The following is a 113,929-nucleotide window of genomic DNA, read 5'->3' as shown; positions in this document are numbered from 1 at the left end:
CCCGCATCCTACGGCGGTGATCGCCGCGGGCCGCTGTGGGAGGATCGGCACCGTATGCGCCCCGCACACCAGGGCGCGCCTACACCCGCGTGGTCGCGGATGCCCACGAAGTACAACGTCGCACCTACGAGGAGCGTGCCCATGTCGTCGAATCCGGTCGCCGAGACCGTCGCCTCGCTGATGCCCAGGGCGAAGGCGGAGCTCACCGAGCTGGTGGCCTTCAAGTCGGTGGCGGACTTCGACCAGTTCCCGCGCAGTGAGAGCGAGGGCGCCGCACGCTGGATCGCGGACGCGCTGCGCGCCGAGGGCTTCGAGGACGTGGCGCTGCTCGACACCCCGGACGGGACGCAGTCGGTGTACGGCTACCTGCCCGGGCCGGCGGGCGCGAAGACCGTGCTGCTCTACGCCCACTACGACGTGCAGCCGCCGCTGGACGAGGCCGGCTGGATCACCCCGCCCTTCGAGCTGACCGAGCGCGACGGCCGCTGGTACGGCCGTGGTGCCGCGGACTGCAAGGGCGGCCTGATCATGCACCTGCTCGCGCTGCGCGCCCTCAAGGCCAACGGCGGGGTGCCCGTGCATGTGAAGGTGATCGCCGAGGGCTCCGAGGAGATGGGCACGGGTGGCCTGGAGCGGTACGCCGAGGAGCACCCGGAGCTGCTTCAGTCCGACACGATCGTGATCGGCGACGCGGGCAACTTCCGCGTCGGACTGCCCACGGTGACCTCGACCCTGCGCGGTATGACCCTGCTGCGCGTCCGGGTCGACACCCTCCAGGGGAATCTGCACTCCGGCCAGTTCGGCGGCGCCGCGCCGGACGCGCTGGCCGCGCTGATCCGCGTACTGGACTCGCTGCGCGCGGAGGACGGGTCGACGACGGTCGACGGGCTGACCAGCGACGAGCGGTGGGACGGACTGCAGTACGACGAGGGGCAGTTCCGCAAGGACGCCAAGGTGCTGGACGGGGTCGGGCTGATCGGCTCCGGTACGGTCGCCGACCGGATCTGGGCGCGTCCGGCCGTGACCGTGCTCGGCATCGACTGCCCGCCGGTCGTCGGCGCCACCCCGTCCGTGCAGGCGAGCGCCCGCGCGCTGATCAGCCTGCGGGTGCCGCCGGGCGTGGACGCGGCCGAGGCGACCAAGCTGCTCCAGGCGCACATCGAAGCGCACACGCCGTGGGGCGCGCGGGTGAGCACCGAGCAGATCGGCCAGGGCCAGGCGTTCCGCGCGGACACGTCCAGCCCGGCGTACCAGGCGATGGCCGACGCCATGGCGACGGCGTACCCGGGTCAGGAGATGCAGTACGCCGGCCAGGGCGGCTCCATCCCGCTGTGCAACACCCTCGCCGCCCTCTACCCCCGCGCGGAGATCCTGCTCATCGGCCTGAGCGAGCCGGAGGCCCAGATCCACGCCGTGAACGAGAGCGTGTCCCCGGAGGAACTGGAGCGGCTCTCCGTGGCGGAGGCCCTCTTCCTGCGCAATTACGCGGCGAGCTGAGCACCGCGTCACCGGACGGGACGGCGGGGCCTGCTCCGACGCCCGCTCCGCGCGGCGAACCGAACGCCGCCTCACCGGACCGGGACGACAGGCCTCCCCCGACGCCCGCTCCGCGCGGCGGACGGTGGCCGGCCGTCCGGCTCCCGGTCAGCCTGGGCCGCTGTGGCTCCCCGCCCCCTCAGGTCGGCATGCCGGTCGTCCCCGTCGACGTCTCCTCCATCGCCGCGAGCGCCGGATCGAGGACGACGTCGGCGCGTGGCGCGGTCGTCGGTTCCTCGGGGAAGTGGCAGGCGGTCAGGTGTCCCTCGGCGTTGCCCGGAATGCGGACCAGCGGCGGCTCCTCGGTCGCGCACTTGTCCCGGGCCTTCCAGCAGCGGGTGCGGAAACGGCAGCCGGAGGGCGGGTTGATGGGCGAGGGTACGTCTCCGGCCAGCCGGATGCGCTCGCGCGCCCCGGTGAGGTCCGGATCGGCCTCGGGTACGGCCGACAGCAGGGCGTGCGTATAGGGGTGCCGGGGCAGTGCGTAGAGCGCCTCCCGGTCGGCGATCTCCACGATCCTGCCGAGGTACATGACCGCGACCCGCTCGGAAAAGTGGCGGACGACGGCGAGGTCGTGGGCGATGAAGACGAAGGCGATGCCGAACTCCCGTTGCAGGTCCTGCAGCAGGTTGACGACCTGGGCCTGGATGGACACGTCCAGCGCCGACACGGGTTCGTCGGCGACGATGAGCTTGGGCCGCAGGGCGAGGGCGCGGGCGATGCCGATGCGTTGGCGTTGGCCGCCGGAGAATTCGTTCGGGTAGCGGTTGTAGTGCTCGGGGTTGAGTCCGACCGTCTCCAGCAGTTCCTGGGCGCGCCGCTTGAGGCCCTGTGGCGGGTTGACGCCGTTGAGCTTCATCGGCGTCTCGATGATGGTGCCGACGGTGTGGCGCGGGTTCAGCGACGAGTACGGGTCCTGGAAGATCATCTGGAGGTTCCGGCGCGCCTGCCGCATCCCTGACACGGACGTGTGGGTGATGTCCTCGCCGTCGAACGTGATCGTCCCGGCCGTGGGTTCCAGCAGCCGGGTGATCAGGCGGCCCGTCGTGGACTTGCCGCAGCCGGACTCCCCGACCAGGCCCAGCGATTCTCCCGCCCCGACGGAGAAGTCGATGCCGTCCACGGCGCGTACGGCCCCGATCCGGCGCTGGAAGAGGATGCCCTGCCGGATGGGGAAGTGCTTGTGCAGGCCCGTGACTTCCAGGAGGTTGTCGTGCGCGGGGGCCTGGCGCGCGAGGATGGGATGGGTGGTGGTGCTCACGGCACGCTCCTGTTCGTCCGCTGCCGTCACTGTGCGGCCCGCGTGTTCTCGCCGCCGCGGATGTCCGCGACCAGGTGGCACGCCGCGATGTGCTCGGCGGTGCCGGGAACCGGGACCAGTTCGGGCCGTTCCAGCGAGCAACGGCCGTCCGGGACCTGGCCCTTGTGGGGGCAGCGCGGATGGAAGGCGCAGCCGCCGGGGAGGTTGATCAAGCTGGGCGGAGAGCCGGGGATCGGGTTCAGCCGTCGGTCGACGTCGCCGGCGATATGCGGCATCGACTGCAGCAGGCCCCAGGTGTAGGGGTGTTGGGGCCGCTTCAGTACGTCCCGTACGGTGCCGTACTCGATCCGTCGGCCGCCGTACATCACGAGGATGTCGTCGGCGACGCCGGCGACCACGCCGAGGTCGTGCGTGATGATCACGACGGCGGACCCGAACTCCTGCTGGAGGTCGCCGATCAGGTCCAGGATCTGCGCCTGGACGGTGACGTCCAGGGCGGTCGTGGGCTCGTCGGCGATCAGCAGCGCGGGGTCGCAGACCAGGGACATGGCGATCATGGCGCGTTGCCGCATGCCCCCGGAGAACTGGTGGGGGTAGTCCTTCGCCCGGCGCCGGGGCTGCGGGATGCCGACGCGCTGGAGCATCTCCACGGCGCGGTCGTTCGCCTCCTTCCTGGAGACCTGGTGGTGCACGCGATAGGCCTCGGCGATCTGGGCGCCGACGGTGAAGAATGGGTGCAGCGCGGACAGCGGGTCCTGGAAGATCATGGACACGGTGCTGCCCCGTAGTTGGCGCATCTCCTTCTCCGGCAGGGCGACGAGTTCCCTGCCGTCCAGCCAGACCTCGCCGGAGACCAGGGCGCGCGTGCCCTTGTGCAGCCCGAGCAGGGCCAGGGAGGTCACCGACTTGCCGGACCCGGACTCGCCGACGATGCCGAGGGTCCGGCCCTTGTCCAGGGTGAAGGACACTCCGTCGACGGATCTGACGACGCCGTCCTCGGTCGGGAAGTGCACGCGCAGATCCCGTACGTCGAGAAACGCGGGGGTGGCGGTCGAGACGGCCAAGGGCCGTGGTTGGGCATGCGGGGACTCCGGCGAACCCTCCATGGGCTGGGACTCGGGTGATTCCTTGGTCGGCTGGGACACTGGCGTTTCCTTGGTGTTCTGGGTCAGGCGAGGCGTACGCGCGGGTCGACGAGGCCGTACACCAGGTCCACGACCACGTTGGCGAGGACGACGAACGTGGCGGCGAACAAAGTGGTGCCGAGGATGACCGGCAGGTCGGAGTTCTGCACCGAGTTCACCGCCAGCTTGCCGATGCCGTTGATGCCGAACACCGACTCGGTGATGACCGCGGAGCCGCCGATGAGCGAACCGACGTCCATGCCGAAGATGGTGACGACCGGGGTGATCGCGGCCCGCAACCCGTGCTTGAGGACGACCCTGCCGGCCGGCAGCCCCTTGGCCCGTGCGGTGCGCATGTAGTCCTCGCCGAAGACTTCGAGCATGGAGGAGCGGGTGAGCCGGGTGTACAGGGCGAGGTAGACGATGACCAGGGTGGCCCAGGGCAGGAGGAGCCCCTGGAACCAGGCGACCGGATCCTGGGTGATCGGGGTGTACCCGGCGGCGGGCAGGAGCTGCCACTTGTCGACGAACAGGTACAGCAACAGCAGTCCGACGAAGTAGATCTGCAGCGAGACGCCGAACAGGGCCGCCCCGACGGCCAGCTTGTCGGTGGCCCTGCCCCTGCGGACCGCGGCCAGCGTGCCCAGCCCGAGGCCGGCGACGAGGAAGACCGCCGCGGCCCCGAGGCCGAGCGAGAGGTCCGCCGGGAAGTTCTGCAGCAGCGTGGTGAGGACGGGTGTGTCGGTCTGGAACGAGACCCCGAGGCACGGTGCGCCGCAGTGGATCCGCACGCTCTGGTCGCCGTAGTCGCGGCCGGCGAAGAGCCCCTTGAAGAACTCCCAGAACTGGACCACGGTGCTCCGGTCGAGGCCCAGTGAGTGCCTGATCTCCGCGAGACGGGCGGGTGAGCAAGTCTTTCCGCAGGCCAGCAGGGCGGGGTCGGAGGGCAGCGCGAAGAAGACGAAGAAGGTGATGACGCTGATCACCAGGAGGATCAGGGCCGCTGCCAGCAGGCGCCGGACGAGATAGCGAAACATGTCGGGTCAGTGCTTGACGTAGACGTGCACCAGGCTGGGTTCGGCGAGGATGGGGTCCGGGATGATCCCCCCGACCTTGGAACCGGCCAGCTCGCTGAAGTCCATGTACATCAACGGCACCACGGCGGCGTCCTTCATGATCTGCTCGTCCATGTCGCCGTAGATGGCGTTGCGCCGGGTGAGGTCGGTCGTCTTCGCGGCCTTGTCGATCATCGCGTTGACCTTCGGGTCGTTCAGGTACGACAGGTCCTGGTTGGCCTGCGGGTTCTTGGCGATCAGCCGGCCGTCGAAGAGGGTGGGCAGCACGGTCGAGGCGTTCGGCCAGTCGGCGATCCAGTCGCCCCAGGTCAGGTCGTACTGGTTCTTGAGGTTGTCGACGGTGCTGAAGTAGTTCGCCGTCTGGATCGGGACGATGTTGACGTCGATCCCGATCCTGGCGAGGGACGTCTTCACCGCGTCGGCGAAGTGCTCCTGCGTGGGCGTCTCCTCCACGGCCAGCGACAGGGTCGGCTTCGGGTTGCCCGCCTGCCGCATCAGCGCCTTGGCCTTGGTGAGGTCACCGGCCGGGTCGGTGCTGTACAGGTTGAACTTCTTGTAGCCGCCGATGCCGGGGCTCAGCATCGTGCTCGCGTACTCGCCGTAGGCCGCACCGCCGAAGGCGCCGCGGACGGTGGCCTTGTCGATCGCGTACTCGATGGCCTGGCGGACCTTGAGGTTCTTGACCGTGTTCTGGTTGATCGCCAGGTAGTTGATGCCCGGTGCCGGAATCTTGTAGTAACGCGACTTGAGCGTCGGGTCGTTGGCGATCGAGTTCAGGTCGGAGCCGGCGATCGGGTACTGCATGGTCGCGGTCTGGGCGGCTGGGCCGTCCGACTTGATCTGCTGGTCGATGGCGCTCTGGTCCTGGCCGAACTTCACGTCGAACTCGTCCACGTTCTGCTCGCGGACCGGATCGGTCGACTGCTTCCAGTACTTGTTCCGGACGAGGACGAGTTCCTTGTTGTGGGTGTACGACTGGATCATGTACGGCCCGTCGGACCAGACGTGGGTGTCGTACGTCGAGCCGGTGTCGTGGGCCTTGGGCACCGCCGACCAGTTGGTCATGGCCGTCGCCTCGTTGAAGTCGGCCACGGGCCGGCTGAGGTGGAAGACGATCGTGCTCTGGTCCGGCGTCTGGATCGAGGCGAGCTGCTTGCCGCCGTACGGGCCCTTGTAGCTGCCGCCGCCGACCAGCCACTGCGCCGCGTACGGCGGGCCGCCGTTGATGTCGCCCGAGAAGCCACGCTCGATGCCGTACTTGACGTCCTGCGCGGTGACGTCGCTGCCGTCCTGCCACTTGATGCCCGGCCGCAGGTGGAAGGTCCAGGTCGTGTCGTCCTTGCTGGGCGTTCCGGTGCTGGTGGCGAGGTCTCCCACGAGCTTGGGTCGGGCGCCGGTCTCGTCCCAGGTGGTGAGGGTGCGGACGAGCAGTTCATCGGTGCTGTCGGGCTGTGTGTAGTACGTCCGCTGGGGGTCGAGGTGGTCGTAGTCCGCGCTGTCGAGGATCGTCAGCGTGCCGCCCTTGACCGGGCTGCCACCGGCGTCGGCGGCGGAGCCGCCGCCGCAGGCCGTGGCCCCGAGGGCGACGGCCAGGGCGGACACCGAGAGAGCGACTGTGCGCCGGGTGCGCGTCATGGGGGAAAACTCCGTTCTTGTCATGGGCTCGGCCTGGGTCCCACGTCGGTGGACCGCCGGGGCCGGCCGCCTGGGTGGCAGCCCGTCAGCCGCGCTGGGCGCGGGGGTCGAGGGCGTCCCGTATGCCGTCCCCGAGGAGATTGAGGGCGAGGACGAGGATCAGGAGCAGGACGCCGGGGATGAACAGGTACATCGGGTCCTGCAGGAAGAACTGGGAGGCGTCCGACAGCAGCGCTCCCCAGTCCGGGCTGGGCGGGATGACACCGACGCCCAGGTAGGACAGCGCCGCCTCCGTGGTGATGTTCTGCGGGACGGCGAGCGCGAAGGAGATGAGGATCGGCGCCCACAGGTTCGGCAGCAGCTGACGGAAGAGGATGTGCCGCCGGCCGGCGCTCATGATCCGCGCGGCGTCGACGAACTCCCGTTCGCGCAGGGACAGCACCTGGCCCCGCACCAGGCGGGCGGTGTAGGCCCAGGAGAACAACGCGATGTTGCCGATCAGTACGACCAGCCGGAGCTTCTCGTTGGTACCGCCGTGGCTGTTGGTCTGCAGCGCGTTCTGGATCACCGGGGTGAGAGCGATGATGAACAGCAGCTGCGGGAACGCCAGCATCACATCCATGATCCGCGACAGCAGGTTGTCGACCCAGCCGCCGAAGTAGCCGGCCGCGAGCCCGGCCACCACACCGGCGACGGTGGACAGCAGGGCGGAGGCGAAGCCGACGAGCAGCGAGGTGCGCAGTCCGTAGACGATCCGGCCGAACAGGTCGTATCCCGTTCCGGGTTCGACGCCGAGCAGGTGGGTGAGGCTGATGCCGCCGAGGGATCCGTACGGCTGGTTGCCGGTGTCGGGGTTGATGGCCGCGTTGTCGGGGCTGATCGGACCCCAGCCGGTCACCTTGGTGAGCAGCGGGGCCAGCAGCGCGATCACGACGAAGAGGAGCAGGACCACCAGCGCGGTCATGGTGACCTTGTCCCGCCGGATGCGCTGAAGGGCTGCACGCGTCGGCGGCTGCCTGGAACTCGTCATGCGGATCTGCCCCTGGGTGAAAGGAAATCGGGTGGCGCCCGTGACCGGCGCGGCGAAACTGTGCGCACTTTCGCAACGGTTTTCGAGCCCGGTCAATCAGAAATGAGGCAGAAAGGGGGACTATTTGCTCTTATGGCAGAGAGTTGACGAGACCGGGAAGGGTCATTGATGCATGGCTCAACGGACTCCTACCGTTGTCGGGGAGTTTCCTTACATCTGGTACGGCAGCCGGACGCACCGGCGGCGGCACGGCGCCGCCTCAGCCGACCGGCACCCCCGCCTCCAGATACAGCGCCGCCCCGCGTTCCCGGGCCCGTAGCGCCCAGCGGAGCCGCTCGTAGCGGACCGGCGGCAGGAGACCGGCCGCCTCCTGTTCGGTGACGAAACGCCAGCCGCGCAGTTCGGGACCGGGCAGCAGCAGCTGCCGTGCCTCCGCGGAGTCGAGGCTGCCACCGTCGAAGAGGAGGCGCAGACCGCCGTACCCGGGCGGCGCGGGCGACTCCCAGTCGACGACGAGCAGGCGCGGTACGTCGCCCAGGTGGATCCCGGTCTCCTCGGCGACCTCGCGGATGCCGGCGCGGGCGGGCGCCTCGCCCGGTTCGACGACCCCGCCGGGGAACTCCCAGCCCGCCTTGTAGGTCGGATCGACGAGCAGCACGCGGTCCTGTTCGTCGAAGAGGAGGACACCGGCGGCGAGTGTCTCGGCGGTGGGTTCGGGGGTCTGCACGATGTCGCAGACCGGCACGGCACCGGAACTGACGGCCTCGGCGATCCGGGCGGCGGTCTCGTACGGGGTGAGCGCACCGTTGTCGACGAGGTGGGCGTCGGCGGTGAGCCAGGAGGCGAGGGCGGCCCTGTACGGCTCGATCTGGTCGTAAGACCACTGCCGCACCCGTATCTCGCCGTCGGGCAGGTCCTGCGGTATCTCACGGTCTGCTATCCGCTCGCGCAGGATCGTTTCGGCCGGGGCGAGCAGGACATGCCGGACGGTGATCCGGCGGGCGGCGAGGCCGCCGAAGATCTCGTCGCGGTACTCCTGGCGCAGCAGGGTCATGGGCACGACGAGCGTGCCGCCGAGTTCGGCGAGCATCGCGGCCGCCGTGTCGATGACGAGGCGTCGCCAGATCGGCAGATCCTGGAAGTCGCCGACCTCGGCGAGGCGTTTGGCCGGCAGCAGGTGCGTGAGTGTGCCGCCGATGACCTCGGGGTCGAAGAGCGTGCTGTTCGGGATCAGGTCGATCAGTTCCCGTGCGGTGGTGGTCTTCCCCGCACCGAACGCGCCGTTGATCCAGACGATCACGGTTCCCCCTCTTCTGTTGGCCCCCTGTGCCTTGCCCGCTTCACCCTGCCACGGAAACCAGCCCCAGTTGAGGGTGCACAAGCGGAAGCGCCGGCACCCCTTTGCGGGGCCCGGCGCTTCGCCGTATCGCTGTCCGCTGCCTCAGTGGGCCTTGTGACTCTGCTTGCCGCTGTTGTTGACGCTGTGGTGGCCACCCGTGCCGCCGTGGTCCAGCCGCAGGTTTTCGTTGGCGAGGGTTTTGTCGAGCTTGCTGAGGGTGTCCGCGACGTCGATGTTGCCCAGCCCCTCACCCACGGCGTGGGAAGGGGTGACCGCCGCGACGACGAAACCGGTGGCGAGGGAGGCGATGGCGAGCATGCTGCGCTTCTTCATGCCCGATCAACTGGCGGACCCGTTCCGGGGTCACGCACCAAATACAGATCCAACGACCCCGCCGCCACCGCGGACTCCGGCTGAACGTTCCTGCCGACGCGGCCCTCACACACCTGCCGCCGCGGCGTCCGCCCTCCTGCCCAGGACCGCCGCGGCGGCCCCCACCAGGCCCGCGTCGGTGCCCATCTGGGCCGGCACCACGGTCAGGCGCTGGACGAACGACAGGGTCGCGTAGTCGGCGAGAGCCTTGCGCAGGGGCGCGAAGAGCACCTCGCCCGCCTTGCCCACTCCCCCGCCGATCACGGCGATGTCGATCTCGACCAGGGTCGCGGTGGCCGCGATGCCCGCGGCCAGGGCCTGGGCGGCGCGCTCGAAGGAGGCCACGGCGACCGGGTCGCCCGCGCGCGCGGCGGCGGCCACCGCGGCGGCGGAGGTGTCGCCGTCGGGGCCCGGCAGCCAGCCGGCCTCCAGGGCCCGGCGGGCGATGTTGGGGCCGCTGGCGATGCGCTCGACGCAGCCGCGCGAGCCGCACGGGCAGGGGTCGCCGTCGAGATCCACGCTGATGTGGCCGATGTGTCCGGCGTTGCCGGTGGGGCCGGGGTGGAGGCGGCCGTCGAGTACCAGGCCGCCGCCGACGCCGGTGGAGACGACCATGCACAGCGCGTTGTCGTGGCCGCGTGCCGCACCCTGCCAGTGCTCGGCGGCGGTGATGGCCACGCCGTCGCCGATCAGCTCGACGGGCAGTCCACCGGTCGCCGCCCGGACCCGGGCCACCAGCGGATAGTCGCGCCAGCCGGGCACGTTCACCGGGCTGACCGTGCCCGCGGAGGCGTCCACCGGGCCCGCGCTGCCGATGCCGACCGCGTCGGCGCGGCTCCACAGCGGCGCGGCGGTGAGCTCGCCGATCACCTCCTCGACGGCCCGCATCACGGTGTCGCCGTCCTGCTGAGCGGGCGTGGGGCGCTGGGCGCGCACCACGATCCGGCCGCCGCCGTCCACCAGCGCGCCTGCGATCTTGGTGCCGCCGATGTCGAGCGCGGCCACGAGGTCGGTGTGCATCAGTGTGAGATCCCCCGTCACCTTGGGAAATGGGCTGACCGGCCCAGCGGTGGGGCGCGGGCCGGGGAGTGCGCTGGACAGTCTCTCCCGCTTCTGACAACGTTGTCCAGGCTCTATGCTCGACGCCACATCCTCATACAAACCATGGACCGACGCATCCCGTGGACCACAGGACAGGACACCGCACTGTGCCCGAGACCCATCGCCTCGCCGGAACCCGCTACGGAAACCGGCCCACCATGAAGGACGTAGCAGCCCGCGCCGGCGTCGGACTGAAGACGGTCTCCCGGGTCGTGAACGGGGAACCGGGGGTGACCCCGGAGACCGAGCGGCGCGTCCAGGAGGCCATCGAGGCGCTCGGTTTCCGCCGCAACGACAGTGCGCGGGTGCTGCGTAAGGGCCGGACGGCGAGCATCGGGCTGGTCCTGGAGGACCTCGCCGACCCGTTCTACGGCCCTCTGAGCCGCGCCGTGGAGGAGGTGGCCCGCGCGCACGGCGCCCTGCTGATCAACGGCTCCAGCGCCGAGGACCCCGACCGCGAGCAGGAGCTGGTGCTGGCGCTGTGCGCACGGCGGGTGGACGGGCTCGTGGTCATCCCGGCGGGTGACGACCACCGCTATCTGGAGCCCGAGCTGAAGGCGGGCGTCGCCACGGTGTTCGTGGACCGTCCGGCCGGGAAGATCGACGCCGATGTCGTTCTGTCGGACAGCTACGGCGGCGCCCGGGACGGCGTCGCCCACCTGATCGCGCACGGGCACCGGCGGATCGGGTTCATCGGCGACATGCCGCGCATCCACACCGCCGCCGAGCGGCTGCGCGGCTACCGGGCGGCCATGGAGGACGCCGGGATAGCGGTCGAGGACGCCTGGATGTCCCTGGGGGCCACGGATCCGCTGCGGGTGCGGCGGGCGGCCGAGGAGATGCTGTCCGGGCCCTCACCGGTCACCGCGATCTTCGCGGGCAACAACCGGGTGACGGTCACCGTGATCCGGGTCCTGGCCGAGCAGCCGCGCCGGGTCGCCTTTGTCGGGTTCGACGACATCGAGCTGGCCGATCTGCTCCAGCCGGGTGTCACGGTCGTCGCGCAGGACGCGGCGGCGCTGGGCCGTACCGCCGCCGAACGGCTGTTCCGCCAGCTGGACGGCTCGCTGGTGGTCCCGGAGAGGATCGAACTGCCGACCCGGCTGATCACCCGCGGCTCGGGCGAGCTGCCGCCGGCGGACTGAGCGGCCCGTGGACGACCGCGCGCAGCCTCTTGAGGACCGCACCCTGGAGGCGCTCGGGCTTGCCGAGGCGCCCCGCGAGCAGCCGCTGAACTATCCCGGCGCCTGGCCCCGGGAGTCGGGGCTTTTGGACGGTGACCGGCTGCTGCCGCTGGAGCGGCTGGTGCACGAGGACCGGACGCCGGTGCTCGCCGTCGGCTCCAACGCCTGCCCCGGCCAACTGCGTCACAAGCTGCGCGAGTTCGGGATCCGGTCACCCGTCCCGATGGTGCTGGCCCGGGTCACCGGTATCGACATGGGTGTCTCCGCGCACGTCAGTCGCATGGGATACGTCTCAGCGTCGCCGGTCCACTCGCCCGGCTGCTTACGGGAATTGTTCGTCATCTGGCTGGACGCCGAGCAGCTGGCGGTGGTGGACGTGAGCGAGGGCGTGCCCCTGCCGCACGGCAACTTCGACCGGGCCTGGCTGCCCGCGCCCGACGTACGGATCGAAGTGGCGGACGGTACGACGCTGCCGGGCGCGTATGTGTACGTCAACCGGCACGGCGTCCTGCGTGACGGTACCGAGGCGCCCCGTAGGCATCCCGGCCAGCGTGCGCTGCTGACGGAACTCCTCGTTGGTGTACCCCGGTTGCGGAAGCTGTTCGGTTCGACGCCCGAGCAGTTCTGTGCGCGGGCGCGGGCCGACCGGTGGTTGTGCGCGCGGGGTACGAGGCTGTTCGCCGAGGAGAAGCTGGTGACGACGTCCGGGCTGGAGCGGTACGTACGGGCTCAGCAGACCGGGAGGCCGGGCACCGGGGCGTCGTTGTCGCCGCCCTGGATGTAGACGGCGCTGACATAGACGTCGGCGTTGCCGCTGTCGTCGTCGGTGCGGCCCCACCAGACGTTGGTCCACTCGCCGTAGGTCTCGCGGCGGCCCAGGTTCTGCTGGCAGTAGAAGTAGTTGGTGCCCGCGTTGAGGATGCCGACCTCGGTGCCGGAGGCGGTGTAGGACTTGGCGGTGCGCCAGACCGTGCAGTTGTACTTGCCGCCGCCTATGGAGTGGCAGGACGGCGCGGGGGTGGTCTCGGTGCCGCCGCCGGTGGTCCCGGCCCCGGCCGTCCGTGACGGGGAGGGCTTGGGCGCTGCCGTGTCCTTGGGAGTGGGCTCGCCCTCCTCGCCGGTCGACTGCTCCGCGCTCGGCGTCCGCTCGCCGTCGGCCCCCTGCTCGGAGGGCGTGGCGTCGGCCGAACGGCCACCCTCGGTGGGCTCGGTCGCCGAGGGCTCGGCCGTGACGCGGACGGCGGATTCAGTGGGCCGCGCACCTGCCGTAGCCTCGCCCGAGCCGTTGTCGAGCACGACGACCGTGACACCGGCTGCCGCGAGCACAACCACGACCGCGGCAGCCGCGAGTAGCGCACGGCCCTTGCGGCGGGGTGCGGTGGCGGGGATGGGGCCGGTGGGGGTGGAGGTGCCGGGCGGGGTTGGCCCGGAGGGGCCGGCGGTGTGGAGGGCTTGCGGAGCGGGGGCGGTATGCGCGGGGGCGCCGTAGTGCTGGGGGCCGGGGCCGGTCTGCGCGGCCGCACCAAAGCCCTGCGAGCCGGGGCCGGTTTGCGCGGGCGCACCAAAGCCCTGCGAGCCGGGGTCGGTTTGCGCGGGCGCGCCGAAGCCCTCCTGCCCAGGCCCCGTCCCCGCAGCCGCGCCATACACCTGCGCACCAGATCCCGTCTGCCCGCCCAAGCCCTGCGCGCCCGACCCTGCCAGCCCGCCGGTCCCGCCCTGCGCCGTCCCACCTGGCGCCCCCTGAACCGGCCCGAATCCCGGTGGTATCGCCGGAACGCTCAGTTCCGTGTGTGGTCGGCCCGTCGGGGCCTCGGGCGAGGGTGTCCCCGCCCGCAGCAGCGCCGTCGGGATGTCGGCGGCAGGGGAATCCGCGACCAGCTGCAACAGCTTCCGCGCCTCCTCCGCCTCCGGGCGGGACTCCGGGCGTTTGTCCATGAGGCGGCGCAGGACGGGGCCCAGGGGACCGGCGCGTTGGGGTTCCGGCAGGGGTTCGGCGACGATCGCGGTGAGGGTCGAGTACGTCGACGTACGGCGGAACGGGGAGGCACCTTCGACGGCGGCGTACAACGTGGCGCCGAGGGCCCAGACGTCCGAGGCGGGGCCGGGGTCGGCGCCCTGGGCTCGTTCGGGGGCCAAGTAGTCAAGGGAACCCACGAGTTCGCCGCTGCGGGTAAGGTGGGTTGCCGAGCCGTCGCCGGGATCCTCCATCGTCGCTATGCCGAAGTCGGTCAGCAGCACCCGCCCCGAGCGGTCCAGCAGGATGTTGCCGGGCTTGACGTCACGGTGCAGCACACCGACACCGTGGGCGGCGGCCAGCGCGTCCATGACCTTCGCGCCGATCCCGGCGGCCTCGCGCGGGTCCAGGGTGCCCCGGTCGCGCAGCACGTCGTCCAGGGAGGGCCCGTCGACCAGCTCCATCACGATCAGCGGGCGGCCGTCGACCTCGGCGATGTCGTGCACGGCGACGACCCCGGGATGCCGCACCCGGGCGGCGGCACGCGCCTCGCGCTGCATCCGCAGCCGCAGGTCGGCCAGTTCGGGCCCGGCGGCGTCGGTGTAGGTGCGCAGTTCCTTGACGGCGACCTCGCGGCCGAGGACCTCGTCGACCGCTCTCCAGACCACGCCCATGCCGCCCAGGCCGAGCTGCGCCACCACGCGATAGCGCCCGGCCAGCAGCCGACCGGCCCCGTCCGCCTGTCCGTACTCCCCCGAAGACACCGCTGCCCCGTTCCTACGCCCCTACGACCCTTGCATGAGTGCCGTACAGACTACGGGGCAGCGCTGACAACAACGGCCGCAGGTGGCCTCTGTGACAGGCCCGCTACCTACTTCGCGGACGCCGTCAGGTCGCCCCGCCGGGGTGCGGCGAAGCCTTCCAGGTCGGCCCGGGTGAGGCCGGTCAGCCGGGCGACCTCGGCGATGTCGAGGGCGCCGCAGTCCAGGCCGCGCAGCAGGTAGCCGCTGAGGGCCTTGGCGGTGGCGGGCTCGTCCATGACGTCGCCGCCGGCCCGGTTGGCGTAGCGGGCGAGGCGGGCGGCGGCCTGTTCGAAACCCTCGCGGTAGAAGGCGAAGACGGCCGCGTATCGGGTGGGGATGTGGCCGGGGTGCATGTCCCAGCCCTGGTAGTAGGCGCGGGCCAGGGCGCGGCGGGTGAGGCCGTAGTGCAGTCGCCAGGCGTCGTGCACCTTCGCCGTGGGGCCGACCGGCAGGACGTTCGTCGAGCCGTCCGACACCCGCACACCCGTGCCCGCCGCCGCCACCTGCATGATCGCCTTGGCGTGGTCGGCGGCCGGGTGGTCGCTGGCCTGGTAGGCGGCGGAGACGCCGAGGCAGGCGCTGTAGTCGAAGGTGCCGTAGTGCAGCCCGGTGGCGCGGCCCTCGGCGGCCTGGATCATCCGGGCGACGGTGGCCGTGCCGTCGGCGGCGAGGATGGACTGGCTGGTCTCGATCTGGATCTCGAAGCCCAGTCGACCGGGTTCGAGGGCGTGCGCCTTCTCGAAAGCCTCAAGCAGCCGGACCATGGCGGTGACCTGCTCCGGATAGGTCACCTTGGGCAGGGTGAGGACCAGCCCGTCGGGCAGGCCACCGGCCCGCATCAGTCCGGTGAGGAAGATGTCGAGGGTGCGGATGCCCCGGTCCCGTACCGGCGCCTCCATGCACTTCATCCGGATGCCCATGTACGGCGCCGCGGTCCCGTTCTCGTACGCCTGCGCGATCAGCCGTGCCGCCCGGGCGGCCGTCTCGTCCTCCTCGGCGTCGGGGCGGGGGCCGTAGCCGTCCTCGAAGTCCACGCGGAGGTCCTCAATGGGCTCGCGTTCCAGTTTGGCGCGCACGCGCGCGTACACGGGCTCGGCGAGGTCGTCGGCGAGCCCCAGGACGGCGGCGAAGGACGCGGCGTCCGGGGCGTGTTCGTCGAGGGCGGCGAGCGCCTGGTCGCCCCAGGAACGGATGGTGTCGGCGGCGAAGGCGTCACCGGGGACGTAGACGGTGTGGACCGGCTGACGGGTGCCGGGGTCTCCGGGGTAGCGGCGCTCCAGTTCGGCGTCGACCGGCGCGAGGGAAGCGCTGATCTCCTCGCTGACCGTGCCCGCGAGGCTCGTCGCGACCTGCTCCTGCTGGCCCTGACCCATCCCACACCCTCCTGTTTTCCGCTGTACGGAATCAACAATCCGTAGAATGAAGTTATCCGGGGACCTTCCGCCTGGTCAACACCACTTCCTCACCGGGCCACCCGGATCTTTCGGCATGTTCACGCTCATCTCATGAGGCGGTAGAACACTTCGGTACACCGACTCCCCTGGCCGCCCCATCGAAGGAGCCCCGTGCCGAACCAGAGCCGAGTCACGCGCCGCCTGGGCCTGAAGACCGCGTTAGCCACGGCGGCCGCCCTGCCCCTCTCCAGTACAGCACTGTCGTCGTCGGCCGCCTCGGCGGAGGAACCCGACCTCGCGCCCGCGGCGCAGCGCACCAGCCGACGGCTGGAGACCATGTCCTTCAACCTCCGCTTCGCGAGCACCACCGAACCCAACAGCTGGGCCGTGCGCAGACCCGTGACGCGGGAGCTGCTGCGCCGCGAGCGCCCGCACCTCATCGGCACCCAGGAGGGCCTCTACCAGCAGCTGCTGGACATCGAGTCCGACCTCGGCCCGCACCACGACTGGATCGGCACCGGCCGCGCGGGCGGCAGCCGCGACGAGTTCATGGCGATCTTCTACGACACCCGCCGCCTCGCCCCGCTCGAGTACGACCACTACTGGCTCTCCGACACCCCCGACGTCATCGGGTCGAACACCTGGGGCGGCGGCTCCATCCGCATGGTCACCTGGGTCCGCTTCCGCGATCTGCGGGACGGCGACCGGGAGTTCTACTTCCTCAACACCCACCTGGACAACCGCAGCCAGGACGCACGCGCGCGTGCCGCCGCGCTGATCGCGCAGCGGATCGCCGGACTGGACCGCTCGCTGCCGCTGCTGGTGACCGGCGACTTCAACGTCGCCGCGCACAAGAACCCCGTCTACGACACGATGCTGGGCGCCGGGCTCGCCGACACCTGGGAGACGGCCGCCGAGCGCGGCCCGCACTACGCCACCTTCCACGGCTACCGACCGCTGACGCCGAACGGCGACCGGATCGACTGGATCCTCGCCACGCCCGGCGTCACCGTGCACCGGGCGGACATCAACACCTTCGCTGTGGACGGGCAGTTCCCGAGCGACCATCTGCCCGTGCAGGCGACACTCACGCTCGGATGACCCTCTGATGAACCGAGGCCCCCGCGACCGTCGCCGGTCACGGGGGCCTCGTACAGCCTGCTGACGATCAGCCCTTGCGGGACTTGATCTCCTCGGTCAGCTGCGGGACGACGTCGAACAGGTCGCCGACGACGCCGTAGTCGACCAGCTCGAAGATCGGGGCCTCGGGGTCCTTGTTGACGGCCACGATGGTCTTCGAGGTCTGCATACCGGCCCGGTGCTGGATCGCGCCGGAGATGCCGGAGGCGATGTACAGCTGCGGCGAGACGGACTTGCCGGTCTGGCCGACCTGGTTGGTGTGCGGGTACCAGCCCGCGTCCACCGCGGCACGCGAGGCGCCGACGGCCGCGCCGAGGGAGTCGGCGAGCGCCTCGATGAGCGCGAAGTTCTCCGCGCCGCCCACACCGCGGCCACCGGAGACCACGATGGCGGCCTCGGTCAGCTCCGGACGGCCCGTCGACTCACGGGCGGTGCGGCCGGTGACCTTGGTGCCGGTGGCCTTGTCGGAGAAGGTCACCGACAGCGCCTCGACGGCGCCGGCGGCCGGCGCGGCCTCCACGGCGGCCGAGTTCGGCTTGACCGTGATGACCGGGGTGCCCTTGGAGACACGGGACTTGGTGGTGAAGGACGCGGCGAACACCGACTGGGTGGCCACCGGGCCCTCGTCGCCTGCCTCCAGGTCGATGGCGTCGGTGATGATGCCGGAGCCGATGCGCAGCGCGAGGCGGGCGGCGATCTCCTTGCCCTCGGCGGAGGACGGCACCAGTACGGCGGCCGGGGAGACGGCCTCGTGGGCGGCCTGCAGGGCGTCCACCTTCGGGACGACCAGGTAGTCGGCGTACTCGGCGGCGTCGTGGGTGAGGACGCGGGTCGCGCCGTGCTCGGCGAGCGTGGCGGCGGTGTCGGCGGCGCCGTTGCCGAGGGCGACGGCGACGGGCTCGCCGATGCGACGGGCCAGCGTCAGCAGCTCCAGGGTGGGCTTGCGGACGGCACCGTCCACGTGGTCGACGTAGACGAGAACTTCAGCCATGGGACTTCTTCTCTCCTGCTTGCGAAGTGTGCGGGGCGGTCGGCGAAGTCGAGCTCAGGGCTCAGATGAACTTCTGGCTCGCGAGGAACTCAGCGAGCTGCTTGCCGCCCTCGCCCTCGTCCTTGACGATCGTGCCGGCCGTGCGGGCCGGGCGCTCGGCCGCGCCGTCGACCGTGGTGTAGGCGCCGTCCAGGCCGACCTCTTCCGCCTCGATGTCGAGGTCGGACAGGTCCCAGGACTCCACCGGCTTCTTCTTGGCGGCCATGATGCCCTTGAAGGACGGGTAACGCGCCTCGCCCGACTGGTCGGTGACGGACACGACGGCCGGAAGCGACGCCTCCAGCTGCTCGGAGGCGGCGTCGCCGTCACGGCGGCCCTTGACGGTGCCGTCCTCGACGGAGACCTCGGAGAGCAGGGTGACCTGCGGGACGCCCAGCCGCTCGGCGAGCAGCGCCGGTACGACGCCCATGGTGCCGTCGGTGGAGGCCATGCCGGAGATGACCAGGTCGTAGCCGGCCTTCTCGATCGCCTTGGCCAGCACCAGGGAGGTGCCGATGGCGTCGGTGCCGTGCAGGTCGTCGTCCTCGACGTGGATCGCCTTGTCGGCGCCCATCGAAAGGGCCTTGCGCAGCGCGTCCTTGGCGTCCTCGGGGCCGACCGTCAGGACGGTGACCTCGGCGTCGTCGGCGTCCTCGGCGATCTGCAGCGCCTGCTCGACCGCATACTCGTCGAGTTCGGAGAGCAGACCGTCCACGTCGTCCCGGTCGACGGTCAGGTCATCGGCGAAGTGCCGGTCGCCAGTGGCGTCGGGCACGTACTTCACAGTGACAACGATCCTCAAGCTCACGCCGGCTCTCCTACTGCAATCGTCAATTTCAGGCTGCCTTCTTGCAGGCAGCATAGGCGCCTCTAGCGGCCGATCCCGGTCGGGGCGACCCGCGCTCCGAACGAGATATTACTCGTCAGTACACCCAGTCCATGCCCGCTAAGCAAGCGCTTTGAACTGTGACCTTCGCAACGCAGCGTAACCGGAACTGGACGATTCCGCAGGTGCGCTCAGTCACGCAACGCGGTGAAGCGTCCCTGGTGGTACAGCAGCGGCCGGCCCGCGCCGGCCGGGTCGCCGCCGATGACTTCCGCGAGTACGAGACGGTGGTCACCCGCGGGCACGCGCGCGTGCACCGTGCACACCAGCCAGGCCAGCACGCCGTCGAGCACGGGAACGCCTTCGGGGCCCTCGCGCCAGACGGTGGGCGCGCCGAACCGGTCGGCGCCGCTGCGCGCGAAGGTGGCCGCCAGCTCCTGCTGATGCTCACCGAGTATGTGGACGCCGACATGGTCGGCGCCGGAGATCGCCGCCCAGCTGGACGACCCCGTGCCGATCCCGAAGGAGAGCAGCGGTGGTTCGGCGGAGACGGAGGTGAGGGAGGTGGCGGTGAAGCCGACCGGGCCGGTGTCACCGCGCGCCGTGATCACCGCCACGCCGGCCGCGTGCCGCCGGAAGACGGCGCGGAACAGGTCGGGAGCGGCGGTTGACGGAGAGGCGGGTGCGGCGAGGCCGGGGGTGGCCGTCATGGAGTTGACCTTCTGCGGGGGACGACGAGCGGATCCTGGGCTGTTCAGCAGCCCGGACAGCGTGCGCTCGCGGTGCGGACGAGGTCGACATGGACCCGGCCGAAGAGAAGGACTTCCGAAGGCATACGGTCAAGCTGACGATAGATGCTGCGCACAGTCAAGTTCGTCCCGGATTCCGGGATCTGGAATGCAGGAATTTCAGACCCCGGAGCCCTCGACGGACCCGGCGCCCTCGGCGCGCACAGCCTGCCCCAGCGCGGCGATCACATCGGCCTTGCGCGGCTGTCCCGCGGCCCGCCGTACGACCCGGCCGTCGGCGTCCAGCACCAGCACGGTCGGGGTCTTGACGATGTCGAGCGTGCGTACGAGGGACAGATGGGCCTCGGCGTCGATCTCGACGTGGATGACACCCGGGACCAGTTCGGCCACCTCGCCGAGGATCCGGCGGGTCGCCCGGCAGGGCGCGCAGAAGGCGCTGGAGAACTGCACCAGCGTGGCGCGTTCACCGAGTTCGGCACCCAGTTCGGCCACACCGAGCCGCTTGCCCTCGTCACGCACGCGCACACACCACCCGACCGGTCACAACTCCCGCCATGCCCAGCACAAGCGTTCACGAGACCGCAAAGATTCCCGCCTCCCGGCGGCCTTTTCGCTGCGGAATTCTGGGTTCATGGACATCGACGTGAGGGGACCGCGTTTCGGGGCGGCCGTGACGGCCGTCGTCCTGGCGGCATGGGCCATTCGCCGTACGGCTGGGCGTTCCACCGGGTGATACGACCCCGGATCGGGCCGGCGGCGGAGTTCGAGGCGCCGGAACCCTCGCGGTTCGCGCAGGCGGTGGGGCTGGTGTTCGCGGGCGTCGGCCTGGTCGGCTACACGCTGGGGCCCGTCTGGCTGGGGCTTGCCGCGACCGGAGCCGCGCTCGTCGCCGCCTTTCTCAACGCGGCGTTGGGGTTCTGCGTGGCGTGCGAGATGTACTTGCTCGCCCAGCAAGTCACCGTACGCACCGAGTAAAGACGTCGTAAAAGCACGAGGTGGACCTACGCGCCGACGTGACGAGGATCTCGCCTCGCCCGGGCACCAGGACTGGCTACCTGTCCGTTCTTGGGGCACGATCTGCGAGATGCCGTAAACCTACGGCTACGTAACTTGTCCGCCGGGAGTCCCTTCCCAGGCTGAGCAGGAAGGGTCCACTCCGCCCATGGCAGAACTCGTCTACCGTCCCGTCGTCGGTCTCGCGCGGACCTTGTTCAAGGTCTGGGACCTGAAGATCGACTGCCAGGGGTCGGAGAACATCCCGCGCTCGGGCGGCGCAGTGCTGGTGAGCAATCACATCAGCTATCTGGACTTCGTCTTCAACGGCCTGGCCGCGCTCCCCCAGAAGCGCCTGGTGCGCTTCATGGCGAAGGAGTCCGTCTTCCGGCACCGCATCTCCGGTCCGCTGATGCGCGGTATGCGGCACATCCCGGTGGACCGCAAGCAGGGCGAGGCCGCGTATCAGCACGCTCTGGACTCGCTGCGCTCCGGCGAGATCGTCGGTGTGTTCCCGGAGGCCACGATCTCGCAGTCGTTCACGCTGAAGAGCTTCAAGTCGGGTGCGGCGCGGCTGGCCCAGGAGGCGGGCGTGCCGCTCATCCCGATGGCCGTGTGGGGCACGCAGCGGCTGTGGACCAAGGGCCACCCGCGCAACTTCAAGCGCAGCCACATCCCGGTCACAATCCGGGTCGGCGAGGCGGTCGACGCTCCGCGCGACCAGTACGCGGGCGCGATCACCCGCCGACTGCGCGAGCGCGTCCAGGACCTGCTGGACGCGGCCCAGCGTGCCTACCCCGGACGCCCCCGCGGCAGGGACGACACCTGGTGGCTCCCCGCCCACCTCGGCGGCACGGCCCCCACCCCGGAACAGGTCCGCGAGGCCGAGGCACGCTGACCGCCGCACGGCGGTCGATACAGTCCGGGCGACGCACCGGAAAGCCGGAGTCCGCGACCGTACGCGGTGCCTGCGGACCCGGCCGCTGTGTCCAGGGCTGGATGCTGGTGCGCAGCACCTGCTCCGGGGCGCTGCGAGGGATCACCCCTGCGGCGGGGCTGAACTTCTCCAGGAGGGCGGCGAGTTCGGCGGCCGCCGCCTCGGCCTCGGGGCCATGGTCTCCAGCAGGAAGATGCCCGAGACGGTCTCCTCGGTGAGCCGGGTGCGTGGGGCCCTCGCCAGTTGTGGGGCCACGTCCGCCTTGCCTCAGAGTGCGGTGGGAAGGTGCTGCCAGAGATACGGCCGGTCGGGGGCCGCCTTGAGTGCCTCCAGCACCAGTGGATGCGGTACGGCATACAGGACTGGATAGTCCAGCTCATTGAACTTCGGGTCGGCCGTGAAGGCCAGGCGCTCAGCACCCAAGGAGAACTGTGCGTCCACGCCCGGCTTGTTTCCGCGCGGGTCCTGCCGATGCCAGGCACCGTTGAAGCGGACGGCGACCAGCCCGTGCACCACGTCGAACCTCTGGTAGCACAGGGCGGTAGGGATGTCCTCGGCCCGCAGCAGCGCGGCCAGGGCGTGGGCCTTGGCGTAGCAGATGCCCGTGCCCTGCTCCAGGACGTCGGACGCTCGCCAGGTGACGCGGAGATCGCCGACGTCCTGGGAGTGCGGAATGGTGTCCCGCACGAACTCGAACGCCATCCGCGCATAGTCATACGAATCCGTAGCCGATGCGGCGAGCCGCGCAGCCGTCTCCCGTACGCGCGGATGATCGTGGTCGATGGCCTCGTCGGCGGCCAGATAGGCGGACAGGTCGGGGTTTTCCTGGATCAGCTCCATGCCCGCAGAGCATAGAAACGCGATCACCGAACGTCAATGACTTTTCAGGTGGCCGCATATCTATGCACTACGCAGACCTACCGCGCCATCTCCTCCTTGAGCGCCGCGACGAACGCGTCCACGTCCTCCTCCGTCGTGTCGAAGGAGCACATCCAGCGCACGTCACCGGCGGCCTCGTCCCAGAAGTAGAAACGGAACCGCTTCTGCAGGCGCTCGCTCACGTCGTGCGGCAGCCGCGCGAAGACCGCGTTGGCCTGCACCGGGTGCAGCAGCTCGACACCGTGCACGGCGCGTACGCCCTCGGCGAGGCGCTGGGCCATCTCGTTGGAGTGCCGTGCGTTGCGCAGCCACAGGTCCCTGGCAAGCAGGGCCTCCAGCTGCACGGACACGAAGCGCATCTTGGAGGCGAGCTGCATGGACAGCTTGCGCAGATGCTTCATATGGCTGACGGCGTCCTGGTTGATGACCACAACGGCCTCACCGAACAGGGCGCCGTTCTTGGTGCCGCCCAGGGAGAGGATGTCGACGCCGGCCGCGTTGGTGAAGGTCCGCATCGGGACGTCCAGGGAGGCGGCCGCGTTGGCGATGCGGGAGCCGTCCAGATGGACCTTCATCCCGTGCGCGTGGGCGTGTTCGCAGATCGCCCGGATCTCGTCCGGCGTGTAGACCGTGCCCAGCTCGGTGGCCTGGGCTATGGAGACGACCTGCGGCATCGCGCGGTGCTCGTCGTCCCAGCCGTACGCCTGCCGGTCGATCAGCTCGGGCGTGAGCTTGCCGTCGGGCGTGGGTACGGTGAGCAGCTTCAGCCCGCCGACCCGCTCCGGCGCCCCGCACTCGTCGACGTTGATGTGCGCGCTCTCGGCGCAGATCACCGCGCCCCAGCGGTCGGTGACCGCCTGCAGGGCGACGACGTTGGCGCCGGTGCCGTTGAACACCGGGAACGCCTCCGCCGTGGCACCGAAGTGGCTGCGGATGACGCGCTGGAGGTTCTCGGTGTACGCGTCCTCGCCGTACGCGACCTGGTGCCCGCCGTTGGCCAGGGCCAGGGCGGCGAGCACCTCCGGGTGGGCCCCGGCGTAGTTGTCACTGGCGAAACCGCGGACCTCGGGGTCGTGATGGCGACGCGCGTCGGTCTTCGGGGGGTTCACGGCTTCTCGGTCAGCCACAGACGTTGTCCGTTCACTTCGGCGGCGGGCTTGTCCCAGACACCGGCGATGGCCTCCGCCAGGTCGTTGACGTCGGTGAAGCCCGCGAACTTCGCGTTGGGTCGCTCGGCGCGCATGGCGTCGTGCACCAGTGCCTTCACCACCAGGATGGCAGCCGCCGCGTTCGGCCCCTGCTCGCCCCCGGCCTTGCCGAAGTAGTCGGCCAGGGCCAGCGTCCACGCCTCGGCGGCGGCCTTGGCGGCGGCGTACGCGGCGTTGCCCGCGGTGGGCTTGCTGGCGCCGGCGGCGCTGATCAGGACGTACCGGCCGCGGTCGCTGCGCTGCAGCGCCTCGTGGAAGGCGAGGGAGGTGTGCTGGACGGTGCGGATGAGCAGCAGCTCCAGCAGGTCCCAGTCGTCGAGCCGGGTCTTGGTGAAGGTCTCGCTGCCGCGCCAGCCGCCGACGAGGTGGACCAGGCCGTCGACGCGCCCGAAGTCCTTCTCGACGCGATTGGCCCAGTCCTGGGCGGCCTGCCGGTCGAGCAGGTCGACCGTGTCGCCGACGACGGTGGCGCCGCCGTGCGCGTAGCTGGCCGCGTCCACGGCCTCCGCCAGTCGCTCCGGGTCGTTGTCGGAGCCGACGACGATCGCGCCCGCCTCGGCCAGCCGCAGCAGCGTCGCCCGGCCGGCGGGTCCGCCCGCGCCGGCCACCGCGATCACCGCACCGCTGAGAGCACCGTTCCCCATGGTCTTCGCCTCCTGAGCAGTGTTCTGGACGTGATCGCTCACGCGGCGACCCGCTTGGCGGTGTCCGCCGTGATGCCCCGGGTCGAGGCAATCACGTTCTTCAGTTTCTTGGACAGCGCTTCATAGAACATGCTCAGCGGAAACTCGTCCGGAAGCACGTCATCGACGAGCTTGCGCGGCGGCTGGGTCAGGTCCAGGGCGTCCGGGCCCTTGGCCCACTTGGAGCCGGGGTGCGGGGCGAGGTAGGTGGAGACCAGTTCGTACCCGGCGAACCAGTGCACGAGCTTGGGGCGGTCGATGCCGTCCCGGTAGAGCTTCTCGATCTCGGCGCACAGCTGGTTGGTGACCTGCGGCGCGCGCTCCCAGTCGATCGACAGCTTGTTGTCGGTCCACCGGACGACGTCGTGCTTGTGCAGGTAGGCGAAGAGCAGCTGGCCGCCCAGGCCGTCGTAGTTGCGCACCCGCTCGCCGGTGACCGGGAAGCGGAACATCCGGTCGAACAGCACCGCGTACTGCACGTCACGGGCCTGCGGTACGCCCTCGCCGGCCAGCTTCACGGCCTCCTTGAAGGCGGTCAGATCGCAGCGCAGCTCCTCCAGGCCGTACATCCAGAACGGCTGGCGCTGCTTGATCATGAACGGGTCGAACGGCAGGTCGCCGTGGCTGTGGGTGCGGTCGTGGACCATGTCCCAGAGTACGAAGGCCTCTTCGCAGCGCTTCTGGTCGTGGACCATGGCGGCGATGTCCTCGGGCAGGTCGAGGCCCAGGAGGTCGACGGCGGCCGCGGTGACGCGGCGGAAGCGGGCGGCCTCGCGGTCGCAGAAGATGCCGCCCCAGCTGAACCGCTCGGGGGCCTCGCGCACGGCGATGGTCTCCGGGAAGAGGACGGCGGAGTTGGTGTCGTACCCGGCCGTGAAGTCCTCGAACTTGATGCCGCAGAACAGCGGGTTGTCGTAGCGGGTGCGCTCCAGCTCGGCCAGCCAGTCCGGCCAGACCATGCGCAGTACCACCGCTTCGAGGTTGCGGTCGGGGTTGCCGTTCTGCGTGTACATCGGGAAGACGACCAGGTGCTGCAGGCCGTCCTGCCGATTCGCGGCCGGCTGGAAGGCGAGCAGCGAGTCCAGGAAGTCGGGCACCTTGAAGCCCTCGTCGGCCCAGCGGCGCAGGTCCCGCATGAGGGCCGCGTGGTAGGCGGCGTCGTGCGGCAGGAGCGAGGACAGCTCCTCGACGGCGTCGACGACACGCCGGACGGCGAGCTCGGCCTCGGCCGGGTCGGGGGCGCCCTCGGCCTCGAAGTCGATCGATCCGTCCTTGGACTGCCATGGCCGGATCTGCTCCACGGCATCCTTGAGCACGGGCCATGCCGGGTCCTCAACCACCCTGGTCACAGGAGGAACCTTCTCCTCCGCGCCCACCTGCACAAGAATTTCCGTCATGTCCCATCCTCCACGGGAGAACCTCACGTAAGGAGACCGTATACACACCAGCTTTCACCCAGCAAGGGGACCCCCGGGAAATTATTCTGCGCCACCCCTGCCTTCACCGCACTTTTTCCTGTGGGACATGGCGACCTCGAATACACATTGCCCCGTCGTCACTCTCTGCCCGGCACGGTCCCAGGCGATACGGTCCACAGGTGGCCGCGACGCCACCACCGCCGCCGTCGACGGAAGCGAGTCGAACCTTGAACTTCCTCACCATCGGTCACCGCGGAGTCATGGGTGTGGAGCCCGAGAACACCCTCCGGTCCTTCGTCGCCGCTCAGGAGGCCGGTCTCGACGCGATCGAACTCGACCTGCATCTGAGCAAGGACGGCGCCCTCGTCGTCATGCACGACACAGACGTCGACCGTACGACGGACGGCTCGGGGCCGATCGCCGAGAAGACCCTCGCCGAGCTGCGCGCCCTGGACGCGGGCCGGGGCGAGCGGGTCCCTGTGTTCGAGGAGGTCCTGGACGCGGTCCGGACGCCGCTGCAGGCCGAAATCAAGGACGTGCGGGCGGCACGGGCGCTGGCGGAGTTGATGCGGGAGCGCGATCTCACCGGCCGGGTGGAGGTGTCCTCGTTCCACGACGAGGCGGTCGCCGAGGCGGCCCGGCTGGTGCCCGGCGCACGCACCGCGCTGATCGCCAGCCGGTACGGCACGGACGTCGTGGAGCGCGCCGTCGAGGCCGGGGCGGCGACCGTCTGCCTCAACATCCGCAGGCTCACCCTGGAGATCGTGGAGCACGCGCGCGAGGCGGGCCTGCGGATCATCGGCTGGGTGGTGAACACGCAGGAGCACCTGCGTCTCGTACGAGCGCTGGAACTCGACGGCGCGACGACCGACTACCCGGAGATCAAGCGCACCGGCCGGTTCACGGCGTAGGCCCTACGCGAGCTCCTTCACCAGCAGTTCGAACTGCAGGTCGTCGCGCTGCGGGATGCCGAACCGCTCGTCGCCGTACGGGAAGGGGGTCATCCGTCCCGTACGGCGGTAGCCGCGCCGCTCGTACCAGGCGATGAGGTCCTCGCGTACGGAGATCACGGTCATGTGCATCTCCGTGGCGCCCCAGGTCTCGCGGACCTGCCGCTCCGCCTCCGCGATGATCACCTTGCCGAGACCGGAGCCCTGAAGCAGGGGGCTCACCGCGAACATGCCGAAGTAGGCGTGGTCGCCACGGTGTTCGAGCTGGCAGCAGGCAACGACGGTGCCGTCCCGCTCCACGGTCAGCAGCCTGCTGTCCGGCGCCTTGATGACCGCCAGCACGCCCTCGGGATCGGTCCGCTGCCCCTGAAGGATGTCCGCCTCGGTGGTCCACCCGGTCCGGCTGGAGTCGCCCCGGTAGGCCGACTCGATCAGCGCGACCAGCGTGTCGACGTCGGCGTCGGTGGCATCACGGAAGGTCAGTGAGTGGGCGGTGGTGCTGTCCATGAGGGCGTCTCCCCGATTTCTCCGGCGCGGCACGGGCATCGACGAGCCTAACGCCGCCGCTAGGCTCCGGGTGCATGGTGCATGTACTGAGCGGCCGGATCCTGCTGCGCCCCACCGATCCCGAGCGGTCCCGTGTCTTCTACGGCGAGCAACTGGGGCTCGCCGTCTACCGCGAGTTCGGCACCGGGCCGGACCGTGGCGTCGTCTACTTCATCGGCGGCGGCCACCTGGAGCTCTCCGGCCGCTCCGAGACCCCGCCGTCCCCGGCCGTACGGCTGTGGCTGCAGGTCGACGACGTGGCCGCCGCGCACGACGAGCTGCGGGGCAAGGGCGTGGAGATCGTACGGCCGCCGGTCCGTGAGCCATGGGGGCTGATCGAGATGTGGATCGCGGATCCGGACGGCGTGCCGATCGTGCTGGTGGAGGTGCCGGCGGATCATCCGATCCGGTACCGGCCGGGCATCTGACGCCCTCTCACGCCGGGCGGTGCTCCCAGCCGCGGTCGGTGCGGGTCAGCTCCCGGAAACCCGCCTCGGTGAGCCGGTCGATGGCCGTACGATCCTCGGCCGCCTCGTAGGCCAGGACTCGGTCCGCGCCGCACAGACGGAGCCAGTCGGCGGCCTGGGCGAGCAAGTGGCGCTCCCAGCCCTCCGCCCGGCGGGACGGCTCGACGTGCAGGTTGCCGACGTCCGAGAGCCCACCGGCCCGGACGTGCCGCTCAGGCCGGGCGAGCGCGGTGTCCACCTCGACGAAACCGACGGCGCGGCCGTCGTCGTACGCCGTCCAGCGGGTGCCGCACTCCCCGAGCGTGCGCTCGTACGTCACACCCGGCCGGGCTTCCGGCCGGGGCAGGTCGGCGACGCGGGCGATGAGTAGCATTTCCGTGTCGCCGGTGTGGCGGAACCCGGCGCGCTCGTAGACGGACCGGACGTGGGGCCAGGGCCGGGGCAGCCCGTACACGGCCGGGGCCGGGAGCGTGCCGTCTGCGTACCGCACCCGGACCTGCCAGCGGGCCAGCTGGGCGAGGCAGGCCTGCATGAGCAGGTCGGCGGCCCGCTCGGTGCCCGGCCGGAAGGAGGCCGCGGGGGCGCACACGAACCAGCGGATCTCACCGGCGTCGCGGTAGTGCTCGCCGACCTCTGTGTCGTCGCGGTAGCGCAGCACCTGGGCGGCCGCGACGACGGAGCGACGCTGTTCGGCGACGAGGGTGACCCGCTCGCTCACCCACGGATCGGTGACGAATTCGTCCGGCTCCCGCTCCAGCGCGCTGAGCACGGTGTTGACGGAGACGGAGACACCCGGGACGACGGCGGCGACATGCGCGTTGACCAGTTCGGTGAGCTGGTCGCGGTCGTCACGGCGGAAGGGGCGCACCTGGGGCGCGGACATGCGGAACCTCCGGGCAGGGGTGATCGTCTGGAGGCCGCCATCGGGTGCGGTACGCGAGGGATCGTATGTCGGCAGCGGCGCCGGGCGCGAGAAGGTTTCCGGATGGCCGCTGTCAGTGGGCGCAGCTAGCGTGCTGGTGGAGGTTCTCTGCTGCGGAAGGAACGTCGGATGAAGCTCGACAAGCCGGTGGTCGGCGGCCCCTGCTGGGTCGAACTGGGCACGAGTGACATGGACGGGGCCAAGCGGTTCTACGCCGAGCTGTTCGGCTGGCGGTCCGAGACCGACCCGCGCCAGGAGGCGGGCGGTTACACGGTCGCGCACCTGGACGACGCGGCGGTGGCCGCGCTGACGCCGCTGTACCAGGAGGGGCAGCCGGTCGCGTGGACCGTGTCGTTCGCCGTCCGGGACGCCGACGAGACCGCGCAGCAGATCACGGCGGCCGGCGGCACGGTGATGATGGGCCCGATGGACGTCTTCGACGCGGGCCGCTTCGCGGTGGCCGCCGACCCGGCCGGCGCCGCCTTCACGCTGTGGCAGCCACGGGCCTTCGAGGGCGCCGGACTGTTCAACGCGCCCGGCGCGCTGGGCTGGGTGGAACTGCTCACCCGGGAGCCCGCACGCGCGCGTGACTTCTACACGACCGTTTTCGGCTGGACCATCAACGCCTCGGAGAACTACACCCAGTGGGGCATCGCCGGTCAGGACTTCGGCGGCCTGATGACCATGGACGACAAGTTCCCGCAGGAGGTGCCGCCGCACTGGCTGCCGTACTTCGCGGTGGCCGACGTCGACGCCACCGCCGCGACGGCCATCGGGGCGGGCGGCACGGCCCTGATGGAGCCCACCTCCGTGCCGGGCGGTCCGCGCATCGCGGTGCTGCGCGATCCGCAGGGCGGGGTCTTCGGCGTCTACCTCGCGGGTGACGAGGGCTGAGCCGACGGCCAGGGTTTTGCGCTGGAGTGCGCTCCAGCTCCTAGCGTCGTGGGCACGACCTGACGTCCCGGAGGGGAGCGCACCGTGCGTTACACACTGTTCGGCAAGACCGGTCTGCGCGTGAGCGAGCTGAGCCTCGGCGCGATGACCATCGGCGACGACTGGGGCTGGGGCGCCGACCAGGACACCAGCAAACGGATCCTCGACGCCTACGCGGACGCGGGCGGCAACTTCATCGACACCGCCAACATCTACACGGACGGCAGTTCGGAGCGGATCCTGGGCGGTCTGCTGGAGGGGCGGCGCGACGAGTTCGTGCTGGCCAGCAAGTACACGTGCGGCATCCGCGACGGTGACGTCAACTCCGCGGGCAACCACCGCAAGAACCTGGTGCAGTCGGTGGAGGCCAGCCTGGAGCGGCTGCGCACCGACCGGCTCGACGTGCTCTGGGTGCACGCGCGGGACAACTTCACCCCGGTCGACGAGGTGATGCGGGCACTGGACGACCTCGTACGGACCGGGAAGGTGCTGTACGTCGGCGTCTCGGACTGGCCGGCCTGGGAGATCGCGCAGGCCAATACGCTGGCCGAGCTGCGGGGCTGGACGGCGTTCGCGGGGTCGCAGCTGCTGTACAACCTGCTGGAGCGCACGCCCGAGCGTGAACTGCTGCCGCAGGCACGGGCGTTCGACCTCGCCGTGCTGGCGTGGGGGCCGCTCGGGTCCGGGAAGCTCACCGGGAAGTACCGGCACGGCGAGGCGGGGCGGCTTGACGTCACCGGCGGCACGGTCGACGCACGCGAGGAGGCCATCGTGACGGCGGTCCTTCAGATCGCCGAGCAGGGCGGCTGGAGCCCGGCACAGGTGGCGCTGGCCTGGCTGCTGGGGCGGCCCGGCAACATCGTCCCCATCATCGCCGCCACCAAGGAGAGCCAGCTCGCCGACAATCTCGGGGCGGTCGACGTCCGGCTCGACACGGACGCCGTCGCCCGCCTCGACGAGGTGAGCGCGCTGCCGCTGGGCTTCCCGCACGACTTCGTCCGGGAGCCGGCCATCACGCGGAACATCTACGGCGACCGCTGGACCGAGATCGACGACCGGCGCTCCACACATCGGCGGACGGTGCACGACGTGCTGTGACGTTTCGAGGCATCCAGGATGCTCACCCCCGCAGCACGCCCAGGCGCCCCTCCAGCTGACCGAGCAACTCCCCCAGCAGGGCGGCGAGTTCGCCCTGCTGCGGCGCGTCGAGACCGGACAGTACGGCGCTCTCGTAGGCGAGCTGCTCGGGGAGGATGGCGTCGACGAGGTCCCGTCCGGCGTCCGTGAGCCGGACGTGGGCGACGCGGCGGTCACGGTGGTCGCCGCGCCGCTCGACCAGGGCGCGTTGGGTGAGCTGCTTGAGGCGTTTGGTGACGGCGGCACCGGAGGAGAAGGTCTCGCGGGCCAGTTCACCGGGGGTCAGCTCATGTCCGGTACGGCGCAGCGCGGCAAGCAGGTCGAACTCCGGCCGACTGAGCCCGGCCCGGCGCAGCGGGGCGTCCTCGGCCTGCTGAAGGAGGGCGGCACAGCGGTTGACCCGACCGATGATCTCCATGGGGCCGGTGTCGAGCTCGGGGTGCACGACCTGCCACTGACGGACGACAGCGGCGACGGTGTCACGACGGGCGGGGGTGGCGGGGCGGGGCGCGCCGGTGGGGCGGGCCGCGCTGGCGGGGCCTGCCATGCCAGCGGGGCGGGCCGTGCCGCCGGTCGACGCGGGACCGCCGGTGGGCGCGGTGCCGCCGGTGGGCGCGGTGCCGCCAGTGGGATCCATGCCGCCGGGGCCAGCCGCACCGCCGGGACCGACCGTGCCGCCAGTCGACGCGGAGCCACCAGTGGCATCCATACCACCGGGACCAGCCGCACAGACGGGGCCGCCCCTGCCACCAGTCGACGCGGTGCCGCCAGTGGGATCCGCGCCGCCGGGGCCAGCCGCACCGCCGGGACCGACCTTGCCGCCAGTCCACGCGGGACCACCGGTGGGCGCGGTGCCGCCAGTGGGATCCGCGCCGCCGGGGCCAGCCGCACCGCCGGGACCGACCGTCCCACCAGTCGACGCGGTGCCACCAGTGGGCGCGGTGCCGCCAGTGGCATCCATACCGCCGGGACCAGCCGCACCGACCGGGCCGACCCTGCCACCAGTGGGCCCGGTGCCACCAGTGGACGCGGTGCCGCCAGCGGGATCCACACCGCCGATGACGCCACCGCGGCCCGCGCCACCCGCGCCGCGCAGCCCCGCCGTACCCGCCGCATCTCCCCCGTCGGCCCCCCGCCCGTTCGTCCCCGTCATGGCCGTGCGTCCTCCGTCGTCCTGTCCGCGTCCCGGTCCAGGAGCAGCCCCTGGTGTCTTACCGTCGCCGCGAGCGTACGGTGTCCTGCCTGTTCGGCGTGGACGACCCGCTCCTGGGGCAGCGCCCGCTGCCACCACTCGCCGGACGCGGCGTCGGCGGTGGCGCGCAGGTCGACGAGGGCGGCGGTGAGGGCGCGGCGGGCGGCTTCCAGCGCGTCGGCGGCGGGCTGCGGCTCGGCCAGCAGGCGGGCCGTGCGCTCGCGGGCCCGTTCCACGGCGGTCAGGGCGTGTTCGAGGCGGGCGCCCGCACTCCGGTTGGTGACGGCGACCGCGGCGACGAAGCCGACCAGCGCGCCGACGAAGGTGTCCACAACCCGCTCGGCGATCAGCACACCGGGATCCTGGAAGCCGGTGCACTCGGTGATGAGCAGCGCCATCGGCGTGACGCAGACGCTGCCGAGCCAGTAGTTCCGGCTGATCAGCGCCTCCGCACCGAAACTGCAGGCGAGACAGCACAGCACCAGCGCCGCCTGGCCGAGGTGGGCGAGCGGGGTGAGCGCGGCGAAGACGAGGACACCCGCGAGATTGCCGACCACGCGCTGAACACCCCGGCTCCAGGTGAGCGTGATGTTGGCCTGGTAGAGGGCGGCGGCGGTGACCAGCGCCCAGTACGGGCGGCCGATGCCGAGCGCCAGGGATGCGTATCCGGCCAGAGCGCAACCGAGGGCAGTGCGGGCGGCGATCGGTCCGAGCGACGCGAGGGCGCGCCGCAACGGCCGGTGCGGTGCGGCCAGTTCGACGTCCACGCCGAGCAGTTCGTCGACGTCCGGGTCGCCCGCGTACGGCACGGGCCCGGTGCCGCGCAGCTCGCGGCCCCAGGCCCGCAGCCGTGCCGGGTCGGTGTCGGCGGGCGCGGCGAGGGCCACCTCGGCGCGGACAACGAGGGCGCGCAGGGCACGCCGGGTCGTGGAGCGATCCCCGGCGGACAGCAACGACTGCCAGGCGGCCTGCACGGCAGTGGCCGCGGCGGCACGGGCCCGGGCGTGCCCGTCCCCGGTGCCTCGCGTGTCGGCGTACGCGGCGGCGGCGTTCAGGGCCTGTGCGGTGGCGCGGCGCTCGGGGCCGTGCGGGCGGACCAGGCCGGGCGCCATGCCGACGAGCCAGGCCCACCCGCCGGCGGCGATGCCGAGCGTAAGGTGTCCCGGTACCTGGCCCAGGGACTGCGGGGCGAACAGCGCGGCGGAGCTGACGAAGGTGAGGACGACATTGCCGGGCGGCCCGAGCCGGGAGGCGTCACACAGCACCTTCTGCACGGCGGCCAGGAGAGCGCCGACGGTGACCAGCACGACGGCGTTCGTCGTGAGTGAGGCGGTGACCAGCGCGACGGCGAGGCCGCCGAGCATGCCGAGCACCACCCACGCCAGCACCCGGGCCCGAGCGGCGTACGGACGATTGTGGGCGTACAGGGCGCACAGGGATCCGGCCATCGTGTACATGGCCAGGTCGAGGCGGTCCATGGCGAGCAGGGTCAGATTGGGCGGGGCGAGCGCGACCACCACGCTCAGCGCGGGCTTGAACCAGATGTCGGAGGGCCGACCGACGCGCAGCACACCGGCGAGCGGGAGCCGGTGCACGCGAGGGATCCGGGAGGTGGGGGTCGCACTGCTCATGGAAAGCAGATTACAGGTGTTTCACCCGTAAACGAATTGCTCCTTCACCTCCCCGAGCGCTCCCCGCGTACACCCTTGCGCTCGCGTGCGCGCCGCATGAATCGGGCATCTCTATCCATTGGGCATCCCTTGACCGACCGTCGAGCGGGGAGGTGCGGGTGCACGGACCGGCCGCGCCGGGCTGGCTGCTGGTCGCGCTGTGCGCGGCGACCGGCGCCTACTGCCTGCTGCGCCTGCGCAGCGGTGTCGAGGAGCAGCGCCGTAGCGCGGGCGACGAGGCGCTGATGGGCTTCGGCATGGCCGCGATGGCCGTACCGGCGACGGCGTTCACCCCACCGCAGTGGACCTGGCCCGGCTACGCCGTCGTCTTCGGTGCGGCGGCCCTGCGCGCCCTGTGGGCGGCGCGCACCGGCAGGCACCACCTGCACCACCTGGTGGGCGCCTCGGCCATGGTCTACATGGCGATGGCGATGGCCGACTCCCCCGCCGCCGCACAGGGACACGGACACGGCGGCTCCGGACTCCCGTTGCTGACAGGCGCACTGCTGCTCTACTTCACTGGATACGTCCTGCTGAGCGGAGCCAGGCTGATCCCGATACCCGCCGTGGCGGGCGGTCCGAGTCCCACTGCGTGGGGCGATCGGCCCGAACTGGCGCGGGCCTGCCGCCTGTCGATGGGCATCGCCATGGTCGCGATGCTCCTCGCGCTCTGACGGCGCTCATATCAAGCCTTCCTGCACCCCAGCAGCCTCGGTCATTGGCATGCTGCCCCAAGAATCGGCAAAGATCTCACCATGCACACCCCAACCGTCGAGTCCCCGCCCCGTACGTCCGACCATCGCACGCCTCTTCGTGCCGGGATCGCGCTGGCGTCGATCTCGCTGCTGCTCCTCGTTCTGGTCGCCGCCGAATGGGGTCCGGTGCTCGTCCTCGACCGCGAGGTCTCCCGGACCACCCACCGCTGGGCGGTCGAGGAGTCCGGGCTCACGCAGGTGTGCCGGATCCTCACGGACTGGGTCTGGGACCCGCAGACGATGCGCATCCTGTGCGCGGGTGTCGTGCTGTGGCTGGTGTGGCGGCGCTCGGCGCGGTGGACGGCGGTGTGGCTGGTGGTCACCGTTGCGGTGAGCACCGGTGTGCAGCAGACCACGAAGGCCGCGGTCGGCCGCGAACGGCCCGACTGGCCCGACCCCGTCGACTCGGCCCACTACGCGGCCTTCCCGTCCGGCCACGCCATGACCGCAACGGTGGTCCTTGGCCTGCTGCTGTGGCTCCTGCACCACTACGGCGCCGGCCGCGGCCTCATCCGTACGGCCCTCGCCGTGGCCGTGGTCTCGGTGGCCGGCGTCGGCCTGACCCGGGTGTGGCTCGGCGTGCACTGGCCGACGGACGTGTTCGCCGGCTGGCTGCTCGGGGCGATGGTGGTGGCCCTGGCGGTGATGGCCCACAAGCGTTGGCACCCCTGACCGGAGGGCCACGCCCATAGGATCACCGCATGACCGCCGTGCTGTTCGACTTCTCCGGAACCCTCTTCCGCGTCGAGTCCACCGAGGCCTGGCTGCGTGCCGTGCTCGCCGCGGCCGAAGCCGCACTGACCGAACCCGAGTTCACCAAGACGGCACAGGCACTGGAGGCCGCGGGCGCGCTGCCCGGCGGGGCGTTCCCGCAGCACATCCCCGCCGAACTCGCCGAGGTGTGGGAGGTCCGCGACCAGACCCCCGAGGAGCACCGGGCCGCGTACACCGGCCTCTCCCGCCAGGTTCCGCTGCCCGACCCCGGGTTGCACGACGCCCTCTACGAGCGCCACATGTCGCCGGACGCGTGGGCGCCCTACCCGGACGCCGCCGAGGTGCTGGGCGCGCTGCGCGAGCGCGGGGTCGGCATCGGCGTGGTCAGCAACATCGGCTGGGACCTGCGCCCGGTATTCCGCGCGCACGGGCTCGACCAGTACGTGGACACGTACGCCCTGTCGTACGAGCACGGCATCCGCAAGCCCGACCCACGACTGTTCGCGGCCGCCTGCGCCGATCTCGGCGCCGACCCGCGGGAGGTGCTGATGGTGGGCGACGACCGGCGTGCCGACGGCGGCGCGACGGCGCTGGGCTGCGCGGTGCACTTCGTGGACCATCTGCCGGCCGACCGGCGGCCGGACGGACTGCGCCCCGTGCTGGACCTGATCCGCTGATCCCGGCTCGGCCGGTGCACTGATCCCGGCCCAGCCGTGTGCCGATCCCGCAAGACCACCGCCCACCCCGGACGATCCCCCGCGTCGCCCGGGGCAGGACGGCACCACCGGCACCGGCCGCTCATGGGCCGGTCCGGACGCGCTGAGTATAGTTGGCTGGCAGCCAGTCAACGCAGGAGTTACAGCATGACCCCCCGTAGCGCCTCGGTCAATGAAGAGTTGCGGCGGCGTTCCCGGGAGCGGCTTCTGCAGGCGGCGGTCGAGCTGGTGAGCGAGCGGGGGTACGACGCGACGACGCTCGGGGACATCGCGGACCGGGCCGGATCGGCGCGCGGACTGGTGTCGTACTACTTCCCGGGCAAGCGCCAGCTGGTGCAGTCCGCCGTGCACCGGCTGATGCACCGCACGCTGGAGGAGGCGCTGGAGCGGGAGCCGCGCACCGAGGACGGCCGGGAGCGGATGGCGCGGGCCATCGACGCGATCCTGGGGCTCGCCCGGGACCGGACCGTGCTGATGCGCCAGCACATGGCGGGGCTGCTCGACACCGAGGGATTTGTGCAGTGCCCGGAGCAGCAGCGGCTGGCGGAACTACTGCGGGACACCGTCGCCCGGCACGGCTCGTCCGACACCACGACCGACTATCCGATGCTGCGCGCGCTGCTCATGGGCGCGGTCTACGCGATGGTGCTGCCGAACGTGGGAATGCCGATCACTCCCCTGCGCGCCGAGCTGTTCCGGCGCTACCGGCTCGACTGGGAGCTGGGGGTCCCGCCGGACACCGAGGCGCCCGGCGGGACGTGCGACACGGATGTGTCCCGCTTCTTCGCGACCGGGGATGATCAGTCGTCGTCGAAGCCGACGTAGTCCGGCTGCGTCTGCACATTCAGCTCACGCAGCTTGACCCACCGTGCGGGATCCGTGCGCCGGTCGTTGAGCTTCAGGACGTCGAAGCCCTTCGCCATGTCGTTCGAGTAGATGTAGCCGTTGTAGTAGTACGCCGACCAGGAGCCGCCGACCGTGAGCGTGTCGGTGCTCAGCGGGCCGCGCTCGAAGTAGGCGATCTCCTTCGGGCGGGCGGAGTCGGTGAAGTCCCAGACCGAGACGCCGCCCTGATACCAGGCCTGGACCATGATGTCCCTGCCCCTGACCGGGATCAGCGAGCCGTTGTGGGCGACGCAGTTCTCGGTGTCCGCCTGGTGCCGGGGGATCTTGTAGTAGCTGCGGAAGACGAGCTTGCGCTTGTCTCCCTTGCCGACGATGTCGTAGATGCCGTCCGCGCCGCGGTTCGGGCCGATCGCGGCGTTGCAGGTGGCGCCGACGCCGCCGCCCAACTCGTCGGTGAAGACGACCTTGTTGGCCTTCTGGTTGAAGGTCGCCGAGTGCCAGAACGCGAAGTTGACGTTGTCCTGCACCCGGTCGATGACCTTCGGGCGCTCGGGGTCCTTGATGGAGAACAGGATGCCGTCACCCATGCAGGCGCCCGCCGCGAGGTCCTTCGAGGGCAGCACGGTGATGTCGTGGCAGCCGGTGGTCTTGGAGACACCCGGGTTGGTGGGCCCACCCGGGTTGCCGCCGCCGTCGGGGCCCTCGCCCGGGAAGAGCACCGGGAAGCCGACGACCGCCGCCTTCTCGGGGGCGTGGCGCGGCACCTTGATGACCGAGATGCCGTCGTGCGGCGGCTGGCAGTCGGGGTAGGCGGCGTTGGGCGAGTACGAGGAGACGTAGACGTAGACGCTGCGGCGCTCGGGCACCAGCGTGTGGGTGTGCGAGCCGCAGGCGGTCTCGACGGCGGCCACGTACCTCGGGTTTCGCTTGTCGCTGATGTCGAAGACCTTCATGCCCTCCCAGGAGGACTTCTCGGTCACCGGCTGCGAGGTGCTGTTGCAACTGCTGTCGCTGCGCGAGGAGTCGGTGGACAGGAACAGCAGGTCGCCGGAGACGGAGATGTCGTTCTGCGAGCCGGGACACAGCACTTGGGCGACCGTCCTGGGCGCCCTCGGGTTGCTGATGTCGAAGATGCGGAAGCCGTCGTAGTTGCCGGCGAAGGCGTATCGGCCCTGGAACGCCAGGTCCGAGTTGGTGCCGGGCAGTACGTCCTTGGGGATGTTGCTGACGTGCTGGACGTTGGCGGAGTGGACGATCTCGTCCTGGGCGGGTATGTCCCCGGATTCCAGCGCCTCGCGCACCTCGGCCTGGGTGCTGCGGGAGACCTCCTTCTCGGCCGGCGGGCTGTCCCCCGGGTCGGGGATCGCGCTCGCGGGGTGGGCCGTCAGCAGCGCGGCCAGCAGTCCGGCTGCGGCGGTGGCAACACCGAGACGTCTGAGCCGAGTTCGGGGATCGTTCGACAGGATCACTGCGTATTCCCTTCTTCCGTTCGCCTGGAACGGTTCACGGACCCCCGCAGTATCGTCGTCGCCATGCACAGATCAACAGAGGGAAACCGATATGTCACGCAGTTTTTCGCCCGAGGGGCCCGCATCACGGTGTCGCTGACCGTGTTGGCCGTCCTCGGGCTGGCGGCCTGCGACTCCGGCGCGGCCCCCGAGCCGGACGGGACCAGCGGCCCATCGGTGATCGTGCCCGGCGGGCCCGGCGAGGCCAACCGGACCCTGTCCGCCGAGGACGCCGCCAAGCAGCGCGCCGACGACGACTCCCCCAACTCCGCCGACGTCGACTACGCCCGGATGATGATCGAGCATCACGAACAGGCGCTGGAGATGACCGAACTCGTCCCGGACCGCGCCGAGTCGTCGCAGGTGAGGAAGCTGGCCGAACGCATCGAGGCCGCGCAGCGGCCGGAGATCGAGACGATGCGCAGCTGGCTGAAGGAGCACGGGAAGGCCGAGGAGACCGGCGGTCACGACCATGCCGGGATGCCGGGCATGGCGACCGAGGCGCAGTTGAGCAAGCTGCGGTCGGCAGAGGGAAGGGCGTTCGACCAGCTCTTCCTCACGCTGATGATCACTCACCACGAGGGCGCGATCACGATGGCCACCGAGGTGAAGGCGCAGGGCAACAATGTCCGGATCGAGGAGATGGCCGACGATGTGGTGGCCCAGCAGACCAGCGAGATCACGCGGATGCGCGACATGCTGTGAGCGACGAGACGGCCCGGTCGGCGGCGTGTGTGACGCGCGGTCAGGACCTGCGTGCGTGACGTGGGGTCAGGAAGCCGGCGTCGCGGGCCTGTGCGATCAGCCGTAGCGAGCGGCGGCGGCTGTGCCCGGTCGCGCACATCACCGCGAGGACCGGGTCGGCGCCCTCCGCCTGGGCGGCGCGGTACGCCTGCGCGATCAGCCGCCGCCCCTCGATGCCCCGGGGCCAGGCGGGCCGGGCACGACGGGGGCCGTCGGCCGGTTCGTCGCTCGGTTCACAGCTCCAGACATATGGCTCACAAGTCCCGTCCGGCTCCTTCTCCCCGCAGGACTCCCCCACCACCCCGCACGCCTCGAACAGCGGCCCCTGGAGCCACTCCGCCAGCACCGTCAGATCGGCCAGTGACAGCGCCGGCCGCGCCTGAACGTCCTCGATGCGCACACATCCGGCCGCCACGACGGCGAGCGCGTCGACCGTGGCCCCGTCGGCGAAGGCCAGCCGCGCCTGGAACCACGCCGTCACCCCGTCACCGTCCCGCACCTTCCACGCGGGCCACACGGACACCGCACCGTCCTCGGGACGGCGATCAGAAAGATTAAGAAAGGATGCTTCGAGCACACACGGAACGTAACCGCATGATCACACTCCATTCGGTGGGACACGCGTCCCGTTCTCCGCCCGGCACCCTGTCAGCGGAGCCACGGCGGTGCAATGCTGGAGCCATCAGCGACCTCCTGTGATGCACCGGACGATCCCCGGTGACCCACGGGACGAAGGAGTTCCGCCGTGCTGCGTGTCGCCGTCGTCGGCTCCGGACCGAGCGGGGTCTACTCCGCCCAGACCCTCGTCCAGCAGGACCCCGCCGTGCTGGTCGACGTCCTGGACCGGCTGCCCTGCCCCTACGGGCTGGTGCGGTACGGCGTGGCGCCCGACCACGAGAAGATCAAGTCGCTGCAGAACAACCTGCGGACGGTGCTGGAGCACGAGCGGGTGCGGTTCCTCGGCAGCGTGCAGGTCGGCACCGGCGGCGTACCGGCCGCCCGGCTGCGGGAGCTGTACCACGCGGTCGTGTACTGCGTGGGCGCCGCCACCGACCGGCATCTGGGGATCCCCGGCGAGGACCTGCCGGGCAGTTTCTCGGCGACCGAGTTCGTGTCCTGGTACAGCGCCCATCCGGACGCCGTGGCGGACGGTTTCGTGCTCGGCGCGCGGTCGGCCGTGGTCATCGGCGTGGGGAACGTCGCCGTGGACGTCACCCGGATCCTGGCCCGCGGCGCGGCCGAGCTGAGCCCCACCGACATGCCGCAGGCGGCGCTGACCGCGCTGACGGCGAGCCGGGTGAACGCCATCCACATGGTGGGGCGGCGTGGCCCCTCGCAGGCCCGGTTCACCACCAAGGAGCTGCGTGAGCTGGGCGGTCTGCCGGACGCCGAAGTGGGTGTGGATCCGGACGAGTTGGCGCTGGATCCGGCGTACGTCGACCCGTCCGCGCTGCCGGCCGTGCAGCGCCGCAACGTGGAGGTGCTGCGCGGCTGGGCCACGGAGCCGTCGAAGGGCCTGCCGCGCCGGATCCGGCTGCGGTTCTTCCTGCGCCCGGTGGAGCTGCTGGCGGACGGCGGGCGGGTCGGCGCGGTGCGGTTCGAGCGGACGCTGCCGGACGGGCGGGGCGGGGTGACGGGGACGGGCCGGTACGAGGACATCGAGGCCCAGCTGGTGCTGCGATCGGTGGGCTATCGCGGAGTGCCGCTGGAGGGACTGCCCTTCGATCCGGCGACCGGCACGGTGCCGCATCTGGCCGGGCGCGTGCTGCGCGGCGGCGTCGTCGCGCCGGGCGAGTACGTGGCGGGCTGGATCAAGCGCGGCCCGACCGGCGTCATCGGCACCAACCGCCCGTGCGCCAAGGAGACGGTGCTGTCGCTGCTGGAGGACGCCGCCGTCCTCGTAGGCAAGGACGTCCCGGACGATCCGCTCGTCGCACTGCGGGCCGAGGGGGTCGAGCCGGTCGAGTGGTCGGGGTGGCGGGCCATCGAGCGGGCGGAGGCGGAGCTCGGGGCCTCGCTCGGGCGCGGTGTGGTCAAGTTGCCGGACTGGGAGTCGCTGCTGGCGGCGGCGCGCGGGACGGTGTCGTAGCAGAGCCGTGCCCGGCAGGTGGCCGGGACACACGGCGGCAACACACCGGAAATCAACAAACTGTTCAAGGCGCATACGGTCTGGGGCTGTTCGGATGTTTCCGCCCACCCGCCGCTCTGGAGTGCCCATGGCATCGACCGCGCCCGTCCATCCCGTCGACGAGGTCCCGCCCGTTCGGCAATTGGCCGCTTTCGGGTTGCAGCATGTGCTCGCGATGTACGCGGGCGCGGTGGCCGTGCCGCTGATCGTGGGCGGTGCGATGAAGCTGCCGCCCGCGGACCTGGCGTATCTCATTACCGCGGATCTGCTGGTGTGCGGGATAGCCACGCTCATCCAGTGCGTCGGTTTCTGGCGGTTCGGCGTGCGGCTGCCGATCATGCAGGGCTGTACGTTCGCGGCGGTGTCGCCGATGGTGCTGATCGGGACGACGGGCGGCGGACTGCCCGCGATCTACGGCTCGGTGATCGTCGCGGGCCTGGCGATCGTGCTGCTGGCGCCCGTGTTCGGGCGGCTGCTGCGCTTCTTTCCGCCGCTGGTCACCGGCACGGTGATCCTGATCATCGGTGTCTCGTTGCTGCCGGTCGCGGGCAACTGGGCGGCCGGTGGCGCGGGTTCCGCGGATTTCGGGGCGCCCAAGAACCTGGCGCTGGCCGCCTTCGTGCTGGTGATGGTGCTGGGTGTGCAGCGGTTCGCGCCGGTGTTCCTGAGCCGGATCGCGGTGCTGATCGGGATCGCGGTGGGGCTGGCGGTGGCGGTGCCGTTCGGCTTCACGGACTTCGGTGGCGTCAAGGATGCCGACTGGGTGGGGATCAGCACGCCGTTCCATTTCGGTGCGCCGACGTTCGAGGTCTCGGCGATCGTGTCGATGCTGGTGGTGGCCTTGGTGTGCATGACCGAGACGACCGGTGACTTCATCGCCGTCGGCGAGATGACCGGGCGCAAGGTCGAGCCGCGCTCACTGGCGGACGGACTGCGCGCCGACGGGCTGTCGACCGTGCTCGGCGGGGTCTTCAACACCTTCCCGTACACGGCGTACGCGCAGAATGTGGGCCTGGTCGGCATGACCCGGGTGCGCAGTCGCTGGGTCGTCGCGGCGGCGGGCGGCATGCTGGTGCTGCTCGGGCTGCTGCCCAAGCTGGGTGCGGTGGTGGCGGCGATTCCGGCGCCGGTGCTGGGCGGCGCGGGGCTGGTGATGTTCGGGACGGTCGCGGCGAGCGGCCTGCGGACGCTGGCCGAGGTCGACTTCAAGGGCAACCACAACCTCACAGTGGTGGCCGTGTCGGTGGCGGTGGGTGTGCTGCCGGTCGGGGTGCCGACGATCTACGACCGGTTCCCGGACTGGTTCCAGACCGTCATGCACAGCGGGATCAGCGCGGGCTGCCTGACCGCGATCGTACTCAACCTGCTCTTCAACCACCTTCCCGCGAAGGGCGGTTCAGCCGGCGACGCCGAGTCGGGCGGCCTGCCTGTCGGCGGCGGCGAGCAGGCTGTCGAGAAGTCCCGGGAAGAGAGCGTCTAGGTCGTCGCGGCGCAGGCCGTTCATCTTGGCCGTGCCACGGTAGACCTGCCGGATCACGCCGCTCTCCCGCAGCACCCGGAAGTGGTGCGTGGTCGTGGACTTGGTGACCGGCAGGTCGAAATGCGAACAGGAGAGCTCGTCTGCGCCGGCGGCGAGCTCGCGCACGATGCGCAGCCGCATCGGGTCGGAGAGCGCGTGCAGCACGCCCTCCAGCCGGATGTCCTCGCGCGCCGGGTGTGGCAGGGCTCGGCTGCTGGTGGTGGGGGCGGCGGCCGTCACGACGTGCTCCACTTCGTCCGGGAACCTCCATTGTACGAGAACACTCGTAGTTTGACATCCACCGTACTACGAGGTCTATCGTACGAGTCGACCACCGGTCCCGTGACGAATGGAGTCCGCCGTGAGTGCGCTCTTCGAGCCCTACATCCTGCGCGATGTGACGATCCCCAACCGGGTGTGGATGCCGCCCATGTGCCAGTACTCGGCCGCGCCGACGGGGCCCGATACCGGTGTGCCGGGCGACTGGCACTTCGCTCACTACGCCGCCCGCGCGGCCGGCGGTACGGGGTTGATCATCGTGGAGGCGACGGGGGTGAGCCCCGAGGGGCGGATCTCGCCGCAGGACCTCGGCATCTGGAACGACACGCAGGTCGAGGCGTTCCGCCGGATCACGCGGTTCCTCGTCTCGCAGGGGACGGTGCCGGCGATCCAGCTCGCGCACGCCGGGCGCAAGGCGTCGACCGGCCAGCCGTGGAAGGGCGGGGCGCCGGTCGGCCCGGAGGCGTACGGGTGGCAGCCGGTGGCGCCCAGTGCGGTGGCGTTCGACGAGCGGCATCCGGTGCCGAGTGAGCTGACGGTCGCGCAGATCCAGGAGGTCGTCGGTCAGTTCGTGGACGCGGCGCGGCGGGCGCTGGCGGCCGGTTTCGAGATCGTGGAGATCCATGGCGCGCACGGCTACCTGATCAACGAGTTCCTCTCGCCGCACTCCAACCATCGCACCGACGCGTACGGCGGCTCGTACGAGAACCGGACCCGGTTCGCCCTCGAAGTCGTCGACGCCGTACGGGAGGTATGGCCGGACGACAAGCCGCTGTTCTTCCGCATCTCGGCGACGGAGTGGCTGGAGGAGGGCGGCTGGACCGGGGACGACACCGTCCGCTTCGCCCGGGAACTCCAGGCCCACGGCGTGGACCTCCTGGACGTCTCCACCGGCGGCAACGCCTCCGGCGTCCGCATCCCGACGGGCCCCGGCTACCAGGTCCCGTTCGCGGCCCGCGTGAAGGCCGAGACCTCGCTCCCGGTCGCCGCGGTCGGCATGATCACCGAGGCCGAGCAGGCGGAGAAGATCATCACCAACGGCGAGGCGGACGCGGTCCTGCTGGGCCGCGAACTCCTGCGCAACCCGTCGTGGGCACGGCACGCGGCGCGGGAGCTGGGGGGCGAGGTGCGGGTGCCGGACCAGTATCACCGGTCGGTGTGAGGCGGGTGGGGCGGCCGAGCTGGGCCGCCCCGACTACGGGAAGGCCCGGCGCGTTCGACTGCGTCACGCACGCGGCCGCGCTGCCGGTGAGAGGTGGTGGGCGGCCGGAGGCTGGAGGCTCAGCCACTCCAACTGCGGTGAGGCGGTGGGCGGCCGGAAGCTCAGCCACTCCAACTGCGGTGCGGCGGTGGGCGGCCGGAAGCTCAGCCGCCCAACTGCCAGGAGGCCCAGCCCGCAACCGCGCCACGCCCGCCCGCCACCCTGTCAGCGCAAGGCGGTGAGCGGCCGGAGCTGGGCCGCCCCCGACTGCGAGAAGCCCCTGGCCCGTTCGGCCGCACCACGCGCGCCCACCGCCCTGTCAGCGCGATGCAGTGAGCGGCCGGAAGCCCAGCCACCCCAACTGCGAGGCACCTAGCCCGGTCGGCCGTACCACGCACGGCCACCCCGCGCGCCGAGCCGGCGCCGCCTCCCCGCGCCCGTCACCTACCAGTGCGCCCACAAGCGCCCCCGAGACCCGCAGCGCGCCCCCTACTGCCCCAGCCGCACAACCGCCCGCTCAATGTGCGGCAGCGCCCGCTGGCCCGTCACCGCCAGGGCGATGGCTGCCAGGACGCCGCCCCAGGCGATCGGGCCGAGGGGGATGCAGCCGAGGGCCTGGCTGACGCCCGGGGTTTCGACGAGGGCGACCAACGCCACGGCGGACCCGAGGACCGTGACGCGGACCAAGGGGCTTTCGCGGCGGTCGGCGAGGGTCTGGGCGAGCTGGGTGCCGACCACGGCGCACAGGGCCATCGTGGTGGTGCGGCGCGCCGACCCGGGCGTGAAGCGGCCGATCAGCCAGGCCGCGACCGCACCGAGGCATGTGGTCAGCGCCCGGTGCCGGATCTGCCGCATCAGCGGCGTGCCGAGCAGCGTCGTACCCAGCGGCCCACTGCCCGCGCTGGCCTCCTCGCGCACGTCCTTCTGCGGTGTGACCGCCACCGCCATCGCCGGGAACAGGTCCGTGAACAGGTTCACCAGCAGCATCTGACGGGTCGACAGCGGCGCGGTCCCACCGAGCAGGCTGCCGACGATCCCGAAGCCGACCTCGCCCGCGTTGCCGCCGATCAGGATGGCGACGGCGTCGGCGACGCTGTGCCACAGGGCGCGGCCCTCGGAGACCGCCTCGACGAGGACCGTCATGTCGCCGTTGGTGAGCACCAGGTCGGCGGCGTTGCGGGCGGCCGCCGAACCACGGGCGCTGATGCCCACACCGATGTCGGCGGCGCGGATGGCGGCCGCGTCGTTGGCGCCGTCACCGACCATGCCGACCACCCGGCCGGAATCCATCAGCGCCTCGATGACCTGGAGCTTCTGCTCCGGCGCGACCCGGGCGACGACACCCACGTCGTGCAGCATCCGCGCGCGTTCGGAGCGGTCGGCGGCGGCCAGTTCGTCGCCGGTGACCACGTCGGTGTCCTCCGGCCAGCCCAGCTGGACGGCGATCGCACGAGCGGTCTGCGGGTGGTCGCCGGTCAGCATGACCGGTCGTACCCCCGCCTCGCGCAACCCGCGCACGAGCGCGGTCGACGACTCGCGCGGTACGTCGGCCAGCGCGAGCAGCCCGGTGAACTCCAGCCCCTTCGGCGGCTCTTCGCAGACCTCGGCGTCCTTCTCCCCGTCGGCCAGCGGCCGTTGGGCCACAGCGAGCACGCGCAGTCCGTCCCGGGCCAGGTCGTGGGCCTGGTCGTAAGCGTCGTCGGGGACGTCACGGCAGGCCGGCAGCACGGTCTCCGGCGCGCCCTTGACCACCAACACCCGCTTGCCGTCGCCCGCATGGCCCACGGCACCGGCGTAGCCGCGGCCCGCCTCGAACGGCCGGCCCTCGGTCTGCACCCACGCGGGGTCCCGCCCGGCCGCGGTCAGGACCGCCTCGTCGGTGGCGTGCACCGGCTTGTCGGGGCCCTCCTCCGGCTGCGGACAGGCCCGTACCGCGACCAGCATGGTCTCGGTGTCCGCGGCCTCCTGCGGCGTACGGGCCGTTCCGTCGGCGTGGGTCACGCGGACCAGGCGCAGCTTGTTCTCGGTGAGGGTGCCGGTCTTGTCGAAGCAGACCGTGTCCATCCGGCCGAGCGCCTCCAGCGTGCGCGGCGCCCGCACCAGGACGCCCCGGTGGCTGAGCCGGCGCGCAGCCGCCAGTTGCGCGACCGTGGCCACCAGCGGCAGCCCCTCCGGAACGGCTGCCACCGCCACCGCCACGCCACCGCTGACGGCCTCCCGGATCGGCGCGCCGCGCAGCAGCGACAGGCCGGTCACCGCGGCCCCGCCCGCCATGGTCAACGGCAGTGCCTTGCCGGTGAGTTCCTGCAGCCGCGCCTGGACGCCCGCGGCCGGGGGCTTGCGGGCGGCGAGGTGCACGGCCCGGGCCGCCTCGGTGCGCTCGCCGGTCTCCACCACCACGGCCCGCGCCTGTCCTGCGACGACGGTCGTGCCCTCGAACACCATGCAGCGGCGGTCGGCGACAGCCGCCTGCGGCGTGGGCTCCGTCTGCTTGTCCACGGGCAGGGACTCGCCGGTCAGCGCCGACTCGTCGACCTCCAGGCCGTCCTCCCACAGCAGGCGCGCGTCGGCCGGTACCACGTCGTCGGCCTTCAGCTCGATCACGTCGCCGGGGTGGAGCCGGGTCGCGTCCACGGTCCGTGCGCCCATCGCGTCGCCGTTGGTGACGCGGGCCTTCTGTTTCTGCTCGGCGACCAGCCCGGACAGCGCCCGTTCGGCGCGCAGCCGCTGCACACCGCCGACCAGCGCGTTCAGATCGAGGGCGCCGACGACCAGCAGGGCGTCCACCACGGAGCCGAGGATCGCCGACGCGGCCGAGCCGACCGCCAGCACGGGCGTGAGCGGATCGTCCAGTTCGCCGCGCACCGCCCGGCCGAGCTGGAGCGTCCAGCGGACCGGCTCCATACCCGGGGCACGTACAACGGTGCCCGCCGCCTTGCGGACCCGGCCGGTGGCCGCGGCGACGGCCGTCGCCGGTTCCTCCGCCCGGCGTGCCAGCCTCTTTTGTACGTCGCTCACCTTCAGGGCGTGCCATGGGACCCGCGGCCTGGGGTGCGGCGCACGGGCCGCCGCCACGCCGACCGCCGAGCGCGCCCCGCCCAGCAGGGCGAGGGTGGCGCCGATGTCGACGGGCGCGTGCCGCAGGCCGATGAGCGGCATCCGGGCGCCGCCCTTCGCCTCGCCGACGGCGACCAGCAGCCCGGACAGCGCGGCGCCGGACCGGGCCAGGACCTGCGAGCGCCGGCCGACCCTGCGGGCCACGGGCACCGCCCTGAGCAGCCGCCACACGTCGGCCAGTCCGCCCGGCGCGACCAGGTCGGCGCCCCAGGCGACGGCCGCGTCCCCGTCTGCGAGCGCGACGGCCACGTCCCCGGCGAGCAGCCCGGACAGCACGCCGGTGTCGTCCGAGGAGGACGGCCTGGCCACCGTGATGACGCCGCCGCGGCCCCGCAGCCGGTCCACCACCTCGTGGGGCGCCCGGTCGGCGGGGACGATGTGGTCCGCGAGGGCGGTGAACTCGCCCAGCGCCGGATCGGCCACCACCACGACCCGCAGCCCAGCGCGCCGCGCCGCGTCCAGGACGGCCTCGGCCCACGGGTCGGCGCTGCCGTCCGCGCTGTGCAGGGCGCTCGGATGCAGGAAGACCGTGCGGGCCGTCTCCAGTTGGCGCAGCCGGTCCATGTTGCGCACCAGCACCCCGGTGCGGGCCAGCGCGCAGCCGAGCACCGCGTGGAAGGCGGCGGGGCCGTAGCGGGCGGCCTTCGGCGAGCCCGCGAGGACCGCTTCGGCCGCCTCGGCGCCGCTGTGCTTGACCAGCAGCGTCACGGCGGCGCCCACCACGCTGCCGGTCTCGGCGTGGACGGCGTACGCCTGGGCCGGTGCGGTGCGCAGCGGCGGGCGTGGGAAGCGGTGTGCCGCCACGTCGTCCCGTCCGGGCCGGCACACCTGGTCGTGCACCGAGTCGAACGCGGCCGCGCGCGCCACCGCCTCCGCGAGTTGGAGGGACCGCAGGGCGCCGTCGAGCACCAGGGACGTCGGGGTCTGCCCGGCGCCGTGCGCGGCCGCGTTGGCGACCGCCAGGATCAGGTCCGTGCGGGAGGCGCCGAAGCGGGAGCGCAGCCAGCCGCGGAAGCGGGGGTTCTCGCGCAGCAGGGTCACACCCGCGGTCACGAACCGGGGCGAGGGCGGCAGCCGCATCATGGATCCGGTGACCGCGGCGACGATGCCCGCGGCGTCGGCCACGATCGCTGCGGACACGGTCCGCACCGCGGCCGGGTCGCCGGGGTGCGCGAACTCCTCGACCGCGTCGTCGGCGGGCGTCAGTCCGTGCCGGTCGGCGAGTTCGTTCGCCCGTTCCAGCACCCGGTCGGTCAGAGCCGTCTCGGTCGCGGCGACCACCAGCCGGGCCAGGCCGCCGTCCCAGTAGGCGTAGGCCACGTCCGGGTGCTCGGCGAGGGCCTCGGCCATCCGTCGCGCCGCCCGCGCGGTGGCGCCGGCCCGTTCGGCCTGGTCCGCCCGCTCCGGCTCGGTGGCGGCCCGCAGCGCGAGATGCACCCGGCGGCCGGCCCGCCAGTGGCGCCCCCCTCCGGGCAGCGCCCCACGTGCCACCCGCGACACCCGCACCATGGCCTCCGCGCCGCGCACCCCGGCACGCGCGGTTCCGGCCACAGCACCGGCGGCCGCTCCCACCGCGGGCGCGGTGCCGCGCACCAGCAGGCGCGGCCCGGCCATGACGATGTCGGAGACGGCCGCCGATGAGCCCGTCAGCAACCAAAGCCCCATGTCACGCCCTTTGCTCGTATGTCCGGCGGGTCGGGTGGCCGGCCTCCGGCCCGCCTGTCCTCATCCGCCGCTGGTGGTCGCCTTGCGCCGGCTGCTGCTGGTCGTGCTCCGCCCGCCGGCTGCTCCCGACTTCCCAGCGCTGGACGTCGTACGCCTGCTCGTGGACGTCGTACGCCGGCTCGCGGTCGCCGACTTCCCGCGGCTGGACGTCGTACGCCCGGCCGTGGACGACTTGGCCGCCGCCGTCTTGCCGCCGTCTGTCGTGGTGGCTGCCCCGTTGCCCTCGTGCTTGGGCTTCGGCTGGGTCAGCCAGGCCACGCCCGCCACCGTGAGGGCGACAGGCCACTCCACCACGCCCGCGACGCCGAGGATCCCGGCCCCGGTGTACACCGCCACGCGACGGCCGCGCGGCGACACGGTGCCGACCGCGTCCAGCGCACCACCGGCCGCCTTGGTCACCATCCCGGCCCCGGGCATCCTGCGCAGCGCCGTCACGGGTGCGCGCAGCGGTGCCGGGAGCTCGGGCGAGGTCTTCTGCCGTGCCATGACTCTCACGCTCCCTGGCAGATCCATGTTTCACCCCGCCGGGTTCCCTTGATACGAGGTGTCACCCACGCGAATGACGGAAACTAGGGCAAACGGGGGCATGGGACCTTACGGCAACCTCGGGAAGCCGGGCGTGGAAGCTCGCGGATTCTTCGGCCACGGTGCCATGCCGGGGGTCAACCGGTCGTGCAGGCGGTCCCGTTGAGCGTGAAGGAGGTCGGCGGCCCGTCGGCCCCGGTATGGCTCGCCTGGTAGCCGATGCTGACGCTGCCGTTCGGCGCGATCGTGCCGTTGTACGCGGCGTTTGCCGCCGTCGCCGTTCCGGTTCCCGGGGTGTACGTGGCGCCCCAGCCGTTGATGATCGCCTGGCCGGTGGGCAGGGTGAAGCCCAGTCGCCAGCCGTCGATCGCCGTCGTACCGGTGTTGTTGATCGTCACCGAGGCCGTGAGGCCGGTGTTCCAGGCGTTGGTCGTCGCCGTCACCCGGCAGGCGCCCGGCTGAGGCTGGGGAGCGGGACCGCCGGCGTCCAGGCCGAAGAAGGTGAGCACGCGGGAGCCCATGCCCCAGGCGTAGAGGTTGTGACCGACGCCCTGGAGACTGATGGCCTCGACAGGGGCGCGCTCACCGGTGCCGCCGTAGCGGGTGCGGGTCCAGCCGGTGGCGGGCGAGTCGGTGGCCGCCGGGGTCCGGCTCACGCCGTGCACATCGGTCCACTGCTTGATCTCCTCGGCGAAGTTCGGGTACCGCAGCACGTCGTCCTCGGTGCCGTGCCACAGCTGCATCCGAGGCCTGCGCCCGGTGTAGCCGGGGTACGCGCCCCGGACCAGGTCGCCCCACTCCTGGGGAGTGCGGGACACGGTGCCGCCCGCGCAGGCGCTGTTCCACTCGGATCCGTCGGTGGTGGCGAAGCAGCCGAAGGGGACACCGGCGAACGCGGCGCCGGCCGCGAACACGTCCGGGTAGACACCCAGCAGGACGTTGGTCATCATCGCGCCGGACGAGATGCCGGTGACGTAGACCCGGCTCGGATCGGCGTCGTAGGCCGTCGTCACCCAGTCGACCATCGACTTGATGCCGACCGGATCGCTGCCGCCGTCACGGCGCAGCGCCTGCGGCGAGGACACGTCGAAGCACTTGCTGGCCCGGGTCACCGACGGGTAGACGACGATGAAGCCGTAGCGGTCGGCCAGCGAGGCGTACTCCGTACCGGAGTACATCGCCGGACCGGAACCCGTGCAGTAGTGGACGGCGACCAGGACCGCCGGGTCGGGCGTGACGCTGTCGGGGACGTACAGGTACATCCGCAGGTTGCTGGGGTTGCTGCCGAAGTCGGTGACCTCGGTGAGCGCCGCAGTGGGGGCGGCGGGGCGCGCGGAGGCCTGCGGGGGTGCGAGGAGCAGAACGGCGAGCAGCAGCAGGAGCGTTCCGCAGAGCGCGACGAGCAGCGAACGCGGTGGTCTGCGGGTGGCGTTGCCGGTGGTGGTGGCGGGCACGTGGTCGTCCCTTCGGGATGCGTCGGCAGGTCATCGAACGCCGTATCGACGGAGCAGCGCTGAGGGAGCACCGGGCAGTGACATGCACACGGCCGCCATGGAAGCGCTCCCACATGCCACATCCGGCCGCTCTTCAGGCGCGCCAGGGGTGGCCGAATGTCTTCTGCGCAAACCGTTGACTAGAAAGCGCTTGCCCCCTACGTTCCGTCCAACAGGCTGACCGGCTGACGCCTCATCAGGGCGAAAGCGGCACTCTGTCAGCGCAGCGTGTTCAACATGGCGCACGATATTCACATATCCGTCCGACCAGGCCTCTGAAGGGACGCACCCGCATGCGTACAGGCCCCCCACGTACACACGCGCAAAGTTCCGCCGTCTCGACCCTCACCGCCTTCAAGTCAGCGGCGTCCGGCAACACGGGCGACAACGACGCCTTCGCGGTCACCACGAACCGCAGCAGTGACGTCGACGGATTCGCCAACCTGCGCGGCAACGACTTCGGTGGAGCCGCGACCGAGGTCTCGCGGGTCGGCACCTTCACCACCCCGCCGTACGGCTACTCGGCGGAACCCGCCTCGTCGGTCGTCGCCTCGGTGACGGTCGGCGCGGGCGCCGGAAAGCTCTGACACCCCCACAACACCAGAGAAGGAACCGGGACATGTCTTCTGCAACACGACCGCGCGCTCGCAGGCGCGCACTGACCGGCGCGCTGGCCACCCTCGGGCTGTCGGTTGGCATGATCATGACTACTGGCGCGCAGTCGGCGAGCGCCGCTACGTGGCCGACCCCGAACGGCAGCCAGGCGGTCTCCTCCACCATCCCGATCTCCGGCACCAAGGACTACGGGATGAAGCGGCTGTACGGCACGGGCGAACTGGGCGGTGACGGCCAGGACGAGGGGCAGGACCCGATCCTCCGGCTCGCCAACGGCGCGGTGCTGAAGAACGTCATCCTCGGTGCCCCGGCCGCCGACGGCATCCACTGCGAGGGCAGCTGCACGCTGCAGAACGTCTGGTGGGAGGACGTCGGCGAGGACGCCGCCACCTTCCGGGGCAACAGCAGCGCGACGTACCACGTGATCGGCGGCGGTGCGAAGAAGGCCGCGGACAAGGTCTTCCAGCACAACGGCGGCGGCACGCTGAACATCTCGAACTTCGCCGTGCAGGAGTTCAAGACCCTGTACCGCTCCTGCGGCGACTGCTCCACGCAGTACACCCGCAAGGTGAACCTCAACACCATCGAGGTGACCGGCACGGGCACCACCGCGCGGATCGTCGGCATCAACACCAACCGCAACGATGTGGCGACCCTGCGGAACATCACGATCCGCAACGACGCGAGCCGAAAGGTCATCCCCTGCCAGAAGTACAACAACAACACCGCTGTCGGGACGGGCCCCGACAGCACGAACTGCCTGTACAGCAGCTCGGACATCACCTATCGCTAGCCCCCCCCCACGGGCAGGCGGCCGTACGAAGCGTCTCCGGCGGCGCTTCGTACGGCCGCCGCCTCATGCCCGGCGCACCGCTCGCGTCAACTCCCGCTGGTAGTCGGCGTACGCGGTGCGCAGCGCGGCCCCCGGCCAGTCGGCGGGCAGGAGTTCGGGGGGCAACACGGGGTCGGCGAGCAGATGGCGTACGACGGCCGCGTAAGCCGTCAGACGGCCGGCGGGGCTCTCCACGCGCGCGATGTGGTCGAGCAGCGCGCGGGCCGTGGCGGTCCAGGTGTCGAGCGGCCACAGCGCCGCCGCCAGGTCGCGTGCGGATCGGGCGGGCCGGGCCGTGAAGGCCTGGAGTACGGCTGTCAGGTCGTCCGGCAGGGAACGGCGCAGGTTGGCGGGGCGGAGCCAGACGCCCTCGCGGAGCTCGGCGAGCCGTAGGGCGGTCAGCCGGGTGCGCAGGTCGGCGCGTTCGGCGGGCCCGCGACCGGTCGCGGTGATCACGGCCATCTCCCAGTCGCCGTCCCACGCGCGCGTGCGGGGGTGCAGGGCGTCGTCCTGCCGGCGCCGGCGCTCCAGCAGCCGCTCACCGATCCGGTAACCGGTGTCCGTGCGCAGCAGATCCCCGGCGGCCGTCATCCGGCTGAGCGCGGCCCGCAGGGTGGAGCCGCCGACGCCGAAGGGCTCCACGGCACGGGCGAGGTCCCGCACCGACAGCTCGGGCGGGTGGGCGCCGAGCAGCAGGCTCAGCACGACGGACCGGGCCGACAGCGGGCGCAGTGCGGCCTCGCCGGTCTGCATGGTCTCGTCGATGCGCATGGGCACGTACTGTACGGGGCCGAAATTTCGTGTTGCACGATTGCTGCGGTCGTAGTGACAGCGCAACACTCGCCGCATGGTCTCGACACACGAAGGTGCTTCCGGCGGCGCCACCCATGCCGTCTTCAACCAGCCCCCTCCCCTGGCCCCGTACGACGCGTCCGACGACCGGGCCCTGCTTGAGGGGTTGCGGCGCGAGGGTGCCGGGTGGGCCGAGGAGGGCGTCCGGCGGCTCGGCCTGCGGGCCGGCAGTGCGGAGGCGCAGGAGTGGGGCGAGCTGGCCAACCGGCACGAGCCGGTGCTGCGCACCCACGACCGGTACGGCAACCGGGTCGACGAGGTCGACTTCCACCCGAGCTGGCACCACCTGATGCGGGTCGCGGTCGCCGAGGGCCTGGCGGGCGCGCCCTGGGCGGACGACCGGCCGGGGGCCCATGTGGCGCGTACGGCGGGCGGGTTGGTGTGGGGACACACCGAGGCCGGACACGGCTGCCCGACATCGATGACGTACGCCGCCGTCCCCGCGCTGCGCCGCCAGCCGGACCTCGCGAAGGTCTACGAACCGCTGCTGACCAGCCGCGCGTACGACCCGGATCTCGGTGTTCCGGCACAGAAGAGCGGTCTGCTGGCCGGCATGGGAATGACCGAGAAGCAGGGCGGCTCGGACGTCCGTACGAACACCACGACCGCCACGCCCACCGCCGAGCCCGGCGTGTACACCCTGAGCGGGCACAAGTGGTTCACGTCGGCGCCCATGTGTGACGTGTTCCTGGTGCTGGCTCAGGCTCCCGATGGGCTGTCCTGCTTCCTGGTGCCGCGTGTGCTGCCCGACGGCAGCCGCAACGCCTTCCGCATCCAGCGTCTGAAGGACAAGCTCGGCAACCGTTCGAACGCCTCTTCCGAGCCGGAGTTCGACGGGACCGTCGCCTGGCTGGTCGGCCCCGAGGGGCAGGGCGTCAAGACGATCATCGAGATGGTCAACTGCACCCGGCTGGACTGTGTGATGGCCTCGGCGACGCTCATGCGCAAGACGCTGGTCGAGGCGGGGCATCACGCGCGGTACCGCAGCGCGTTCGGGGCGCGGCTGGTGGACCAGCCGCTGATGCGCAACGTTCTGGCCGATCTGGCGCTGGAGTCGGAGGCCGCCACCACGCTCACCCTGCGGCTGGCGGGGGCGGCCGACCGGGCGGTGCGCGGGGACACGGGCGAGGCGGCGTTCCGCCGGATCGCCACCGCCGTGGGCAAGTACTGGGTCACCAAGCGGGGCCCGGCCTTCACCGCGGAGGCCCTGGAGTGCCTCGGCGGCAATGGCTACGTGGAGGACTCGGGCATGCCCCGCCACTACCGCGAGGCGCCTCTGCTGTCCATCTGGGAGGGCTCAGGAAACGTCAATGCCCTGGACGTGCTGCGGGCGTTGAGCCGCGAGCCGGGCACGGCGGAGGCGCTGTTCGCCGAACTGGCCCTGGCACAGGGGGCGGACGCCCGGCTGGACGCGGCCGTGAAACGGCTCAAGGGCAGGCTGGCGGAGGGCTCGCCGTCGGGTGCCCGGCGGCTGGTGGAGCTGATGGCGCTCACGCTGCAGGGGTCGCTGCTGGTCCGGCACGCCCCGCCCGCGGTCGCCGACGCGTTCTGCGCGACGCGGCTGGGGGGCGACTGGGGGTACGCCTTCGGGACGTTGCCCGACGGGGCCGACCTGGACGCGATCCTGGACAGGGCGCTGCCCGTGTCCGATCCGTCGGGCGCGCCCGCCGCTCGGGCCGTCTGACGCCGCTCGGCACCTCTGAGGCCGCTCGGGCCGTCTGACGCCGCTCAGCCCGTCTGACGCCACTCGGCCCGTCTGACGCCACTCAGCCGGTCTGACGCCACTCGGCTCGTCTGAGGCCGCTCAGCCCGTCTGACGCACTCGGCCCCCTTTGACGCCGCTCAGCCCGTCTGCCGACGCCGCCGCAGCGCGTCGAACCGGGCCCAGTCGGCGTCCCACTGGGCCAGGCGCCGGCGTTCCAGCCGGCCGCGCAAGAGACGTTCGCCGACGAGGGGTACGGCGGCCGCGTCGACACCCGCGAGGGTGCCGATCAGGTTGGCTCGTACGCGGGCCTCGGACGGGGTGGTGGGCTCGGTCACCAGGCGGCCCCGCCGGTCCGTCCAGACGGTGACCGGCGTGCCGGCGGGGCTGCCGGGCCGGACCCGGGCCTGGCCGGTGCGGTCGGAGCCGTCCGGTGCGGACCAGCGCACCTCGGCCCACACCCGCTCGGTGTTCGCCGCGCCGGACCTCGTGGGGGACGATCCGGGCACCGGCTCGGTCAGCCGTGCCTCGACCCGGCGCCACTCGACGCGCTCCCGGGCCAGCTCCCCTTCAACGGCCCGGCTCACCGTCAGACCGGCGAGCACCCCGACCAGCGCGGTGAGCACCCAGGCGCCGAGCAGAACCCAGCACTCCACCCTGTCGGAGCGGCGCTTGAGCGGGTTGCGCCGCCAGCGCCACAGCCACACCTTCGGACCACGTAACGCCATTGAAGGCTTCCTCCTCGTGAGCACAGGATCATCCCCGACCGCCCTTCCATACGGCGGACGGCGCGTCGATGCTCACGGCGTTCCGCGTCTGGCCGACGACACCGCGCTGACCTGCGGTGAAGCCGCTTGATGGGGTGACTGTCAGTGGTGGGGTGCAGACTGGCCGATGTCTGGGACAAGGACGTCGCGGAGGTGATCGGCATGACTGAAGTACTGCTCGCCGTTGGTACACGCAAAGGCCTGTTCATCGGGCGCCGGCGCGGTGGCGCCTGGGAGTTCGACGAAAGCCCCTACTTCAACGCACAGGCCGTGTACTCGGTCGCCATCGACACCCGCGGCGCCACCCCGCGGCTGCTGGCCGGGGGCGACAGCGCGCACTGGGGGCCGTCGGTGTTCCACTCCGACGACCTGGGCCGCACATGGACCGAACCGGCTCGGCCGGCCGTGAAGTTCCCCAAGGACACGGGCGCTTCCCTGGAGCGGGTGTGGCAGTTGCACCCGGCGGCCGCGGAGCCGGACGTGGTCTACGCGGGCACGGAACCGGCCGCGCTGTACCGCTCGGAGGACAGAGGGGAGACGTTCGAGCTGGTCCGTCCGCTGTGGGAGCACCCCACGCGCTCGCAGTGGCAGCCGGGCGGCGGTGGAGAGGGCCTGCACACCGTGATCACCGACAAGCGTGACCCGCAGGCGGTGACGGTCGCGGTGTCGACGGCCGGTGTGTTCCGCACGACCGACGGCGGCGCGGCCTGGACCCCGTCCAACTCCGGCGTCTCCGCGGTGTTCCTGCCGGACCCCAACCCGGAGTTCGGCCAGTGCGTGCACAAGATCGCGCAGGACGCGGCGACGCCGGACCGGCTGTATCTGCAGAACCACTGGGGTGTGTACCGCAGCGACGACGCGGGCGCGAACTGGACCGACATCGGTGAGGGCCTGCCCTCCACGTTCGGATTCGCCGCCGCGACCCATCCGCGCCGCGCGGAGACGGCGTACGTCTTCCCCATCAACGCGGACTCCGACCGCGTGCCCGCCGAGCGGCGCTGCCGGGTGTTCCGGACGGCGGACGCGGGCAAGTCGTGGGAGCCGCTGACGGCGGGGCTGCCTCAGGAGGACCACTACGGCACGGTGTTGCGCGACGCGCTGTGCACGGACGACGCGGACCCGGCGGGCGTGTACTTCGGCAACCGCAACGGCGAGGTGTACGTGTCGGCCGACGACGGCGACAGCTGGCGGCAGTTGGCGTGGCACCTGCCGGACGTGCTGTGCGTGCGGGCGGCGGTGGTCGGATGAGGTGAACGGGGGCATGCGGTCGGGCTTACGATCGGGCTTGCGGTCGTCCTGCCTTGGCCACTGGTTGATCCCCGCTGCCTTTACGGCAGTAGGGTGACGCCCGTGGCACCACCGACCCTTGCATGAAATCGTCGAAGCGGGCTGGGCGCAGGCCCTGGAAAGCGCTCAGCGCCCGTTCGGGTCGGCTACGTCACCGCGGTCAGCGTCGCGTAGACCACGACGTTGCTCAGGTAGCCGGTGCGCTTGGCGTAGCCGCCACCGCAGGTGATCAACCGGAGTTCGGGCCGGTCCGAACTGCCGTACACCTTCTTGCTGGGAAACTTCTTCCTGTCGTAAAGCTCTACGGCGCGGACGGCGAACACCGCTGTCCGCCGGTCCGCCCGGCTGATCTCGATGGTGGCGCCCTCGGTCAGGGCGCCGAGGTTGTAGAAGACGCCGGGGCCCCCGGTGGGTGTGTCCACGTGCCCGGTGGCGATGGCGGTTCCTGCCGAGCCGGGAGCCGTGCCGTCGCCGTACCAGACGGCCAGGCCGGATTTGCCACGTGGTGGAGTCCGTAGCGCCCCTGCCGCATCTAGGCCCACTCGTGCCATCGGCGCGTTTACGCCGATGGCGGCGATCCGGAGCCGGACCGGATCCGCGGGGGGCAGCGGATGGACCGTGGGGCGGATGGCGTCTGCAGAGGTTGACAAGGCCCGGGCCGCCGATGGCTGCGGTGGCTCCTCGTCGTGCACTCCGCTGATCGGCAGCAGCGCACCTGCCGTCATTACCCAGGCCAGAAGGAGCACTGCAGGGATGAACGGATCTCGGGAAGGGCTGGTGTGGTGTCTGGGTGCCATCGCGGTTGAGCCTTTGCTTCACGGCAGGTGCGTTGTAGCGGGTGGTGCGGTCCTCGCGATGGGCAGGCCTCGCGGCCACCGGATCGATTCCGTTTCGAGGGCCGGTTACAGGCCGAAGTGGACGGGGCCGGCCGGCAGAGTCGGACGGTCAGGGTCGGTTGTCTTTCGGGCGGCGGCACATCCAGACCACACCCCCGGCGGCAGCCGTGACGAGCAGCCCACCGCCCAGGGCGAGCCCCATACCTGTGTCTTCGGCCGGCCCGAAGCCGGCGCTGACTGAGCCGCTCGGAGGGCGGCCGGTGACCTGGTACGTTTCCGTGACCTTGGTCAGTGGCGGGCATTTCAGGGTGACTGTGTCGCTGCCCGGCCTGGTTGCTTCCGGAATCTGGAACTGGCCGGTGAGCACCCCCTCCTCGTCGCCTTCGAAGAGGTGGAACTCTCCTCCCACCCTCGACCAGCCCTTGCCGTAGTCCGCGTCAGGGTCGCAGGCCCTTGTACTGACCGTGACCGTGGAACCCGGGTAGGCATTCCACGGGTCGATACGCACATCTGAGTCATCAGTGGCGGCAGCGACCGGGATGTGCAGTCCGAGGGCACCGAGAGCCAGGCCGATACCTGCACCCATGTGTGGGTAACGCATGCGAATCCTCCAACGGAACAGCGTCCGGCCTGTCTACGTGGCATCTGTGTTCCGTTCACGAGGCAACCGACAGTCCGTCAGTTCCGCAACCTGACGATCGCCAAATATGTCACCCAGTCAGGTGCCGCGGCGTTCCCTCTTGATCGTTTACGCAGGTCACCGACGCGGAGATCATCAATACAATCACCCACCACCCGGTCCCCATAGCGGTGAAATTCGACCGGGCGGTCTTTCACGGTGTGGTCTGCCTCAGGCAGCCGCGCCGGGGGCGGCGTGTGAACCGGCGCCGGGAGCAGCCAACACGCCACTTGTTCAGCATCGCTCGCGCCCTCGCTCACAGCGGCGCTCCCGGTGCAGCATCCGTCCCAAGCTCAGTGCGCTCACGGCGGCCTGCCCAGGACGAACATTGCCCGGTACAGGGCAGGTCGCTCGTTCGCGAACTCCAGAGGTGTACCACCAGCAGACGAAGAACCTCCTGGTGTCGTACCTCGCCGAAGAAGTTGGGCTTCTTCTAGGCGCAGAAAAAGGGCGCCTGACCTGGGCAGATGCCCACCAGGCGCCCTTGTCGGCGGTAAGTCGAAACATGGCCTTAGTCCCGATATCTCACACCGGTGTCCCACCTCTGACCAGCTGTTCCGGGGCATTTCCGGGCCAAGACCGGGCTAAGAGTTCATGGGCCTTGGCGGCGCCGGCGGGAGGGATCACGCAGGTCACAGCGATGCTGTGCGCGATTCCTCCTGCGGGCTCGGTCCTCAGCGCGTGGGCTGTGGGTGCGGTTGGCTGTAGCGGGTGGCGGGGGTGGGGACATTGCCGCCCGTGAGCAGGGCAGTCTCGGCAGCGAGGAGGGCGTCGAGTGCGGCGGTCTGGTCCTCCAGGCCCGGTACGCAGATCGTCTCGCCCAGGCGCAGGCCGGCGAGGCTGGCTCGGGCCACGCCTTCCGCGGTCATGGCGGAGGGGATGTTCTTTCCGTATCCGCCGCTGAACTCCGTCGCCACCACGCCCGGGCAGACCGCCTGGGTGCGCACGGGGGTGTCGGCGAGTTCGTGGGTGAGGGTGCGGGTGAAGGCGACGGTGGCGGCCTTGGCGGCGGCGTAGATGGTGCGGGGCGGCATGTGCGGGTTGCTCTGCCCGGCGCTGAAGGCCAGCAGTGAGGCGACCGTGACGATGGTTCCTTCCCCTGCGGTCAGCATGCCGGGCAGGGCGGCGCGCGCGAGTTGGATGGACGCCACGCCGTTGAGTGTGAGCAGGCGGTCGATCTCCTCCGGGGCGACGTCGGCGAGGGGAGCGTAGCCGCCGTCTCCCGCGTTGCTGATCAATAGCCGGACATCCCCGGCGGCGATGCGCTTGGTCACCGTGGCGAGGCCGTCGTGGTTCCCGAGGTCCGCGGGCAGGACCTCCACGGCGGCGCCGGCCGCCCGGAGTTCGTCCGCGAGCTCGGAAAGGCGGTCGGCCCTGCGGGCCACCAGGACGAAGTCGCAGTCGGCGGCGAGGAGGCGGGCGTAGGCGGCGCCTATTCCGGAGGAAGCGCCGGTGATGAGAGCAAGGGTACGAGGCATGAGACAGCCTGATTCAAGTACCTGCATTATGTCAAGTGTTTGACAGTCGTCCAGTGTCGTATTCTCGCCGTATGACGCTGCATGATGAGGGGCCGGTCGGCGCCGACGCACTGGACCGGGTGACCTGGGCACTGCGGCGGGCGGAGTTGGCCGTGACAGCCCTGAAGGAGCAACGGTTGCGCTCGTTGGGCATGGCGGCGGCACACTATTCCCTGCTCATTGCCGTCCACGTCGATCCCGGCCTGGCCGGAGCGGAACTGGCCCGCCGTCTGAACGTCACCCCGCAGGCGGTGGCCTCCCTGGTGGCCCGTCTGGAGGGCCGGGGCCAGCTGGAACGCCGGCCGCACCCGCGCCACCGTCACGTGCAGGAGCTCCACCTCACCGACGCCGGACGCGACGCCTTGCGCAAGGCCGACTCCGTGATCGCGGAGATCGAACAGCAGATCACCGAGAAGCTCGGCGCCAAGGACACCGGCCAACTGAAGGCGCTCCTCGGTCAGGTGACCGACGCGATACAACAGGTGCAACCGGCAGGCCCCCTCAGCAGACCGGTCACCTTGCGCAAAGACGGCACACCGGGGTGACCGTGCGAGCAGCCAGCACGTCATGGCCTCATCACCTTGGACGAGGAAGCCCCGCGTCATCACCGAACCAGCCTGAACCTGTCGCGGCACTCGCACACGGCTCTGCTCTTGCCAGAGGTGCTGGTCACCTGCGCACGATGCGTGAGCGGACGACGCGAGACGAGCCGTCACACGTCAGCCCCTCTCACTCTGCCGCGAGGCGCTGATCAGGCAGAACAACAACACGCGGCATGGTCAAGCACCGCCCGGCAAGGGTCCCGCTCCCCGAGCGGGGTGCGCTTCTTTCGTCAGACCCATGCAAGCCGTCTTCATGCGGGCTGTCGACTCATGGCTTCCTCGCCGGGCGACACCCAGCGCATGGCGTGGGAGGCGCTCACCCACTCTCAGCTTCGCTCGAGCGTGATCGACCTGGGTGGCTTTCGTTCCTGCATTCCGGCCGCTCTGTCTGGTGCCCTCAGGGGTGCCAGTGGTGTACGGCGGGTGCGGCTGCCGTAAACGGCGGCCAGGGGGTGTCGGTGCTCGGGGTGCCGGTGCGGATGAAGCTGAGCCAGGCGGTGCGCAGGGCTCGGCCCAGGGTGTCGATGTCGTGCGGGTCGGCGCCGGCGAGCATCGGGGCGGTGGTCCAGTCGGCATCGGTGCCGAACAGGAAGGGCAGTTCGATGCAGTGGGTGGCGCCGAAGGGAGAGGCGGGGGCGGCGTAGTCGAACCGGTAGCTCCACACGCGGGGCACCCGCCTCGCTCTGCCGGGCAGCCAGGCGGCGGGCGAGACGGTCGAAGAAGGCCGCACCCGCGGCACGTTCCACAGCGTCCGCAGTCGCCGAACCCAGTGCCGGGACCTGGCGCAGGCGGCGCAGCGCCGGGTTCAGGGCGTAGAAGGCGCTCATCTCCCGCCCGGTGGTGCCGATGATGACGTGCAGACCGGGAGCTCGGCCTACGAGGCATGCGGCCCAGCGTGCTGCGTCCGGGAGCGGGCCGACTCCGGCGACCGGCCTGAACAAGGGGACCGTACGGAGCCCGAGTCGGCCTGCCGCCTCGCGCGCGAGAGCGGTCTGGGCGTCCAGGACATCGGCGACGGGGACGGTACGCGGGTCTGCGCCGAGCCGGGTGAGGAACCATTCGGCGGCCTTCCGGGCGCTGCGAACGCTCCCGAGGCCGAGGGCGGCGGGGAAACTTTGAACGATGGCCCGGCGGAACAGGCCCTCGGCGTCGGGCATGCCCAGCAGACACTGCACGGTGTGGGCGCCGGCGGACTGACCAAGCCACGGTCACCGCGTCCGGGTCGCCGCCGAACGCGGCGATGTTCTCCCGCGCCCACCGCAGTGCGGCGAGCTGGTCGGCCAGGCCCAGATTGCCTTCGGAGATCCCCGGTGCGTGCAGATAGCCGAGCACGCCAAGCCGGTAACTGACGGAGACGACGACCACGCCGCCCTCGCGGGCGAGCCGATGGCCGCCGTAGCACTTCCAGGAGCCGGCGCCCGAAACCCAGGCACCACCGTGCCCGGGCCCCGCGCACCGCCGTGGCGCGGCCGTACGCCGAGCCGTCCTCAAGGCCACCACCGAACTCCTGGCCACCGAGGGCCTGGCGGGCACCCGTATCGCGGAGATCGCCGCCCGCGCCGGCGTGCACGAGACCTCGGCCTACCGGCGCTGGGGCACCCGGACCAACCTGATCCTCGAAGCCCTCTCGGACCGCCTGGACACGGAACTGCCCCTGCCTGACACCGGGTCCACGCACGAGGACTTGACCACCTTCTTCACCGCGCTCGCCGCGTTCCTCACCACGCCCACGGGCCGCTACCTTGCCTGCCTCGCCCTCACCGCACCGGACGACGATCCCCAGTCCGACCAACTCCGCTACCAGCTCTGGACCGCCCGCCTGGACCGCGCCCGCATCCTCGTCCAACGCGGCATCGACCGCGGCGACCTCCCGCCGGACAGCACCCCCGAGTTCCTCCTCGAAGCCTGGTCGGCCCCCTCCACCTGCGCATCGTGCAACGCGACCAGCCCGCAGGGCACGCCTACGTGAGTCGACTCGTGGCCCTGGTACTGGCCGGCGCCCGTGCTCCCGCCGCGGTCCGCGCCGACGTCGGCTGGCCAAGCTCCACGCCGACAAGGGGTACGACTACGACCACCCGCGTCGTTGGCCCACAAGCGCGGCGTCACCAGTCTGGGCGTGCCGCGCGGATGCTCGTGTCGGCCAGGCGGAATGCCGCGGGCGACGACTCGCCCGCGAGCGGTCGGGACTCCGCGTGGCGGGTCAGAACTGGTTCTCGCCGCCGTTGACGTGCAGGGTAGCGTCGAGCACGAAGCTGCTGTCCGCGGAGGCGAGGAAGGCCACGGCGGCGGCGACCTCCTCCGGGCGCCCCCTGCGGCCGATCGGCACTCCCGCCGCGAGTTGTGCTTTGACGGCCGCCGCGTTCTCCTCGCCGATGGCGATGTCGACTCCGGGTGTGTCGATCGCGCCCGGCGCGACCGTGTTGACCCAGATGCCCCTGCCCACAGGCTCGCCGCCTCGCCCAGGATGGGGAGTTCGACCTCCTCCACCTGGTAGCCGGCCTCGGCGAGCCAGGCGCCGGCCGTCCGGACCGCCTCGTCGGTCTCGGGCAGGCCGCGGCCCGCGATCGGGTGGCTGCCCGGATCGGTGACGAGCGCAACCCGCTTCGGCGCCCGGCCGGCGTCGTGTCGCGGGGGGCCGAAGGGGACGGCCACCGGGTCGCGGGCATCCGGAGTCCGCAGCACGCGCGCTTGCGGACCGGACGTCGGGGTAGGGCCGGTCAGGCGGTCGCAGGTTCGAGGGTGACCTGGTGGCCGAGGGCTTGGAGCCGGCGGACGAGGTCGCGGGGCTTGCGGGCGGGGTTGAGGTGACGCCGGTGCCAGTCGGCTCCGAGTTCCTCGTGACCGTATGCCTCACCGTTCGAAGACCACGCGTCCGTCGAACACGGTGAGATCCACCCGCACCTCGGTGATGTGGTGCGGGTCGAGGTCCAGCAGGGGGCGGTCCAGGACGCACAGGTCGGCGGTCTTGCCCGGCTCGATCGTGCCCTTCCAGTCGTCGGCGAAGTCCTGCCAGGCCGGTGTGGCCGTGTAGGCGCGCAGGGCGTCGGCGAGCGGCACGCACTGGTCGGGCCCGCTGGGTCGGCCGCTGGCCTTGGACTCGCGGAGCATCATCGAGGCCACGCCCTGCCGCCAGTCCGGCTGGGTGATCGGCGCGTCGGAGCTGGCGCACACCCGCACGCCCGCGTCGAGCGCGGAGCGCACCGGCCACTGGTAGGCGGAGCGTTCGGGGCCCACGACCTCGTCCATCAGGTCGGAGATGGTCCACTTGATGGCGGGGTTCATGTTGACGCCGCAACCGTGCGCGGCCAGCTTCGCCAGGCTGCCCGGGCTGATGAAGTCGCCGTGGATGACGTAGTGCCGGGCGTCTGGGCGGGGCGCGGCCTCCTGCGCGGCGACGAAGGCGTCCACGACCGTGTCGATAGCCCGGTCGCCGGTGACGTGCACGCCGAGCTGGAAGCCTGCCTCGTGCGCGACGCGGATCATCTCGCGCAGTTCGTCCGCCTGGAGCGTGGGGGTGTCGCCGTGCACGCACAGCCCTCCGTGACCGCCCTCCGGGTACGGCTCGCTCATCCAGGCCGTGCGGTTGGGCGGTACCCCGTCCCCGAAGATCTTGACGCCGATGGCGCACAGGAGCCGGGGGTCGGCGGACTCGGGGCGGCGCAGTTCGGCCAGGCCCTTGCGTACGTCGTCGGCGGAGCCGCCCATCGGGGCCGGGAGCAGCAGCACGCTGACCCGGGCCTCAAGGGCGCGCTCGGCGGCGAGTTCGGCGTACGCAGTCCAGTTGTCGGTGCTGAGGCCACCGAAGAGGGTGCCGGTGCCGCCGGGGCCGAGGCCGGGTTCGGTGTAGCTGGTGATGCCGCGGGAGTGGAGTTCGCCGATGACGCCCTGGATGGCCCGGCGGCGCTCGGCGATCGTCGGGGAAGGGAGCGCGGCCTGGACGAGCCGCTGGGCAGCCTCGCGCAGGATGCCGGTGGGCTCGCCGTCGGCGTCGAGGTCGATGACCCCGCCGGGCGGGGGTGCGGTGTGTGCGTCGATGCCGCAGTGGCGCAGGGCCGCGGTGTTGGCCCACACCATGTGCGAGGAGAAGTCGGTCAGGCAGACCGGGTGGTCCGGGGCCACCGCTTCGAGATCCCGGCGGTGCGGGAAGCGGCGGGGGTCGTCCCGGCATTCGGCGAGGTAGCCGGGGTCCCAGCCCAGGCCGGTGATCCATGCGCCGGGCCGTGCCTCCCGCGCCGCGCGGCCCACGGTGTCGGCGATGTCGGCGATCGAACGCACCGCCGGGTGGCCGACGTCGAGGGCGAAGGGCGGTTTCGTCATGCCGTACGCGGCCCCGTGCAGATGCGAGTCGTTGATGCCGGGCAGGACGGTCCGGCCGCCCAGCTCGACGACCCGGGTGCCGGTTCCGGCCAGGGCGCGCATTTCCGCGTCCGTGCCGACGGCGACGATGTCACCGCCGCGCACGGCCACGCCTTCGGCGACGGTGAAGGCGCGGTCGACGGTGAGGACCTGACCACCGGTCAGGACGAGGGTGGGAGGGGTGTCGCTCACGGGGACCTCTCTCATCACAAGGGGCCTGTCTACAAGAGGCCTCTCTCAGCAGGGGAAGGTGGGGTCAGCGCGCCGCGCGGGGCGCGAAGTACGCCAGTGCCGCGCCGGCGACCAGGGCGGTGCCCTGGGCCATCTGCTGCCAGAACGTGGGCACGTTCAGCAGCGTCAGTCCGTTCTGCAGGCCGCCGAGGAAGAGCACGCCGAGCAGGACGCCGAGGATCGAACCGGAGCCGCCCGTCAGCGCGACACCGCCGACCAGCACGGCGGTCAGCACGGTCAGTTCGAAACCGGCGCCCGAGGTCCCGGCGACCACGCTGTCCAGCACCGACGCCTTGATCGCCCCGGCCAGGGCGGCGGCCACCCCGGTGACCACGAACAACGCGAACGGCGTACGGCGGACGCTGATCCCGGAGAGGTGGGCGGCCTCCCGGTTGACGCCGATGGCGAAGACGTGCCGCCCGGCCGGGGTGAGCGCCAGGAACAGCGCGCCGGCGGCCAGCACAACGGCCGCGATGACGACCGGGGCGGCGATCCCGGCGATCCGAGACCCGCCGAGCCACGCGAACCCGGGCCCGAACCCGCTCAGCGGCAGCGGGAACAGCTGCTGTGCGAGCCCTCGTACGGCGGTCAGCATGCCGAGGGTGACGATGAACGCCGACAGGCCAAAGTAGCAGCACAGGGCGCCGTTCACCGCACCCACCGCCGCCCCCGCGGCCAGCGCCCCCAGCACGGCGACGACCGGAGACTGGCCATGGCCCGCCAGCCAGCCCGCGACCAGCCCGCCCAGGGCCAGCGTGGAGCCGACCGACAGGTCCAGGTAGCCGCTGATGACGAGCAGCGCCAGCGGTACGGCGACGATGGCCAGGGTGGCGGCGTCGGTGGCGATGCCGCGCAGGTTGGCCGGGTTAAGGAAGCTGCCCGTGGACAGCTGGAAGGCCAGCACCATCGCGGCCAGTACGGCGATGAGTGGATGGTGGCGTACGGCGGTCAGTCCGCCCGTGACGAGGACGCGCGGTCTCGTGAGGGCGGGGTCGGCGGTGGTCATGCTGCTCCTTCGGCGGGCACGGTGTCATGAACGGCGGACAGCAGGGCCTGTTCGGTGAGGCCGGCACCGGAGAGCTCGCCGACGACCTGGCCCCCGGCGACGATCAGGCAGCGGTCGGCGAGCGCGACGATCTCCTCCGGGTCGCTGGAGGCGAACAGCACGGCCGTGCCCCGCTCGGCGGCGAGGGAGGAAACCACCCGGTGGATCTCCTGGCGGGCCCCGACGTCGACGCCCTGCGTCGGCTCGTCCAGCAGCAGCACGTCGACGTGCCGGGCCTCGTTGGTCCACCGGCCGAGGACAAGCTTCTGCTGGTTGCCGCCGGAGAACGCGCCCGCCGGCAACCCGGGCCGGGCGGGCCTCAGCCCGACCGCCGTGGCCACCGCGTCGAACACCCGCCGCTCGGCGCCCAGCGCCCGCACCCCGTACCGGGCCAGCGGCCGGACGGACGGCAGCAGCGCGTTGTCCTGCGCGGACAGCGACGGGAACAGGGCCTGTGCACGCCGGTCGGCCGGCACGAGTGCGATCCCGGCGGCGAGCGCCTCGGCGGGCCGCGCCGGGGTTACGGTGCGGTCGCCGACCCGGACGGTTCCGGCGGAGGCAGGGCGTCTGCCGTACAGGGTCTCCAGGATGCGCGTACGACCGGAGCCGATGAGGCCGTAGAGGCCGACGCGTTCGCCTTCGGCGACGGTGAGGCCGACGGGCCCGAAGCCGGGGCCGCGCAGGCCGTGGACGGTGAGGCGGGGCGGAGCCGGAGGACGCTCGCGCCCCGGCGGACGGTCCGCCGCGTCGGCCGTCGATCCGTCGCCGCCGTGCGCGGCCGGAGGACACTCCCGCCCCGACGGACGATCTACCGCCCCAGCACTCGATCCCTCCCCACCGAGCGGAGCCGCAAGACGCTCCCGCCCCGGGGGACGGTCCGGTGCCTCGGCCGTCGGCCCCTCCCCGCCGGGCGGTGCATGGCCACGTCCGAGGCCGCGTGCACGCCGCGGGGTGCTCTCCAGGGGCCCGCCCGTGATCGACTCGACCAGCTCGCGGCGCGTCCGGCCCGCCATCGGCGCGTGGTGGGCGACCCGCCCGTCCCTCAGGACGGTCACCTCGTCCGCGAGGCGTTCCACCTCCGACAGCAGGTGGGTGACGTAGACGATGGCGAGTCCCTGGGTGCGCAGGTCCTCGACCCGTTCGGCCAGGGCGTCGGCCTCCGTCCCGGACAGGGCGGCGGTGGGCTCGTCGAGGACCAGCACGGAGGCGCTGCGGCTGAGGGCTTTCGCGATCTCCACCAACTGCCGCTGTGCCATGGGAAGTTCGCCCACCCGGTCGCGTGGTGAGCACTTGGCCGCCACGCGTTCCAGCAGTCCGGCGGCGACCTCTTCCTGCGCGCGTCGGTCGATCCGGCCGTACCGGGTCCACTCCTGACCGAGGAAGATGTTCTCCGCCACCGTCAGCGCGTCGACCACGCTCAGGGTCTGGAAGATGATCGCCACGCCCGCCGCGATCGACTCGCGCGGGCTGAGGCGGGCGTACGACACGCCTCCCACCTCGATCGTGCCCGCGTCCGGCGGGTAGGCGCCGCCCAGGCACTTGATGAGGGTGGACTTGCCGGCGCCGTTGTGCCCGAGCAGGGCGTGGACCTGACCCATCGGCACGGTCAGGTCCACGCCGTCCAGGGCCCGGACCCCGCCGAAGGACTTGGTCAGCCCCCGGATACTGAGGCCCGGCGCCGTCATGAGGCGCCCGGGTCGTTCTGGGCGAGCAGATCGTCGATGCGCGCGGTGTCGGCGCGCTGGACGAGCGCGATCGGCACCTGGGCACTGGCGTCGGACTTGCCCGCCGCGACCGCGCGGGGCACGTCGACGATGGCCGCCGCGATGTCCTCGGGCGCGAGGGCGGCGGAGGCCCGGTAGAAGGTGCCCTGCTTGATGGCGAGGAGGGAGGGTGCCGAGCCGTCCTGGCCGCCGACAAAGGTCTTGCCGTCGTCCTTGGCACGGCCCGCCTGCTGCAGGGCCTTGAATCCGCCGTAGGCGGCGGCGTCCGTGACGCCGAGGACGATGTTGAGGTCGGAGTGCTTGGCGAGGATCGCCTTGGCCTTCGACAGGCCGGTGTCGGGGTCGATGGCCTGCTCCTGGGCCACCACGTCGACGCCGGGTGCCAGCTTGGTGAAGGCGTCGATCATGCCCTTGGTGCGCTCGCGGCCCAGCTCGATGGTGCTGTCGGTGAGGAAGGCGACCTTGCCCTTCCCGCCGAGATGCTCCTCGGCCCACCGCGCCGCCGCCTCGCCGAGCAGCGTGCCGCCCTCGCGGAAGCTGAACTGGATGTCGGCGCTCTGGTGCTGCAGCGAGCCGCCGTAGGTGACCCAGATCAGGCCGGCGTCCAGTGCCGCCTTGGCGATGGGCTCCGCGGCCTCGAAGACCATCGGGAACGACACGATCGCCGGGACCTTGCGCGCGACCCAGGTGTTGAGGTTGCTGGCCTGGGTGTCGGCGTTGGCGTTGTCGCTCGTGGTCAGCAGGGAGATGCCGTGCTGCTTGGCCCGGGTGGTGGAGAGCTTCAGCAGGGTGGAGTAGAGCGGGAGTTGGGTGAAGGGGTAGTCCAGGCCGATCCGCGTCAGGCGGGTGCCGCCGGAGACCGAGGGCTTGGCCGAGGCGGCCGTGTTCTGCGGTGCCGAGCATCCGGCGGCCGCCAGCGCGGTGGCGGCGGAGAGGGCGAGGAACCCTCTGCGTGAGGAGGCGTACGGAGGTGGGGTCATGGCGGGACTCTCCCGAGGGGCGGCCCGCCGAGGCGGGCGTCCGGCTGTGCCGAACAGGAAAGACCCGTGGAGCCCGCCGCACCATCCGTACAAATACCGACTGCGAATGACGCCCACCGGAACGCGGGCCCCCGCGTGACAAGGTGGTGAACACCTTGTCCGGCAAGGGCCGGACCCTTATCGTTAGACCCCAAACGACTCATGGTCCGAGCCGCACGGAGGCTCGCATGCTCAGCCACCACCAGATCGCGGCGGCCACCCGCATCGGCATGCTCGTCCGCGAGCGCGACACCGCGTCCGCCTGCGCCGAGGCGCTGCGCGAACTGGCCTGTGCCCTGCCGCTCGACGCGGCCACCCTGCTCACGATCGACCCGCTGACCGGCTCCCATGTCCAGGTCGCGGGCATCGGCTACCCCGCCAAGGTCTCGCAGGCGCTGGCCGGCGAGTTCGTCGCGACACCGTGGTACCGCAACGTCGTACGGCGAGAGTTGCCGCCGTCGATCTCGCAGGACGCCGAAGACGCCGGGCCGCGCTTCCGCAACGGCTGGTTCTACGCCGAGCGGGTCCGCCCGGCCGGGTTCCGCGACGGTGTGACGGGGGCGCTGCGGCATCGCGGCCGGCTCGTCGGCCTCGTCCACCTCTCGACCGAGAGCGCGAACGCGTATGACACCGACGCCCGCCGGCTGCTGGCCTCAGTGATGCCCGCCCTCGCCGCGCTCGCCGATCCGGTGGCGTACGCCGGAGATCTGCACGCTCTGCCGGAGGAGGGCGCGGCGAGTCTGGTGGCCGCCGCCGGCCGCGTGGTCGACCTGCCCGGGCGGGAGCGTCCCCAAGTACTGCGGGAGGACGGGGGGCTCCGCCCCCTGCTCGACGCCTTCACCGACACCGGCGGGCGGCGGCTGCGGCTGCTGTGGCCCGCCGGGGGCGCCTGGCGGCGCGTCGTACTGCACCGGCACGAGGCGGGTCCCGGCCTCGCGTCGGACGCCGTGCTGGTGCACGAGACGCCCACGGAGCTGCCGTACGGACTCAGCCCCCGGGAGCTGGAGGTACTCACCCGGGCGGCCACGGGACAGACCAACCAGGCCATCGCGCAGGCGCTGTTCCTGTCCCCGCGGACCGTGCACAGCCACGTCGAGCACCTGTTGCGCAAAACCGGCTGCGCCTCCCGTGCCGAGGCCACCGCCCTGGCCGTGCGCGACGGACTGCTGCGCCCGGGCCCGGATCACCTGGCACGTTTCGTCGAGCGGTGAGCCGGGCCCCTGGACATCGGGAGGGTCCCCCGGTCATCAGGAGGTCAGTGCCGTCACCCGCCGCATGACCTCACGGCAGAAGGCCCCGACCCCGTTCGGGTCGTCGATGAACTGGTTGGGCTTGACGCAGAACGTGGTGAAGCCCTGCTCCAGCTGCTCGGGGAGCGAGGCCAGGGCCGCGCCGAGGTCGGCCGGTGCGTGGTCGTCGGCGAAGACGGCCTGGGTGCCGCCGATCATCTCCAGGTCGGCGATGTCCCGGCCGGCCGCAGTCATCGCGTCCTTGAGCGCTTGCAGGGCCTCGGGGGCAGGCCGGCCGAGCGGGTGGAAGCCGTGGCCGTACGTCACCAGCCGGCGCAGGACGGGACCGTGCAGGCGCTGTCCGCCGAACCACAGCCGGGGGCCCTCAGGGCGGTGGGCCTTGGGCTCGAAGTAGACGTCCTGAAAGGGGTAGTGCTCGCCGTCGTGGGAGATCGGGGACGGGCCCCAGGCCTTCGCCCAGACCTCCAGGTGCTCGTCGAGGAGTCGCCCGCGCCGCGCGAACTGCACGCCCAGGGCCTCGTACTCGTCCTTGCTCCAGCTGACCGTGGGCTGCACCACCAGGCGGCCCTCGCTGAGCAGGTCAAGGGTGCCCAGTTCGCGGGCGAGCAGCAGGGGGTGGCGCAGCGGGGCGAGGACGGCCGCGGCGGCGAGGCGCAGCCGGGAGGTGACGGAGGCGATGGCGGCGAGCAGGAGCAGCGAGTTCGGCCAGGGGGTGTACGGGTCCTGGTTGCCCGGGAGGGCGTAGTCGCGGGGGTTGCCCATGACGCCGGCGGCGGACGCGTCGGGGCCGAGGACGATGTGCTCGCTGACCATGACGGCGTCGAAGCCCGCGTCCTCGGCCTCACGGGCCCAGCGGACGGCGGCGGGCAGGTCGGCCCGGCCGCCGGTGAGCGTCCAGTTCTCGCTGAGGACGAGGAGCATGCGGGGAGGGGTGGGCATGTCGGGTTTCCCTTTCGTCTCCGTACAATTTGAACCCGAACGGTCGGGTGGCGAGGAGGAGCCAGCCGCCTGTCTGTGACGCGTCGCCACCGGACGAAGGAGCCGCCCGTGCCCGGCCAACGATCCATCACCGAAGCCGAGAAGCTCGCCGCGGCGAAGCTCGGCGGCGTTCCCATCCGCCGGGACCAGATGGCGGCCGTGGCGAACATCTACCGCGCCGCGTCCGCCGTGCGGCAGCACCTGGAGAACTCCGTGCTGCGCGGTTCCGACCTGACCTGGACGGCCTTCGTCGTGCTGTGGGTGGTGTGGGTGTGGGGCGAGTCCGAGACCCGGCACGTGGCGGAGGAGGCAGGGATCTCCAAGGGCACGCTGACAGGTGTGGCCCGCACGCTGGAGTCCCGGGGGCTGCTGCGGCGGGCCGGCCATCCGACCGACGGACGGCTGGTGCTGCTGAGCCTCACCGAGGAGGGCGAGGAGTTCATGCAGCGCGTCTTTCCGGCGTTCAACGAGGAGGAGGCGTTCGTCACCGCACGCCTCAGCGACGCGGAGTGCCGCAGCCTCGCGGAATCGCTGCGCAGTGTCGTGCTCCAGGTCGAGGAGCACGGTGAGGAGCGCCGCCAGACGCTGCTGGACGGCACCGAGCCCGCACCCCGGCGCAGCGGCCGCCGGCCCCGGGCCTGACCTCACTCCGGCTCCGCGCCCGAACCGACTCGAGTCTCGCGCCCGACCCGGATGTGGACCCGCGCGCGAGCCGCATCGCCACCGCACTTGAACCGCTGAAGCCCCCGCGCGCGAACCGCCTTCCCTCCTCACGCCCGAACCGCCATGGCCCGGGTCCGAAGCCGGATGGCTCCGCGGCAGGATCGGCATGGGTTCCACGCGCGAACCGCCTTCGTTCCCGCGCCCGAACCACCATGGCCCGCGACCGAACCGGATTCGCCTCCGCGACCGGATCGGATTCGGCTCCGCGTCCGGCCCGCTTCCGGCGGCCCCGATCGGTCTCACTCCCCGGCCGCCGCCCGCACCAGCGCATCGAACAGCCCCTGCTGGGCCGGGTCCTCGTGTGCGGTGTCCTCCGGGTGCCACTGGACAGCCGTGAACCAGCCTCTGCTGCCCGGGAGTTCGAGGGCCTCGGCGGTACCGTCCGCCGCGCGGGCGGTGATGCGCAGGCCCGTGCCGAGGCGGTCGACGCGCTGGTGGTGGTAGCAGGACGCGTCGGTCTTCTCGGCGCCCGTGGCGCGGGCGACGACCGAGTCCGGCTCCAGGGTGACGAGGTGCACGAGGTGCCGGTGCTCGCGCTCGGGGCCGCCCATGTCCTGCTCCAGGGTGCCGCCGAGGGCGACGTTGACGACCTGGAGGCCACGGCATATCGCCAGCAGGGACAGGCCCAAGTCGAGTGCCCGGCGGGCGACTTCGAGGTCGAAGGTGTCCTGGAGGTCGTCCACGTCGTAGACGGTGTCGTGGGTGTCGGTGGCACCGTAGCAGTGCGGGGCGAGGTCCCCGCCGCCGGGGATCAGGACGCCGTCGAAGCGGCGGAGTCTGTCGGCGACCTCCGCGTCGGCCGGGTGGATGCTCGCCGGTTCGCCGCCGGCCCGCCAGACGGCCTCGATCAGGGCACGGGCGTTGACCTCGGCGGCGTACCGGAGCGCGGAGGTGGTGGCGGAGAAGCGGGCCGGGACGGCGATCAGTGGTCTCACAGCTGGATCCAGGTGGTCTTGAGCTCGGTGTACTTCTCCAGGGCGTGCACGGACTTGTCACGGCCGTTGCCCGACTGCTTCATGCCGCCGAAGGGCACGGTCAGGTCGCCCTCCTCGTAGCAGTTGACCCAGACCGTCCCGGCCTTGAGGGCGCGCGAGACCCGGTGCGCGGTGGACAGGTCGGAGGTCCACAGGCCGGCGGCGAGGCCGTACTCGGTGGCGTTGGCCAGGCGGATCGCCTCGTCGAGGTCGTCGAAGGCCATGACGGACAGGACGGGGCCGAAGATCTCCTCCCGGGCCAGTCGTGAGCCGGGGTCGACGTCGTCGAGGACGGTGGGCTCCAGGTACGTGCCGCCCGTCTCAGCGAGTACGCGGCGGCCACCGGCGCGCAGGCGTGCGCCCTCCCCGACGCCGTCGCGGATGTGGCCGAGTACGCGGTCCAGGTGCCCCGGACCGACCAGCGCGCCCATCTCCGTGGCCGGGTCGAGGGGGTCGCCGACCCTCAGCTCCCGCGCCCGCCGGACCACGGAGTCGGTGACCTGCTCGGCGACCGACGCGTGCACGAGCAGCCGGGAGGGGGCGGTGCACATCTCGCCCTGGTTGAAGAAGATGCCCCAGGCGGCGGTGGCGGCGGCCTTGTCCAGGTCGGGGGCGTCGGGCAGGACGATGTTCGGCGACTTGCCGCCCAGCTCCAGCCAGACGCGCTTGAGGTTGGAGTCGGCGGCGTAGTGCAGGAAGTGCCGGCCCACGGCCGTGGAGCCGGTGAACGCAAGGACGTCGACATCGGGATGCAGGCCGAGGGCCCGGCCGGCCGTCGGTCCGTCGCCGCCCACGACGTTCAGGGCGCCCGGCGGCAGTCCGGCCTCGGTCGCGAGGCGGCCCAGCAGCAGGGCGGAGAGCGGGGAGTTCTCCGACGGCTTGAGCACCACCGTGCAGCCTGCGGCCAGTGCGGGTGCCACCTTCCACGAGGCAAGCGTCAGCGGGAAGTTCCAGGGTACGACCGCGCCGACGACGCCGGCGGGCTCCCGGGTGACCAGGGCCAGTGCGTCGGGTGCGGTGTGCGGTGACTCGTCCGTCAGCTTGTCGGCCAGTTGGCCGTACCAGCGGAAGGTGTTGATGGCGGCACGCAGTTCGATGCCGTACGCGTCCGTGATCGGTTTGCCCATCTCCAGGCTCACGGTCAGGGCCAGTTCCTCGCGCCGCTCTTCGAGGAGGTCGGCGAGGCGCAGCAGGACGCGGCCGCGCTCGGCGGGCGCCAGGCGCGGCCACGGCCCCCTGTCGAAGGCCCGCCGGGCGGCGGCGACGGCCGCGTCCACCTCGGCGGGTCCGGCGTCGGCGACCTCGGCGAGGACCCGGCCGTCCCGCGGGGACACGACCGCGAATGTGCCTCCGCCTCCTGCCTCGTCGGCGCCGTCGATGTGGTGGGCGCCGGAGAACTCCAGCGCCTTGGCGCGGCGCAGCCACTCGTCGTGGGTGACAGCCGGCATACGGATCCTCCCCGAGGTTGTTTGATCACAAACGATATGGATACGACTGCCCCTCGACCGCCGCCGTCGCGCTCACCCGCCGACGACCTCCACGGCCCGTCGCCTGACCCGCGCGGTCAGCACACCCAGGGCCATGATCACGGGGACGGACGCCGCGAGCCACACGGCCGTGGTGCGCTCGCCGCCGATGAGGGTGCTGAAGTTGGCCAGGATCAGCCAGATCGCGCCCGCGATGCCGAGCGCGCCCAGCAGGGGGGCGATCAGCGTGTTCCACGGGCGGGTGTCCAGGCGTTCACGGCGGAAGAAGACGACGACGGACACGGAGGTCAGCAGGTACAGGAGCATCATCGCCAGGACGGCGACCCCGCTGAACCAGGAGAACAGCGTCAGCACCGGGTCCTTGCCCGCCATCGCGAACGGCATCACCAGCGCCACGGCGACGGCGGTCTGGACACAGCCCGCAACCCAGGGCGAGTGGCGGCGGTTGAGGGCGCACAGCCGGCCGGGCAGCAGCCGGTCGCGGCCGAGCGAGAACAGGTAGCGGTTGGCGGAGTTGTGGAAGGTGAGGATGCCGGCGAAGAGCGAGGTGGCGAGCAGGACGGGCAGGACGTCGTTCACCCAGCCGCCGAACTCGGCCGCGATGGGCGCGAAGACGAACACGGCCCCGTCCCCGCCCTCCAGCGCCTTGCCCGCGGCCGCGGTGGCCTCGGAGGCGCCGTAGGAGGCGATGAGCATCCAGGACGTCAGGGCGAAGAAGCCGGTGACCACGGCGACCGACAGGTAGGTGGCGCGGGGCACGGTCTTCCTGGGCTCGCGGGCCTCCTCGCCGTAGATCGCGGTGGCCTCGAAGCCGAACATGGACGCCACTGCGAACATCACCGCCACGCCCGGCGCCCCGCTCAGGGCGGCGCCCGGGGAGAAACTGTCGGCGAATCCGAGCCCTTCCGCTCCCCCGCCCTTGACGAGGGCGACCAGCGCGAAGACCGACAGGATGCTGAACTCCGCCAGGACGAACACGGCGAGCACCTTCGCGCCCATCTCGATGCCCGCGGCGCCCAGGGCCTGCACGACGGCCATGGTGGCCAGCGTCCAGACCCACCACGGCAGGTCGAGCCCGGTGTGGCTCGCGACCATGCCGCTCACGATGGAGCCGTACAGGCCGTACATTGCGGCCTGGATGGTGCAGTACGCGAAGAGCGCGACGCCGGCGCTGCCGGTGCCGGTGGTCCGGCCGAGCCCCTTGCCGATGTAGGTGTAGAAGGCGCCCGCGTCGACGACGTGGCGGCCCATCGCGACGAATCCCACCGAGAACAGCAGGATCACCAAGCCCGCCACCAGATAGGCGGCAGGCACGCCGGGGCCGTTGCCGAGCGCCACGGCGATGGGGGCCGCACCGGCGATGCCGGTCAGCGGCGCCTGAGCGGACAGGACGAAGAAGAGGATGCCCAGGACGCCGAGGGCGTTGGGCTTGAGCATGCCTGGGGTGGGCGTGTCCGGTTCCGTGCGTTGCGGGGAGACCGTCTGACTGTCCACTCGGATCACCTGCCAGAGGAGAGGAAGGATCGTTTCAGGCCAAACGAGTTGCCTCATCGTGGGGCGGAACTATCCGTTTGACAAGGGGGATGAGGCGAGGAGTTCCGAGGTTTTACGCGGTCGAGACGTACGGGGCCTACGCCTCGCCGTCCCGCTCCTGGGCGAGCAGCCGCAGCACCGAGCGCAGCTCGTCCAGAGCCTCCTCGATGACCTCGCGCTCGCCGAAGACGAGCTGGTGCAGGACGAGGCCCTCCAGTGTGGCGAAGACCATCCGGGACAGGCCCTCGCCCACCGGTCCGGGCAGCATCTGGGTGAGCTCGCGCCGGGTCGCGCCGAAGTACTCGTCGTACAGCGCCCGCAGATGGGCCAGCAGCTCCGGCCGGCGGCGGGCCTCCAGCAGCAGCTCGTACTGGAACGCCTGGAGGTCCGGCCCGGAGTCCACCATGTCGGTCAGGCCGACCGAGAAGTCGGCGGCCTTGCCCGTCCCGGGTTCGAGCGCGCTGCTGCTGAGGGAGTGGCGTACGGCGTGGGCCAGGGCCTCCTCGATCAGCGCGTCGCGCGAGCCGAAGTGGTGCACGACGAGCCCGTGGGTGACCCCGGCCTCCTCGGCGACCGCCCGGTAGGTGAGCCTGCGCAGCCCGCCGCGTGCCACCACGCGCACCGCGGCCTCCAGCAGGGCCTCGCGGCCCGTGCCGTAGTTCACGCGCTTGCGGGGGCGGCGGCCGGCGGGCTGGGTCATGCAGGCGACCCTACCCGCGCCGTCGGCGTCAGCGGCGCGGCGGCCGGATGCCACGGAACTCCCAGTCGCCGCCCAGCGCGGTGGACAGCACCTCCTCCGACTCGGTGGGCTGGGCACCCACGTCCGCCCTGACCGGAGTCGGGCCGGTCACGATGTGGTTGGTGAGGCGCCCCAGGCCCTCGACCTCCACCTCCACGACGTCCCCCGGCCGGACGGGGCGGGAGTTGGCGGGCGTGCCGGACAGGAGCACGTCGCCGGGGTACAGGGTGATGGTGCGGGCTATGTCGGCGACGAGGTAGTGCATGTCCCACGCCATCTCGTCCGTCGACCCGTCCTGCACCACCTTTCCGTTGACGTACGTCCGCAGCCGTTTGCCGTGGAAGTCCCAGTCGGTGACCAGGCCGGGGCCGAGCGGGCAGAGGGTGTCGGAGCCCTTGACGCGGAGCATGGAGCCGGCGTCGGTGTCGCGGAAGTCGTGCAGGCCGTAGTCGTTGGCGACGGTGTAGCCGGCGATGTACTCCCCCGCCTCGGCCGGGGCGATGTTGCGGGCCGTCCGCCCGATGACGATGGCGACCTCGCCCTCGTAGTTGAGCCACTTGCAGCCCTCGGGGCGGACGATCGCGCCCTTGTGGGCGTTGAGGGCGGAGGTCGGCTTGTGGAAGTACGTGGGGGTGTCGGGCAGGCCGATCCGGAACTCGTCGACCCTGCTGCGGTGGTTGAGGTGGACGGCGATCACCTTGGAAGGGACGACCGGAGGCAGGTGCCGCGCCTCCTCGGTCTTCACACGCCGGCCGTCTCCGGCGACGAGTTCGTCCCCGTCGACGGTGACCTGGACGGCGGCGCCGTCGAGGAGGATGCGGCGGTACTCAGGCATGGGCGGACTCCTGTGCGGGGGTGATGTCTGCGGTCCAGCCGTCGGCCGGGCGGTCGAACCAGAGGTGGACCTGGCCGGTGCCGACGGAGTTCTCGTACTCGCCGTACTGCCGGGCCCTGGCCGTGCACGCGTGCTCGCCGAGGGCGCCGGCCATCATCAGGTAGTGGAAGAACTTGGCCTCGGGCTTGTACTTCCAGAACTCGTCCATGGTGTCGAGGACCTTGTCGTGGCGGCCCTCCTTGAACCAGGCGATGCGCTCCTCGTCGGCCGCGCGGGCCTCGGGGGTGAAGATGTGCACCGGGTCGCTGGCCTCGTGGTCGCGCAGTTCGCGCAGCGGCCAGAAGGTGTGCGAGAGGGCGCCGGAGGCGATGAGCAGGACCCGCCGCCCCGGCGTCGCGGCGATACCGTCGGCAAGCGCCCGCCCCAGGCGCAGATGATCCTCCATGTCGCCGGTCTGGCAGACGCCAATGGTGATCCACCGCTTGTCCGGCAGGCCCTCGCCGAGGAACTTCCAGAGGTTGATGGTGGCGTAGTAGATCGGCAGGTACTCGTCGTCGATCGGGGTGATCCAGGTGCCGTGCTTGTCGGCGAACGAGGCGATGTTGTGGGCGAGTTCGGGGTCGCCGGGGAAGTCGTACGGCATCCGGCACATGCCGCGGGGCAGCTCCTCGGAGGTGAACAGGCCGGCGCGGCGCGCTTGCGCCGTCACGACGAACTCGACGGTGGTGGCCCAGTGCGAGTCGAGGACGACGACGGTGTCGTAGTCCTCGCGCTCGAAGACGTCCTCGCGGAGCTGCTCCAGGCCGGTGACGAGGGTGATCTCCTTGCCCTCGTTCAGCTCCAGCCGCTCCTGCTTCGGGAGCACGATGGTGGGGACGTGGGCGAGCAGCCCGGCCCCGACGATCTCACCCATGGTCCTGGTTCCATCCCTTCGGGGCGGTGACGGTGTTCTTCAGGTCGCAGTAGAAGTCGAAGCTCCAGGTGCCGCCCTCGCGGCCGACACCGGAGAGGCGGGAGCCGCCGAAGGGGGCCTTGAGGTCGCGGACGAAGAAGCAGTTGACCCAGACCGTGCCCGCGACGAGTCGCGCGGTGACGCGCTCGGCGCGGCCGGGGTCGTCGGTGGCGACCGTGGCGGCCAGTCCGAAGCGGGTGTCGTTGGCGAGGCGGACGGCCTCGTCCTCGGTGGCGAAGGTCTGGAGGGTCAGGACCGGGCCGAAGACCTCCTCCTGGACGATCTCGGAATCCTGGGCGACGTCGGTCAGGAGGGTGGGTGCGTAGTACTGGCCGTCCTTGCGGTCGCCTCCGATGACCGCGCGGGCTCCGGCGGCGAGCGCCCGCTGCACGAACCCGTCGATCTTCTCCAGCTGGCGGGGGTGGATGTTCGGGCCGATGTCGGTGGCCTCGTCGCGCGGGTCGCCCTGCTTCAAGGCCGTGGCCTTCTCGACAAACCGTCGAGTGAACTCGTCGCTGATCGACTCCTCGACCAGCAGTCGCGTGCCCGCCAGGCAGACCTGCCCTGCGTTGTCGTACTGTTCCACGGCGAGGTCGACGGCCAGGTCCAGGTCGGCGTCGGCGAAGACCAGCAGCGGTGACTTGCCGCCCAGTTCGAGGCTGAGCGGCGTGAGGTTCGCGGCGGCGGAGGCCGCGATGCGCCTGGCCGTCGGCACCGAGCCGGTGAAGCTGATGCGGCGTACGTCCGGGTGGGAGGTGAGGGCGTCGCCGATCTCGGCGCCGTAGCCCTGGACCACGTTGAGGACACCGGCCGGCAGCCCGGCCTCGGCGGCGATGTCGGCCAGCAGCGAGGCGGTCAGCGGGGACCACTCGGCGGGCTTGAGGACGACGGTGTTGCCGGCGGCGAGGGCCGGGGCGACCTTCCAGGTGGCCAGCATCAGGGGGGCGTTCCACGGGGTGATCAGCACGCAGGGGCCTGCCGGGTCCCAGCTGACATGGTTGGTGTGACCGCGGGTCTCGAAGTCCTCGTGCTGCAGCTTCAGCAGCCAGTCGGCGAAGAAGCGGAAGTTGTGGGCGACGCGGGGCATGACGCCCCGCCGATGGGAGCGGAGCAGGGCTCCGTTGTCGGTGGTCTCCACCATCGCCAGCTCTTCCAGACGCTTTTCGACGCCGTCGGCGATGGCGTGCAGGATGCGGGCGCGCTCGGTGCGGGCGGTGGCGGCCCAGGCGGGGAAGGCCTCGCGGGCGGCGGCGACGGCCGCCTCGGCCTCGGCGGGGCCGCCACGGGCGATCTCCCCGAGGACGCTGCCGTCGATCGGTGAGGCGTCGGTGAAGGTGTCTGCGGAGGCGACGCGCTTGCCGCCGATCCAGTGGCGGGTGTCGACGGCGACGCCCGCGACGGTGATGGTGTGATCGGTCATGTCCGGTCTCCAAGTCCTCTCGTCCGTACGGGCGTCACTCGGCACCCGAGGTCCCGGACTCCAGCAGCCGCCCGCCGTCCCACACGACCCCCACCTGGCGGTAGTAGGCGGCGATGGGCTCCCGGATCTCCAGCCGGGCCAGTTCCTCCGTGGGCGCCTCGAACAGTTCCAGCGCGGCCTCGCCGACCCACGGCTGACCGCCCTCGAAGGACGCCGCGCCCGACTCGATCAGCTCGTCGAGCGCGAGGCCCTTGCCCTTCTCGATCGACGGCAGCCAGCGGTGGTGGGCCATGGGGTGGGCATTGACGAAGCCGTTGCTCCGCGAGGGCTCCCTGAGCGTCACCACGGCCTGCGCGATACGACGATCGGCTGCGGCCAGCGTCGCCCCGAACCGCGCCCCTGCCTCGATGCGCGGAGCAGGACCGAACGGGTGCGGCCGCGTCTGGTGGATGGAGCCGAGCTTCTTCGGATAGCCCTGGTGTAGTCCGCGGGCGATCGCGAAGTCCTTGTCGACCCAGATGTGGACGCAGCGCGAGTACGTCCGGCCCCGGTACTTGCAGCGGACGACCACGAACGCCTCCTTGTACTGGGAGCGCACGGGGTCCAGCAGTTCCTCGCCCGACGCCGAGCACGACTGCCAGTCGGCCCAGATCAACGCGACTGCCCCGGGGTCCTCGTCGGCCAACTCAAGGGGCTCGGGCAGCAGTTCCCGCACCCGTGCCGGGTCGGTGCGGTACTCGACGGTGAGCAGGTCGCCGGAGTAGCGCCAGGGTGGGGAGGGGATCAGCGACGAGGCGCCGGTCGCCGTCTTGGGGTGGAAGTAGCCACGGAGACTGGTCACATGGGGCTCCTTACGCGGTGAGGGCGGGCTGCTTGAGGAGGTCGGCGCGGTAGCGGGCGGCGCCCCGGGCCGCCGCCTGCCCGCCGAGCGCGACGACGCCGACCAGTTGCTCGTGGCAGTGGTAGCCGACGAGGACGTCGCCGGCGTCCGGGTCGCCGTCCAGGACGCGGATGTCGTCGAGGCCGAGCGCGGGCGCGCCGAAGGACTGGAGCCGGAAGTCGTGCTGGTCGCTCCAGAAGGTGGGCAGCGGGGCGAAGGGCGCCAGGCCCGCGTCGGCGCCGACGAGGACTTTCGCGGCGTGCCTGGCCGAGTCGGTGGGGATCGACCAGTGCTCGACGCGGCGCGGTACGCCGTCGTAGCGGGCGTTGGGGAACCGGGCGACGTCGCCGACCGCGACGACGTTCGGCCGGCCGCCGACGCGCAGGTGCTCGTCGGTGAGGACGCCGTCGGTCAGGTCGAGCCCGTTGCCCTCCAGCCACTCGGTGTTGGCGAGCGAGCCGACCGACTCCACCACGACGTCGGCCGAAAGAGTCGTCCCGTCGTTCAGCACGACGCCCGTGACGCGGTCGTCGCCGGCGAAGGCGGCGACTCCCCCGCCGAGCAGGAACCGCACCCCGCGCTCCTCGTGCCGCTTCAGCAGCACCAGCGCGAGCAGGTCACCGAGCGGTCCCACCATGGGCAGCGGCAGGGGATCGACGACGGTCACCTCGGCGGCACCGAGGCCGACGGCCGTCGCGGCGACCTCGCAGCCGATGAACCCGGCGCCGACCACGACCACGCGCACGCCCGGCCGGGTCAGCTCGTCCCGCAGGGCGCGGGCGTCGTCGAGGGTGCGGACGGTGTGCCGGCCGGCGAGCGGGCCGGGGCAGCGCAGGCGCCGGGGGCGCGTGCCGGTGGCGACGACCAGACCGCCGTAGGACATCACCGAGCCGTCGTCGAGCTCGACGGTCCGCTCGGCGAGGCGGGCCGCGACGATTCTGGTGCCCAGGCGCCACTCCACGTCCGCCGCCGACGCCTTCGGCGTGAAGGCCAGGGACGCGAGGGGCGCGCGGCCCGCGAGGACCTCCTTGGACAGCGGGGGCCGGTTGTACGGCATGTGCGGTTCGTCGCCGATCACCGTGAGGCCGCCGGTCCAGCCCGCGGCGCGCAGCTGCTCCGCGGCGCGCAGGCCGCCCAGGGAGGCGCCGGCCACGACGATGCGCGCATCCACGCTCAGTCCTCGATCCGGATGGCCTGGAGCGGGCAGACGTCCGCGGCCTCCTCGACCTCGTCGCGCAGGGCGTCGTCGGGGTCGGGGACGTAGGCCAGGTGACCGTCGTCGTCCATGCGGAAAACGTCGGGGGCGGCGAAGACGCACTGACCGTGGTCCTGGCACTTGTTCATGTCGACGACGACCTTCATGGGCCGGTCCTCCTGAGGGTGAGGGCGTCGAAGCGGAAGGGAAAGAGAGGCCCGGCCGGACATGCGGCCGGGCCCCGGCCGACGGGGTGCGGCGACCACACCCCTAACTCGTTTGGCTTCAAACAAGGTAGGCAGGGGCCGCACCCTGGTCAATACCTATCCGGATGGATAAATTCTTTCCGCCGCCCCCTTGCGGTCACCCTTCCCCGTACCTACCGTTTGGCATCAAACAACAGCCGGGGACGCCCTCCCTCCCCGCGTCCCGGCCGCCTTCTCCCCACGCCACCCGCCTCCCCGACCCCGCGTCCCGGAGGTGTCCCGACGTCCGCCCGAGGAGACAACGGTGAGCGCTCACGACATCGCAGAAGTCCGCCGCCACATGGACCGGCTCGCCGCCGACGGCATCGACGTGGTCCGGGTGACCTATCCCGACCTCATCGGCACCGACCGGGCGCGGGACGTGCTGCTGGAGGAACTGCCCCGGGCCTGCGCGCACGGGCTGGCCTTCTGCCGGGCCGTCTACCACACCAGCCCCCAGGGCGACGTGGTCCCGGTCAGCGGCGGGCTGGACGCGGGCCTGCCGGACATCTGCGTCCGCCCGGACCTCGACACGCTGGTGCCGCTGCCGTGGGAGCCGGGGGTCGCCGCGTGCCTCGGGGAGGTCGTCGATCCGGCGAGCGGTACGCCCGCGCCCGAGTCGCCGCGTGACCTGCTGCGGGCCGTCCTCGCCCGGTGCGCCGAGCACGGGCTGCGGCCGGTGGTCGGACCCGAGCTGGAGTACTACCTGTGCGAGCCGGACGGCGCCGGCGGCTGGCGCCGCTACGCACCCGACCCCGGCGTCGTCTACACCGCCGGGCTGCGCGCCGACCCCGACAACCACCTGCTGCGGACCCTGCGCCACACACGCGACCTGAACGTGGGCGCGATCAGCGGCAACCACGAGTTCGACGGCGGCCAGATCGAGATCAACCTGGCCCACTCCGAGGCGATGTCGGCCGCCGACCGCTCCTTCCGCTTCAAAGCCGCGATCAAGGAACTGGCCCGCAAGGAGGGCAGGCTCGCGACCTTCATGGCCAAGCCCTTCAACGACGCGGGCGGCTCCGGATTCCACCTCCACCTGTCCTGCGAGAACGCCGAGGGCGACAACGCCTTCGACGACCCGGCGGGCCCCTACGGCCTCTCCGCCGGCGCCCGGCACGCGGTCGCCGGCGTCCTCGGCCACGCGCCCGCCCTCGCCGCCCTGCTCAACCCGACCGTCAACTCCTACAAACGCTTCGGCCCGGACACCCTCGCGCCCTGGCTGGTCGACTGGGGGCTGGACAACCGCAGCGCCATGGTCCGCATCCCACCCGAGCGCGGCTCCGGAGCCCGCCTGGAACTGCGGCTGGGCGACGCCAGTGCCAATCCCTACCTGGCGATCGCCGGGACCGTCGCCGCCGCGCTGCTCGGCGTGCTGGCCGGCGAGGAACCGCCGGCGCCGCTGGAGGGGTACGGCTACGACACGAGCCGGGCCGCCGTGCTTCCGGCCACCCTGTCCGACGCGCTCGACGCGCTGGAGGCCGACACCGCCCTCGCCGACGTGCTCGGCAAGGACTTCACCACCTCCTTCCTCTCCTACAAGCGCGACGAGGTCGCACGCTTCCACCGGCACGTCACGGATTGGGAGTTCACCGAGTACGCCTACCACCTGTGACGCCTACGACCTGTGACGCCGAGGAGCCCCGAGATGACCGAGACCCTGACCGACGCCGTGCGCGAGCCGCTGCCGCTCGCCGACGTGAACCTCGCCGACCTGGACAACTTCACCGACGGCGTCACCCCCTGGCGGATGTTCCACACCCTGCGCCACGAGGACCCGGTGCACTGGCAACCGGAGGAGGCGCCCAACTCCGGTTTCTGGGCGGTGACCCGGCATGAGGACATCGTCCGGGTGGACCGCGACCCGGACACCTTCACCTCCACCAGGTTCGTCAACCTGGAAGAGGTCGACGACGACCAGATCAAGAAGCGCGCCTCGATCCTGGAGCTGGACGGGGTCCGGCACCGGGCGCTGCGCAGTCTGATCCAGCGGCAGTTCGGCGCGAACGTCATAGCCGGCTACACCGACTTCCTGCGCGGGCTGACCGCGAGGACCCTCGACGCCGCGCTCGCCAAGGGCCGTTTCGACTTTGTGGCGGACGTCTCGGCGGACTTCCCCATCAACGTTCTCGCGCGGCTGCTGGACGTGCCGCCGGAGGACAACCAGAAGCTGATCGACTGGGGCAACCGGATCATCGGCAACACCGACCCGGACTACGCGGACGTGCTGCTGCACAGCGCGGAGAGCGAGCAGTACCGGGACCTGCCGTTCCGCTCCCCCGCCTCCCTCGAAGTCTTCGCCTACGGACGCGAGTTGGCCCGGCAGCGGCGCGGCGGGGACGGCACCGATCTCGTCTCCCGCCTGGTCAACACCACCCCCCGGGACGGAGTCCCGCTGTCCGCGCAGGACTTCGACAACTACTTCCTTCTCCTGGTCGTCGCCGGGAACGAGACCACTCGCCACACCATCTCCCACTCCATGCTGGCCCTCATCCAGCACCCCGAGCAGCTGGCCCGTCTCCAGGAGGACCCCTCACTCATCCCGACGGCGGTGGAGGAGTTCCTGCGCTGGGCGTCCCCCGTCTACCACTTCCGCCGCACCGCCACGCGGGACGTCGAACTCGGCGGCAAGCAGATCAAGGAGGGCGACAAGGTGGTGATGTGGTTCGCCTCCGGCAACCGCGACGAGGAGGCCTTCGGCAACCCGTACGACTTCGACGTCACCCGCACGGACAACGACCACGTCACCTTCGGCAAGGGCAGCCCCCACCTGTGCCTGGGAAACCTCCTGGCCCGCACCGAGATCCGCATCATGTTCGAGGAGCTGATCCCACGCCTGTCGGCCATCCGCCTGACCGGCGACGTGCCGCGCGTGCGCTCGAACTTCGTCAACGGCATCAAGAAGCTGCCCGTGGAGGTCACGCCGGCCTGATCCCTGCGACAGGCGAAATCGGGGTAGCTGACGCCGAGGACACAGTGGAGCAGAATCTCAACGACTGTGAGCCAGCCGGCGCCACCGGCACCTCGCTGCATCTGACTTCCGACAACGCCTCGGCAGCGGGCGCCTGGCGGATGTTCGTGCCGGAGAGCTGAGATGCCGCCTCACCGAAGGCCGATGCGGCCAAGGTGGCCCGCCGTGCTGGATCGCCGGTGTCGCCTCCGGCGCGCACGCGGTTCGGCGGCTGTTCGTCTTGGACCGCTGCGGCACACCCTGCGGATCCGAGGAACACGGGACTGCTCTCCTGGGTGCGGTGCGAGGCGGCGCTGGCCAAGGTCCGTGATCTATTGGATGGCAGGACCTCGTTGCAGCAGCGGCGCTGACCCACCGGTAGACAGCGACCCCCACCTGCCACTGCGGACACGAACTGGTCAGCTGCTCCTCTTGCGACGAGGCGCGGTGTCTGCAGTGCGCCCCCTACCGCTCCGAGGACTGCGGCAGTCCCGGGGCTGAACCGCGCCGTGACCCACACCCCTGACGCGCCCGGTGACCGCTCCTTCGTCGTCATCGGCGAAACCAACCTGGCACTCCGGGTGTACGCGTCCCTGCGCAACGGTGCGCACACCGCCCGGCATCTGACCGGGCCCGGCGACGAGAAACTGCGCGCGACCATGACACCGCCGCCCGAAGCGGTGGCCGTGCTCCTGCACGACGATGTCGCGGCACGCCGCGGCCGGTCAGGACATCCGCGAGCAGCGGGCCGTGCTGCGCCACCGCGCGCAGCACGTGCGGCTGTGTACCTTGCTGCGTAACCGCATCCACGCGGTTTGCCCCCGAAGGAAGGTCATGGCCCGGCCCGGCCAGATGGGCTGACGGGACGGGTCGCCGATGCAGGCGGCCGCGCCGCCCAGCAGCGGGAGTTGCAGCAGGATGCCCTGCGTCCCGGGTCGTCGTCCTCGACTGGGGTCTTGAGGGCGGCTACTCCCGCACCTACGTCCGCGGTCTCGACGACGAACTCGCCACGCACGGCCACGTCCTGCTCGTCCGCCACGGCAACCAGCCCCCAGGAGACGCAGCGGGTGCTTGTCGCGATCAGGCCTCGCGCGGTCATCCGCTTCGCCGAGCCCTACCTGCCCGGCCACCACCTCCAGGACCACTGAGGCCGCCGGAAGGACGGCCTGGCAGCCCACGCCGCCCTGCAGATCCGGCACCTCGCCGAACGCGGCCACACACATCGCCCTGGCGCTGCCGGACGGCGAGAACCCGGTGGCCCGGGTCCGCGTGCGGATCGCACAGATCGCGGACAGCGCAGGCCTCGCCCCCGTCACTCCTTCGTCGCACCCCGGCCGAAGACGGCGGCTGCCCGTGCCGTGGGGGCGTTCCGCGCCGCCCAGCCCGAGGTGACGGCGGTCGCGGCCGCCGACGATTTCGCCGTTCGTGCCGCCGGGCGGAGCCAGCAACCGCCGAGGTGCTTGTGCCTGTGCGGAGCAACGGGCTACGGGTGGTCGGCTGCTCGGTGATGCCGACGACGGTTGTTCCGAGCCGACATGTCAGTCCGCCCCGCCTTCACCCCCCAATGCCAGGGCCAAGATCCGGACCATACACGGGCCAGAACGTGGCCACCTCGGTTCACATCTCGCGTTTAGCCTGGTCAGAGCGAGACTCGGCCGCGACGGCCATGCTCTACGGCAGCCGCCAGTCGACCGGCTGGGCGCCCTGCCGCACCAGCAGGTCGTTCGCCCGGCTGAACGGACGCGAACCGAAGAACCCGCGGTCCGCCGACATCGGGGACGGGTGGGCGGACTCGATCGCCGGAAGATCCCCGAGCAGCGGCCGCAGATTACGCGCGTCCCTGCCCCACAGAATCGACACCAGCGGCGTACCGCGGGCCGCCAGCGCCCGGATCGCCTGCTCGGTGACCTCCTCCCACCCCTTGCCCCGGTGCGCCCCCGGCTTGCGGGGCGCTGTCGTCAGCGCCCTGTTCAGCAACAGCACCCCCTGCTCCGTCCACGGCGTCAGATCCCCGTTGGACGGCCGGGGCAGCCCCAAGTCGGAGTGCATCTCCCGGAAGATGTTCTCCAAACTGCCCGGCAACGAGCGCACCTCGGGCGCCACCGCGAAACTCAACCCGATGGCCATCCCCGGCGTGGGGTAGGGATCCTGGCCGACGATCAGGACGCGGACGTCATCGAAGGGCTGCTGGAAGGCCCGCAGGACATTCGCCCCGGACGGAAGGTAGGTCCGGCCTGCCGCTATCTCGGCCCGCAGGAAGTCCCCCATCGCCGCGATACGTTCAGCCGCAGGTTCAAGGGCCTTCGCCCAGCCTGCTTCAACAAGTTCATACAAAGGTCGTGGTGCCACAGCGCGTCACCCTACTGGCACTCACCGCGGTCCCGCACAAACACAGAAGCCCCCACGCACGGACCCCGCCGCCGGCGCTAGTCTTCCTCCTCATTGAGGTCATCGAGCCGGGCCAGCAGATCGCGCAGCCGCTCACCGGGAAGGAGAGGAGCCTGTTGCAACCAGTGATCAAGCCACTCCGCCACGGTCATCACGCCTCGCCAGCCTCTCGACGCCGGTACCGAGATCTCAAATCTCCCGCACACGCGGTGGGGTCCGCGCACCCCTCCCCCACGTCGGCCGACCACGGCTTCTTCGGCTGCCGCCCGTTCAGCCGTGCCAACGACCTGCTCATGCGCCAGTGGGGTCAGCCGGTGGACTGGCGTCTGCCGTGACGGGGGCAAGCCGTGGCACCTCGCCCGCGAACGTCGGCGGCTTCCTCGCCGTTGACTCGGGTGGTTCCGGGCTGCGGGTCGCCGTCGGGGACGTGGAGCGGGGGCCGCTGGCCGTGCGCGAGTCCGGGGTGCCGGTGCGGACGGGTGCCCGGGGGATCAATGCCGGGCATCTGATGGAACAACTGGTGCCCCTGGTGCGGGCCTTGACCGCCGAGGCCGGGATCCGGGCGCTCGGCACGGCTGCTGTCGGTGCCGCCGGGTTCAGCACGCTCGGTGACGCCCTGCGGGCCGAACTTCCCGGTGCACTGCGCCGGGAGTGCGGGATCCGGACGGTGGCTCTCGCCGCCGACGCGGTCACCGCGTATGCGGGCGCGCTGGGGTCGCGGCCGGGTGCCGTGGTCGCCGCCGGTACGGGACTGATCGCCATCGGCACCGACCTCACGCGCTGGCGGAGAGCGGACGGCTGGGGGCATCTGCTGGGCGACTGCGGGGGCGGCGCCTGGATCGGGCGGGCCGGGCTGGAGGCCGCGTTGCGCGCGCACGACGGGCGGGAGGGCGGCTCGGCCCGACTGCTGGAGTGCGCCGAGGAGTTGTTCGGCCCGATGCAGGGGCTGCCCGGCAAGCTGTACCCACGCCCGGACCGCCCCGCCGTCCTCGCCTCCTTCGCACCCCGGGTGGCGGCCTGCGCCGACGAGGGCGACCCGGTCGCCGTGGCCGTCCTGCGCGCGGCGGCCCGGCACATGGCCGACTCCGCGGCCGCGGTCTGCCCGACGGAAGGTGAGCCTCAAGTGGCCCTCACCGGTGGCCTGTTCAAGATGGGCGCCCCGCTCCTCGTACCCATGACGGAGGAGCTGGCCGCACGACTGCCGCACGCACAACGGGTCCCGGCCGAGGGCGATCCGCTGCACGGATCGGTCCGGATCGCGACCGAGTTGGCGGCCGGGGCGCTCACTCTGCCGCGTGACGAGAAGATGCTGTACGTGGTGACCGGACAGGGCGACTGATTCTCCGACTTGTCCCCATTCGCTCCGTAATCGCGGTGTGTTCGCTCCCTGTTCGTTCCGGACAAGCCGCCGCTCACCGCACGGAAACCTGCTGATCACTTCCGATCCGTACGTAACTCATCAGACAAAACCGGACGGATACCGCTCACCTGCACCCTCCCCGAACAGGGGAGCCCAGTAAGCCAGTAACATGCGGCGCCATGAGCTCCCCCACTGGGCCCGCGTCCGGCCTGCCAGTACGAATGCCGCGCCCCCGCCAGCCCGGGCGGCACCGCCGACCCGAGCCGCTGGCGGCTCCCGAGGGCGCGCCCGCGCTCGTCCTCGCGGTTCCGGGCACGCCCAGCGCCGCCACGCGCAGTCTCGCCGAGGAGGTCGTGAGCATCGCCCGCTCCGAGCTCCCCGGCCTCGACGCCCGGATCGGCTACGTCGACGGGGACGGCTCGGAGTTCCTCACGCTCCAGGCCGTGCTCGCGCACGCCGCCGACGAGCGCACCGCCCGCTACGAGCAGGCGCTGGCCGCCGGGATGGACGTCAAGGAGCCCGACGGCCCCGTCGCCGTCGTGGTGCCGCTGCTGGCCGGTCCGGACAGCGCGCTGCTGCGCCAGGTCCGCCAGGCCGTGATGGACAGCCGGGTGGCTGCCGAGCTGACGGACGTGCTCGGCCCGCACCCGCTGCTCGCCGAGGCCCTGCACGTGCGGCTGTCGGAGGCGGGGCTGGCCCGCGCCGACCGCGCCCGGCTGTTCACCGTGGCCACGGCCGCGGACGGCATCATCCTGGCCTCCGTGGGCGGTGAGGAGGCCGTGCAGGCGGCCGGGATCACCGGCATGCTGCTCGCCGCGCGGCTCGCCGTGCCGGTGATGGCGGCGGCCCTCGACCAGGAGGGCTCGATCGCCTCCGTCGCCGAGCAGCTGCGCTCCTCTGGCTCGCAGCAGCTGGCGCTCGCCCCGTATCTGATCGGCCCCGAGATCGACCCGGGCCTGATCGAGGAGGCCGCGAAGGAGGCGGGCTGCCCCGCCGCCGAGGCGCTCGGCCCCTACCCGGCGATCGGCAAGCTCGCGCTGGCCAAGTACACGACGGCGCTGGGCATCGCCCCGCAGCAGCCGCAGGGTACGCCGGTGCGCTGAGCCCGCCGCACGACCAGTCATACGACCGAGGGCCCACTCCACACACCGGAGCGGGCCCTCGGCCTTGGTGGCGAAGCTCAGCCGAACACCACGCTGGCCACCGCGACCACACCGACTGAGCAGACCCGCCGCGGCAGCCCGCTTTCCCAGTCGACCGCAGACCACGTCGCGTCACCGGAGCGCTCGTCCGCACGTACAGGAACCCGCTCGACTCCCCGATCGCCGCGGCCAGTGACCTCCGCAGGACACCGGCCTGGTCAGCCGCAGCCCGCCCCCTCGACGGGAAGACCGACTGCACGTCCTCCCGGCGCGTCGCGGTCCACACGAAGCGGCCGTCGACGAGGCTTCGATGCCCGACGGGTAGGTGTCCTGCGCCGGACTGCCGGGCAAGACCGGCGTCTCGGTGACGGATGCCGCAGCCGGCACCAGCAGTTGATCACGCCGCGGTTTGGACCAAGGTGAGGGAAGGCGTCAGATCCGGTCGGCGTGGATCTCAGGCCCCGACCAGCGGCGAGCCGGGCGGTGTGCGCAGGGGCTTGGCGAGTTCCGTGAGGGCGCGCTCCAGGCCGTGCAGGTGGGCGAGGGCCGGTTCGGTCGTGGGTGGCTCGGGTGCGAGGGCGGCGGGCCGCTGTGTCGTACCGTCCGTGAGCGCCTCCACCGCGGCCTGTACGCGCCAGCAGGCGGCGGTCAGGCGGACGTCGTGGGAGGCCTCCGGGTCGGCGGCGACGGCGACCAGGCCGCGGATCTCGCGAGCGCAGTCGTCGAGCAGGGCGATCACCTGCCGGGCGCGCCGCTTGCGGCCCCGCATCGGGTTCAGCGGGTGGACGAGCGGGGCGAGCGCGAGCCGTACCCGGCCGAGGAGCTGCTCCAGTTCGGCCACGCGCGGGGAGGGGTCGGCGCCGCCGTCGCCGGCGAGGCGTGCTGCGGCCTCCGCGGTGCAGGCGTGGACACAGCGCAGGGCGTGCCGGATCCAGGCGTTGTTGACTGTGTGGGTGGTGACCGGCAGCACGAACAGCACGGCAAGCACGGCACCCAGCGCCCCGATGCCGGTCTCGGCCAGGCGCAGGGCGAGCAGGGCGGGCTGGAGCAGGTCCAGCAGACCGTAGAGCAGCTCCGCGAGCAGGGTGACGCAAAGCATCATCCAGGTGTACGACACGGCGGCCGTGTAGAAGATGCCGAACACACACGCGGCGACGAGCACGGCCGACGGGACGACGGCGCCGTTCAGCGGGACTGCGACAAGCAGACCGAGGCCGATGCCGAGCACCGTGCCGAGCAGCCGGCGGAAGCCGCGGACGAGGGTCTCGCCGCGCGAGCTGGTGTTGACGAAGATCCACCAGGTGGCGCCGACGGCCCAGTACCAGCGTTCCGCGGACACCAACTGGCCCACCACGAGCGCGAAGCCGGCGCCGGCGGTCGCCTGGATCGCCTGCCGGGTGGTGATCCGGGCGAGCCCGATCCCGTCCGGCGGGGCGACCGCCGGGGCCGGGGGCGTACGGCGCTCGTAGCACCACAGCCCGAAGCGCACCGCGGCCGCGCACAGCACGGACAGCAGGACGGCGGCCGACAGCTCGGGCAGCTGTCCGGGCGTGGCCTGCAGGAACTGCGCGATGAAGAAGGTCATGAACGCGAACACGCCGAGGCTGTGCCCGCGCGGCCCCCAGCGGCGGGCGTAGACGCCCGCACCGACCACCACCAGGAAGGTGAGGTCACGGGCGCCGGGGTGGTCGTGCAGCACCGCCGCGGCGGCCAGCACCGGCAGCCCGACGACGGGCAGCAGCGCGGTCGTGACCGCCTGCCCCCGCACGGTGGCGTCCGTGACCGTGAACAGGGCGAGCAGCGCGGCCAGTCCCCCGGTGACGGCGCCGACGAGGGAGTGGCCCGCGAGACCGCAGACGACAACCGCGAGACTCACGCCGAGCACGGCCCGCGCGGCGAAACGCAGCCGCGCCCGCCCCGGGTCCGGCGCCACGAACACCCTCTTCAGCACTGCTTCCCGCCCCTTGCCAAGACTGCTACGACTGCTACGACTGCTACGACTGTTACGACCGGCATGAAAAAGGCGCCGCGGGATCCGCAGCGCCATCGACGCCTCCATGACACCATCAGTTCCGCCACTGGCTCAAGTGCCGCCCGGCTCGCTGGGCCATTGGCACACCGTCGACAGCCACCTTCGACCCGCCTCCGAGCCAACGGGCCACGTCGGACGGTCCACCCCATGAGCGCTTGGTTGAGCCATTGGTACAGTCGACGCTGATCACCGACGGAGGAGGCCGGGCGCCATGGCCGTGGACGAGCTGGACACCCGCATCCTGCGCCTGCTGCTGGAGCAGCCGAGAACCAGCGTGCGCGAGTACGCCCGCATCCTCGGCGTCGCCCGCGGCACGCTCCAGGCCCGTCTGGACCGGCTGGAGCGCGACGGCGTGATCACCGGCACCGGTCCGACGCTCTCCGCCGCCGCCCTCGGCCACCCGGTGCTGGCGTTCGTGCACATCGAGGTCACGCAGGGTCACCTGGACGAGGTGGGCGACGCCCTGGCCGCCGTACCGGAGATCGTCGAGGCGTTCTCGATCACGGGCGGCGGCGATCTGCTCACCCGCGTCGTGGCGCGCGACAACGAGCACCTCGAAGATGTGATCCAGAAGCTGATCAGCCTGCCCGGAGTCGTGCGCACCCGCACCGAGGTGGCACTGCGCGAACGCGTCCCGCACCGGCTGCTGCCGCTGGTGGAGTCGATCGGGCGGACGGCGCGCAGCAGATCTTGACATCATGACGCGATGAGCAATCTCGGCACCCTTTCGGTCATCTTCGATCTCGACGGAACGCTCGTGGACAGCGAGCCGAACTACTACGAAGCGGGCCGACTGACCCTCGCCGAGCACGGCGTGCCGGAGTACACCTGGGCCGAGCACGAGCGGTACATCGGCATCAGCACGCTGGACACGATCCTCGACTGGCGGCGGCGCTACGACCTGCGCGCCCCGATGGCCGAGCTTCTCGCCGCCAAGAACCGCCGCTATCTGGAGCTCGCCCGCGCTCACACGCGCGCGTACCCGGAGATGCGGAAGCTCGTGGAACTGCTGGCCACCGAGGGTGTGCCGATGGCCGTGGCGTCGGGTTCCTCGCCGGAGGCGATCGCGGCGGTCCTGGCCGGTACGGGTCTGGACGCCCACCTGCGCACCCTGGTCTCGGCCGACGAGGTCGCCCACGGCAAGCCCGCTCCCGACGTCTTCCTGGAGGCCGCCCGCCGCCTCGGCGCGCGGCCCGCCGACTGCGTGGTCGTCGAGGACGCGGCTCCGGGCGCGGCCGCCGCCCATGCGGCCGGGATGCGCTGCATCGCCCTCCCCTATGTCCCGGACCAGGCGGACGGCCCCGAGTTCGCGACCGCCGGCCTGCTGGTGCGAGGCGGGCAGGCGGAGTTCACGGCACGAGCGGCGTACGACTGGCTCACGCGCACGACTCGCACCCCCTGACCCACTTTCGCTCCGGTCGGCGGGACCGCGCAGCCCGGCAGTTACTTCACCGTGTCCCGGACCTGGCGGGACGGCGATGTGGTGCGGATCGCGATGCCCTTCCGGCTCTGGGTCGAGCAGGCGCTCGACGACCCGTCCCTGCAGACCCTCTTCTACGGCCCCGTCAACCTGGTCGGCCGCAACTCGGCGACCAGTTACCTGGAGTTCGGGCTGTACCGCAACGCCGCCCTCTCCGGCGACCTGCTGCCACCACCCTGCTCGACGAGGTGGGGGCCGGGGCGCCGTTCGGCGGCAAGGGTGCGCTGGTCACGCGGGTACGGTCGACGGTGGACGCGTGCGTGACGGCGGGGCTGCTCGCGCGGGCCGACGGTGACGCGGTGGTGCGTACGGCGGAGCAGGCGTCGTACGTCCGCTGAGGCGCGCGACTTGGCCCTGTCGCGTCGTCGGGCAGGCGGGAATGTGACGGCAGGGCCTAGGAACGGCGGCGGGGCTTGCCGCGGCGGCCGCCGCCCTTGGCGGTGCCGGACCGTGGGCTCTGCCTCGCCGCCGGCTTCCGGCGCGCCGTCGGCTCGGCTCGGCGCTTCTCCTTCGGCTGGGTGGCCTGCGCCTGGGTGCGGCCGCGGGTGCTGTTGACCGTCCGGCCGCGCACGATGCCGATGAAGTCCTCGACCAGGTCGGTGTGCGCGTCCTCGGGCCAGGACAGGGCCACGCTCGACTGGGGTGCGTCGACGAGCGGCCGGTAGGTGACGTCCCTGCGGTGGTGGAGCCTGGCCAGGGACTGAGGGACGGCGAGGACGCCGATGCCCGCGGCGACGAGTTCGACGGCGTCGGCGGTGGTGGCGGGGCGTTCGAAGGCGGGCTCCCCGGGCAGCTGCTCCCAGCCGATGACGTCGTCGAGGGGGTGGAGGACGACCTCGTCGGCGAGGTCCCCGACCGTCACCTCGTCCGCCGCCGTGATCAGGTGGTCCTTGGGGACCACGACGACCGTCGTCTCGGTGTAGAGGGGGATCGCACTGAAGACCGTACGGTCCACGGGCAGCCGTACGATCCCCGCGTCCGCGCCGCCGTCGCGCAACACATCGGATGCCTCGGCGGCGGTCACGGAGATGAGGGTGAGGGGGACGTCGGGCAGGCGCTCGTTCCAGATCCGCACCCACTTGCCGGGTGTCGCCCCAGGGACGTACGCGAGCCGGAACGTGGGGGGTGCTTCCGAGCCTGTCACCCCGCCAGGTTACCGGCTGTGGTCGGATGTCTCGCGTTCGGATGTCTCGTATCCGGCGGATAGTCTGGAGTGCATGAAGTCGCACCAGACCACCCAGACGATGAAGCCCGCGACCGCGGCGAAGAAGCTGGGTGTGTACCTGCCCGCCACCCCCGCCGAGTTCCAGGAGGGCGTCGTCTCGCGCGCCGAGCTGAACGAGCTCCAGACCAACCCGCCCGAGTGGCTGCGGGACCTGCGACGCAACGGTCCGCACCCGCGCCCGGTGGTCGCGGCGAAGCTGGGCGTCTCCATCGCGGGTCTCGCGCGCGGCGGGGTGACCGAGCCGCTCACCACCGAGCAGATCGAGACGCTGAAGCAGGAGCGTCCCGAGTGGCTGGAGAAGGAGCGAGCGACGCAGGCCGAGGTGCGCAAGGAAGCGGCCCGGCTGAAGCAGAAGAAGGCCGAGCGTTCCTGAGGTTCTTGAGGTTTCTGCGGTTCCTGAGGTTCTTGCGGTTCCTGAGAGAAATGGCGGGGCCTGACAGCAGCCCCCCCCCGGAGCCGGAGCCGCCGTCCTCGCCGTCGGTGTCGACGACGAGTACGGCGCCCGAAGTCAATAGTCGTTTTCTGCAGGCCCTATCAACTGCCGTTCACCGATGCTTCTTTGTGCTCCCGTGCGCCCCCGAGAAAAGAGGATTCGAGGGGCCGACCGCGGGTTGAACTGGGCAGAACAAGGATTCAAGCGCACAGCCGGTGAACAGTCACCGGCTTTCCATGTGTCGGCTGAGGCAAGGGGTATTCGATGAGTCGTGCTGTGACCGAACCGGCCCGAGTATCGACCGTGGGTACTGCGCCGGGCATATTCCCACCCGTCAGCCATGCTATCGCCTTGTTCCGGCGCCCGCTGGACTTTCTGAATTCCCTCCCCGCCCAAGGGGATCTGGTCGAGTTACGCCTGGGCCCGCAGCGTGCCTGGATGATCTGCGATCCGAATCTGGTCCATCAGATGCTCATGGACCCGCACACCTTCGACAAGGGCGGCACGCAGTACGACCGGCTCGGCGCGCTGATGGGCAACGGCATCGTCACCTGCCCGCAGTCCGAGCACCGCCGCCAACGCATGCTCCTGCAACCCGGCTTCCACCCGTCCCGCATCGCGGCGTACACCGAGCTGATGGCCGAGGAGGCCGAGGCGCTGTGCCGTGAGTGGCGGGCGGGCGAGCAGGTCGACGTCACCGGGGCGATGATGGCGCTGACGACGCGGGTAACCAGCCGGGTGCTGTTCTCCGGCTCGCTGGGCGCCGAGCGGGCGGCCCTCGTGCGCGAGAGCCTCGCCACGGTCGTGCGGGGCCTGTTCGCCCGTACGGTCGTGCCGGTCGAGGCCGTCTTCCGCATACCCACGCCCGCGAACCGGCGCTACCAGCAGGCACTTCACCGCCTGCACACTCTGGTCGACGCGATCATCACCGAACGCCGGGCAGCCCCTCCACGCGAGGATCTCCTGGGCACGCTGCTCGCGGCGCGCGACGGGGACGGCGCCGGGGGCGGTGAGGCGGACGGCAACGCCACAGAACCGCGAGGGATCACCGACCGGGAAATCCACGACCAGCTCATCACGCTCCTGCTCACCGGTGTGGAGACCACGGCGATGTGCCTGGCCTCGGCGTTCAGCCTGCTGGCGGTGAACCCGGAGGCGGAGCGCGCACTGCACCGCGAGGTCGACGCGGTACTCCCCGATGGACGCGCTCCGGGCCACGAGGAGTTGGGGCGCCTGGAATACGCCCGGTGCGTGGTCACCGAGACGCTGCGCGTGTCTCCGCCCGGCTGGCTGTTCACCCGGGTCACCACGCGTGAGACGGAGTTCGGCGGGCATCGGCTTCCACAGGGGGCGATGATCCTTTACAGCCCCTATCTCCTGCACCACGACCCCGCGTCTTTCCCCAACCCCGAACGTTTTCTTCCCGAACGCTGGCTTCCGGAACAGGAGACGACCGTACGGAAGGGCGCGATGCTGCCTTTCGCCGCGGGAAACCGCAAATGCATCGGCGACAGATTCGCCATGGCGGAGGCGATGGTGGGGGTCGCGGCGGTTGCCGCTCAATGGCGTCTGCGGCCGGTGTCGGGGCACGACGGACAGCCGCGCCCGGCGGCGACATTGGGGCCGAGGGCGCTGGTGATGCTCTGTGAGCCGCGTCAGGCATGACAGCTTTTCCGAACGGCAGGTGACAACGATGCCCACGGTGCATCAGGAAATCCCGACCGCATCGCACAGCGGACTGCCCGGAGGCACCCTCAAGGAACTCATAGACGCCTCCCTCTACATGCCCTTCCCATTTCTCAGCAATCCCCATGAGTCCGAAGTCACGGCAGGAGTCGACGCGTGGTTGCGCGCGTGGGGACTGACCGACGACCCCGCCGTGGCGGACATGATTGTCCGCACTCGGCCCGCGCAGCTCGCGTCCTACAACAGCCCGACGGTGGGCCGGGACATTCTGCAGATCGTGGCGAACCAGATCGCCTATCAATTCGTCTTCGACGACCGCGCCGAAGAACTCGGCCGCCGGTGGCCGGGCCGGCTGCTGCCCATGTTGTGCGAGAGCATCGGGATTCTGCGCGACGGCCAGCCGCCCAGCACTCCGCTCGGCGCCGCGCTGACCGACCTCCGCCGCCAGGTCCAGGAGCGGTGCACGCCCGCGCAGGCGGCGCGATGGAGCTGGCGGAGCCGCGAGTACGTACACGGTCTGCTGTACGAATCGGTGGCCCAGACACACGCTGTCCCTATATCGACCGGAGTGTGCACGACCATACGCTCGCTCACCGCGGGCGTTGAACCCTTCTACCCGCTGTACGAGGCCGCGCAGTCCCGCGAGGTGACCGCCGAGGAGTTCTACCACCCCGTCATGGAACGTCTGAGGCGGCTGTCGGTCGACGCGGCCGTATGGACGGCCGACCTCTTCTCCGCGGTGAAGGAACAACGGGCGGGCGGAATGATCAATCTGGCCCTGGCCCACCAGCGCGCGCGACAGTGCTCCCTGCCGATCGCGGTGAGACTGGCCATCCGACAGATCAACGACACGATCCGTGAGTTCGAGGAGCTCTACGAGGAGATCGAATCGGAGTTGAGTCCTGCCGGCGTCGGCTATGTGGAGGGCATGGTCGGCTGGATCCGCGGCTGCTACTACTGGTCCCGCACCGTCCCGCGCTACGCGGACGCCGCCGTGGCGGCCGTCCGTTCGTGAGGCACGAACGCATGACCCCGACGATCGAAGAGATGTACCCGAAGAACAGACAATCAAACCACGCCGCCGGATGATTCATCCTTCCCTGTCATCCTCATTCCTCAATTTGGCCACGGAGCGTCCACCAGGGCGTACTCTCGGCGCTGTCCTCCGAGGATCAATGACAGGAAGCGGTAGCGCACATGGCGCAAGTGTCGCGACAACCGATCACGGAGCCCCGGTCGTTGTTCGAGCGCGACCGGGAACTTCACGGTCTTGAGGCCGCGTTGTCGGACCTCCGTGACGCCGCCGACGGTACGCCGCGCGCGGGGCAGGGCAGACTGCTCGCCTTCACCGGCCCGGCGGGCATGGGCAAGACGAGGCTTCTCTCGGAGGCACGCGCCCGGGCCGTCGCACATGGGTTCACCGTGCTCTCGGGCCGGGGTGGCGAGAACGAACAGGAGCTGGCGTTCCACGTGGTGCGCCAGCTCGTTCAACCGGCCCTGGCGGCCATGGAACAGCAACAACTGCGTACCTTCCTCGGAAGCTGGTACGACATCGTCGCCGTGGCACTCGGGCTGGAGGCGACGGACACCGGCCAGATGCCGGACCCGACCGGGGTGCGTGACGGAATCGACTGGGTCATGACGCGCCTGACGGTGATGAAGGCGCCCATGGTTCTGCTCCTGGACGACCTGCACTGGGCCGACGTCGAGTCCCTCGGCTGGCTCACCTCCTTCGCGGCGCGGGCCGAAGGCCTTCCGCTGCTCATCGTCGTCGCCTACCGGCCGAACGAACTGCCGCCCGAGGCGGCCCCCTTCCGTGCGCTCGTGACAGGTCAGGGGACTCGCCCCTACTCCCTGGCACCGCTCACCCGCGAGGCCGTGGCGCGGATCGTCCGAGAGGAGGTGGGTGAGGCGGCCGACGACGAGTTCTGCAGGGAATGCTGGGAAGTCACCAGCGGAAGTCCGTTCGAGGCCGTAGAACTCGCCATCCGGCTCGGCGAACGCGAGGTCAAGGGCGCACCGGATGAGCTGGCGGCCATGCGGGACCTCGCGGCGGCGGTCAAGGGGCCGGGCCTCATCGAGTGCCTCGGGCGGCTCAGCACCAGCACCGTCCACTTCGCCGAGGCGGGAGCCGTGCTGGGTGCCCCGTTCCGACCGGACATCGCCGCCACCATCGCGTGCATCGGCAGTGAGCAGGCCGCCGAGGCGACCGAGCAGTTGCGCTCGGCCCGCATCCTGGCCGAGGGGCACGGGCCGGGGGGCGGTCTGGAGTTCGTGCATCCGCTGATCGCCACCACGATCTACCGCTCGATCCGCACTCCGTTCCGGGTCGGCATGCACAACGCGGCCGCCGTGGCCGTCCGTGCGGCGGGACTCGGCCCGACGGCCGCCGCCCGGCACCTGCTGGAGGTGCCCTGCGAAGGCAACGCCGAGGCGGTTGCCTGCCTCTGGGAGGCCGCCCGCGAATACCTTCGCGCCGGTGCCCCGGAAGCCGCCCGCCGACTGCTCGCCCGAGCGCTGCAGGAGCCGCCGCTTCCGGAAGATCGTGCCGCACTCCTCCATGATCTCGCCTGCTCCACCTTCCTGATCGAGCCCACGGCCACGGTCAGCCATCTTCGGGAGGCGCTCACCGAGCCGGAAATCCACCCCGACCTGCGTGCTTCCATCGTCTACCGGCTGACCCAGGCGCTGGCACACACAGATCAGATGGCGGAGGCCGCGGCCGTGGCCGAGCAGGAAGCGCGCCAGGCCGCCAACGCGCGGGTCAAGCTGCGCATGCAGGCCGATCATTACGTCTGGAGCATGTTCCGCGCCGACGAGCCCGACTCCCCCGCCCGCTCACGCAAGCTGGCACGGCTCGCCGAGCGACTGACGGGCCGGGGCCTGGAGGAGCGTTACATCCTGGGGCTCCGGGGCTGGGACGCGTTGGTCCGCGGCGAACCACGGCACACCGCTCTCACCTGCGCCGAGGAAGCCCTGCGCGGCGGCATGAGCTGGACCGAGGAGAACCGGGGCTTCGAGGTTCCTGTCTCCGTCGCCCTGGTGTTCATGTACGGCGACCAGCCGGGCCGTGCCGAAGAATTGTTCACCAAGGGCATGGCCGAGTGCGCGCGCAAGGGCTGGCGCGGCTCGCATCTGGCCGTCGGCCAGACCCTCTTCGGCTATATCCGCTACCGCCGGGGACTGCTGACCGAGGCGGAACACTGGGCACGGGAGGGTCTGCGCACCGCCGAACGGGTGGAGGGCGCCGTCCCCGCCCAATGGTTCGCCATCGGCATCCTCATCCAGACCCTGCTGGCCCGCGGCCGCACCGCCGACGCCCGTGAGCTCGCAGACTCGTACCACTACGGCGATGCCGTCCCGAACGCCGTCATCTACCCGGACCCCCGCACCGTCTACTCCGAACTGCTCCTCGCCGAGGGCCGGCACGGCGAGGCGGAGCAGCGGCTGGCCGCCGTCGGCGACCGGCTGGAGGCGCGGGCGTGGCGCAACCCCGCCTGGTGCCCGTGGCAGCTGAACCTGGCGTACGCCCTCGCGCCGTCCGCGCCGGACCGCGCGGTCCGGCTCGCGCGGGACGCCGTCAAGCGGGCCCGTGACTTCGGCGCGGCCTCCGCGATCGGTCAGGCACTGCACACCGAGGCCGAGGTGACCGGCGGTACGGCCGCACTGGACCTGTACGCCGAGGCCGTCACCGAACTGCAGCGCTCGCCCGCGGCGTACGAACTGGCCCGTGCGCTCGTCGGACACGGCGCCGCGCTGTCCCGCAACGGCCGGGTCCCGGAGGCCGCCGACCGGCTCTACCAGGGTCTGGAAGGCGCCGTGCACTGCGGTGCGGAGGCCCTGGCGGCGCGGGCCCGGGACGAGCTCTCGGCCGCCGGTCTGCGCCCCCTGCCCCTGCGCTACGCCCAGACGGACACCCTCACGGCCCAGGAACGCCGAGCCGCCGAACTGACCGCGCTGGGCAAGCCGGCCGCGGTCGTGGCGAAGGAGCTGCGTCTCACCGAGCAGGGGGTGCGGCAGTTGCTGTCACTGGTGTATCGCAAGGTGGGTACGGATGCGGCGGGGCTGGCGCGGGCGTTGGAGACGTTCCCGCGGCCTCGGCCGTGACCTCGGGGCCCGGCTGATCGCCCGCCGCCCCTACGTGGCGCGCGTACAGCGGCCCGTCGGGGCCGTCGCCGGTGGGCGGCACTGGAGGGCGAAATCGGCCGGGCTGGCGCTCAGGTAGCGGCCCAAGCAGGCGTTCGGAGTCGTATGCCCGCGCTCGGCGCAGAAGGTCAGTGCCGCGCGGCCGTCGGCGAACGGGCCCGGGGCGTAGAACACCCAGTAGCCGGGGCGGAGCGAGGCGTAGTCGTCGCTGCGGACGACGACGGCCTCGGGGACGGACTCGCGGATCCGGGCGAGGCTCCGGTCGCGGGCCGCGGTGCCCGCGGAGAGCGGTTCGGAGTGGAGCTGGGCGATCCAGCGGCCGGTTCCGGGCGGGGTGGGCGTCGGCGTCGAGGGAGTGCCCGCCGCTGAGCCGCCTTCCGCTACGACCGTCTGCTTGTCGTCCTTCTTCCCGTCGTCGGGCGTGAACAGGGTGAACGCGAGTGCGGTGACCGCGCCGACGGCCAGCAGGGCGGTGACGGCGACGAGGAGCGGTTTGCGACCACGAGGCCGACGCCCCGGACGCGGCCTGTCCAGCTGCGTCGGTGTCGGCGCCGGTGTCGCCGTCCGCGTGGGCGGAGCCCAGTGCGGCGTGGTACCCGACTCGACCTGCGCCAGCAGCGCGTCCAGTTGCTCGGCGCCGGGGCGTGCCGCCGGGTCGCGTACGAGGAGGGACTGCAGGACGGGGGCGAGGGGGCCGGAGCTGGCGGGCGGGGGCACCGGGTCGTCGAGGACCGCGGCCAGCGTGGCGAGGCTCGTGTCGCGGCGCAGGGGGCTGACGCCTTCCACGCAGACGTACAGGACGAGCCCGAGGGACCACAGGTCGGCCGCCGGGTCGTCGCCGTGGCCGCGGACGCGCTCGGGCGCCATGTATTCGGGAGAGCCCACGAGCTCACCGGTGACCGTCAGCGCGGTCGCGCCCTGGAGGGCGGCGATGCCGAAGTCGGTGAGGACGGCGGTGCCGTCGGGGCGGAGCAGGACGTTGGCGGGCTTGACGTCCCGGTGCTGGATGCCGGCCGCGTGCGCGGCGCGCAACCCGGAGAGCACCTGGCGACCGATACGAGCTGCCTCCGGCGGGCTCAACGGGCCGTCGGTCAGGCGTTGTTGGAGCGAGACGCCCGGCACCAGCTCCATCACGATCCACGGATGGGGATCCGCCTCGATGATCTGATGGACCGTCACCACATAGGGATTGCTGAGCCGGGCCAGCGCCCTCGCCTCCCGCATGACCCGTTCCCGTACCGCCTCGGAGGCCTCGGCGTCCGGACGTACCGCCTTGAGCGCGACATCGCGGTGCAGCACGGTGTCCCGGGCCTGCCAGACCGTGCCCATTCCCCCGCTGCCGAGCCGCTCCAGCAGCTCGAAGCGTCCGTCGATCATGTCCCCCGGTGCGTTCACGTGCCCAGGTTAAGGCAGGAGCCACGACACGGCGGACGCGGGCGCGACTCGCACGCTCATGGCACGGATACGTCATTGGCATGGCGTCGTAACAGTCCTGACGGAGGCTCGTGTGGCACCTCCGGTCTCAGCAACAACTCGCCCCCCACGTGACCGGGTTGATCGGACGTCGCGTCCGGGTCGCGGGCGCGGTGAGGAGGAGTGAATGGCTACGGAGAGATCCACGGGATCCCGGCGTGACTTCCTGAAGTCCGTCGGGGTCGCGGGCGGCGCGGGAGTGCTCTACTCGGCGATGGGCGCACTGGGCCTCGCGCCGGCGCCGGAGGTACGGGCCGACGGGTACCGGGCCCCGGGCAAGAGCGACTTCACACTCAGCGGGCGCAGGGCCAAGAAGGTCCTGGTGCTCGGCGGCGGCATCGCCGGCCTGGCCACCGCGTACGAACTCGGCAAGGCGGGCTACGACTGCCGGATCCTGGAGGCGAAGGACCGGCCCGGCGGCCGCAACTGGACCGTGCGCGGCGGCACGTCCCTGACCGATCTGGACGGCCGTAAACAGACCGCGTCGTTCTCCAAGGGCCAGTACATGAACGCGGGGCCCGCCCGGCTGCCCCAGTCGCATGTCACGCTTGAGTACTGCCGTGAACTCGGCGTTCCCGTCGAGGTGTTCACCAACCAGAACGCCAACGCGTACATCTACCACGAGAGCAGCGCCGCCCTCGCGGGGCAGCCGATCCGCTGGCGCACCGCGAAGGCCGACGTCTACGGCTACGTCTCCGAGCTGCTCGCCAAGGCCACCGACCAGGGCGCCCTGGACGCCGAGCTCACCGCCACCGACAAGGAAAGGCTCATCGCCTTCCTGCAGAACTTCGGCGCCATCAAGGGCAAGGCGGACGGCTACGCGTACACGGGCACCGACCGGCGCGGTTACTCCGTGGAGCCGGGCGCCGCCTTCGAGGCGGGCACGGTGCTGGGACCGGTGCCCTCACTGTCGGACGTCATAGCGAGCGGCGTCGGGCAGCGGTTCTCCTTCGAGTTCGGCTACGACCAGGCCATGCTGATGTTCCAGCCGGTCGGCGGCATGGACACCATCCCGTACGCCCTGGCCGGGGCGATAGGGCGGGACCGCATCACGTACGGCGCCGAAGTGCTGGAGGTCAGGAACCTGGCGGATGGCGCCGACGTCACCTACCGGGACGCCCACGGCCGCACCCGTACCCGGCACGCCGACTTCGTCGTCGCCGCCGTACCCCCCATGGTCATGGCCCGCATCAAGCACAACCTCGGCGCGGACGTCACCGCCGCGCTGAAGTACCCGGTCGCGACACCCGTCGGCAAGATCGGCCTGGAGTACCGCAGCCGCTGGTGGGAGACCGACGAGCACATCTACGGCGGGATCACGCCCACCGACACGGACCTGGCCACCATCTGGTACCCGTCCCACGGCCACTTCGGTCGCCGCGGCACCCTCATCGGCTATTACAACTTCGGCGCCAACGCCCTCGCGTACAGCGTGCTGCCGCACAAGGAGCGCCTCGCGCGGGCGGTGAGCCGCGGTGTGAAGATCCACGGCGAGAAGTACCGCACGGAACTCGACCACTCCTTCAGCGTGGCCTGGCATCGCACCCCGCACATCGAGGGCGGCTGGGTTGGCTGGCCCTCGCAGGACGGCCCCGAGTACCGGCTCCTCAACCGGCCCGCAGGACATGTGTACTTCGCCGGGGACTGGCTCAGCCACGTCATCGCCTGGCAGCACGGCGCTTTCAGCTCGGCCCGCAAGGTCGTGACCGACATCCACGAGAGGGTGATGGCCGCATGAACCGGCGTACAAAAGTTGTCATCGGTACGGCCCTGACCGCCTCGCTGCTCACGGGTGGTACCGCGCTCGCCGACGCCCGGGGCTGGTGGCCCGGCCCGAAGGAGGTCCGCGTCATGCTGCCCGACGGCCAGTCCAACCCGGCCATCGCGAACGGCGTGGCGACGGGCGGAGCGGTGGCCGTGTACCAGAGCAGTGGACTCGGGCCCTCCGCACTCAACCCCACGGCGCCGCCGGGGACTCCGGAGTACTACACCGACCCGTCCCTCACCGAGGGCGCCCAAGGAGTCACGATCACCGAGGCGCAGGCGCTCGTCGTGCTGCGCAACATCAAGACGAACCTGGAGGCCGCGGGGCTCACCCCGGCCGACGTCATCACGATGAAGTGCTACCTGATGAAGCCGCCCGACGCCGAGAGCGCCGACTACGCGGGGTGGAACCGCGCGTACAGGCAGTATTTCGCCAACATCGACCTGGTGACTCATCAGGTGGTGCCGGTGCCGATGGGCACTTCGGCACCCAAGGCGCCGCTGCTCGCCAACAAGGCCCGTCCGGCACGCGCCACGATGGAGGTCGCCTCACTGGCTGTCAAGGGCTGGCTGGTGGAGGTCGAGGTCACCGCGGCGTACCGGAAACGCTAGCCGTGAAGATCGGCCGAGATACGTCGGGGCGGGGTCCGCGAGCGGGCGCCGCCCCGTACGTTGCCACTCTCCTGTCCGGCACGCCAAGTCCTGTACTGGGAGCACCCTTGGACATCGAAGGCACCTCAGACGCCCCCCGTTCCGGCCCGCTCTCCCGCCGCAGATTCCTCCAGGCCGGTGCCACGGCCACCGCCCTCGCAACCGTCAGTGCGCCGGTCGCGGGCGCCGCCTCCCGTGCGACCACCCTCTCCCTGACCGCCGCCACGGGCGGCTCGGCAACCCTCGCCGGTGACCGGCTGGTCGCCGAGGTGCAGAACGTGCTCTGGTCCATCCCGCGCGACGGCGGCAACGCCATGGCGCTCACCCCGCCCGGACTCGAACCCACCCGCCCCCAGTTCTCGCCCGATGGCAGCCGTCTCGTCGTCTGCGCCTATCGCGACGGAGGCTTCCACCTCTGGACGCTGCGCCCCGACGGCACCGGGCTGCGGCAGCTCACCGACGGCCCCTGGGATGACCGGGGCCCGGCCTGGTCGCCGGATGGCACCCGGGTCGCGTTCGCCTCCGAGCGCGGCGGCGATCCCGTGACTGGAGCGCCGTACCGCATCTGGGTCGTGGACGTGCGCACCGGCGAGCTGACCCGGCTCACCGGGCGCTCCGGCCAGGACGAGGCGTCGGCCACTGAGGACTTCGACCCGGCTTGGTCGCCCGACGGTGAGCGGTTGCTGTTCGTGCGGGCCACCGTCACCGCGTCCGGCGCCCTCCACGCGACCACCATCGCCTCGGTCGCCGCCGACGGCTCGGGCCCGGTCGGCACCGAGCACACTGACGACTCCGGCGCCCAGCTCATGACCCCGGCCGTCTCGCCCACCGCCCGCCTCGCCTACCTGCGCACCACGCCGCACCCCACGGCCACCTGCACCCTCGTCGTGGACGGGAAGCCGGTCGCCGTCGAGGGCGATGTGCTCCCCGCGCCGCCCCGCTGGACGGACGACGAACGGCTGCTCCTCACGGTCGACGGTCACTTCCGCCTCGTCGACCCGGCCGCACCGGGCGACGGCGAGGAGATTCCGTTCACGGCCACACTGCCCGTGGACCGTCCCCGCTACCGCGTCAAGAAGTACGACTTCGACGGCACCGGCACCCGTCCCGTCCGCGCGCTGCATCTGCCCGCCCTGTCACCGGACGGCCGCCGGGTCGCCTTCGCCGCGCTCAACGCGCTGTGGACCGCGGACACGGCGGGTGGCGGGGCGCCGCGCAGGGTGTTCCAGGTTCCCGCGACGCGCTATGTGCTGGCGCCGGACTGGACGCCTGACGGGACCGCGCTGGTGTTCGCCGACGACCGGGACGGGCTGTTCGCTGTACGACGCCGAGACCTCGGCTCCGGGGCGGAGACCGTGCTCGCCGAGGGCGGGCGCGTCTTCCCCGCCCTCTCGCCCGACGGGACGCGGCTGGCCTGCCTGGACATGTCCGGCAACCTCGTGGTGCGCGACCTGCCCGACGGCACCGAGCACGTCCTCGCCGCACCACTCGGCCCGGGTGGGCTGCCCGGCCGCCCCAGTTGGTCTCCCGACGGCCGGTACGTGGCCCTGTGCGACCGCAACCGCCTCAACCGGCGTTTCCGTGAGGGCTACAACCTCATCCGCGTCGTCGACACGACCGACGGGAGCGCCGCCCTGCACGCCCTCGCCCCGCACGTCTCGCTCTCCGACCGCTACGACTCCGGGCCCGTCTGGTCTCCGGACGGCCGCTGGATGGCCGTCATCGCGGAGTCGGCGCTGTGGCTGCTGCCGGTGCGCACCGACGGCACCCCCGACGGCGAGCCGCACCTGTTGACCGCCGAGCCGGCCGACCACCCGTCCTGGTCGGCCGACGCCCGCACCCTGCTCTACCTCTCGGCGGGCAACCTCCGCCTGATCGACGTCGGCAGCGGCAAGGCCCGTACCGTCCGCGTCCGGCTGGACTACCGCAGACCGCGCCCGGCCGACACGGTGGTGCACGCGGGCCGCTTCTGGGACGGCACCGGGTCGGAGGTGCGCGAGGACCTCGATGTCGTGATCCGCGACGGCCGTATCGCGGAGGTCGCCCCGCACCGGACCGGCCGCCGGGCCGCACGCCGGCTCGACGCGAGCGACCGCACGGTGATCCCGGGCCTGTGGGACGCGCACACCCACCCTTGGCACACCACCTACGGCGGCCGCCAGTCCGCGCTCCAACTCGCGTACGGCATCACGACGGCCGTCTCGCTGGGCGGGTTCGCCTACGAGCAGGCGCGCATCCGGGAGGCGGTCGCCGCCGGTGTCCTGGCCGGACCGAGGCTCCTGACCACCGGCGAACTGCTCGACGGGGCGCGCGTCGCCTACAGCATGGGCCGCGCCCACCGCACCCGCGAGGGCCTGCGCCGCTCGCTGGCACGCGGGGCGGCGCTGGACTGGGACTTCGTGAAGACGTACGTACGCGCGCCCGGCTGGGTGATGAAGGAGGCCGCCGAATTCGGGCACGAGCGGCTCGGCGTGCGCAGCGGCAGCCATCTGTGCAGTCCGGGCGTGCAGCTGGGCCAGGACCTGACGACCCATCTGCAGGCGACGCAGCGGCTTGAGTTCGGGCACGCGACCTCCGCCACGGGCCGCGCCTACCAGGACGTCGAGGAGATCTACACCCGCACCGACTTCCACCTGGTCGCGACCCCGTTCACGGCAGCGCCCCTGCTCGGCGCCGACCCGGCGCTCGCGGACGATCCGCGCGTGACCGCGCTCATGCCGCCGTGGGACACGGCGCTCGTGCGCGAGGAGACCGGAAAGCCACCCACCGACGCTCAACTGACGACTCTCGACAGGGAGTTGAGCGTCTACCGGCGAATCCTCGCGGGCGGCGGGCTGGTCGCGCTCGGCACGGACCAGCCGATCGTCCCGGTCGGGCTGCACCTGCATCTCGCCCTGCGCGCACTGCACCGCGCCGGGCTGTCGGCGGCCGAGGCACTGCGGACCGCCACCCTGCTGCCGGCGCGGGTCTTCGGCGCGGATGCCGACCTGGGCACGCTGGAGGTGGGCAAGCTCGCCGACCTGACGATCGTGGACGGCGACCCGTTCACCGACTTCGCCACCCTGATCCGCACGGTGGCGGTGCTCCGCGGCGGCATCCTCTTCGAGCAGGCGGACCTGGTCGACGCGTTCGAGGACACGGCCGCGGCCGTGCGCAGCGATGCCGCCTCGGCCGTGGACTGGCTGGAGGTCAGCCGCCATATGCGGCGCGAGGGGTGCTGCGATCCGGAGAGCGGGGGCTGAGAGCAGGGGCGGCGCCCCCCGAGCTCAGTGGCTCCGGGGGTTTCTGCGCGGCGTGATGACGGCGTTGGGCAGGTTCGGTGCGGGGAGGCGGTCGCCCGGGTGGCCCTCGACCGCACCGAAGCGGTCGGAGGACGCCTCCCAGTCCTCGCGGGCACGGACGATGTCCTCGTGGGTGCGGCCGACGAAGTTCCACCACATGACGATCTCCTCGTCGAACGGGGGACCGCCGAGCAGGATCGTCCGCGCCGCACCGTCCGACTCGTTCACCAGTGTCAGGGCGTCGATGCCGGGATGGACGTAGCCCAGTTCGGCCGGGCGCAGCAGTGTGTCGGCCAGGCGTACGTCCCCGCTGTCGATGAGGAGGCCGTGCTCGAAGTCGGCGTCCACGGTCAGGGTGATCGCAGTGCGCGGAGCGAGGGTGATCTCGGCGCCGAGCAAGGGCGAGAAGGTCCGAACCGGGGAGGTGTCTCCGGCGAGTGAGCCGAGGAAGACCCTGATCTCGGCGCCGTCGATCCGCACGGGTTCGGGCGCGTAGTGCTGGAAGTCGCGTGCGGTGTTCCGGTGGTCTCCGGGCAGCGCCACCCACAGCTGGACGCCGTGGAGGACGGTGGCGCGCGGGGTGGAGACCTCCGAGTGAGCGATGCCGTAACCGCCGGTCATCAGATTCAGCTCGCCGGGCCGGACGAGGGCATGGCTGCCGAGGCTGTCGCGGTGCTCGATCTCTCCGCTGAACAGCCAGCTCACCGTCTGCAGTCCGGTGTGCGGATGCGGGGGCACGTCCATGCCGCCCGTGCGGGAGACGTCGTCCGGGCCGTAGTGGTCCGCGAAGCACCAGGCGCCGATCAGTGTCCGGGCACGCTGTGGCAGCGTCCGCCGTACGGACATCGCCCGCGGCCCACCCAGGGGCACCTCCCGCGCGGAGATCACGTCGACTCGCGCCACCTTGGCCGGCCGCGTGTCGTCGACCAGCGCCCCGCACCTCACTGCCGACGGCTCGGCTTCCACGTTGCTCACTGAGACCACCTCTCGCCCATCCTGCTTGTCCTCACGCCGGTTCCTCGTCCAAGTGCTCGACCACGCGATCGGCGACGCGCGCCAGCGTGCGCAACTCCGCCGGAGTGACATGGTCGAGGAACAGCGACCGCACCGCCTCGACATGGAGCGGAGCAGCGGCCTCGATCGCCGCGCGCCCCTCCTCCGTGATCACGACGAACGCGCCACGACCGTCCTCGGGGCACTCCTCACGCGCGACCAGCCCGCGCTTCGCCATGCGGGCGATGTGATGGGACATCCGGCTCTTCTCCCACTCCACCGAGCGAGCCAGATCCAGAAACCGCTGCCGGCCGTCCGGAGCGTCGGTCAGATTGACCAGCACCGCGTAGTCCGCCGCCGACAGCTTCGACTCCGCCTGGAGCAGGCGGGACAGCCGACCACCGAGCCGCTCATGCAGCCGTACAAAGCTCCGCCACGCGTGCTGCTCCTCCGCAGTCAACCACCGCACCGCTTCTTCCGCCATGCAGAAAGTGTAGCGGTGGTTGACGTCTCATCTAGCTCATGGAGGGCGGAACCGTCGAGTCAGCCCACCTTGATCTTGGAAGCGTTCTCGGCACGGCGAGGTGCTGGGCGGCGGGAGAGTCGGGGTTCTGGGTCAGCGCACGCACGGCGAAGCCCGCGTCGGGGTCGGCGAGGAGCGCCCGCGCGACGCCGCCGCCCGATGCCGGGACTTCGCCCCCAGCGGTTGATACATCATCTAACCTCCCGTAATTTGGATGACGCATCAATCACATGGGCTGCGGACCCCCGCCAAGCGGTACGCAGACCCCGATCACAAGAGGTATCTGTGAACGTCGCTTTGTGGACCGTCGCGGCCCTGCTCGCTCTGGTGTTCCTCGGTGCCGGCGCTGCCAAGCTCGCCCAGCCGAAGGAGAAGCTCACCGCCTCCCCGTCAATGGCGTGGGCGAACGACTTCGCGCCGGGGGCGATCAAGACGATCGGCCTGCTGGAGGTTCTCGCCGCGATCGGGCTGGTCCTGCCGGCGGCGGTGGACATCGCGCCGACTCTGGTTCCTCTGGCCGCTTCGGGACTGGCTCTCACCATGTTCGGCGCCGCGATCACGCACAGCCGACGCGGGGAGTTTCAGCCGGTCGTGGTGAACGTCGTACTGCTCGCCCTGGCCATCTTCCTGGCCTGGGGCCGCTTCGGGCCGCACGCCTTCTGAGGCGCGGCAGCCCGTTCGCGAGGAATGCGTTTGTACGCCGCTCGGGCACCCACTACCTTCCCGGCGTGGATCTCTTCTCACGCTCCTGGGCGGCGTTGCGCGCGGCGGTCGCCGAACTCGCGGACGAGGACTTCGCTCAGCCGTCCGGCTGTAGCGGGTGGCTGGTGCGGGACCTGGTGTGCCATCTGGTGATCGACGCCCAGGACGTCCTGATCACTCTCGCAACGCCCGTCGACTCGGAACCGACCCGCGACGCGGTGACCTACTGGGAGGTCACCGACACACCGCCGACCGGCGACGACCCCCTCGACGCGTTGATCGTCCGGCTGGCGGCCTCGTACCAGGAGCCCTGGTTGCTCAAGTTCCACCTCGACGACGTCGGCTCCGCCGCCGGCCGCGCCGCCGAACTCGCCGACCCTGGCCTCCGGGTCGGCACCCGCGACCAGGTCCTCACCGCGGGCGACTACCTCTCCGCGTACGTCCTGGAGTGGACACTGCACCACCTCGACCTGGCCGCGCACCTCCCGAACGTCGCGGAACCGCCCGCGGAGGGGCTCGCCCGGACTCGCGAGATGCTGGAGGAGATCGCCGGGAGGGCGTTTCCTGCGTCGTTCTCCGACAAGGACGCGCTGCTGGTTGGCACGGGACGCCGTACCGCGACCAAGGCGGAGAGGGCCCAACTGGGCGAGCTGGCCGCGGAACTCCCGCTCATCCTCGGGTGATCGCAGGAATCTCGACTCAGGAAGCTCAACCGCACCTGCCGGTTCGGGGTGTCGCGTCATGCCCTGACACCCACTCAGGAGTCGTAGCGCTTGGTTACCACAACCATGGTCCCCACGAGCGCCGCGCCCACCGGCGTCTCGGCCCACAGAGCAAGCAGCAGCGGCTTCTCTTCCACGGAATTCAGCAAGTGCGCGATCTGGTCGGCCTCCGGTGCAGCGGGAAGGGCACAACGGACCATGTTGTTGCCCGTCGCACTGCTGTGCTCCCCGTATTCTTCGTCGGGATCGTCCGGCTCCCAACGCCCGATCTCGATTTCCCACGAACCGTCGTCATCGCCAGGTTCCGGCGCTTGGACCGTCATGTAGAAGCCGTCAGAGTCGTACGGCTCCGCAAAGATCTCGCGGCTGGGGTCATCCAGTGAGGCCCACATGCCGGTGCACCGGGAGTGTGCCGTGACCAGCACCCGGAGGTCGGCGACAGCCTTCTCCCGCTCCTCCGTGGTGAGCCCCGCCTCACGGCGATCGAGCTGTTCGCGCGTCTCGTCGCTCAGTGTGTCCATTCCGTCGTCATACTTCACGAAGGGATGGCCGAATTCCCAGTGACGCGCGTTCTCCGTCTCAGGTCCCGAGGAAGTTCCCGAGAAATCGTCGAGCGCCGCACACAACTCGGCTTTTTCCAGCGCCAGTTCGGAACGTATCGCCCGACTCACCGTATCGGGCACAGTCACAAACGCATTCTCCAGATCGGCCAGCGCCTGGTGAAGCCGCAGACAGACGCCGCAAGGTGCTTGCGCGGGTAGTAGTCCACACGCTGTTCCCGGCAGTCGTGGACACTGACAGGGACGGTGGCGAAGGCGGAGATCCGATTGAGAGCATCGACGATCGGACCCGCAAGGCGCGAATCGCCAAGACTCGTCACGGTCTTGGACACGACGCCGTCCGGACCCTGGTAGGTCGCCAGGATCTGAGTCTTCCCACGGTTGGCGTGCTGAGAGTAGATAGTCAAGGGGACGCGTTCCGCCTGTCCGGCAGACGACAGCAGCCGGACAGGATGGGTGCGTAGACGGATGGACGGCGCGCCACAAGCGGAATCTCGCCTCGGCCCGGGCGGGGCGGACGGACGGCCCCTGAAAAGGACTTCGCTACGAATTTTCGAATGACCCCGCTGGGCAGGCTCCGACGACTGGTCATCGAGCACCGCGTCGGTGAGAGCCACGGCCGCGAGGAACTCACCCGACGGGAACAAGACCTGGGCCGGCCACGGGCCGCCGGCCGTCGCCGAACACCCCCGACGTCTCCTGCACGACCACCCGCGCTCCGCCAGGCGCCTGGCCTTCGAGCCGCACTCCCTCGACCTCCGCCGACGTCGTCTTCAGGCCCAGCCCCACCGCGATCTCCTTGGCCTTCACCCCGGTCACGGCGTCAGCTGGGCTCGGGGTCGGTGAAGTGCAAGTGGCCGGGCGGTGGATGCGGGAGTGTGCCGGCATCGGTGGCGCACAGGCCGTCGAGGGCCAGTGCGAGGTAACGGCGCCATGCCTCCGGTTCCCCGGCGAGCAGCGGTGCCGCTGTCTGATGGATGCCGCCGAGGAGCAGCACGATGTCCGTCCCCGTGATGTCGCCGCGGACGGCGCCTTGTTCGCGTGCCCGGGCCGTGAGTGCTTCGACGGCCACGCAGAGGTGATCGATCGCGTCCCGCACCTCGGCGTGCTGTAGCGAAGGGCGTCCGATCACTTCGCAGAACGCCCGGTCGGCCGCGAGGGTCTCGACGCCGTCCGTCATGAACTCCCGGAGTGCCGCACCCGCGTCGTCGGCCCTGTGGAGGCGGTCGGCGTTGCGGGTGAGCCGGTCGAGCAGTTGAAGCATGATCGCCGCCAGCAGGTCTTCCTTGGAAGCGAAGTGACGGAACACCGTGCCCTTGGCGAGGCCGGCGCGCTGGGCGATCTCGCCCATCGACGCGTCCAGCCCGTGCTCGGCGAACGCTGCGGTGGCGGCGTCGAGCAGGAGGCGTCGATTGCGCACATGGTCTGCCCGCTGGCCCGGTGCGGCTGTCGTTCCAGTCATCCAAACCTCCTCCTGGGGTGCACCTTAACACAACATGACCCTTCGGTCAGGTTATCTGTTACGCTCAACGTGACCCGTCGGTCATCTTCAACCTTCCGGCCCGCTGATTGCCCTCGGGGGCGCCTGGCGGAGCCCGGTTCGAACCACTCCACTCCTGGGAGGAACACGTGAGCGACACCCTGGACGGCAAGGTTGCCCTCGTCACCGGTGCGTCCTCGGGCATCGGTCAGACCACCGCGCTCGCCCTGTCGAAGGCGGGTGCCCGGGTAGCGGTCGGGGCTCGCCGGACAGACCGGCTGCAGTCCCTCACGCAGGGCGCCCCCGGCGAGATGCTGGCCATCGAGCTGGACGTCACCGACCTCCAGTCGGTGAAGAACGCCGTGGCCGCGACCGTCGACCGCTTCAGATCACTCGACATCCTGGTGAACAACGCGGGCGTGATGCTCAGCAGCGCGATTCTGGGCGCGGACACCACCGAGTGGACGCGCATGGTCGAGACCAACCTGCTCGGATCGATGTACACGGTCCACGCCGCGCTGCCCCATCTGCTCGACTCCAAGGGCGCCGTCGTGCAGATCTCCTCGACCTCGGGACGTACGGCATCGGCCGCGAGCGGTGTGTACGCGGCCACCAAGTTCGGCATCAACGCCTTCTCGGAGGCGTTGCGGCAGGAGGTCACCGAGCAGGGCGTCCGCGTCGTCGTCATCGAGCCCGGATTCGTTTCGACCGAGCTGACCAGCCACATCACCGACCCGGCCATACAGGCCGCGGCCAAGAGCATGGCCGAGTCCATGCGGACCCTTCAGCCCGAGGACATCGCCGGCGCCGTCGTCTACGCGGTCACCCAGCCCGAGCACGTCGCCGTCAACGAGATCCTGATCCGGCCGACCGACCAGACCCGCTGAACGCTGAGGCGGGTCCC

At 71.4% G+C, this 113,929-nt stretch carries 100 protein-coding genes and 7 pseudogenes; 46 read left to right on the top strand and 61 right to left on the bottom strand.

Annotated features, from left to right (window positions below; genetic code table 11):
* Positions 1 to 141: 141 nt before the first annotated feature.
* Positions 142 to 1,497: a dipeptidase gene (locus tag SSP24_RS13850; RefSeq protein ID WP_141309817.1), complete on the top strand. Its 1,356-nt coding sequence runs from the start codon at positions 142 to 144 to the stop codon at positions 1,495 to 1,497.
* 178 nt (positions 1,498 to 1,675) lie between these two features.
* Here SSP24_RS13850 and SSP24_RS13845 read toward each other — a convergent pair whose 3' ends face one another.
* From SSP24_RS13845 to SSP24_RS13810, 8 genes are all read right to left on the bottom strand, one after another.
* Complete coding sequence (locus tag SSP24_RS13845) at positions 1,676 to 2,797, bottom strand: ABC transporter ATP-binding protein (protein WP_229865349.1); 1,122 nt, start codon at positions 2,795 to 2,797, stop codon at positions 1,676 to 1,678.
* A 26-nt stretch (positions 2,798 to 2,823) separates the two neighbouring features.
* Complete coding sequence (locus SSP24_RS13840) at positions 2,824 to 3,903, bottom strand: ABC transporter ATP-binding protein (RefSeq protein WP_141309932.1); 1,080 nt, start codon at positions 3,901 to 3,903, stop codon at positions 2,824 to 2,826.
* A 62-nt stretch (positions 3,904 to 3,965) separates the two neighbouring features.
* Complete coding sequence (locus SSP24_RS13835) at positions 3,966 to 4,958, bottom strand: ABC transporter permease (RefSeq protein ID WP_141309815.1); 993 nt, start codon at positions 4,956 to 4,958, stop codon at positions 3,966 to 3,968.
* 6 nt (positions 4,959 to 4,964) lie between these two features.
* Positions 4,965 to 6,632 carry an ABC transporter substrate-binding protein gene (locus tag SSP24_RS13830; protein WP_141309814.1) on the bottom strand — a complete coding sequence of 556 codons (1,668 nt, stop codon included), beginning with the start codon at positions 6,630 to 6,632 and terminating at the stop codon, positions 4,965 to 4,967.
* Positions 6,633 to 6,717: 85 nt separating this feature from the next.
* The gene (locus SSP24_RS13825) at positions 6,718 to 7,662 is read right to left on the bottom strand and encodes an ABC transporter permease (RefSeq protein WP_141309813.1); all 945 of its coding nucleotides are present in this window, start codon (positions 7,660 to 7,662) and stop codon (positions 6,718 to 6,720) included.
* A gap of 259 nt (positions 7,663 to 7,921) precedes the next feature.
* Positions 7,922 to 8,962 (bottom strand): NUDIX hydrolase, encoded by a 1,041-nt coding sequence (locus SSP24_RS13820; RefSeq protein ID WP_141309812.1) that lies wholly within the window; start codon positions 8,960 to 8,962, stop codon positions 7,922 to 7,924.
* A gap of 141 nt (positions 8,963 to 9,103) precedes the next feature.
* Entirely contained in the window at positions 9,104 to 9,334 is a 231-nt protein-coding gene (locus SSP24_RS13815) for a hypothetical protein (protein WP_141309811.1), read from the bottom strand.
* A gap of 105 nt (positions 9,335 to 9,439) precedes the next feature.
* Positions 9,440 to 10,393 carry an ROK family protein gene (locus tag SSP24_RS13810; RefSeq protein ID WP_141309810.1) on the bottom strand — a complete coding sequence of 318 codons (954 nt, stop codon included), beginning with the start codon at positions 10,391 to 10,393 and terminating at the stop codon, positions 9,440 to 9,442.
* Positions 10,394 to 10,581: 188 nt separating this feature from the next.
* On the opposite strand from SSP24_RS13810, the gene SSP24_RS13805 reads away from it, so the two are divergent.
* Together SSP24_RS13805 and SSP24_RS13800 are read left to right on the top strand one after the other, a co-directional pair.
* Positions 10,582 to 11,619, top strand: coding sequence for a LacI family DNA-binding transcriptional regulator (locus SSP24_RS13805; protein WP_141309809.1), 1,038 nt, complete (start codon positions 10,582 to 10,584; stop codon positions 11,617 to 11,619).
* A 7-nt stretch (positions 11,620 to 11,626) separates the two neighbouring features.
* Positions 11,627 to 12,442: a hypothetical protein gene (locus SSP24_RS13800; protein WP_141309808.1), complete on the top strand. Its 816-nt coding sequence runs from the start codon at positions 11,627 to 11,629 to the stop codon at positions 12,440 to 12,442.
* On the opposite strand, the gene SSP24_RS13795 is transcribed toward SSP24_RS13800, so the two are convergent.
* The gene (locus tag SSP24_RS13795) at positions 12,388 to 14,376 is read right to left on the bottom strand and encodes a serine/threonine-protein kinase (protein WP_141309807.1); all 1,989 of its coding nucleotides are present in this window, start codon (positions 14,374 to 14,376) and stop codon (positions 12,388 to 12,390) included. The genes SSP24_RS13800 and SSP24_RS13795 overlap by 55 nt on opposite strands.
* Positions 14,377 to 14,483: 107 nt before the next feature.
* Complete coding sequence (locus SSP24_RS13790) at positions 14,484 to 15,788, bottom strand: DUF6986 family protein (protein WP_141309806.1); 1,305 nt, start codon at positions 15,786 to 15,788, stop codon at positions 14,484 to 14,486.
* Between the two features lie 192 nt (positions 15,789 to 15,980).
* On the opposite strand from SSP24_RS13790, the gene SSP24_RS13785 reads away from it, so the two are divergent.
* The gene (locus SSP24_RS13785) at positions 15,981 to 16,910 is read left to right on the top strand and encodes an endonuclease/exonuclease/phosphatase family protein (RefSeq protein ID WP_141309805.1); all 930 of its coding nucleotides are present in this window, start codon (positions 15,981 to 15,983) and stop codon (positions 16,908 to 16,910) included.
* Between the two features lie 67 nt (positions 16,911 to 16,977).
* Here SSP24_RS13785 and SSP24_RS13780 read toward each other — a convergent pair whose 3' ends face one another.
* The 4 genes from SSP24_RS13780 to SSP24_RS13765 form a co-directional block, all read right to left on the bottom strand.
* Entirely contained in the window at positions 16,978 to 17,940 is a 963-nt protein-coding gene (locus SSP24_RS13780) for an electron transfer flavoprotein subunit alpha/FixB family protein (protein WP_141309804.1), read from the bottom strand.
* A 61-nt stretch (positions 17,941 to 18,001) separates the two neighbouring features.
* Positions 18,002 to 18,787, bottom strand: a complete 786-nt coding sequence (locus tag SSP24_RS13775; RefSeq protein WP_141309803.1) for an electron transfer flavoprotein subunit beta/FixA family protein — start codon at positions 18,785 to 18,787, stop codon at positions 18,002 to 18,004.
* 209 nt (positions 18,788 to 18,996) lie between these two features.
* Positions 18,997 to 19,515: a flavin reductase family protein gene (locus SSP24_RS13770; protein ID WP_141309802.1), complete on the bottom strand. Its 519-nt coding sequence runs from the start codon at positions 19,513 to 19,515 to the stop codon at positions 18,997 to 18,999.
* Between the two features lie 198 nt (positions 19,516 to 19,713).
* Positions 19,714 to 20,079: a TlpA family protein disulfide reductase gene (locus SSP24_RS13765; protein WP_141309801.1), complete on the bottom strand. Its 366-nt coding sequence runs from the start codon at positions 20,077 to 20,079 to the stop codon at positions 19,714 to 19,716.
* Positions 20,080 to 20,185: 106 nt separating this feature from the next.
* On the opposite strand from SSP24_RS13765, the pseudogene SSP24_RS13760 reads away from it, so the two are divergent.
* Positions 20,186 to 20,529, top strand: a pseudogene (locus SSP24_RS13760) (DUF4395 domain-containing protein).
* Positions 20,530 to 20,716: 187 nt separating this feature from the next.
* Positions 20,717 to 21,445, top strand: a complete 729-nt coding sequence (locus tag SSP24_RS13755) for a lysophospholipid acyltransferase family protein (RefSeq protein ID WP_141309799.1) — start codon at positions 20,717 to 20,719, stop codon at positions 21,443 to 21,445.
* Positions 21,446 to 21,587: 142 nt separating this feature from the next.
* Here the strand turns inward: SSP24_RS13755 and SSP24_RS44040 are convergent.
* The 5 genes and pseudogenes from SSP24_RS44040 to SSP24_RS13730 all read right to left on the bottom strand — a co-directional run.
* Positions 21,588 to 21,721: pseudogene (locus SSP24_RS44040) on the bottom strand (cytoplasmic protein); the annotation flags it as partial.
* A gap of 30 nt (positions 21,722 to 21,751) precedes the next feature.
* Complete coding sequence (locus SSP24_RS13745; RefSeq protein ID WP_167529578.1) at positions 21,752 to 22,324, bottom strand: transglutaminase domain-containing protein; 573 nt, start codon at positions 22,322 to 22,324, stop codon at positions 21,752 to 21,754.
* A 77-nt stretch (positions 22,325 to 22,401) separates the two neighbouring features.
* A complete protein-coding gene (locus SSP24_RS13740; RefSeq protein WP_141309797.1) occupies positions 22,402 to 23,472 on the bottom strand; it encodes a threonine aldolase family protein in 1,071 nt (356 codons plus the stop codon).
* Positions 23,469 to 24,215 (bottom strand): SDR family NAD(P)-dependent oxidoreductase, encoded by a 747-nt coding sequence (locus tag SSP24_RS13735; protein ID WP_167529577.1) that lies wholly within the window; start codon positions 24,213 to 24,215, stop codon positions 23,469 to 23,471. The genes SSP24_RS13740 and SSP24_RS13735 overlap by 4 nt, the downstream gene beginning before the upstream one ends.
* A 38-nt stretch (positions 24,216 to 24,253) precedes the next feature.
* Positions 24,254 to 25,651, bottom strand: coding sequence for a DUF6421 family protein (locus SSP24_RS13730; protein WP_141309795.1), 1,398 nt, complete (start codon positions 25,649 to 25,651; stop codon positions 24,254 to 24,256).
* 248 nt (positions 25,652 to 25,899) lie between these two features.
* Between SSP24_RS13730 and SSP24_RS13725 the strand changes: the two genes are divergently transcribed.
* The gene (locus SSP24_RS13725; RefSeq protein WP_141309794.1) at positions 25,900 to 26,583 is read left to right on the top strand and encodes a glycerophosphodiester phosphodiesterase; all 684 of its coding nucleotides are present in this window, start codon (positions 25,900 to 25,902) and stop codon (positions 26,581 to 26,583) included.
* A 3-nt stretch (positions 26,584 to 26,586) separates the two neighbouring features.
* Here the strand turns inward: SSP24_RS13725 and SSP24_RS13720 are convergent, their stop codons facing one another.
* Positions 26,587 to 27,129, bottom strand: coding sequence for a GNAT family N-acetyltransferase (locus tag SSP24_RS13720; protein WP_141309793.1), 543 nt, complete (start codon positions 27,127 to 27,129; stop codon positions 26,587 to 26,589).
* Between the two features lie 74 nt (positions 27,130 to 27,203).
* Here SSP24_RS13720 and SSP24_RS13715 point away from each other — a divergent pair, with 74 nt between their 5' ends.
* On the top strand, positions 27,204 to 27,596 hold the full coding sequence (locus SSP24_RS13715) for a VOC family protein (RefSeq protein ID WP_141309792.1): 393 nt from the start codon (positions 27,204 to 27,206) through the stop codon (positions 27,594 to 27,596).
* Between the two features lie 7 nt (positions 27,597 to 27,603).
* On the opposite strand, the gene SSP24_RS13710 is transcribed toward SSP24_RS13715, so the two are convergent.
* On the bottom strand, positions 27,604 to 28,518 hold the full coding sequence (locus tag SSP24_RS13710; protein WP_141309791.1) for a GNAT family N-acetyltransferase: 915 nt from the start codon (positions 28,516 to 28,518) through the stop codon (positions 27,604 to 27,606).
* A gap of 168 nt (positions 28,519 to 28,686) precedes the next feature.
* Here SSP24_RS13710 and SSP24_RS13705 point away from each other — a divergent pair, with 168 nt between their 5' ends.
* Together SSP24_RS13705 and SSP24_RS13700 are read left to right on the top strand one after the other, a co-directional pair.
* Positions 28,687 to 29,451 (top strand): VOC family protein, encoded by a 765-nt coding sequence (locus tag SSP24_RS13705; protein WP_141309790.1) that lies wholly within the window; start codon positions 28,687 to 28,689, stop codon positions 29,449 to 29,451.
* Between the two features lie 84 nt (positions 29,452 to 29,535).
* Entirely contained in the window at positions 29,536 to 30,588 is a 1,053-nt protein-coding gene (locus SSP24_RS13700) for an aldo/keto reductase (protein ID WP_141309789.1), read from the top strand.
* 22 nt (positions 30,589 to 30,610) lie between these two features.
* Here SSP24_RS13700 and SSP24_RS13695 read toward each other — a convergent pair whose 3' ends face one another.
* Both SSP24_RS13695 and SSP24_RS13690 read right to left on the bottom strand, forming a co-directional pair.
* Positions 30,611 to 31,264, bottom strand: coding sequence for a MarR family winged helix-turn-helix transcriptional regulator (locus SSP24_RS13695; protein WP_373306719.1), 654 nt, complete (start codon positions 31,262 to 31,264; stop codon positions 30,611 to 30,613).
* Between the two features lie 512 nt (positions 31,265 to 31,776).
* Positions 31,777 to 33,450 carry an FUSC family protein gene (locus SSP24_RS13690; protein WP_141309788.1) on the bottom strand — a complete coding sequence of 558 codons (1,674 nt, stop codon included), beginning with the start codon at positions 33,448 to 33,450 and terminating at the stop codon, positions 31,777 to 31,779.
* 158 nt (positions 33,451 to 33,608) lie between these two features.
* On the opposite strand from SSP24_RS13690, the gene SSP24_RS13685 reads away from it, so the two are divergent.
* The 4 genes from SSP24_RS13685 (at position 33,609) to SSP24_RS13670 (ending at position 36,499) form a co-directional block, all read left to right on the top strand.
* Entirely contained in the window at positions 33,609 to 34,163 is a 555-nt protein-coding gene (locus tag SSP24_RS13685) for a DUF5134 domain-containing protein (protein WP_141309787.1), read from the top strand.
* A gap of 81 nt (positions 34,164 to 34,244) precedes the next feature.
* On the top strand, positions 34,245 to 34,916 hold the full coding sequence (locus tag SSP24_RS13680; protein ID WP_141309786.1) for a phosphatase PAP2 family protein: 672 nt from the start codon (positions 34,245 to 34,247) through the stop codon (positions 34,914 to 34,916).
* A 29-nt stretch (positions 34,917 to 34,945) separates the two neighbouring features.
* Complete coding sequence (locus SSP24_RS13675) at positions 34,946 to 35,635, top strand: HAD family hydrolase (RefSeq protein ID WP_141309785.1); 690 nt, start codon at positions 34,946 to 34,948, stop codon at positions 35,633 to 35,635.
* A 186-nt stretch (positions 35,636 to 35,821) separates the two neighbouring features.
* The gene (locus tag SSP24_RS13670; protein ID WP_141309784.1) at positions 35,822 to 36,499 is read left to right on the top strand and encodes a TetR/AcrR family transcriptional regulator; all 678 of its coding nucleotides are present in this window, start codon (positions 35,822 to 35,824) and stop codon (positions 36,497 to 36,499) included.
* On the opposite strand, the gene SSP24_RS13665 is transcribed toward SSP24_RS13670, so the two are convergent.
* Positions 36,475 to 37,989 carry an LVIVD repeat-containing protein gene (locus tag SSP24_RS13665; protein WP_141309783.1) on the bottom strand — a complete coding sequence of 505 codons (1,515 nt, stop codon included), beginning with the start codon at positions 37,987 to 37,989 and terminating at the stop codon, positions 36,475 to 36,477. The genes SSP24_RS13670 and SSP24_RS13665 overlap by 25 nt on opposite strands.
* A gap of 129 nt (positions 37,990 to 38,118) precedes the next feature.
* On the opposite strand from SSP24_RS13665, the gene SSP24_RS13660 reads away from it, so the two are divergent.
* Positions 38,119 to 38,733, top strand: a complete 615-nt coding sequence (locus SSP24_RS13660; protein ID WP_373306718.1) for a DUF305 domain-containing protein — start codon at positions 38,119 to 38,121, stop codon at positions 38,731 to 38,733.
* 40 nt (positions 38,734 to 38,773) lie between these two features.
* Here the strand turns inward: SSP24_RS13660 and SSP24_RS13655 are convergent, their stop codons facing one another.
* A complete protein-coding gene (locus SSP24_RS13655) occupies positions 38,774 to 39,295 on the bottom strand; it encodes a DUF6214 family protein (RefSeq protein WP_141309781.1) in 522 nt (173 codons plus the stop codon).
* Positions 39,296 to 39,517: 222 nt separating this feature from the next.
* Between SSP24_RS13655 and SSP24_RS13650 the strand changes: the two genes are divergently transcribed.
* Both SSP24_RS13650 and SSP24_RS13645 read left to right on the top strand, forming a co-directional pair.
* Positions 39,518 to 40,861, top strand: coding sequence for an FAD-dependent oxidoreductase (locus SSP24_RS13650; RefSeq protein ID WP_141309780.1), 1,344 nt, complete (start codon positions 39,518 to 39,520; stop codon positions 40,859 to 40,861).
* 127 nt (positions 40,862 to 40,988) lie between these two features.
* Complete coding sequence (locus SSP24_RS13645; RefSeq protein WP_141309779.1) at positions 40,989 to 42,380, top strand: nucleobase:cation symporter-2 family protein; 1,392 nt, start codon at positions 40,989 to 40,991, stop codon at positions 42,378 to 42,380.
* Here SSP24_RS13645 and SSP24_RS13640 read toward each other — a convergent pair.
* On the bottom strand, positions 42,297 to 42,659 hold the full coding sequence (locus tag SSP24_RS13640) for an ArsR/SmtB family transcription factor (protein ID WP_141309778.1): 363 nt from the start codon (positions 42,657 to 42,659) through the stop codon (positions 42,297 to 42,299). The two genes, SSP24_RS13645 and SSP24_RS13640, sit on opposite strands and share 84 nt — an antisense overlap.
* Positions 42,660 to 42,780: 121 nt before the next feature.
* Here SSP24_RS13640 and SSP24_RS13635 point away from each other — a divergent pair, with 121 nt between their 5' ends.
* Complete coding sequence (locus tag SSP24_RS13635; RefSeq protein WP_141309777.1) at positions 42,781 to 43,860, top strand: NADH:flavin oxidoreductase/NADH oxidase; 1,080 nt, start codon at positions 42,781 to 42,783, stop codon at positions 43,858 to 43,860.
* 528 nt (positions 43,861 to 44,388) lie between these two features.
* Here the strand turns inward: SSP24_RS13635 and SSP24_RS13630 are convergent.
* The 3 genes from SSP24_RS13630 to SSP24_RS13620 all read right to left on the bottom strand — a co-directional run bounded on the left by SSP24_RS13630 (position 44,389) and on the right by SSP24_RS13620 (position 50,720).
* Positions 44,389 to 48,681 (bottom strand): cation-translocating P-type ATPase, encoded by a 4,293-nt coding sequence (locus SSP24_RS13630; RefSeq protein WP_141309776.1) that lies wholly within the window; start codon positions 48,679 to 48,681, stop codon positions 44,389 to 44,391.
* Positions 48,682 to 48,741: 60 nt separating this feature from the next.
* Entirely contained in the window at positions 48,742 to 49,227 is a 486-nt protein-coding gene (locus SSP24_RS44035) for a hypothetical protein (RefSeq protein ID WP_229865344.1), read from the bottom strand.
* A 176-nt stretch (positions 49,228 to 49,403) separates the two neighbouring features.
* The gene (locus tag SSP24_RS13620; protein ID WP_373306717.1) at positions 49,404 to 50,720 is read right to left on the bottom strand and encodes an extracellular catalytic domain type 1 short-chain-length polyhydroxyalkanoate depolymerase; all 1,317 of its coding nucleotides are present in this window, start codon (positions 50,718 to 50,720) and stop codon (positions 49,404 to 49,406) included.
* Between the two features lie 437 nt (positions 50,721 to 51,157).
* Between SSP24_RS13620 and SSP24_RS13615 the strand changes: the two are divergent.
* Both SSP24_RS13615 and SSP24_RS13610 read left to right on the top strand, forming a co-directional pair.
* Positions 51,158 to 51,346: pseudogene (locus tag SSP24_RS13615) on the top strand (pectate lyase family protein); the annotation flags it as partial.
* Positions 51,347 to 51,378: 32 nt separating this feature from the next.
* Entirely contained in the window at positions 51,379 to 52,167 is a 789-nt protein-coding gene (locus SSP24_RS13610) for a pectate lyase (RefSeq protein ID WP_141309775.1), read from the top strand.
* Positions 52,168 to 52,230: 63 nt separating this feature from the next.
* Here the strand turns inward: SSP24_RS13610 and SSP24_RS13605 are convergent, their stop codons facing one another.
* Positions 52,231 to 52,977, bottom strand: coding sequence for a PaaX family transcriptional regulator C-terminal domain-containing protein (locus SSP24_RS13605; protein ID WP_141309774.1), 747 nt, complete (start codon positions 52,975 to 52,977; stop codon positions 52,231 to 52,233).
* Between the two features lie 76 nt (positions 52,978 to 53,053).
* Between SSP24_RS13605 and SSP24_RS13600 the strand changes: the two genes are divergently transcribed.
* Entirely contained in the window at positions 53,054 to 54,742 is a 1,689-nt protein-coding gene (locus tag SSP24_RS13600) for an acyl-CoA dehydrogenase family protein (protein WP_141309773.1), read from the top strand.
* A 158-nt stretch (positions 54,743 to 54,900) separates the two neighbouring features.
* Here the strand turns inward: SSP24_RS13600 and SSP24_RS13595 are convergent, their stop codons facing one another.
* Positions 54,901 to 55,488 (bottom strand): Rv1733c family protein, encoded by a 588-nt coding sequence (locus SSP24_RS13595; protein WP_141309772.1) that lies wholly within the window; start codon positions 55,486 to 55,488, stop codon positions 54,901 to 54,903.
* A 144-nt stretch (positions 55,489 to 55,632) separates the two neighbouring features.
* On the opposite strand from SSP24_RS13595, the gene SSP24_RS13590 reads away from it, so the two are divergent.
* Positions 55,633 to 56,775 carry a WD40/YVTN/BNR-like repeat-containing protein gene (locus tag SSP24_RS13590; RefSeq protein ID WP_141309771.1) on the top strand — a complete coding sequence of 381 codons (1,143 nt, stop codon included), beginning with the start codon at positions 55,633 to 55,635 and terminating at the stop codon, positions 56,773 to 56,775.
* Positions 56,776 to 56,960: 185 nt separating this feature from the next.
* Here SSP24_RS13590 and SSP24_RS13585 read toward each other — a convergent pair whose 3' ends face one another.
* The 3 genes from SSP24_RS13585 to SSP24_RS13575 all read right to left on the bottom strand — a co-directional run bounded on the left by SSP24_RS13585 (position 56,961) and on the right by SSP24_RS13575 (position 59,807).
* On the bottom strand, positions 56,961 to 57,539 hold the full coding sequence (locus SSP24_RS13585) for a class F sortase (protein WP_141309770.1): 579 nt from the start codon (positions 57,537 to 57,539) through the stop codon (positions 56,961 to 56,963).
* A gap of 220 nt (positions 57,540 to 57,759) precedes the next feature.
* Positions 57,760 to 58,251, bottom strand: a complete 492-nt coding sequence (locus SSP24_RS13580; protein WP_141309769.1) for a sortase — start codon at positions 58,249 to 58,251, stop codon at positions 57,760 to 57,762.
* Positions 58,252 to 59,003: 752 nt separating this feature from the next.
* Positions 59,004 to 59,807 (bottom strand): SDR family NAD(P)-dependent oxidoreductase, encoded by an 804-nt coding sequence (locus SSP24_RS13575; protein ID WP_141309768.1) that lies wholly within the window; start codon positions 59,805 to 59,807, stop codon positions 59,004 to 59,006.
* A gap of 71 nt (positions 59,808 to 59,878) precedes the next feature.
* Here SSP24_RS13575 and SSP24_RS13570 point away from each other — a divergent pair, with 71 nt between their 5' ends.
* On the top strand, positions 59,879 to 60,391 hold the full coding sequence (locus tag SSP24_RS13570; RefSeq protein ID WP_141309767.1) for a MarR family winged helix-turn-helix transcriptional regulator: 513 nt from the start codon (positions 59,879 to 59,881) through the stop codon (positions 60,389 to 60,391).
* Positions 60,392 to 60,845: 454 nt separating this feature from the next.
* Here the strand turns inward: SSP24_RS13570 and SSP24_RS43500 are convergent, their stop codons facing one another.
* Together SSP24_RS43500 and SSP24_RS44885 are read right to left on the bottom strand one after the other, a co-directional pair.
* Complete coding sequence (locus SSP24_RS43500) at positions 60,846 to 61,178, bottom strand: carboxylesterase family protein (RefSeq protein WP_218037080.1); 333 nt, start codon at positions 61,176 to 61,178, stop codon at positions 60,846 to 60,848.
* Between the two features lie 530 nt (positions 61,179 to 61,708).
* Positions 61,709 to 61,945: pseudogene (locus SSP24_RS44885) on the bottom strand (carboxylesterase family protein); the annotation flags it as partial.
* A 10-nt stretch (positions 61,946 to 61,955) separates the two neighbouring features.
* On the opposite strand from SSP24_RS44885, the pseudogene SSP24_RS45120 reads away from it, so the two are divergent.
* Positions 61,956 to 62,012, top strand: a pseudogene (locus SSP24_RS45120) (hypothetical protein); the annotation flags it as partial.
* A complete protein-coding gene (locus SSP24_RS13560; RefSeq protein WP_229865342.1) occupies positions 62,013 to 62,417 on the top strand; it encodes a TetR-like C-terminal domain-containing protein in 405 nt (134 codons plus the stop codon).
* A gap of 231 nt (positions 62,418 to 62,648) precedes the next feature.
* On the opposite strand, the gene SSP24_RS13550 is transcribed toward SSP24_RS13560, so the two are convergent.
* The 5 genes from SSP24_RS13550 to SSP24_RS13530 form a co-directional block, all read right to left on the bottom strand.
* Entirely contained in the window at positions 62,649 to 62,891 is a 243-nt protein-coding gene (locus SSP24_RS13550) for an SDR family oxidoreductase (RefSeq protein WP_229865340.1), read from the bottom strand.
* A 407-nt stretch (positions 62,892 to 63,298) separates the two neighbouring features.
* Positions 63,299 to 64,996: an amidohydrolase gene (locus SSP24_RS13545; RefSeq protein WP_141309765.1), complete on the bottom strand. Its 1,698-nt coding sequence runs from the start codon at positions 64,994 to 64,996 to the stop codon at positions 63,299 to 63,301.
* A 64-nt stretch (positions 64,997 to 65,060) separates the two neighbouring features.
* On the bottom strand, positions 65,061 to 66,041 hold the full coding sequence (locus SSP24_RS13540) for an ABC transporter permease (protein WP_141309764.1): 981 nt from the start codon (positions 66,039 to 66,041) through the stop codon (positions 65,061 to 65,063).
* Entirely contained in the window at positions 66,038 to 67,765 is a 1,728-nt protein-coding gene (locus SSP24_RS13535; RefSeq protein ID WP_141309763.1) for a sugar ABC transporter ATP-binding protein, read from the bottom strand. The genes SSP24_RS13540 and SSP24_RS13535 overlap by 4 nt, the downstream gene beginning before the upstream one ends.
* Positions 67,762 to 68,784, bottom strand: coding sequence for a sugar ABC transporter substrate-binding protein (locus SSP24_RS13530; RefSeq protein WP_141309762.1), 1,023 nt, complete (start codon positions 68,782 to 68,784; stop codon positions 67,762 to 67,764). Before SSP24_RS13530 ends, SSP24_RS13535 begins: the two co-directional genes overlap by 4 nt.
* A gap of 227 nt (positions 68,785 to 69,011) precedes the next feature.
* Here SSP24_RS13530 and SSP24_RS13525 point away from each other — a divergent pair, with 227 nt between their 5' ends.
* Positions 69,012 to 70,034 carry a helix-turn-helix transcriptional regulator gene (locus SSP24_RS13525; RefSeq protein ID WP_141309761.1) on the top strand — a complete coding sequence of 341 codons (1,023 nt, stop codon included), beginning with the start codon at positions 69,012 to 69,014 and terminating at the stop codon, positions 70,032 to 70,034.
* Positions 70,035 to 70,070: 36 nt separating this feature from the next.
* On the opposite strand, the gene SSP24_RS13520 is transcribed toward SSP24_RS13525, so the two are convergent.
* Entirely contained in the window at positions 70,071 to 71,012 is a 942-nt protein-coding gene (locus SSP24_RS13520) for a TIGR03619 family F420-dependent LLM class oxidoreductase (protein WP_141309760.1), read from the bottom strand.
* A gap of 108 nt (positions 71,013 to 71,120) precedes the next feature.
* On the opposite strand from SSP24_RS13520, the gene SSP24_RS13515 reads away from it, so the two are divergent.
* A complete protein-coding gene (locus tag SSP24_RS13515) occupies positions 71,121 to 71,693 on the top strand; it encodes a MarR family winged helix-turn-helix transcriptional regulator (protein ID WP_141309759.1) in 573 nt (190 codons plus the stop codon).
* Positions 71,694 to 72,013: 320 nt separating this feature from the next.
* On the opposite strand, the gene SSP24_RS13510 is transcribed toward SSP24_RS13515, so the two are convergent.
* The 10 genes from SSP24_RS13510 to SSP24_RS13465 form a co-directional block, all read right to left on the bottom strand.
* Positions 72,014 to 72,709 carry a gamma-glutamyl-gamma-aminobutyrate hydrolase family protein gene (locus SSP24_RS13510; RefSeq protein ID WP_229865336.1) on the bottom strand — a complete coding sequence of 232 codons (696 nt, stop codon included), beginning with the start codon at positions 72,707 to 72,709 and terminating at the stop codon, positions 72,014 to 72,016.
* Positions 72,706 to 74,196, bottom strand: coding sequence for an aldehyde dehydrogenase (locus SSP24_RS13505; RefSeq protein ID WP_141309757.1), 1,491 nt, complete (start codon positions 74,194 to 74,196; stop codon positions 72,706 to 72,708). Before SSP24_RS13505 ends, SSP24_RS13510 begins: the two co-directional genes overlap by 4 nt.
* 72 nt (positions 74,197 to 74,268) lie before the next feature.
* Positions 74,269 to 75,729: an APC family permease gene (locus tag SSP24_RS13500; RefSeq protein ID WP_141309756.1), complete on the bottom strand. Its 1,461-nt coding sequence runs from the start codon at positions 75,727 to 75,729 to the stop codon at positions 74,269 to 74,271.
* A 136-nt stretch (positions 75,730 to 75,865) separates the two neighbouring features.
* Positions 75,866 to 76,468, bottom strand: a complete 603-nt coding sequence (locus SSP24_RS13495) for a TetR/AcrR family transcriptional regulator (protein WP_141309755.1) — start codon at positions 76,466 to 76,468, stop codon at positions 75,866 to 75,868.
* A 28-nt stretch (positions 76,469 to 76,496) separates the two neighbouring features.
* Positions 76,497 to 77,342: a fumarylacetoacetate hydrolase family protein gene (locus SSP24_RS13490; protein ID WP_141309754.1), complete on the bottom strand. Its 846-nt coding sequence runs from the start codon at positions 77,340 to 77,342 to the stop codon at positions 76,497 to 76,499.
* Positions 77,335 to 78,255 carry a 3,4-dihydroxyphenylacetate 2,3-dioxygenase gene (locus tag SSP24_RS13485; RefSeq protein ID WP_141309753.1) on the bottom strand — a complete coding sequence of 307 codons (921 nt, stop codon included), beginning with the start codon at positions 78,253 to 78,255 and terminating at the stop codon, positions 77,335 to 77,337. The genes SSP24_RS13490 and SSP24_RS13485 overlap by 8 nt, the downstream gene beginning before the upstream one ends.
* Positions 78,248 to 79,714: an aldehyde dehydrogenase gene (locus SSP24_RS13480; RefSeq protein WP_141309752.1), complete on the bottom strand. Its 1,467-nt coding sequence runs from the start codon at positions 79,712 to 79,714 to the stop codon at positions 78,248 to 78,250. The genes SSP24_RS13485 and SSP24_RS13480 overlap by 8 nt, the downstream gene beginning before the upstream one ends.
* Before the next feature lie 34 nt (positions 79,715 to 79,748).
* Complete coding sequence (locus tag SSP24_RS13475) at positions 79,749 to 80,555, bottom strand: acetoacetate decarboxylase family protein (protein ID WP_141309751.1); 807 nt, start codon at positions 80,553 to 80,555, stop codon at positions 79,749 to 79,751.
* Between the two features lie 10 nt (positions 80,556 to 80,565).
* Positions 80,566 to 81,765, bottom strand: coding sequence for an NAD(P)/FAD-dependent oxidoreductase (locus SSP24_RS13470; protein ID WP_174864644.1), 1,200 nt, complete (start codon positions 81,763 to 81,765; stop codon positions 80,566 to 80,568).
* Positions 81,766 to 81,767: 2 nt separating this feature from the next.
* Positions 81,768 to 81,956: a ferredoxin gene (locus SSP24_RS13465; RefSeq protein WP_141309750.1), complete on the bottom strand. Its 189-nt coding sequence runs from the start codon at positions 81,954 to 81,956 to the stop codon at positions 81,768 to 81,770.
* Positions 81,957 to 82,299: 343 nt separating this feature from the next.
* On the opposite strand from SSP24_RS13465, the gene SSP24_RS13460 reads away from it, so the two are divergent.
* The 3 genes from SSP24_RS13460 (at position 82,300) to SSP24_RS13450 (ending at position 85,784) form a co-directional block, all read left to right on the top strand.
* Complete coding sequence (locus SSP24_RS13460; protein ID WP_141309749.1) at positions 82,300 to 83,649, top strand: glutamine synthetase family protein; 1,350 nt, start codon at positions 82,300 to 82,302, stop codon at positions 83,647 to 83,649.
* Positions 83,650 to 83,682: 33 nt separating this feature from the next.
* Positions 83,683 to 84,966, top strand: coding sequence for a cytochrome P450 (locus tag SSP24_RS13455; protein WP_141309748.1), 1,284 nt, complete (start codon positions 83,683 to 83,685; stop codon positions 84,964 to 84,966).
* 527 nt (positions 84,967 to 85,493) lie between these two features.
* Entirely contained in the window at positions 85,494 to 85,784 is a 291-nt protein-coding gene (locus tag SSP24_RS13450) for a hypothetical protein (protein WP_141309747.1), read from the top strand.
* A gap of 871 nt (positions 85,785 to 86,655) precedes the next feature.
* On the opposite strand, the gene SSP24_RS13445 is transcribed toward SSP24_RS13450, so the two are convergent.
* Entirely contained in the window at positions 86,656 to 87,333 is a 678-nt protein-coding gene (locus SSP24_RS13445; RefSeq protein ID WP_141309746.1) for a uracil-DNA glycosylase, read from the bottom strand.
* A gap of 251 nt (positions 87,334 to 87,584) precedes the next feature.
* Here SSP24_RS13445 and SSP24_RS44020 point away from each other — a divergent pair.
* The 3 genes and pseudogenes from SSP24_RS44020 to SSP24_RS13430 all read left to right on the top strand — a co-directional run.
* Positions 87,585 to 87,707, top strand: a pseudogene (locus SSP24_RS44020) (uracil-DNA glycosylase); the annotation flags it as partial.
* Positions 87,704 to 88,711, top strand: coding sequence for an N-acetylglucosamine kinase (locus SSP24_RS13435; RefSeq protein ID WP_141309745.1), 1,008 nt, complete (start codon positions 87,704 to 87,706; stop codon positions 88,709 to 88,711). The pseudogene SSP24_RS44020 and the gene SSP24_RS13435, both read left to right, overlap by 4 nt.
* A gap of 200 nt (positions 88,712 to 88,911) precedes the next feature.
* The gene (locus SSP24_RS13430; RefSeq protein WP_141309744.1) at positions 88,912 to 89,835 is read left to right on the top strand and encodes a sirohydrochlorin chelatase; all 924 of its coding nucleotides are present in this window, start codon (positions 88,912 to 88,914) and stop codon (positions 89,833 to 89,835) included.
* A gap of 493 nt (positions 89,836 to 90,328) precedes the next feature.
* Here the strand turns inward: SSP24_RS13430 and SSP24_RS13425 are convergent, their stop codons facing one another.
* Positions 90,329 to 91,825: an FUSC family protein gene (locus SSP24_RS13425; protein ID WP_141309743.1), complete on the bottom strand. Its 1,497-nt coding sequence runs from the start codon at positions 91,823 to 91,825 to the stop codon at positions 90,329 to 90,331.
* Positions 91,826 to 92,117: 292 nt separating this feature from the next.
* Between SSP24_RS13425 and SSP24_RS13420 the strand changes: the two genes are divergently transcribed.
* The 3 genes and pseudogenes from SSP24_RS13420 to SSP24_RS13410 all read left to right on the top strand — a co-directional run.
* Positions 92,118 to 92,600, top strand: a complete 483-nt coding sequence (locus tag SSP24_RS13420; RefSeq protein ID WP_141309742.1) for an Lrp/AsnC family transcriptional regulator — start codon at positions 92,118 to 92,120, stop codon at positions 92,598 to 92,600.
* Between the two features lie 12 nt (positions 92,601 to 92,612).
* Complete coding sequence (locus tag SSP24_RS13415; RefSeq protein WP_141309741.1) at positions 92,613 to 93,308, top strand: HAD family hydrolase; 696 nt, start codon at positions 92,613 to 92,615, stop codon at positions 93,306 to 93,308.
* Between the two features lie 15 nt (positions 93,309 to 93,323).
* Positions 93,324 to 93,724 (top strand): annotated as a pseudogene (locus tag SSP24_RS13410) (beta-L-arabinofuranosidase domain-containing protein); the annotation flags it as partial.
* 56 nt (positions 93,725 to 93,780) lie between these two features.
* On the opposite strand, the gene SSP24_RS13405 reads toward SSP24_RS13410, so the two are convergent.
* On the bottom strand, positions 93,781 to 94,530 hold the full coding sequence (locus tag SSP24_RS13405) for a LysR family substrate-binding domain-containing protein (RefSeq protein ID WP_141309740.1): 750 nt from the start codon (positions 94,528 to 94,530) through the stop codon (positions 93,781 to 93,783).
* Between the two features lie 73 nt (positions 94,531 to 94,603).
* Between SSP24_RS13405 and SSP24_RS13400 the strand changes: the two genes are divergently transcribed.
* From SSP24_RS13400 to SSP24_RS13385, 4 genes are all read left to right on the top strand, one after another.
* The gene (locus SSP24_RS13400; RefSeq protein ID WP_141309739.1) at positions 94,604 to 94,984 is read left to right on the top strand and encodes a DUF5997 family protein; all 381 of its coding nucleotides are present in this window, start codon (positions 94,604 to 94,606) and stop codon (positions 94,982 to 94,984) included.
* A 324-nt stretch (positions 94,985 to 95,308) separates the two neighbouring features.
* Positions 95,309 to 96,709: a cytochrome P450 gene (locus tag SSP24_RS13395; protein WP_141309738.1), complete on the top strand. Its 1,401-nt coding sequence runs from the start codon at positions 95,309 to 95,311 to the stop codon at positions 96,707 to 96,709.
* A 28-nt stretch (positions 96,710 to 96,737) separates the two neighbouring features.
* Entirely contained in the window at positions 96,738 to 97,745 is a 1,008-nt protein-coding gene (locus tag SSP24_RS13390) for a (-)-alpha-amorphene synthase (protein ID WP_141309737.1), read from the top strand.
* A gap of 182 nt (positions 97,746 to 97,927) precedes the next feature.
* Positions 97,928 to 100,837: an ATP-binding protein gene (locus SSP24_RS13385; protein WP_141309736.1), complete on the top strand. Its 2,910-nt coding sequence runs from the start codon at positions 97,928 to 97,930 to the stop codon at positions 100,835 to 100,837.
* Positions 100,838 to 100,867: 30 nt separating this feature from the next.
* Here the strand turns inward: SSP24_RS13385 and SSP24_RS13380 are convergent, their stop codons facing one another.
* Entirely contained in the window at positions 100,868 to 102,271 is a 1,404-nt protein-coding gene (locus SSP24_RS13380) for a serine/threonine-protein kinase (protein ID WP_229866334.1), read from the bottom strand.
* Between the two features lie 205 nt (positions 102,272 to 102,476).
* On the opposite strand from SSP24_RS13380, the gene SSP24_RS13375 reads away from it, so the two are divergent.
* The 3 genes from SSP24_RS13375 to SSP24_RS13365 all read left to right on the top strand — a co-directional run bounded on the left by SSP24_RS13375 (position 102,477) and on the right by SSP24_RS13365 (position 108,006).
* A complete protein-coding gene (locus SSP24_RS13375) occupies positions 102,477 to 104,087 on the top strand; it encodes a flavin monoamine oxidase family protein (protein WP_141309735.1) in 1,611 nt (536 codons plus the stop codon).
* Positions 104,084 to 104,725 carry a Rid family hydrolase gene (locus tag SSP24_RS13370; protein ID WP_141309734.1) on the top strand — a complete coding sequence of 214 codons (642 nt, stop codon included), beginning with the start codon at positions 104,084 to 104,086 and terminating at the stop codon, positions 104,723 to 104,725. Before SSP24_RS13375 ends, SSP24_RS13370 begins: the two co-directional genes overlap by 4 nt.
* 107 nt (positions 104,726 to 104,832) lie before the next feature.
* Positions 104,833 to 108,006, top strand: coding sequence for an amidohydrolase family protein (locus SSP24_RS13365; protein ID WP_141309733.1), 3,174 nt, complete (start codon positions 104,833 to 104,835; stop codon positions 108,004 to 108,006).
* A 24-nt stretch (positions 108,007 to 108,030) separates the two neighbouring features.
* Here SSP24_RS13365 and SSP24_RS13360 read toward each other — a convergent pair whose 3' ends face one another.
* Together SSP24_RS13360 and SSP24_RS13355 are read right to left on the bottom strand one after the other, a co-directional pair.
* Entirely contained in the window at positions 108,031 to 109,020 is a 990-nt protein-coding gene (locus SSP24_RS13360) for a pirin family protein (protein WP_141309732.1), read from the bottom strand.
* 31 nt (positions 109,021 to 109,051) lie between these two features.
* Positions 109,052 to 109,522: a MarR family winged helix-turn-helix transcriptional regulator gene (locus tag SSP24_RS13355; RefSeq protein ID WP_141309731.1), complete on the bottom strand. Its 471-nt coding sequence runs from the start codon at positions 109,520 to 109,522 to the stop codon at positions 109,052 to 109,054.
* 324 nt (positions 109,523 to 109,846) lie between these two features.
* On the opposite strand from SSP24_RS13355, the gene SSP24_RS13345 reads away from it, so the two are divergent.
* Both SSP24_RS13345 and SSP24_RS13340 read left to right on the top strand, forming a co-directional pair.
* A complete protein-coding gene (locus SSP24_RS13345; RefSeq protein WP_141309729.1) occupies positions 109,847 to 110,224 on the top strand; it encodes a DoxX family protein in 378 nt (125 codons plus the stop codon).
* Between the two features lie 65 nt (positions 110,225 to 110,289).
* The gene (locus tag SSP24_RS13340) at positions 110,290 to 110,946 is read left to right on the top strand and encodes a maleylpyruvate isomerase N-terminal domain-containing protein (RefSeq protein ID WP_141309728.1); all 657 of its coding nucleotides are present in this window, start codon (positions 110,290 to 110,292) and stop codon (positions 110,944 to 110,946) included.
* Between the two features lie 74 nt (positions 110,947 to 111,020).
* On the opposite strand, the gene SSP24_RS13335 is transcribed toward SSP24_RS13340, so the two are convergent.
* From SSP24_RS13335 to SSP24_RS13325, 3 genes are all read right to left on the bottom strand, one after another.
* Complete coding sequence (locus tag SSP24_RS13335) at positions 111,021 to 111,674, bottom strand: hypothetical protein (protein ID WP_229866333.1); 654 nt, start codon at positions 111,672 to 111,674, stop codon at positions 111,021 to 111,023.
* Positions 111,675 to 112,175: 501 nt separating this feature from the next.
* Complete coding sequence (locus SSP24_RS13330; RefSeq protein WP_229866332.1) at positions 112,176 to 112,364, bottom strand: hypothetical protein; 189 nt, start codon at positions 112,362 to 112,364, stop codon at positions 112,176 to 112,178.
* 4 nt (positions 112,365 to 112,368) lie between these two features.
* Positions 112,369 to 113,007: a TetR/AcrR family transcriptional regulator gene (locus SSP24_RS13325; RefSeq protein WP_141309727.1), complete on the bottom strand. Its 639-nt coding sequence runs from the start codon at positions 113,005 to 113,007 to the stop codon at positions 112,369 to 112,371.
* Between the two features lie 167 nt (positions 113,008 to 113,174).
* Between SSP24_RS13325 and SSP24_RS13320 the strand changes: the two genes are divergently transcribed.
* Positions 113,175 to 113,912: an SDR family NAD(P)-dependent oxidoreductase gene (locus SSP24_RS13320; RefSeq protein WP_141309726.1), complete on the top strand. Its 738-nt coding sequence runs from the start codon at positions 113,175 to 113,177 to the stop codon at positions 113,910 to 113,912.
* Positions 113,913 to 113,929: the final 17 nt, after the last annotated feature.

The sequence above is a fragment of the Streptomyces spinoverrucosus genome, assembly GCF_006539505.1.
GTDB lineage: Bacteria > Actinomycetota > Actinomycetes > Streptomycetales > Streptomycetaceae > Streptomyces > Streptomyces spinoverrucosus.
This window is presented reverse-complemented; position numbering and strand designations above follow the sequence as displayed.

Excerpts from the sequence above, each read along its gene's own strand:
- SSP24_RS13850 (WP_141309817.1), top strand. The coding sequence starts at position 142 with ATGTCGTCGAATCCGGTCGCCGAGACCGTCGCCTCGCTGATGCCCAGG.
- SSP24_RS13840 (WP_141309932.1), bottom strand. The coding sequence starts at position 3,903 with ATGGAGGGTTCGCCGGAGTCCCCGCATGCCCAACCACGGCCCTTGGCC.
- SSP24_RS13835 (WP_141309815.1), bottom strand. The coding sequence starts at position 4,958 with ATGTTTCGCTATCTCGTCCGGCGCCTGCTGGCAGCGGCCCTGATCCTC.
- SSP24_RS13830 (WP_141309814.1), bottom strand. The coding sequence starts at position 6,632 with ATGACGCGCACCCGGCGCACAGTCGCTCTCTCGGTGTCCGCCCTGGCC.
- SSP24_RS13825 (WP_141309813.1), bottom strand. The coding sequence starts at position 7,662 with ATGACGAGTTCCAGGCAGCCGCCGACGCGTGCAGCCCTTCAGCGCATC.
- SSP24_RS13815 (WP_141309811.1), bottom strand. The coding sequence starts at position 9,334 with ATGAAGAAGCGCAGCATGCTCGCCATCGCCTCCCTCGCCACCGGTTTC.
- SSP24_RS13810 (WP_141309810.1), bottom strand. The coding sequence starts at position 10,393 with ATGCACACCGACCTCGTGGCCGCGCTCGACATCGGCGGCACCAAGATC.
- SSP24_RS13790 (WP_141309806.1), bottom strand. The coding sequence starts at position 15,788 with ATGGGTCAGGGCCAGCAGGAGCAGGTCGCGACGAGCCTCGCGGGCACG.
- SSP24_RS13780 (WP_141309804.1), bottom strand. The coding sequence starts at position 17,940 with ATGGCTGAAGTTCTCGTCTACGTCGACCACGTGGACGGTGCCGTCCGC.
- SSP24_RS13770 (WP_141309802.1), bottom strand. The coding sequence starts at position 19,515 with ATGACGGCCACCCCCGGCCTCGCCGCACCCGCCTCTCCGTCAACCGCC.
- SSP24_RS13755 (WP_141309799.1), top strand. The coding sequence starts at position 20,717 with ATGGCAGAACTCGTCTACCGTCCCGTCGTCGGTCTCGCGCGGACCTTG.
- SSP24_RS13745 (WP_167529578.1), bottom strand. The coding sequence starts at position 22,324 with ATGGAGCTGATCCAGGAAAACCCCGACCTGTCCGCCTATCTGGCCGCC.
- SSP24_RS13735 (WP_167529577.1), bottom strand. The coding sequence starts at position 24,215 with ATGGGGAACGGTGCTCTCAGCGGTGCGGTGATCGCGGTGGCCGGCGCG.
- SSP24_RS13730 (WP_141309795.1), bottom strand. The coding sequence starts at position 25,651 with ATGACGGAAATTCTTGTGCAGGTGGGCGCGGAGGAGAAGGTTCCTCCT.
- SSP24_RS13720 (WP_141309793.1), bottom strand. The coding sequence starts at position 27,129 with ATGGACAGCACCACCGCCCACTCACTGACCTTCCGTGATGCCACCGAC.
- SSP24_RS13715 (WP_141309792.1), top strand. The coding sequence starts at position 27,204 with ATGGTGCATGTACTGAGCGGCCGGATCCTGCTGCGCCCCACCGATCCC.
- SSP24_RS13710 (WP_141309791.1), bottom strand. The coding sequence starts at position 28,518 with ATGTCCGCGCCCCAGGTGCGCCCCTTCCGCCGTGACGACCGCGACCAG.
- SSP24_RS13705 (WP_141309790.1), top strand. The coding sequence starts at position 28,687 with ATGAAGCTCGACAAGCCGGTGGTCGGCGGCCCCTGCTGGGTCGAACTG.
- SSP24_RS13695 (WP_373306719.1), bottom strand. The coding sequence starts at position 31,264 with ATGGATCCCACTGGCGGCACCGCGCCCACCGGCGGCACCGCGCCCACC.
- SSP24_RS13690 (WP_141309788.1), bottom strand. The coding sequence starts at position 33,450 with ATGAGCAGTGCGACCCCCACCTCCCGGATCCCTCGCGTGCACCGGCTC.
- SSP24_RS13680 (WP_141309786.1), top strand. The coding sequence starts at position 34,245 with ATGCACACCCCAACCGTCGAGTCCCCGCCCCGTACGTCCGACCATCGC.
- SSP24_RS13675 (WP_141309785.1), top strand. The coding sequence starts at position 34,946 with ATGACCGCCGTGCTGTTCGACTTCTCCGGAACCCTCTTCCGCGTCGAG.
- SSP24_RS13670 (WP_141309784.1), top strand. The coding sequence starts at position 35,822 with ATGACCCCCCGTAGCGCCTCGGTCAATGAAGAGTTGCGGCGGCGTTCC.
- SSP24_RS13645 (WP_141309779.1), top strand. The coding sequence starts at position 40,989 with ATGGCATCGACCGCGCCCGTCCATCCCGTCGACGAGGTCCCGCCCGTT.
- SSP24_RS13630 (WP_141309776.1), bottom strand. The coding sequence starts at position 48,681 with ATGGGGCTTTGGTTGCTGACGGGCTCATCGGCGGCCGTCTCCGACATC.
- SSP24_RS44035 (WP_229865344.1), bottom strand. The coding sequence starts at position 49,227 with ATGGCACGGCAGAAGACCTCGCCCGAGCTCCCGGCACCGCTGCGCGCA.
- SSP24_RS13610 (WP_141309775.1), top strand. The coding sequence starts at position 51,379 with ATGTCTTCTGCAACACGACCGCGCGCTCGCAGGCGCGCACTGACCGGC.
- SSP24_RS13605 (WP_141309774.1), bottom strand. The coding sequence starts at position 52,977 with ATGCGCATCGACGAGACCATGCAGACCGGCGAGGCCGCACTGCGCCCG.
- SSP24_RS13600 (WP_141309773.1), top strand. The coding sequence starts at position 53,054 with ATGGTCTCGACACACGAAGGTGCTTCCGGCGGCGCCACCCATGCCGTC.
- SSP24_RS13595 (WP_141309772.1), bottom strand. The coding sequence starts at position 55,488 with ATGGCGTTACGTGGTCCGAAGGTGTGGCTGTGGCGCTGGCGGCGCAAC.
- SSP24_RS13585 (WP_141309770.1), bottom strand. The coding sequence starts at position 57,539 with ATGACGGCAGGTGCGCTGCTGCCGATCAGCGGAGTGCACGACGAGGAG.
- SSP24_RS13580 (WP_141309769.1), bottom strand. The coding sequence starts at position 58,251 with ATGCGTTACCCACACATGGGTGCAGGTATCGGCCTGGCTCTCGGTGCC.
- SSP24_RS13575 (WP_141309768.1), bottom strand. The coding sequence starts at position 59,807 with ATGCCTCGTACCCTTGCTCTCATCACCGGCGCTTCCTCCGGAATAGGC.
- SSP24_RS13570 (WP_141309767.1), top strand. The coding sequence starts at position 59,879 with ATGACGCTGCATGATGAGGGGCCGGTCGGCGCCGACGCACTGGACCGG.
- SSP24_RS13540 (WP_141309764.1), bottom strand. The coding sequence starts at position 66,041 with ATGACCACCGCCGACCCCGCCCTCACGAGACCGCGCGTCCTCGTCACG.
- SSP24_RS13535 (WP_141309763.1), bottom strand. The coding sequence starts at position 67,765 with ATGACGGCGCCGGGCCTCAGTATCCGGGGGCTGACCAAGTCCTTCGGC.
- SSP24_RS13530 (WP_141309762.1), bottom strand. The coding sequence starts at position 68,784 with ATGACCCCACCTCCGTACGCCTCCTCACGCAGAGGGTTCCTCGCCCTC.
- SSP24_RS13525 (WP_141309761.1), top strand. The coding sequence starts at position 69,012 with ATGCTCAGCCACCACCAGATCGCGGCGGCCACCCGCATCGGCATGCTC.
- SSP24_RS13520 (WP_141309760.1), bottom strand. The coding sequence starts at position 71,012 with ATGCCCACCCCTCCCCGCATGCTCCTCGTCCTCAGCGAGAACTGGACG.
- SSP24_RS13505 (WP_141309757.1), bottom strand. The coding sequence starts at position 74,196 with ATGCCGGCTGTCACCCACGACGAGTGGCTGCGCCGCGCCAAGGCGCTG.
- SSP24_RS13495 (WP_141309755.1), bottom strand. The coding sequence starts at position 76,468 with ATGACCCAGCCCGCCGGCCGCCGCCCCCGCAAGCGCGTGAACTACGGC.
- SSP24_RS13490 (WP_141309754.1), bottom strand. The coding sequence starts at position 77,342 with ATGCCTGAGTACCGCCGCATCCTCCTCGACGGCGCCGCCGTCCAGGTC.
- SSP24_RS13485 (WP_141309753.1), bottom strand. The coding sequence starts at position 78,255 with ATGGGTGAGATCGTCGGGGCCGGGCTGCTCGCCCACGTCCCCACCATC.
- SSP24_RS13480 (WP_141309752.1), bottom strand. The coding sequence starts at position 79,714 with ATGACCGATCACACCATCACCGTCGCGGGCGTCGCCGTCGACACCCGC.
- SSP24_RS13465 (WP_141309750.1), bottom strand. The coding sequence starts at position 81,956 with ATGAAGGTCGTCGTCGACATGAACAAGTGCCAGGACCACGGTCAGTGC.
- SSP24_RS13455 (WP_141309748.1), top strand. The coding sequence starts at position 83,683 with ATGACCGAGACCCTGACCGACGCCGTGCGCGAGCCGCTGCCGCTCGCC.
- SSP24_RS13430 (WP_141309744.1), top strand. The coding sequence starts at position 88,912 with ATGAGCTCCCCCACTGGGCCCGCGTCCGGCCTGCCAGTACGAATGCCG.
- SSP24_RS13420 (WP_141309742.1), top strand. The coding sequence starts at position 92,118 with ATGGCCGTGGACGAGCTGGACACCCGCATCCTGCGCCTGCTGCTGGAG.
- SSP24_RS13415 (WP_141309741.1), top strand. The coding sequence starts at position 92,613 with ATGAGCAATCTCGGCACCCTTTCGGTCATCTTCGATCTCGACGGAACG.
- SSP24_RS13400 (WP_141309739.1), top strand. The coding sequence starts at position 94,604 with ATGAAGTCGCACCAGACCACCCAGACGATGAAGCCCGCGACCGCGGCG.
- SSP24_RS13395 (WP_141309738.1), top strand. The coding sequence starts at position 95,309 with ATGAGTCGTGCTGTGACCGAACCGGCCCGAGTATCGACCGTGGGTACT.
- SSP24_RS13390 (WP_141309737.1), top strand. The coding sequence starts at position 96,738 with ATGCCCACGGTGCATCAGGAAATCCCGACCGCATCGCACAGCGGACTG.
- SSP24_RS13385 (WP_141309736.1), top strand. The coding sequence starts at position 97,928 with ATGGCGCAAGTGTCGCGACAACCGATCACGGAGCCCCGGTCGTTGTTC.
- SSP24_RS13375 (WP_141309735.1), top strand. The coding sequence starts at position 102,477 with ATGGCTACGGAGAGATCCACGGGATCCCGGCGTGACTTCCTGAAGTCC.
- SSP24_RS13370 (WP_141309734.1), top strand. The coding sequence starts at position 104,084 with ATGAACCGGCGTACAAAAGTTGTCATCGGTACGGCCCTGACCGCCTCG.
- SSP24_RS13355 (WP_141309731.1), bottom strand. The coding sequence starts at position 109,522 with ATGGCGGAAGAAGCGGTGCGGTGGTTGACTGCGGAGGAGCAGCACGCG.
- SSP24_RS13325 (WP_141309727.1), bottom strand. The coding sequence starts at position 113,007 with ATGACTGGAACGACAGCCGCACCGGGCCAGCGGGCAGACCATGTGCGC.